This window comes from Maritimibacter harenae (assembly GCF_009882975.1).
Classification (GTDB): Bacteria; Pseudomonadota; Alphaproteobacteria; order Rhodobacterales; family Rhodobacteraceae; genus Maritimibacter; species Maritimibacter harenae.
The window spans coordinates 57,672-165,773 of sequence record NZ_WTUX01000012.1 but is presented as its reverse complement, the minus strand read 5'-3'; the positions used below and the strand labels follow the sequence as shown (position 1 = coordinate 165,773).

Sequence of the window (108,102 nt, the reverse complement as noted above, 5' to 3'; positions counted from 1 at the left end):
TTCTGCCCGCAGCCCTCGAGCCCAGCATCGCGCTGCTTCGGCCGGTGGGCGAATGGGCCGTCTGGCTGATCCCCGCGCTGGCGGTGATCTTCCTTCAGACCTTCGCCGAGGAGGCGCTGTTTCGCGGCTACTTGCTGCAGCAGCTGCGCGCCCGGTTCTCGAGCGTGTGGGTCTGGGCGGTGCTGCCGTCCTTCATCTTCGGACTTTTGCACTTCGATGCGGCGACCTATGGCTGGGTGAATGCCGGGGCCTACGTGGTCAACACCACGGTGACGGGCATCCTTCTGTGCCTGATAACCGTGCGCACCGGCAACCTGGGCGCTGCCGCCGGGCTTCATTTCGGCAACAACGCCGCGCTCGTCTTCATCGGGATCGACGGCACGCTGGACGGCTTTTCCCTGGCGGCCGTGGTCATGCCTCTGCAGGAGGGGTACACGGCCTGGTCGATCCTGAGCCAGACCGTCGTGACCCTGATCCTGTTCACGATCTGGTGGTTCTGGATGAACCGGCGTGACAAGATTGCAAATGCGGCGTCCGGCGCATAGGTAGGGCGCGACCCAGCCAAGGATGGTGCGATGAACTGGATCTCGAATTACGTCCGGCCCCGGATCAACTCGCTGTTTTCGCGGCGGGAGGTGCCCGAGAACCTTTGGATCAAGTGCCCGGAATGCGGCACGATGCTGTTTCACCGCGAATTGTCGGACAACCTGAACGTTTGCGGCAGCTGCGACCATCACATGGCGATGACCCCGCGCGAGCGGTTTTCGAAGCTGTTCGACGGCGGCACCTTCGCCGAGGTGTCCGTGCCCGCGCCGATCGACGATCCGCTGAAGTTCAAGGACCAGAAGCGTTATCCCGAGCGCATGAAGGCGGCGCAGAAGAGCACCGGCGAACGCGAGGCGATGCTGGTCGCCGAGGGCGAGATCGGGCGCACCCCTATCGTCGCGGCCTGCCAGGATTTCAGCTTCATGGGCGGGTCGATGGGCATGTACGTGGGCAACGCGATCATCGCGGCCGCCGAACGTGCGGTGAAGCTCAAGCGCCCGCTGGTCCTGTTCTCCGCGGCCGGCGGGGCGCGGATGCAGGAAGGCATTCTCAGCCTCATGCAGATGCCGCGCACCACCGTGGCTGTCGACATGGTGAAGGAAGCGGGGCTGCCCTACATCGTCGTGCTCACCCATCCCACGACCGGCGGCGTGACCGCGTCCTACGCGATGCTGGGGGACGTCCAGATCGCCGAGCCCAACGCGCTGATCTGTTTCGCGGGCCCTCGTGTGATCGAACAGACGATCCGCGAGAAACTGCCGGAGGGGTTCCAGCGGGCCGAGTACCTGCTCGACCACGGGATGCTGGACCGCGTGACGCACCGCAAGGACATGCGCGACGAGCTGATCACCATCATCCGCATGCTCATGAAGGACGGCCCCGTGGTGCGCGGCGATCTGCCCGCCCCTGAGCCCGAACCCGAGGCGGAACCGGCCCCCGCGCCCGAGCAGGACAAGGCAGAGGATGCCGAAAAGGCGCCCGCAGCTGCGAACAAAGAGGCCGACAAGGCGTGAGCACGACCGGCTCGGACGTCATCCTCGATCGGATGATGTCGCTTCACCCCAAGGTGATCGACCTGACCCTGGACCGTGTGTGGCGGCTTCTGGAGGCTATGGACCATCCCGAGCGGCGGCTGCCGCCGGTGATCCACATCGCGGGCACCAACGGCAAGGGATCGACGCTGGCCATGTTCCGCGCCGGGCTCGAGGGCGCCGGGAAGGCGGTGCACGCCTACACCTCGCCGCATCTCGCGCGCTTCCATGAACGCATCCGGTTGGCCGGTGAACTGATCGACGAGGCGCATCTCACGAAGGTGCTCGACCGCTGCTATGCCGCCAACGGGGGCGAGAGCATCACCTATTTCGAGATCACGACCGTCGCCGCGCTGGTGGCCTTCGCCGAGACGCGCGCGGATTACACGCTGCTCGAGGTGGGTCTTGGCGGGCGGCTCGACGCGACCAACGTGGTCGACCCGGTGCTCACGGTGATCACGCCGATCTCGGTCGATCACACGCAGTTCCTGGGCGACACGATCGAGGCGATCGCGCGCGAGAAGGCCGGGATCCTCAAGCGCGGCGTGCCCTGCGTGGTGGGCCCGCAGACCGAGGCGGCGCTCGAGGTGATCGAAGCCAAGGCCGAACGCGTCGGCGCGCCGCTTTTGGTGCACGGCCAGCATTGGCACGTGTGGGAAGAGCGCGGGCGGCTGATCTTCCAGGACGAGACCGGGCTTGTGGACCTTCCGATGCCGGCGCTGATCGGCGCGCACCAGGTGCAGAACGCGGGCGCCGCGCTGGCGGGGCTGCGGGCGCTGGGCTTCGACGAGGCGGCCTGCGAAGCGGCGATGACCGATGCCACGTGGCCCGCCCGGATGCAGCGTCTGCGCACCGGCCCGCTGGTCGAGGCCGCGGGGTCGGCCGAGCTCTGGCTCGACGGGGGCCACAACCCCTCGGCCGGGGAGGCGCTTGCGGCGGCGCTGGGCACCTTGCCCACGCGGCCCCTGCACCTGGTCTGCGGGATGCTGAACACGAAGGATATCACCGGCTTCATGCGGCCGCTCACGGACCACGCCGAAAGCCTGACGGCCGTGTCGATCCCGGGCGAGGCCGCGACGCTGTCGGCGGAGGAGACGGCGACGGAGGCGCGCAAGCTCTGGTCGAACGTCACCACCGCGCCGGACGTGCGAAGCGCGATCGAGGCGATCGTCGAGAAGGCCCCCGAAGCGCGCATCCTGATCTGCGGGTCGCTCTATCTCGCGGGGAATATCCTTCGCGAGAACGGCTAGGCGCCCCCGTTCGGGGCGCCTGTGCGAAAAAAATTCGCACCCGGGACGGCGCGAAAGCCGCTAATCCGACTCAACCCTTTGGTGCGATTCGCTTTTTCCTCAAATGCGTGGGTCATCACCCGAATCACACGAAATATTGACCCTGTTCGGTGATTCGCCCAAGATGTGGTTTATTGAACACCGGGGTCTCACCCGGGCGATTTGAGACCTGTCGAGCAGGACAGGAACAGGGGGGCCGATGATGGTCTGGTTGCTCGTAGGCGTTTTCCTCGCGCTTGTGATCAGCAAGAAACAACGACTGGCGCGTCGGGTGCATTTTTCGCCTGATACCTCGTCATTCTCCATGGAAACGGGCGGTACGCGTTTCACCGGACAGCAGCCGGCACATAATCCGCAAGCGTGCCCACGGGCTTTCCGGACCATGTCACCCCTGCCCACCCAGGTCACGTCGCGTGCCCAGGGTGGGCGAACCCACGGCCAACCGCTTGCCGGTGGCCCTGGGCGCAGGCCCGCCGATCGGCGGGTCATGGCCCGGGTGGATCGCGGAAGGCGCGGCTGCAAGGTGCAGTAGCCGCGTCTCCCGCGGCGCCCGCGCCGGTTCTACTGACCCCAGTCCTTGTCCTGCATCTCGCGCAGGCGGCTCGCGGTGCGTTCGAATTCGAAGCTGCCCTCGCCCTCGAGGTAGAGGTATTCCGGCTGCGCCGCCGCCGAGGCGACCAGCCGCACATGCGCCTCGTAGAGCGCGTCGATCAGCGTGACGAAGCGCTTCGCCTCGTTGAAGTTCTGGCGCGACAGGGTGGGGATGTCCTCGAGCACGAGCACCTTGAGCGTGTCCGCGATGGCGAGGTAATCCGCCGGCCCCAGCATCCGGCCGCAAAGTTCATAGAACGAGGCCCGTCCCACGCCGTTGCGGTAGGCCGGGATCTCGACCTCGCGGTTCTTGACGTTGAGGATCAGCGGCTCGGCCGCGCCGCCGCCCGTGAGGTCCTGCCAGACCGCCTCCACGGCCTTGCGCGCCTCCGCGTCGGCGGGGGTGAAGTAGACCTGCCCGCCGGTCAGGCGGTCCTGACGGTAGTCGCGGTGGGCGGCCAGTTCGTGGACCACGAGCCGTTCCTTGATCAGGTCGATGAAGGGCAGGAAGAGCTGGCGGTTGAGGCCGTCCTTGTAGAGATCGTCGGGCACCCGGTTCGAGGTGGTCACGATCACCACGTTCTCGTTCATCAGGAATTCGAAGAGCCGGCCCACGACCATCGCGTCCGCGATGTCGGTGATCTGCATCTCGTCGAGCGCGAGCACGCGCAGGTCCTTGGCTATCTTCGCGGCGACGGGCGCGATGGCATCGGATTCACCCGATGCGCGGGCGGCGTGAAGCCCCTCCTGCACCTCCTGCATGAAGGCGTGGAAATGGACGCGGCGCTTGCCGGGGATGTCGAGGTGTTCGACGAAGAGGTCCATCAGCATCGACTTGCCGCGCCCGACCCCACCCCAGAGGTAGAGCCCGCCCGGCACCTCCTCGGGCTTGTGGAAGAGCCCGCCCAGGAGCCCCTTCTTGCGCCCCTTGGCGGTCACGAGGTGCTGGCGGATGTCCTCCAGCAGCGGCAAGGCCTCTTCCTGCGCCGGGTCGGGCGTGAGGCTGCCCTCGGCGACGCGGGCGGCGTAGATGTCCTGCAAGCTCTGGCTCATGGTTTTCGTCTAGCCCGGCAGGCAGGATAGGAAAAGGTGATAAGCCACATCACGGTTTAGCGATTGACCGACCGGACCCGGCGGGCAATACCCCCTGCGTCGGAGGACTTTGCATGAACAACGCGCGGCTCGTATCGCCCGTCCTTGTTGCCGGGTGCATCATCATCATGGTCAGCTTCGCCATCCGGGCGAGCTTCGGGGTGTTCCAGATCCCCATCGCGGACGAGTTCGGCTGGGCCCGGGCGGAGTTCAGTTTCGCCATCGCCGTGCAGAACCTGGCCTGGGGCATCGGCCAGCCGATCTTCGCCGCGATCGCCGAGAAGGTGGGCGACCGCAAGGCGATCATCCTGGGCGCGCTGGTCTATGCCGCCGGACTTGTCGCCTCTTCCTTCGCGATGACGCCCGCCGCGCATTCCGTGCTGGAAATCGCCGTGGGCTTCGGGATCGCGGGGACCGGCTTCGGCGTGATCCTCGCGGTGGTGGGGCGGGCGGCCTCGGACAAACACCGCTCGATGGCACTCGCCATCGCGACGGCGGCCGGGTCGGCCGGACAGGTCTTCGGGGCGCCGACGGCGGAATGGCTGCTGACGCTGATGCCGTGGCAGGGCGTGTTCCTGGTCTTCGCGGGGGCGATCCTCGCGGTGCTGTTGGTGCTGCCGATGATGCGCGCGCCGGTGGCCGCGCGCCACGAGATCGAGGAAAGCATGGGCACCGTCCTGGCCCGCGCCCTGCGCGACCCGTCCTACACGCTGATCTTCCTGGGCTTCTTTTCCTGCGGCTACCAGCTGGGCTTCATCACCGCGCATTTCCCCGCCTTCGTGACCGAGATGTGCGCGGCCATCGACCCGTCCGGCACGTTGGCCTCCGTGGGCGTTTCGACGACCTCGGCGCTGGGGGCGGTTGCGATTTCGCTCATCGGGCTGACCAATATCGCGGGGACGCTGCTTGCCGGTCACCTGGGCAACCTGCTGCCGCGCAAGTACCTGCTGGCGGGCATCTACGGTGCGCGCACGGTCGCGGCGGCGGCGTTCATCCTGCTGCCCATCACGGCGACCAGCGTCATCGTCTTCTCGATCGTGATGGGCTCGCTCTGGCTCGCCACAGTGCCCCTGACCTCGGGCCTTGTCGCGCATCTCTATGGCTTGCGCTACATGGGCACACTTTACGGCATCGTCTTCTTTTCCCACCAGCTGGGGAGCTTCATGGGCGTCTGGCTGGGCGGTCGCATGTACGACCTGACCGGCGATTACTCGATGGTGTGGTGGGTCGGCGTGGGGGTCGGCGCGCTGTCGATGCTTCTGCACCTGCCGATCCGCGAGCGCCCCTCGCCGGTGATGGTCCCCGCCTGACGGGTCAGACCGGAAGCGCGGTGGTCTTGAACACGGTGCGCAACGCGAAGCTCGACTGCATGCCCTGCACGCCGGGCAGGCGGGCGAGCTTCTGGCGGTGCACCCGCGCGAAATCGTCGGTGTCGCGGGCAACCACCTTCAGGATGTAATCCGCCGTGCCGGCCATCAGGTGACATTCCAGCACCTCGGGGACCAGCGCCACCTCGCGTTCGAAGGCTTCGAGAAGCTCGTCGGCCTGGCCCGCCAGCGAAATCTCGACGAAGGCCATCGTGGGAAAACCCATTTGCCGGGCGTTGAGCAGCGCGACATACTCGCGAAGGAACCCTTCCTTCTCGAGCCGCTGCACCCGGCGGTGACAGGCCGAGGCCGAGAGGTGGACGCGCTCCGCGAGGTCGGCGTTCGAGATCCGGCCGGCGCGCTGCAGCACCGAAAGGATGCGACGGTCCATCTCGTCGATCTGGGGTTCCATCGAATATCCTTGCCGTTATTTGTCAAATCGCCGTGAATTCTTCGCGCAATGTCGCGCGAAGCGGGACGGATTTCAATCCCATTGCGTTCGCTTCGCCGTAGGCTGGGGGCAAGGAAAAAGGGAGAGAACGGAATGCTGATCGGTTGTCCGAAAGAGATCAAGCCGCAGGAATTTCGCGTCGGCCTGACGCCGGCCGCCGCCGCCGAAGCCATCGCCCACGGTCACGCGGTGATCGTCGAGAGCGCGGCCGGCGAAGGCTCGGGTTTCACCGACGATGCCTATCGGGCCGCCGGGGCCGAGGTGGTGTCGACCGCCGAGGAGGTCTTCGCGCGCGCCGAGATGGTGGTGAAGGTGAAGGAACCGCAGGCGGTCGAGCGCAAGCAGCTGCGCGAAGGCCAGGTCCTGTTCACCTACCTCCACCTGGCGCCCGATCCGGCCCAGACCCACGACCTGATCGAGAGCGGCGTGACCGCCATCGCCTACGAGACCGTGACGGACCGCGACGGACGTCTGCCGCTGCTCGCCCCGATGTCCGAGGTGGCCGGCAAGCTCGCCCCGCAGGTCGGCGCCTGGACGTTGCAGAAGGCCAACGGCGGGCGCGGCGTGCTGATGGGCGGCGTGCCCGGTGTCGGCCCCGCGAAGGTCGTTGTGATCGGTGGCGGCGTGGTGGGGACGCAGGCCGCGCGCGTGGCCTCCGGCATGGGGGCCGATGTCACCGTGCTCGACATGTCGCTTCCGCGCCTGCGGCAGCTCGACGACATGTTCCGGGGAGAGTTCAACACCTCCTACTCCTCGCAGGCGCGCACCGCCGAGTTGGTGGCCGAGGCCGACATGGTGATCGGCGCCGTGCTGATCCCCGGTGCGGCGGCCCCGAAGCTCATCAGCCGCGCGCAGCTGTCCGAGATGAAGCCGGGGGCGGCGCTGGTGGACGTGGCCATCGACCAGGGCGGCTGTTTCGAGACCTCGCACGCGACGACGCACCAGGACCCGATCTACGAGGTGGACGGGATCATGCATTACTGCGTGGCCAACATGCCCGGCGCGGTCGCCCGCACCTCGACCCTGGCGCTCGGCAACGCGACGCTGCCCTACATGCTGCGGCTGGCCGACCAGGGCTGGCGCGGGGCGCTGGAAATGGACGAGGGGCTGATGGCCGGGCTCAACGTGCACGCCGGCAAGCTCACGAACTATGCCGTGGGCCGCGCGCTGGAGATCGACGTTGTCTCACCCACGCTCGCGATCCGGGGGTGAGCCTGTGCCGCTAGGCGCGGGCCAGCACCACGTGAGAGACGTGGGGAAAGCGCATGGCCCGGCCGTCGAGGCAGTCGCCGAGACCTGACAGGAAGGCGTCGATGGCGCGGTCGATCGCGCCGTCGGCCAACCCGGCGAGCTTGTCGCCGGTGTGCATGCCGCCCATCGCGCCCTCCGCGAACGCCCTTGCATCCGGGTGATGCAGATCGAGCGCGGTCGACTCCACGCTGATCTGTCCGAACCCGGCCTCTTCGAAAAGCCGGCGAATGTCGGCGGCGTCCGGCAGGCCGCAGATGGCGCGCACCGCGTCCCCGGCCGACTCACCCACATGGGCGTCCAGCGCGGCGGCCTGTGCCTTGAGCATCGGGTTCACGTCGATGTCCTGCTGGATGCAGAACGCGACCCTGCCGCCGGGTTTCAGGACCCGCCGAAGGTCACGCAATGCCGCGGGCCGGTCCGGGAAGAACTGAAGCGCCTGCTGGCAGAACGCGATGTCGAAGCTGTCGTCGGGAAAGGGAAGGGCCGCGGCGTCCGCCTGGAGCCATTCAGCCGTCATGCTGGTCGCTTCGGCCAGGACGCGGGCGACGGCCAGCATCTCGGCACTGTGGTCGACGCCCACGAGACGGCCGGGGGGCGGGTCGAGCCGAGCCAGCTCACGCGTGACCACGCCGGTTCCGCAGGCCAGGTCGAGGACATGCTCGCCGGTTTGCGGCCGGGCGCGCTCGATCAGGTGTCGCGCCCAGGGCTGAAAGATGACCGGGACCAGAACGGACTGATAGCGGTCGGCAAACGTCTTGGTTTCCATTGCCGCATCTCCATGAGGGATCATACCTCATTTCGTGCGGCAAGGACATCACGATGACCTGCGCCGGCCCCGCGGGGGCCCGTGTCTGTCGTGATTGTCCGGGGAGGGGCCGATCGATTCCGTCGCATGCGGCCCGGAAGGTGAATGGTAGCGTGGGGCGGACTTGAACCGCCGACCCCAGCATTATGAGTGCTGTGCTCTAACCGGCTGAGCTACCACGCCATTCACACGAGGCGCTAGGTAGCCCCGCCGGTGCCCCCTGTCAACGCGGAAATGGCGCAAAAATGCGGGTTCTTCGGGGGTGGCGGAATTTCCCTTCGATTCCGCCTCCGGGTGGCCGGAACGCGCCGCCCGCCCCGGTGCATGGCCGGGGCAGGCGGTGGCCCGTGTCAGCTTTCCTGCGGCTTGCCGAGGCCGGTGTCGGTGCCCGGCTCGGCCTGCACGTAGAGCGTGCGGTGCGGGAAGGGAATCGACAGGCCGGCGGCGTCGAACGCCTCTTTCAGGTTCTTGGTGAACTCGAATTTCAGGTCCCAGTAGTCGGCCGCGTCCGCCCACATGCGCATGGTCAGGTCGACCGAGCTGTCGCCGAGGTTGGTGACGCGGGCCCAGGGTTCCGGATCGTCGTGTACGCGCTGGTCGGCGCGGGCCATGTCCAGCATCACCTCGAGCGCCTTGTCGATGTCGTCGGCGTAATCGATCCCCATCGTCAGGTCGACGCGGCGGGTTTCATGGTGCGACCAGTTGGTGATGATCGCGCCCCAGGCCTTGCCGTTCGGCACGACGATCTGGACGTTGTCGGGCGTGGCGAGCTCGGTGAAGAAAAGGTTGATCTCCTTCACCGTGCCCGAGGTGCCGTCGATCGAGACGTATTGCCCGTTCCGGTAGGGGCGGAAGAGGATGATCATGAAACCCGCGGCGAGGTCGCCCAGCGTCCCCTGAAGGGCGAGACCGATCGCCAGCGTGGCGGCACCAAGCATGGCGACGAGCGACGTGACCTCGACCCCGAAGACGTTGAGAACCGTGATCAGGACGATCGCGATCAGCACCCAGCGCACGACGGAGGAGACGAAGCTGCCGACCGTCTGGTCGATCCGCTCGGACGCCTCCAGGCGTTTGCGCACCATCCGGGCGATCGCGCTGGCCACGATCCAGCCGACGATCAGGATGATCAGCGCCTTGATGCCGTTCATGATGTAGGGAAGGAATTCCCCGAACTTGTTCAGCCAGGTTGCGATCTGGTCTTCCATGTCTGTCGTCCTCATTCTTTCTTCAAAAGAATGGGCCCGACGGTGCGGGCCCCGTTCGCGTTTCGGGCGGCGGCCCGGACGGTCCCGGCCATGCCGCGCAATGTGGGGTGCCGGCCGACGGCCCCGGATCCGGGGAGTCTACGGCACCCGGCCGGGCCCGGTTCAGGCACAGGGCGATCCCCTGCTCCCGGCGGGCGCTTGGCCGTTCATCGGGATGCTAACATGACGCGCGGCCGGGGCGGAACGGCAAAAGACCCCGCCACCACGGGGGCGACGGGGCACAGGGAAGAGGTCAGGTTGTGCGCTGACGCGCGGCGTTCACACGGTGGACTTGCTCGACTTCGGGCCGAAGATCAGCCACAGGATGAAACCCAGGAGCGGCAGCACGATCACGACGAGCGCCCACAGCACCTTGGCGCCCGTGGAGGCGCCCGAGGAAAAGATCGACACCAGGGCCCAGATGTCGAGGGCGAGCAGGATGAGGCCGCCAAGGCCGGTCAGTTCAAACATGTTCGTCTCCATATCGCTGGTCCTTTACGGATCAGGCTTCCGAAGACAAACGCGGTCCGGTGGCGCCCGGTTCCTTGCCCCGGCTCAGCCCAGCGTGCCGGTCAGCACGTAGCGCAGGACGCCGACCACCTGTTCCGGCGTGCGCGCGACGGCGAGCGCGGCCGCGTCGACCTCCTTCAGCGCGTGGTCGTGTTCCTCGGGGTGCAGGATGATCAGCGACTTGCCCAGGGCGGCGGCATAGCCCGCGTCGAAGGCCGCGTTCCACTGCTTGTACTTCTCGCCGAAGCGCACGACGACGATGTCCGCCGTCTCGATCCCGTGGCGGGTGCGGATCGCGTTGACCTGCGCGCCCTTGCGGTCATGCCAGAACTTGTCGGGTTCTGCGCCCAGGATCTCGACCCCGCAGTCGTCCGAGGCCGCGTGGTCGGTGACCGGGGCCGCGAAGGAGAGGTCGAGCCCCTTGGCGCCCTCGATGATGCGGTCGCGCCAGTCGGTGTGGATTTCGCCGGAAAGATAAACCTTCATCGTTCTGTGATCCTTCATCGCTTGCCTGCGGTCCTTGTGCCGCAAATGCCCGGGCGCTCCAAGTGTCGGCAGGGATTTGCCGACGCTTTCAGGCGCCATGGAACGCAGCGCGGGGCGGGGCGTTCAGGGGGCAAGGGTGGCAGACACCCGTATCGTGAACGACCCAAAGGAAAGGACACGAGATGACATTCATGCACAAGATGGCCCTCCCGCTGACGCTCGGTTTCGCGCTGACTGCCGGTGCCGCCACGGCACAAGGCATGTTCTTCAGCCAGATCGACGCGGACAACGACGCCACGCTGAGCTATGGCGAACTCGAGATGGCCTTCGGTGCACAGGCCGATGCCGCGCTGGCGATGTACGACGTCAACGACGACGGCCTGATCGAACGCAGCGAAGCGCTCGACGTTCAGCAGCGTGGTGAGGCCCAGGCGTCCACCGCCACCGTGACGGAAGAGCAAGAGGATTCCGACGACATGGCGTCGAACGACACCGTGAGCGCCGGGGCCTCGGCCTCCGCGCAGGTGGACCTTGAGACCAACTAAGAGCCCCTGAGGCTCTCTCGCCCCGGCCGGCCTTCGGCCGGGGTGCCTGACATGAACGGGACGCGTGCCGCATGACGGCCGCGTCCCGTTTTCTTTCGGACCCCGACGAGGTGCCGGTGTCAGCTCCGCAGCGTGCCGCCGGTGGCCTTCTGCACCTTCTCGACGATCTTCGCCGCCACCGCCTCGATCTCTTTTTCCTTGAGCGTCTTGTCGGTGGGCTGCAGGCGTACGGTGATGGCGAGCGATTTCTGCCCGGCTTCGCCCAGTGCGCCGCCGGTGAACTCGTCGAAGACGCGCACGTCCTCGATCAGCGTCTTGTCGGCGCCGGCGGCGGCGTTGACCAGCGTCAGCGCCTCGACGTCCTTGTCGACGACGAAGGCGAAGTCACGCTCGACCGGCTGCAGGTCCGAGATCGTGAGCGCGGGCCGGGTGGCGTTCGACTTGCGCGGCATCGGGATTTCCTCGGGGAAGAGGGTGAAGGCCACGGCGGGGCCTTTCACGTCCATCTCGGCCAGCACCTTGGGGTGGAGCTCGCCGAAGACGCCCAGCACCTTCTTGGGGCCGAGGCAGATCTTGCCGTGACGGCCCGGGTGCCACCAACCCTCGGCGCCGCGCAGCACCTGGACCTTGGCGGGTGCGCCCATCGCGGCGAGCAGCGCTTCGGCATCCGCCTTGGCGTCGAACAGGTCGACGGGGCGCGAGGCGCCGTGCACGTCCTTGGGTCCGGTGGCGCCGATCATGACGCCGGAGACGGCGAGGCGCTGTTCCTCGGGCTCGCCGCCATGCCAGGTGGCGCCGACTTCGAACAGGGCCAGGTCCATGAAGCCGCGCGCCTGGTTGCGGGCGGCCGCCTGCAGAAGACCCGGCAGCAGGTCGGGGCGCATGTGGCTCATCTCCGAGGAGATCGGGTTCTCCAGCATCGTGGCCGCGTCCCCGCCGCCGAAGAGCGTGGCGGCCTCGGCGTCGATGAAGCTGTAGGTCACGCATTCGTTGTAGCCCAGGGCCGCCGCCGTGCGCCGCGCGGTGTTCTCGCGCACCTGCATCGGCGTCAGGACCGGCTTCGGCACGCCCGTGGAAGCGCGCGCCATCGGCTTGCCCTCCAGCTTGGTGAGCGAGGCGATGCGGGCGACTTCCTCGACCAGGTCGGCTTCGCCCAGCACGTCGGGGCGCCAAGACGGCACGTGCGCCATGTCGCCCTCCATGACGAACCCGAGCGCTTCGAGCGAGGCGCGCTGTTCGTCGGCCGGGATGTCCATGCCGACGAGCGACGAGCAGCGGTCCGTGTCGAGCTTGTAGGCCCGGTCGGTGTCGGGCACGGCGCCTGCGGTCACGACGTTGGACGGCTCCCCGCCGCACAGGTCGAGGATCATCTGCGTGGCCAGCTCGATCGCGACCGGGTTGAAGGCCGGGTCGATGCCGCGTTCGTTGCGGTAGCGGGCGTCGGAGTTGATCTTGAGCGCGCGGCCGGTGCGCGCGATCTGGATCGGCTCCCACACGGCGGCTTCGAGGAAGACGTTGACGGTTTCCTCGGTGCAGCCCGTTTCCTCGCCGCCCATGATGCCGGCGATGGATTCGACGCTCTCGTCGTCGGAAATCACCACCATGCCCGGCTCGAACGTGTAGGTGCGTTCGTCCAGCGCCAGGAGCTCTTCGCCCCCCGTGGTCTTGTGGATGCGCAGCGAGCCCGTGACCTTGTCCGCGTCGAAGACGTGCAGCGGCCGGTTCTGGTCGTAGGTGAAGAAGTTGGTGATGTCGACGAGCGCCGAGATCGGGCGCAGGCCGATCGCCATCAGCCGCTGTTGCAGCCAGGCGGGCGAGGGGCCGTTCTTCACGCCGCGGATCAGGCGGCCCTGGAAGATGTAACAGCCGTCGTCACCCTGCGTGTCTTCGTCGATGGTGACGCCGATGGGACTGTCGAACGTGCCCTCGACCTTGGCCTCTGGGGCCGGTTTCAGGGTGCCCAGCCCGCGGGCGGCCAGGTCGCGCGCGATGCCGCGCACGCCCAGGGCGTCGGGGCGGTTCGGGGTGATCGCGATCTCGATCACCGGGTCGACCTTGGCCGGATCGTTGGCCGCGAGCCAGTCGATGAACTTCTCGCCGACCTCGCCGGAGGGCAGCTCGATGATGCCGGTGTGCTCGTCGGACAGCTCGAGTTCACGCTCGGAGGCCATCATGCCGTGGCTCTCGACGCCCCGGATCTTGCCGACCGACAGGGTCACTTCGATGCCGGGGACGTAATCGCCGGGCTTGGCCAGCACCACGGTGATCCCCGCGCGCGCATTGGGCGCGCCGCAGACGATCTGCTTGTCGCCGTCCTCGGTTTCGACGGTGCAGACGCGCAGGCGGTCGGCGTCGGGGTGCTGCTCGGCCGTCTTCACCTTCGCCAGCGTGAAGGCGGAGAGCCGATCGGCGGGGTTCACGACCTCCTCGACCTCGAGCCCGAGGTCGGTGAGGGTTTCGGCGATCTCCTCGACGCTCGCGTCGGTGTCGAGGTGGTCTTTCAGCCAGGAGAGGGTGAATTTCATGTCGGTCTCCGGTCAGTCTTGCAGGCGTTTCGCGAGGTCGTCCTCGTCGCCGATGCTGTAGAGTTTGATTTCGCGGACCAGCCGCAGGGTCGGTTTCAGGGCGAAGCAGGCCGAGCCGACGACGAAAAGCCAGGTCGCGGCAGTCTGCGTGTCTTCCGAAAAGAACAGGAACGAGCCGACGAGGAACGCGGCCGCGGCGAGGAAGTCGACGCAGGTGTAGACGATCTCGAACAGCGCGTAGATGCGCTTGGAGCGCTCGGAGCGCTGGCGGTTCTCGTGTCGGAAGAGGGGCATGTCTTGCTCCTGTGCTTCGGTGATGGCGGGCTGAAGCCCGACCTGCGGGGCGCGGGGCCGGCCGGGTTTCGGGCCTAGCGCGTCAACCCTCCCCGCATGGTCGGCATGTCCAGCGCGGCGAAGCCGTAGTGGCGCAGCCAGCGCAGGTCGCTGTCGAAGAAGGCGCGCAGGTCGGGGATGCCGTATTTCAGCATGGCGAGGCGGTCGATGCCGATGCCGAAGGCGAAGCCCTGCCACTGCGTCGAATCCACGCCGGAGGCGTCGAGCACCTTGGGGTGGACCATGCCGGAGCCCAGGATCTCCATCCAGTCGTCGCCCTGGCCGACCTTGAGCTGGCCGTTCTCCCAGGAACAGCGCAGGTCGACCTCGGCCGAGGGTTCGGTGAAGGGGAAGTGCGAGGCGCGGAAGCGCAGCTCGACCTCGTCCACCTCGAAGAAGGCGCGGCAGAATTCCTCGAGCGTCCACTTGAGGTTCGCCATCGAGATGTCGCGGTCGATCGCGAGCCCCTCGACCTGGTGGAACATCGGGGTGTGGGTCTGGTCGTAATCCGAGCGGTAGACGCGGCCCGGGGCGATGACGCGCAGCGGCGCGCCCTGCTTGAGCATCGCGCGGATCTGCACCGGCGAGGTGTGGGTGCGCAGCACGTGGGGCGGACGGTCGTCGCCCTCGTCGCGGTGCATGAAGAAGGTGTCGTGCTCCTGCCGGGCCGGATGGTGCGGCGGGATGTTGAGCGCGTCGAAGTTGTGGAAATCGTCCTCGATCTGCGGCCCCTCGGCCACGGCGAAGCCCATGTCGGCGAAGATCGTCGTGACCTCTTCCGTGACCTGGCTCACCGGGTGGATCGTGCCCAGCCGCCGGCTGCGGGCGGGCAGCGTCACGTCGAGCCATTCGCCGCGCAGCCGCTCCTCGAGCGCGGCATCGGCGAGCGCGGCCTTCTTCGCGGCCAACGCCGCGTTGATCTCGTCCTTCAGCGCGTTGAGCTTGGGGCCCATGATCTGCCGCTCTTCCGGCGTCATCTTGCCCAGCTCGCGCATCTTGAGCGCCACTTCGCCCTTCTTGCCCACCGCCTGCAGGCGGATGTCCTCGAGCGTGGCCTCGTCGGCGGCCCCGGCCACCAGATCCAGATATTTCTGCCTCAGATCGTCCATCCCGGACCCCCTTGGTTTTCGTCGCCCTCCTGCTAGCACAGGGGGGGTGGTTTGCAAGTCGCTCCTCCGCCCGGCGGGCGGCGTCGCTTTCCCGGTCGCGCGGCCCGGCGAAGTCGCCCGTCGGGCGGATGAGCGGCGCCTGAAACGAAAGAAGCCGCAGACCCCAGCGAGGTCCGCGGCTTCCTGATCCTGTCTTCCCGGTGAGGGAAAAGCTTACGCGAGCGCGGCCTTCGCCTTATCGACGATGGCACCGAACGCGTCCGGCTCGTTGACGGCGAGATCGGCCAGCACCTTGCGGTCGACTTCGATCCCGGCGTTCGAGAGGCCGTTGATGAATTTCGAATAGGTCAGCGCTTCGTCGTGCGCGCGCACGGCGGCGTTGATGCGCTGGATCCACAGCGAACGGAAGTTGCGCTTGCGGTTCTTGCGGTCACGCGTGGCGTACTGGTTCGCCTTGTCGACGGCCTGCGTGGCAGTCTTGAAGTTCGACTTGCGACGACCGTAGTAGCCTTTCGCCTGGTCGAGGACCTTCTTGTGGCGGGCGTGGGTCGTGGTTCCACCTTTGACTCGGGACATGTCGTAGACTCCTCTTAGCGGTCGTAGGGCATCATGGACTTGATGATTTTCGCATCAGGGTCCGACATGACGGTGGTGCCGCGGGCGTCGCGGATGAACTTCTTCGAGCGCTTGATCATGCCGTGGCGCTTGCCGGCCTGTGCGGTGATCACCTTGCCGGTGGCCGACACCTTGAACCGCTTCTTGCAGCTCGACTTTGTCTTCATCTTGGGCATTTGCGTCTCCGTATTGCTGTGACGTGTCACACGACTCGGCATGCCTCTCGAGCCGGCCGCGCTTGGAACTCGGGCGTATAAGGGGCAAAGGCCTGCGTGGCAAGCCTCTTGTCAGAAGAAATAATGCCCGATCACGTTGACGAAGGCCTCGGGCACGTCGGTCCAGCCGTAGCCGCCCGGTTTTCGGGTCAGCGCGTAGCCCACGAGGCCGCCGCCCACGAGGATCAGGAGCGCCGAGACACGCGGGGTGCGCGAGTCGATCAGCGCGCTCAGCGCCGAGGGGAGCGACAGGGCGAGGATCACCACGCCGGCAACCATGTAGAGGTCGTAGGGCATGTCAGGGCCTGCCTGCCGTCATGATGTCACGGTCCCGTTCCGCTGTCCGGCCCGCACGCGGGCGTTCCGTCCGTTCTAGCTCAAAACACGCGGGCGGGGCAGGATTTTTTCGGCGGGGCGGTGCGGCTCACTCCGGGTCGGTGGCGAAGATCAGGCGCTCGGCGCAGGGCGCGACGCGCAGGATGTTCGTGGTTCCGGGCACGTTGAAGGGCACGCCGGCGGTCACGACGATCTGGTCGTCCTCGCCCGCAAGCCCGGTCGAGCGGGCGGCGCGCGCGGCCGCGACCACGGCCATCTTGAAGCGGTCCACGCGGCCGGTCATGAAGCTCTGCACGCCCCAGGTCAGGCACAGCCGGCGCGCCGTGCCCACCAGCGGGGTCAGAGCGATGATCGGCACCTCGGGCCGTTCGCGGGCCACGAGCGAGGCGGTGGTGCCCGACTGCGTGAAGCAGGCGATGGCGCGAATCTCGGTCGCCTCGGCGATCTCGCGGGCGGCCGAGACGATACCGTCGGCGATTGTGTTGCGCTCCACGGTGCGCGAGTTGTTCAGCACTTGCCGGTAGGTCGGGTCGCTTTCCACCTCGATCGCCACGTCGTTCATCGTCGCCACCGCTTCGCGCGGGTAATTGCCCGCCGCGCTTTCGGCCGAGAGCATGACCGCGTCCGCGCCCTCGTAGATCGCGTTGGCCACGTCCGACACCTCGGCGCGGGTCGGCACCGGGCTGTCGATCATCGATTCCATCATCTGGGTCGCCACGATCACCGGCTTGCCGGCCCGTCGGCAGGAGTGGACCAGCCGCTTCTGGATCGGCGGCACGTTCTGCACCGGCAACTCCACGCCCAGGTCGCCGCGCGCCACCATGATTCCGTCGGAGGCCGCGAGGATCGCGTCGAAGTCGCGCACGGCCGCCGGTTTCTCGATCTTCGAGAGCACCGAGGCACGGCCCTGTGCCAGCGCGCGCGCCTCCTCCACGTCGTCGGCGCGCTGCACGAAGGACAGGGCGAGCCAGTCGACGCCGAGCTGGCAGGCGAATTCAAGATCCTCGCGGTCCTTGGGCGACAGCGCCTTCAGCGGCAGCACCACGTCGGGCACGTTCACGCCCTTGCGGTCCGATATCGTGCCGCCCACGATCACCTCGCAATTCGCGAAATCGTCGCCGCATTCCTTCACCTTGAGGCGCATCTTGCCGTCGTTCACGAGGAGCGTGGAGCCGGGCTCCAGCGCCTCGAAGATCTCCCTGTGAGGCAAGCAGACGCGGTGATTGTTGCCGGGCGCGGGGTCGAGGTCGAAGCGGAACATGTCGCCTTCCTCGATATCGGCGGCCTCCGCCACGAAGGTGCCGCAGCGCAGCTTCGGGCCCTGCAGGTCGGCGAGGATCGCGATCGGGCGGCCTGTGTCCTTCTCGACCTGGCGGATCGTGGCATGACGTTCGCGGTGGTCGTCATGGCTGCCGTGCGACATGTTCAGGCGGAACACGTCCGCCCCCGCCTCGCTGAGCGCACGGATCATCTTGTAATCCGACGATGCCGGACCCAGCGTCGCGACGATCTTGATATTGCGGGAACGGTTCATGTGGCCTCGGGTGTTTGCGATAACAGTCGTGCCGTCTCTAGCGTTTGGGCGTGCCTGTCGCAACGGCAAGTGCCGAAATTCCATGCGAAAGGCGGCTCTTTTGCTTTTCGTGCGTCTCGGATACGCAGGATTGGCGACATTCACGACAGGCCCATGACGTATCATCCGTTTCACACCTTCGGCGAGGATCGGCCCGGACGCTGGCTGATCACCTGCGACCACGCGACCAACGCGGTGCCGGAGTCGGTCGCGGGCGGCGATCTCGGCCTGCCGGAGGCGGACATGGCGCGCCACATCGCCTATGATCCGGGTGCGGCCGGTGTGACGTTGGCGCTCGCCGAGATGCTGGACAGCCCCTGCGTGACCGCCAATTTCTCGCGTCTGGTGATCGACCCGAACCGGGGCGAGGACGATCCGACGCTGCTCATGAAGCTCTACGACGGTTCGATCATCCCGGCCAACCGGCAGGCCGGGCAGGCGGAGCGGGAGCGGCGGCTGAACCTGTGCTACCGCCCCTATCATCGCGAGGTCGCGCGCCTTGCCGCGCGCCAGGACGACACGCTCTACGTTGCGGTTCATTCCTTCACGCCGCAGTTCAAGGGGCGCGATCCGCGGCCCTGGCACGTCGCGGTGCTCTTTGCCGACGACGAGCGGCTGTCGGCCCCGCTGATCGACCTGCTGCGGCGCGAGGGCGACCTGGTCGTAGGCGCGAACGAGCCCTACCGGGGTGATCTGCCCGGCGACAGCGTGGACCGCCACGCGATCGCGCACGGCCGGGCGAACGCGCTGATCGAGATCCGCAACGACCTGATCCAGACCGACGCGCAGCAATACGAATGGGCCCGACGGCTGGCCCCGATCCTTGAAGCGGCCCGCGCGAAGGCCGATGTTTGACACACAGGAGGACCCCATGGACGACCAGACCCGCATAGAACTCGAAGCCGCCGCCTTCCGCCGCCTGCGCCAGCACCTGATGGAAGAGCGCACCGACGTGCAGAACATCGACATGATGAACCTGGCCGGGTTCTGTCGGAACTGCCTGAGCCGCTGGTACCAGGAGGCCGCGAACGAGCGCGGCATCGACATGACCAAGGAAGAGGGTCGTGAAATCTTCTACGGCATGACGATGGACGAGTGGAAATCCAAGTACCAGACGGACGCGAGCCCGGAGAAGCAGGAGGCGTTCAAGACCGCGTTCAAGGAAAACGTCACCGACAAGTCCTGATGCTTTTCGCACAGAACCTGTGATTTTTTCGCGACTTCTGTGCGCATCCGGTAGGTCCTACATGGGGGTCAACGAAGAGGAGTTTCTGCGATGACCCGCATGCCGACCTATTTCATTTCCCACGGTGGCGGCCCCTGGCCGTGGATCGAGAACATGCGCCGCCAGTTCGCGGCGCTCGAGACGAGCCTCGCGGCCATGCCGGACGAGCTGCCGGAAAAGCCGAAGGCGGTCCTGATGATCTCGGGCCACTGGGAGGCGGATGGCGTGCGCGTCATGCATGCCGCGCAGCCGCCGATGCTCTACGACTACTACAATTTCCCGCCTCACACCTACGAGGTCGTCTACCCGGCCCCGGGCGCGCCGGAGATCGCCGAACGGGCCCAGGCGCTGCTGGACGCGGCCGGCATCCCGGCCACGCTCGACGACACCCGGGGCTTCGACCACGGCACCTTCGTGCCGGCCGCCGTCATCTACCCTGACGCCGATGTGCCGGTCTTCCAGGTCTCGATGCTGTCGAGCTACGATCCCGAGGCGCATTTCAGGATCGGCCGGGCGCTCGCGCCGCTGCGCGACGAGGGCGTGCTGATCGTGGGATCGGGCCTGAGCTACCACAACCTGCGCGAATTCGGACCGCAGGCGGAAGTGCCGTCTAAGGCGTTCGACGCCTGGCTGAACGAGGTGCTGGACCTGGACCCGGAAACCCGGACCGACAAGCTGATCCACTGGGAACAGGCGCCGCATGCGCGCACCTGCCATGCCGAAGAGGATCACCTGGTCCCGCTCTTCGCGGCCCTGGGCGCGGCGGAAGGCGGCACAGCCACCCGCGTCTACCACGAAGACGGGATCATGGGCGGGGTCACGGCGTCGAGCTGGCGCTTCGACTGACCCCGTTCAGCCCTTCTCGCCGCTCGGTTCGGTTCCCTTGCCCACCAGTTGCGCCTCGGCGAGCTTGATTTCCAGGTCGGCGATCTCGGCGGCCTGCTCCTGCCCGGCCTCGCGGCAGGCGGCCAGTTCGGCGCGCGCGATCTCGAGTTCGCGGCGCGCCTTGCGCCGGCCGCTGCCCATGATCAGCCCGGCGATCAGGCCCACCAGCGCGGCAAGGCCCAGCAGCACCGCCATCTCGGTGATCAGGAAATCCCAGTTTTCGATCACGACCATCGTTCACTCCGGCCATTCGAAGGTCGTGCGCCGGTTCGCCGCGCGTCCCTCTTCGGTGTCATTGTCCGCGATCGGCTCGGTCTCGCCATAGCCCATCGCCGTCATGCGTGCTTCCGGCACGCCGCGCAGTTCCAGCGCGTCGCGCACCGCCTTCGCCCGTTCGACCGAGAGGCGGTAATTGTCGTTCTCGTCGCCTTCGCTGTCGGTGTGCCCGCCGATGATGACGCGCATCTCGGCCTCTTCCGTGCAGTGGAGGAGCAGGCCCGCCATTTCGTTGATGACCCGCATCGAGGCCCCGTCGAGGTTCGCGGAGCCCGTGACGAACTCGATCCCGCGCCCGGCCTGGATCTTCGCAGCCTCGTCCGCGCAGGCCTGCTTCGTGACCTCGAAATCGTATTGCGGCAGCCAGTGGCCAGCCTGGGCCACCTCGCCGGAGCCGCTCGCGCTGTTCGTGCGCGTCACCCAGTTGTCGGGCGCCGCCCCCGCCGTGACCGCGATCTCGGCCGCGGGTCCCAGCACCTCGGCCATCTGGCCTTCGACGTAGCCCGGGTCGAGCCCGGGCAGCGCCACGCCCTCGAGCGTCACGTCGCCGTCGTCCCACCGCACGGTCAGGCGGTCGAGATCGGTCAAGAGCGGCACGAGCGTCTCCAGGAACGGTTCGAGCTCGGGGGCGCGGCCGAAGGTGGTCTCGGTCTCCGCCTCCACGCTGTCGAACCCCAGCGCCTCGGCCATGTCTTCGGGCGGGAAGCTTTCCGGGACGGTGCCCGTGACGTTCAGCCCTTCGGCCGCGTCGTAGGTCAGTTGGAACGAGACGATCCCGGCGTCTTCGAGCGTGATGGAGATCACGGGGTCGACCCCGTCGGGCAGCGCATCCAGGGCTTCGCGTGCCTGTTTCGACTCCGCGGGCGTCCCGGCGCGGCCCGAGAGCACCGCGCTCGACCCGGTGAGCGCGAAGCTGCCTTCCTCGAGCGGGGCCAGCGCTTCGCCCCCGGCAATCAGGATGCGGCTCCACCCCTCCGGCGCCCCGGAGGCGAGCGGCAGGGCCTCGGCGCCGAAGACACCGCCGTTCAGCGCCACCTCGGCCTGCGCCGTGCTGGGCGCCGTGCCGGTGAGCGCGAGCGTGCCGTCGGCGGCCTTGATGAGCGCGGTCTCGTAGGGATCGGCGAGGGGCAGAATGGTCACGTCTCTGGTGGAGACGACCCGCCGCCCGTCGATCGCGTCGAGCGAGGCGATCAGGCTCGCCAGTTCCGTGTCGCTGTCGGCGGTCCCGGAAAGGTGGATGTCGCGGCCCGAGACGGAGACGTCCATCGGATGGATCGCCCCGGTGACGACGCCGTCGGCGGCGCGGGTGATCTGGCGTTCGATCGCCGCTGCCCGTTGGGGAACACCCCAAACGAAGAGCGCGGACAGACCCGCCAGGAGCACGAAAAGCCCCAGAACAAACCGCATGTCACATCTCCCTTGGATCCATGAGGCCGCAAAGCGACCCCCCGCATCAAGGGAAAATGGGTCAGATCGCAGCCTTGCGGCTCTCCTCCAGATAGATTTCGCGAAGCCGTGTCGCAACCGGGCCCGGCGTTCCTTCGCCGATCGGGGCGCCGTCGATCTCGACCACGGGCATCACGAAGGTGGAGGCGGAGGTGACGAAAGCCTCGTCCGCGTCCTGCGCCTCTTCGATGGTGAAACTGCGTTCCTCGACCTTCATCTGGGCTTCCTTGGCGAAGCGCAGGACGGCCGCGCGGGTGATCCCGTGCAGGATGTCGTTGGACAGCTCGCGGGTGATGATGCTGCCGCCCTTCACGATGTAGGCGTTGTTCGATGTGCCCTCGGTCACCTTGCCGTCCTCGACCAGCCAGGCGTCGTCGGCCCCGGCCTTCTTGGCCATCATCTTGCCCATCGACGGGTAGAGGAGCTGCGTCGTCTTGATGTCGCGCCGGCCCCAGCGGATGTCGTCGATCGAGATCACCTTGATCCCGGTCTTCGCCACGGGGCTGTCGGCAAGCCCGGGCTTGCTCTGGGTGAAGAGCACCAGGGTCGGTTTCACGATCTCGGGGTCCGGGAAGACGAAATCGCGGTCGCCCGCCGACCCGCGGCTCACCTGGAGATAGATCATCCCCTCGACGATCCCGTTGCGCTCCACCAGTTCGCGGTGGATGTCGAGCAGGTCGTCGAACGCCTCGGGCTTGTCCATGTCGAGCTCGGCCAGCGACCGCTCGAGCCGCGCCTTGTGGCCGTCGAAGTCGATCAGCTTGCCGTCGAGCACGCTGGTCACCTCGTAGACGCCGTCCGCCATCAGGAACGCGCGGTCGAAGATCGACACCGTGGCCTCTTCCTCGGGCAGGTATTCCCCGTTCACGTAAACGATGCGGCTCATGTGCTGTCTCCTATCCCCAGAGCGCCGGCGTCGGCGGGTGCACGCCCTTCTCGTCGAACACCAGCGGTTGGTCGCGGTCTTGGGCGAGAAGCAGCGGGCCGTCAAGGTCCGTCACCATCGCCCCCTGCGCGACCAGCGTCGCGGGCGCCATCGCCAGCGACGTGCCCACCATGCAGCCCACCATGATGTCGTAGCCGGCCGCGCGTGCCGCGTCGCGCAGCTGCAACGCCTCGGTCAGCCCGCCGGTCTTGTCGAGCTTGATGTTGACCACGTCGTACTTGCCCGCCAGCGCGGGGAGAGAGGCCCTGTCGTGGCAGCTCTCGTCGGCGCAGACGGGCAGGGGGCGCTCGATCTCGGCCAGCATGTCGTCGGCGCCCGCGGGGAGGGGCTGTTCGACCAGCGCGACGCCCAGGCGCACCATGTGGGGGGCGAGCTCGGAATAGACCTCGGCGCTCCAGCCTTCGTTCGCATCCACGATGATCCGGCTCTTCGGCGCGCCGCGGCGCACGGCCTCGAGCCGGGGCATGTCGTCGGGCGTGCCCAGCTTGATCTTGAGAAGCGGGCGGTGCGCGTTCTTCGCGGCCGCCGCCTCCATCGCGGCGGGTTCGCCCAGCGACAGGGTGAAGGCGGTGATCTCGGGCCCCGGTGCGGCGAGCCCCGCGAGCTCCCAGACCCGCTTGCCCGCGCGTTTGGCCTCCAGGTCCCACAGCGCGCAATCCACGGCGTTGCGCGCGGCCCCCGGCCCCAACAGGTCCTGGAGCGCGGTGCGGTCGATATCGGCCGGAAGCCCCTCGATCTCGGCGGTCACGCTCGCGAGCGTCTCGTCGTAACGCGCGTAGGGCACGCATTCGCCCCGGCCCGCGTGGCCATCCGCCTCGGCGCGCACGGTCAGTACCTCCGCCGCCGTCTTGGAGCCGCGCGCGATGGTGAAGACCTCGGCCAGCCTGAAACTCTCGGACGTCACCGACAGGCGCATCGCGTCCTCCTTCTTCGTTTGAAAAATACCTCGGGGAGCGCGAGGGGCAGAGCCCCTCGCTCACGACCGTGCCGCAGGCGCGACGCTAGCCCATCGCGGCGAGCGCATCCACCAGCTTGGCCGCGCCGAAGCGGTAGGGGTCGGTGGTGGGCAGGCCCATGCGCTGCTCGGTCTCTTCGCAATAGGCGCGGGCCTCGTCCTCGGACATGTTCTGCGTGTTGACCGAGATGCCGACCACCTCGCAGGCCGGGTTGGCGATGCGCGCCAGCGGCAGCGCGGTGTCGCGCAGCGTCTCGAGCGTGGGCAGGGTGTAGCCCGGCAGGCCGCGCATGTGCGGGCGCGTCGGTTCGTGGCACAGGATCAGCGCGTCGGGCTGGCCGCCGTGGATCAGCGCCATCGTCACGCCGGAGTAGGACACGTGGAACAGGCTGCCCTGGCCCTCGATCAGGTCCCAGTGGTCGTCGTCGTTGTCCGGGGTCAGCCATTCGACGGAGCCGGCCATGAAATCGGCGATCACGGCGTCGAGCGGGACGCCGTCGCCGGTGATCAGGATCCCGGTCTGCCCCGTGGCGCGGAAGGTGGCCTTCATCCCCCGTTCGCGCATGTCGCCGTCCATCGCCATCGCCGTGTACATCTTGCCGACCGAGCAGTCGGTGCCCACCGCGAGGCAGCGCTTGCCGCGCCGCTTCTCGCCGTTGGCGATGGGATAGTCGACCTCCGGCACCCGCACGTCGTGGAGCGCCTGCCCGGTGGCCTCGGCGACCGCGGCGAGGTCGGGTTCGTCGCGCAGGAGGTTGTGCAGGCCCGAGGCCAGGTCGAAGCCCTCCTCGAGGGCCGCGATCAGCACCTTCTTCCAGGCCTGGCTGATCACGCCGCCGCGGTTGGCGACGCCGATCACCAGCGTCTTCGCGCCGGCCGCCTTGGCTTCGGCCAGGGTCATGTCGGGCAGCTTCATGTCTGCCTGGCAGCCTTCGAGCCGCAGCTGCCCCACGGCGTTCTCGGGCCGCCAGTCGCGGATGCCCTGCGCGACCTTCGCGGCCAGCGGGTCGGGGGCGTCGCCCAGGAAAAGCAGGTACGGGGTCTCGATCATGTGTCAGCTCCGGTTTGCGGTTCGGGGGAATCCTAAGCGCCCACGGGACAAGGTGTTCCCGAAATGGGCGCAGTGCTGACCTTTTTGCGAAAGATCGGCATGCCGGTGGTGCTCGTAGGTGAAGATTCTTCGAATTGCTGCAAAATTCGGCGAAGAATTCTCCATGTCGGTCGGGCCTTCGGTCGCGGTGCGTGCGCGGCGGCTCCACTTCCCGTGCCCGGGATGGCAGGCTTGCCGCGTGGCGCAGAGGGACACGAATCGGAAGGACCCGGCATGAAACAGGTCAGCATCACCCGCGACATCGCGGCCCGGCCCAAGGCGGTGTGGCGCGTACTCACGGATCCCGACTCGCTGACGCGCGACACCGGGATCACCCGGTTCAACGGCGCCCTGGCCGACGGGCAGCGCATCATCCTTCAGGCCGAGGTGTCCGAGGAGCGGACCTTCAACCTCGTGGTCACCGAGTTCGACGCGCCGCGCCGGATGGTCTGGTCCAGCGGCGTGGGGCGGGTGTTTCGCAGCGAACGGGTCTTCACGCTCACCCCGCAAGGAGACGGCACCCGGTTCGAGATGACCGAACGGTTCTCCGGCCTCCTGCTGCCCTTCATCTGGCGCACCATGCCGGACCTGAACCCGAGCTTCGAGCAGTTCGCGCAGGCGATCGCGGCGCAGGCCGAAGGGGCCTCCGCGCCGGCGTGATCCCATGACGGCGAGAGGCGGGATGCTGCATGTGCAGAAAACGGGTTGAAGGCGGTCGCGCAATAATCTAACCCGAGGGCCAGCGTAAACGAAACGATCCTGCGAGGTCACATGTCCTTCCGTATCCAGCCTGCGGCCCCCGCCCGTCCGAACCGCTGCCAGCTGTTCGGCCCCGGCTCCAACACCAAGCTGTTCGAGAAGATGGCGGCCTCCGAGGCGGACGTCATCAACCTCGACCTCGAGGACAGCGTGTCGCCCTCCGACAAGGAAAGCGCGCGGGCCAACGTGATCGAGGCGATTAACACCGTCGATTGGGGCAAGAAGACCCTGTCGGTGCGTATCAACGGGCTCGACACGCCCTACTGGTACCGCGACGTGGTCGACATTCTCGAACAGGCCGGCGACCGGCTCGACCAGATCATGATCCCAAAGGTGGGCTGCGCGGGCGACATCTATGCCGTCGACGCGCTGGTGACCGCGATCGAGGCCGCCAAGGGGCGCGCCAAGCGCATCGACTTCGAGGTGATCATCGAAAGCGCCGCTGGCATCGCGCATGTCGAAGAGATCGCCTCGGCCTCCCCGCGGCTCGTCGCGATGAGCCTGGGCGCGGCCGATTTCGCGGCCTCGATGGGCATGGCGACCACCGGCATCGGCGGCACGCAGGAAAACTACTACATGTTGCACGACGGCCAGAAGCACTGGTCCGATCCGTGGCACTGGGCCCAGGCGGCGATCGTCGCGGCCTGCCGAACCCACGGCCTTCTGCCTGTCGACGGGCCCTTCGGCGATTTTTCCGACGACGACGGCTACATCGCGCAGGCGCTGCGCTCGGCCACGCTGGGCATGGTCGGCAAGTGGGCGATCCACCCGAAACAGATCGCACTGGCGAACAAGGTCTTCACCCCCTCCGAGGAAGCCGTCGCCGAGGCGCGGGAGATCCTCGCGGCGATGGAAGAAGCCAAACGGACCGGCGCGGGGGCGACCGTCTACAAGGGCCGGCTGGTCGACATCGCCTCGATCAAGCAGGCCGAAGTCATCGTCACGCAGGCCGAGCTCATCGCGGGCGCGTAACCTGGTAGCCGCGTGGGATCGCCCGGGATAGGGTGCTCCCATGCGGATTCTGATCCTCACCTACGGATCGCGCGGTGACGTGCAGCCGTTCGTCGCCCTGGGCCGTGCGCTCGAGGCGCGTGGCCATACCGTGACGTTGGGCACGGCCAGCCGGTTCGAAAGCTTCGTGCGCGACGCCGGGCTGGGGTTCGCGCCGATGTCCGACGCGATGCTCAACCTCCTCGACACCGACGCCGGGCGCGACATGATGGAATCCACGCAAGGCGTGCTCCAGTCGCTCAAGTGGACGGTGATGATGGCGCGCACGGTGGGCCCCGCGCAGGCGGAGCTGATCAACGACAGCTGGGCCGCGGCCGAAGCGGTGGATCCCGATCTGATCATTTTCCACCCCAAGACATATGCCGGCTCGCATATCGCCGAGAAGCGCGGGATTCCGGCGGTGCTCGCCATGCTGGTGCCGATGATGGTGCCGACGGGCGAACGTCCGAACGTGGGCTTTCCCGACACCGGCTGGGAATGGTGGAACCGGTTCTCCTATCGCTTCGTGAACGGCACGATGGCATTTTCCGCAGGGCGACACGTGCGCGAGATGCGCGAAAAGCGTGGGCTGCCGAAGCAACGCCGGTTCGATCTGCTGCGCGACAGTGCGGGGCGGATCCTGCCCGTGCTCAACGCGGTAAGCCCGTCCGTCCTTCCCGCGCCGCGCGACTGGCCCGACGAGGCGGTGATGACCGGTTACTGGTTCTCGGATCTCGGCGACTGGACGCCGCCCGCCGACCTGGAGGCGTTCATCGGGGCCGGGCCGCCGCCCGTCTACGTCGGGTTCGGGTCGATGGCGGGCCGTTCGCCCGACCGGCTGGCCAAGACGGTGATCGACGCGCTGGAGCGCACCGGCAAGCGTGGCATCATCGCGACCGGCTGGGGCGGGCTGGAGCCGGGCGATCTGCCCGACACGATCCTCAAGATCGAAGGTGCGCCGCACGAGTGGCTGTTTCCGCGCATGGAGGCGATCGTGCACCACGGCGGGGCGGGCACGACCGCCGCCGCGATCCGGGCGGGCAAGCCACAGGTGATCGTGCCCTTCTTCGGCGATCAGCCGTTCTGGGGGAAGATCATGGCGCAGCACGGGGTCGCCCCGGACCCCATCGCGCAGAGATCGCTGACGGCCGAGAAGCTGTCGCGGGCGCTGACGCAGGTGACGACCGATCCGGCCGTGGCGAAAGCCGCCGAAACGCTCGGCCGCAAGGTGCGCGCGGAGGATGGCCTTGCGCGCGCCATCGAGGTCATCGAGGCCGCGGCGGCGCGCGCGGAGGACGTCCAACCGGAGCCTGAACCGGCCGCCGCCCGCCTGTCCTGACCGGCCGCACCGGGGCGCGGACGTGTTGGCGAGTTGCATTCCGCGTCCATGGAACCTTATATCGGGCGAAACTTCCCGGCGAGGCGCGCATGACCAAGAACTATCTCGACTTCGAAAAACCGCTGGCGGAAATCGAAGGCAAGGCCGAGGAACTGCGCGCGATGGCGCGGGCCAATGAAGAGATGGACGTGGAGGGCGAAGCGAAGGCGCTCGACAAGAAGGCCGAGCAGATGCTCGTCGACCTCTACAAGGGCCTGACGCCGTGGCGCAAATGCCAGGTGGCGCGCCACCCGGAGCGCCCGCACTGCAAGGATTACATCGACGCGCTTTTCACGGAATACACGCCGCTTGCCGGTGACCGAAACTTCGCCGACGACCACGCCGTGATGGGCGGGTTGGCCCGGATGGGCGATCAGCCGGTCATGGTGATCGGCCACGAGAAGGGCAACGACACCAAGAGCCGGATCGAACGCAATTTCGGCATGGCGCGTCCCGAGGGTTACCGCAAGGCGATCCGGCTGATGGATCTCGCCGACCGCTTCGGACTGCCGGTCGTGTCGCTGGTCGATACCCCGGGCGCCTATCCCGGCAAGGGTGCCGAGGAGCGCGGGCAATCCGAGGCGATCGCGCGTTCGACCGAGAAGTGTCTTTCGCTCAAGGTGCCGCTGGTGTCGGTGATCATCGGCGAAGGCGGCTCGGGCGGCGCGGTCGCGTTCGCCACGGGCAACAGCGTCATGATGCTGGAGCACTCGATCTATTCCGTGATCAGCCCGGAAGGCTGCGCGTCGATCCTGTGGAAGGATTCCGACAAGATGCGCGAAGCCGCCGAGGCGCTGCGCCTGACCGCGCAGGATCTCAAGGCGCTGGGCGTGATCGAACGGATCATCGGCGAGCCGGTGGGCGGCGCGCACCGCGGCGCCGGGCAGGCCATCTCGGCCGTGGGCCACGCGATCGAGGCCGAGCTGAAAGCGCTGGGCAAGAAAAAGCCCGACGAACTCCGCAACAGCCGGCGTCAGAAATACCTCAAGATGGGGTCGCAGGGCCTCGCCGCCTGACCGGGCGCTGCGCCCGTCTTACCACATCGTGTCGCGGGCGCGCGCGGTCCATTCGAGGTCGTAGCCCTCGCCATCGAATGCTCCGTCGGTGACGTCGCGCAGCATGTCGCCCACGCTGGGCAGGCCGTCCGCGTCGTCGCGCTCCCACAAACCCGCCCGCAGGATCGCACGGGCGCACTGGGCATAGACCTCGGCGACCGTGACCACGATCACCGATCTGGGCAACTTGCCCGCCCGGTCGAACCTTTCGGTCAGCGCCGGGTCGTCTGTCAGCACGGCCGTGCCGTTCACGCGCATCACGTTCATCGAGCCCGGCACCATGAACATCAACGACACGCGCCCGTCGCGCACGATGTTGCGCAGGGTGTCGAGCCGGTTGTTGCCGCGCCAGTCGGGAATCGCGAGCGTGCGGGCATCGAGCACCAGGGCCACCGGGCCGTCATCTCCGCGCGGGCTGCTGTCGGTGCCCTCGGGGCCGACCGTCGAGACCACGCAGAACCGCGCCCGTTCGATCCAGGCGAGGTACGTCGGGATGAGACCGTCCGATACCTTCTTCGTGGCCGGTTCCGACGGTTTGCGGGGATACAGCGCCTCCAGCGCCTCGATGCTGTCAATCTTTCGCATGTGCCGCGGGGTCGAAGCCCGCCTCCCGCATGAGCCGGTCGGAGTTCGTCTCGACCGTGTCCTTGAGCACGGCCATGAAGCTTTCGACGTCGAGCCCCGGTTCGATCGGCGGCAGGAATTCGACCACCGCCGTGCCCGGATACCGGGTCAGCCCGTGCTTGCGCCAGAATACGCCCACGTTGGTGGCCGCCGGGATGCAGCGCTGCCCGGTCTCCGTGTAGATCACGCCGGCGCCGACCTTGTAGGGCTTGGTCGCCCCGGCGGCGACGCGGGTGCCTTGCGGGAAGATGATGAGCTGACCGGGGCGCGAGGCGCCCGAGGCGACGTCGGCCATCATCTGTTTCACCGCCGCCCCGCGCTTGCCGCGATCGACGGGGATGCAGCCGATGGCCCGCGCGAAGTAGCCCAGCACCGGGGTGTAGACGAGCTGCTTCTTCATGATGAATTTCGGCCGGGGCAGGGCCGAGACGAGCAGGATGATGTCGAGAAAGCTCTGGTGTTTCGAGCAGACGAGCACCTCGCCCGTCGGAACCTCGCCCCGCACCTCGGTCTTCAGCCCGATCAGCCAGCGCGCGAGGAATCGCACGACCGCGCAGTAATGCGACACGGCCGTGTAGGCGTAGTCGCGGTTGATGAGCGTCAGGAAGAAGTAGAACACCCCCATCACCCCCATCGCGAGGTAGATGAGGCCGGTGAAGATCAGCGAGCGGATCAATTGCATCACGACAGCTCCCTGAGCGTGGTGTTGGCCGCGCGCCGGGTCGCGGCGAAGGCGACGAGCGCGGCGAGAAGCGGGATCGCGAAGGGCAGGGCCCAATGCCAGCCCTGGAAGCCGAGCCCGGTGAGGAAGCCCCCGCCGACGTCGGCCGAGGGCAGAAGCAGGATCGCGATGACCCCTGCCAGCATTCCCGCGAAGGCGCCGATCAGGGCGCGCAGCGTGAAGCGGCGCACGAAGGCTCCGGCGATGTAGCTGTCGCGCGCCCCCACAAGCCGCAGCACGTGGATCACCTGCGCATTGGCCGCGAGTGCCGCGTTGGCCGCGAGCGTGATGATCGTCCCCGTGGTCGCCGCGATGAGCACGATGGAGATCGCCCCCAGCATGCGCAGCCGGTTCGCCGCCCGCACGAGCGGATCGCGCCAGCGCGTGTGGTCGTCCAGCACCGCGCCCGGCGCTTCACCCGCAAGGCGTTGGCGCAGGCCCTCGGGGTCGTAACCGTCGCCCTCCTCGATCACCTCGATCAGGCGCGGGATCGGCAGGGTGTCGAGCGGCAGGTCCGGGCCGAACCACGGCTCGAGCAGCGCGCGCTGTTCCTCGTCCGTGAGCACCCTGGCATCCGCGACCCCCGGCGTGGTGCGCAACACGTCCATCACCGCGATCACCTGCTGGTCCATCTGCCCTTCGGGCGCCGAGACGCGGATCGTGGAGCTTTGGGCGAGCGCGTCGCCCCACTGCTCGGCCAGCCGCCCGGTGGCGAGCGACAGGGCCAGCGCGAAGACGGCGAGAAACGCCATCGCGCCCGAGGAGAATACGGTGAGATTGGCCGTGAAGCCGGTGGGCGGCACCACCCGGTCGGCCTGCGCATCGCCCCCGATCAGGGCGAAAAGGGGGGCGAGCCGCGCCCTCACAGGTCCGCCCCCGCCAGGAGCACCCGGCCGCCGGAGATCCGCAGCACGCGGGCCTGCACCTGCGCCTTTGCCTGCCGGATGAGGTTCATGTCATGGGTGGCGATGAGCACGGTCTTGCCCATGCGGTTGAGCTCGACCAGCAATTGGAGCAGCCGGAGCGACATTTCCCAGTCGACGTTGCCGGTGGGTTCGTCCGCCAGGATCACCTCTGGCGACAGGATCACCGCCCGTGCGAGCGCGGCCCGCTGGCGTTCCCCGCCCGACAGCTCCGGGGGCAGGGCATCGGTCTGTCCGGTAAGCCCGACCCACTCCAGCAGATCGGCGATATCCTGCACATCCGTGGTGCGGCCGGAGACCATGAGCGGAAGTGCGACGTTCTCGACCACGTTCATGTGGTCCAGGAACTGCACGTCCTGGTGCACGACGCCGATCCGGCGCCGCGCCTCGGCCACGTCGTCGCGGGTCATCGCGCGCACGTCGGCGCCGAACAGCGTCGCGCGCCCCTGCGTGGGCACAAGCGCGCCGTAGCACAGCTTGAGCAGCGTGGTCTTGCCGGCGCCCGACGGGCCGGTCAGGAAATGGAAGGAACCGGGCGCGAGCTTCAGCGATACGTCGGACAACAGCGCGCCCCCGCCGCTGTAGCCATACGAGACTTCCTCGAATTCGATCACCGCTCAGCCTCTCGTCCGTGCCGCCCGTTTTTGCCCCAGCCGGGGAATTGTTGCAATCTCGCGATTGCAAAGGTTTGATTTTCGGGGCTTTGCTTCCCATAGTGGACCCGATCGGGTAGGGCCGGGACAACCGGGCGAGTGAAAGACAGGGCGAGGTGACAGGTCACATGCGGCTGGTATGCCCGAATTGTGGTGCAACGTACGAGGTCGACGATCGCGTGATCCCCGAGGGCGGGCGCGACGTTCAGTGCTCGAATTGCGGTCACGGATGGTTTCAGCGCCACGCGGACGGTTCCCGGGACGAGATCGAGGAGGTGCCGGTGCGGGCCGTCACGGCCGAAGCGGCCTCCGAAGAGACCACCCCCGAAGACGCGGACGAGGGCGAAGCGCCCGGGGCGGAGCCGGAGCGCATGCGCCGGCCGCTTGATGAAAACGTGCGTGGCATCCTCGCCGAAGAGGCGGAGCGCGAGATGCAGGCCCGGGCCCGCGAGGGCGAGCCGGTCGAAACGCAGGGCGACCTGGGCATCGACGACTACACCGACCCCGAGGCCGACCGGCGCCGGCGCGCCCGCGAACAGATGACGAAGGCCCCCTCCTTCGACTCAGACGAAAGCTTCGACCCCGATCTGGCCCCGACGCCTGCCGACCCGGCCAGCCGGCGCGAGCTTTTCCCGGACATCGAGGAGATCAATTCCACGCTGGACGGTCCGCGCGCCGATCGCGCGCCGGTCGACTATGCGATCGACGACGACATCGCGGAGGAGCGTGAGGCCCCGCGCGGCGGTTTCCGGCGCGGCTTTTCCTTCGTGGTCATCGTGGTGGGCGTGGCTTTCGGGGTCTACCTGCTCGCCCCGCAGATCGTGGAGCTGTTCCCCGGCCTGACCGACGAAATGGTCATCTATGTCGACGCGGTGAACCGGCTGTTCGCCGAGGTCGAAGCCCTGATGCAGGCCGCCATCGAACGGATCGAGGAGGCCGCGGGCGACGGGCAGTGACCCGCCCGCGCCATCCTTCGCCCATCATCCGGATCAGAACAGGTCGAGCAGCCGCTCGACGTATTCCCGTTCCAGCTCCGGCCGGTCGGTTTCGCCCGAGCGGCGGCGCAGTTCTTCCATGAGTTCCTCGGCCCGGCGATAGACGTCTTCGCCATCGGCCAGCGGGCTGTCGGAGCCGAGCGCGCCGCGTTCCCCGGCCTCGCGGCCCAGCGGGTCGCGTTCGCTGCCCTGCGGTCCACCGCGCTGGGCGCTCTGGTCGCCCTGCTGGCCCTGCTGCTGTTGCTGGTCCTGGGCTTCGCGGCGCATCGCGTCCTCGAGGTTGCGCATGCCTTCGCGCAGTTCCTCCATCGCGTCGGCCTGCCGGTCGAGCGCCTCGGAGGTGTCGCCCTGTTCCAGCGCCTCGGCGGCGTCGTCCATCGCGCGCCCGGCCCGGTCGAGCGCGCCGCGCGCCGCTTCGCCCTCTTCGGTGCCGGCGCCGGGCAGGTTGTTGCGCTGGCGCTGGAGCTCGTTCTCCAGCTGGCGCTGGCGCTGGGCCAGCTGGCCGGGAAGGTCGCCCTGTCCGGGCTGGGTGCCGTTCTGGCCGGGCTGCTGACCCTGCTGGCCGTCACCCTGCTGTCCCTGTTGGCCCTGTTGCTGACCTTGCTGCCCCTGTTGCCCCTGCTGGCCTTCCTGCCCTTGCTGACCCTGCTGGCCGGGCTGCTGGCCCTGTTGCTGCTGGAACGTCTCGTCCGACAGGTCGCGCTGGTTGCGCAGCGTGTCCTGGAGCCCGCGCATGGCCTCCTGGCCCGGGTTCTGCCCCTGCTGCCCCTGGCCCTGCGTGACCTGCATGTTCTCCATCATCTGCTGGAGCATCTGGAGCATCTGGGCGGCTTCCTCGGTGCGCCCCTGCCGCATCAGTTCCTCGATGCGGTCCATCATCTCCTGCAGGTCCTGCTGGGTCATCTCCATCTGTTCGCCGGAGTTGGGTTCGTCCGTCTGGTTCTGCGGCTCGGCGTTGCGGGCGAGCTCTTCCATGTAGTTGCGCATCGCCTCGCGCAGCTCGTCCATCAGTTCGGACAGCTCATCGGGCGTCGCGCCCTGGCGCATGGCTTCCTGGAGCCGTTCCTGCGCCCGGCGCAGCCGTTCCAGCGCGTCCGACAGCGCCCCTTCTTCAAGCTCGATCGCGAGATCCCAGAGCGCCTGGGCGACCTCGTCGCGCACGGACGGGTTCAGGTCGTCCTCTTCCAGCGGGCCCAGGGAGGCGCGCAGCATCTCGGCCTGTTCGGTCTTCGGGAAGAATCCCTCCGGGTCGTGGGACACGGCACGCAGGATGCGCGCGGCGCGTTCGGCGTTCTGCGTGGTCCACAGGATGTCGCGCCGCATCTCGATGACCGCTTGCGCGATCGGGTGGAGGAACCGGCGCCCCGGCAGGGTGATCTCGACCGGATCGGAGGTGCCGGTCTGCCCCGCCGCGTCCTCGGCGGTGAAGGTGAGCGAGACGGGCATCTCGGCCCAGGGATGCTCGGCGAAGTTCTCGACCAGCAGTTCCTCGACCTCCTGGCGCGAACCCCGGAAGGGCATCGGCAGGTCGACGACGATGGGTTCGCGCGGTTCGGGCTCGGCCGCGAGGCCGTGGTCGCGCTCCACCCGGTCGAGGTCGAGTTCGACCGTGGCCGTGCCGGTGGCCACGCCGTAATCGTCGGTCGCGCGGAAGCCCTGGCGCATTTCTCCGACGAGCGTGCGGCTGAGTTCGCCCGCCACCTCGATCGCCGGGTCGGCGTCGTCGATGGCGGTGACCTGCCAGCTGTCCTCGCCGATGGTCAGCGTGCCGTCCCCGTCGATGGTGAAGAGGCGTGTCGGCACGGGCTCGGCCGGCGGCTCGTCCGACCATGTCTCGTTGATGTCGATCTCGTCGACCTTGCCGTAGAGGCGCAGCGTGACGCGCGAGCCTTCGGGCACCGCGAGCGCGCCGGGGTCCTGGTCGGCGAGGTAGAGCGTCGGCTTGCCGGTGTAGGCGGGCGGTTCCACCCAGCCTTCCCAGCTGGCCTGGGCCACCTGGTCGCCCGCGCCGCCGGGGATCATCGCGGTCAGGCCCGGCCCCGCGGCGCGCACACCGAACAGGGCGGCGACGGCCAGCGCCGTGAGGGCGACAAGGCGGAGCGCGTAGGGGTCGCGGGGGGCGAGGTCGGCTTTCGGCGCCTGCGCCCTGGCCGCGTCGAGCTTGGCGGCCATGCGCACCAGGTGGGCGTCCCACACGGCGCGAGAGGCGGGGTCGGCGGCGCCGATGGCCTGCGCGTCCGAAAGGGCCGCGATGGGGGCCCCGGGCAGCGTGGAATCGAGCCGCGCTAAGGCTTCCATCCGTGTCGGCGCGCGGTAGCGGGTGAAGCCCCAGATCAGCGTGGCGAGCGCGGCGACGGCCGCGACGCCCCCAACCACCTGCGTGGTCCAGATCGGCGTCACGGCGGACAGGCCGGACAGCGCCCAGGCCAGCGCGAGGAAAATGACCGTCGCGAGCGGCCAGAACGCCCGTGTCAGCCGTTCGACGAAGAGGCTCGCCCAGGTCAGGCGAAGCGGGCGTCTCACCCGGCGGGCGGCGGCATCGGGAAGGTTGTCGTAGCGCTCCATAGGGGCCTTTCGCGGTTGCGCGGCCCCGCTCTCAGATCAGAGCCACTCGGGTATCGTATCGCGGGCCAGCATCTCGTCAAAGGTCGGGCGCGCGCGGATAACCGCGAAGTGATCCCTGTCCACCAGCACCTCGGGGATGAGCGGGCGGGAATTGTATTCAGAGGCCATCACGGCACCGTAGGCCCCGGCCGAGCGGAAGGCGACCAGGTCGCCCGCGGCGAGCGACGGCAGGTTGCGCGCCTTGGCGAAGGTGTCGCCGGTTTCGCAGACCGGGCCGACGATGTCGTAGGGGCTCTGCTCGACGCCCGGAGCGGGTTCCTGCACGGGCACGATGTCGTGGTAGGCGTCGTACATCGACGGGCGCACGAGGTCGTTCATCGCACTGTCGAGAATGAGAAAATCGCGCCCCTCGCCCTGCTTCAGGTAGATCACCGAGCTCACCATGATCCCGGCGTTGCCCGCAATCAGCCGGCCCGGCTCGATCTCGATCTCGCAGCCGAGATCCCCGACCGTTTCGCGAATCACCTGGCCGTATTCGATCGGCAGCGGCGGCGCCTGGTTGTCGCGTTCGTAGGGGATGCCGAGCCCGCCGCCCAGGTCGAGGCGGGTGATCTCGTGCCCGTCCTCACGCAGCGCGTGAGTGAGGGCGGCCACCTTCTCGTAGGCTGCGCGGAAAGGTGCCAGATCGGTCAGCTGGGAGCCGATGTGGACGTCGATCCCCACCACCTTCAGCCCCGGAAGGTCGCGAATCTCGGCATAGACCTCGCGCGCCCGGGCGATCGGGATGCCGAACTTGTTCTCGGACTTGCCGGTGGCGATCTTCGCGTGGGTCTTGGCGTCCACGTCCGGGTTCACGCGCACGGTGACGGGCGCGGTGACGCCCAGCTCGGTCGCGACCTCGGACAGCGCGTGCATCTCGGGCTCGCTCTCGAGGTTGAACTGGCGGATGCCGCCGGTCAGGGCCAGGCGCATCTCCTCGCGCGTCTTGCCGACACCGGAGAACACGATCCGCTCGCCGGGAATGCCGGCGGCGACCGCGCGGCGGTATTCCCCGCCGGACACCACGTCGACCCCGGCGCCCATGTCGCCCAGAAGCTTGATCACCGCGAGGTTGGAATTGGCCTTCATCGCGAAACAGATCAGGTGATCCATGCCCGCGAGCGCCTCGTCGAACACCTCGTAATGGCGGCGCAGGGTGGCGGCGGAATAGACGTAGACCGGCGTGCCGACGTTGCGGGCGATGTCCGCGACCGACACGTCCTCGGCGTGGAGAACGCCATCCTTGTAGAGAAAGTGGTCCATCCCGGGCCCTCCTGATAACGACGCACGCCCTACACCGGCCCTTGCGCGCGATCAATGCGGATCGATGTGCGGTCGTGTTTCCTGTGCCAGCCGCCGCAATGGGACATCGGGGCGGGCACGCCGTTTCCGCGAGAAAACCAATTGCCGAGAAAACCAACTTTTGTCCGGAACCGATCACAGTGTTGCCCGATTTCACGGCGATACAATTCCGTGTTGGGGCGATGACTGTAGAAAGATCAATTATGGACCGATTGACCGAAATGGAGGCGTTCGCCACAGTCGTGGATCAGGGCGGTTTCACGGACGCGGCGAAAAAGATGGGGATTTCCAAGTCTGCCGTATCCAAGCACGTTTCCTCGCTCGAGGCGCGCCTGGGTGCCCGTCTTCTCAACCGCACCACGCGCCGCGTGTCGCCGACCGAGATCGGGTTGGCCTATTACGACCGCGCCCGCCGGGTTCTCAACGATGCAGGAGAGGCCGACGCGCTGGTCACCTCGATGCAGAGCGCGCCGTCGGGGCTTCTGCGGATCTCGGTGAACACCGATTTCGGCGTGAACCACCTGTCGCCGGTCCTGGGCAAGTTTCTCCAGGATTTCCCGGAAGTGAACGTGAACATGGTGCTCAACAACCGCTACGTCGAGCTGATTTCCGAGGGCTTCGACATGGCGATCCGCGTGGGCGAGATGGAGGACAGCTCGCTGCGCGCACGCAAGATCGCCGAAACGACCCGCCGCATGGTGGGCAGCCCGGCGTATTTCCAGAAATACGGGCGCCCGATGCGCATCGACGATCTGAACGAGCACAAGCTTCTGCACTACAGTTCGCAATCCTCGGGCAACGTGTGGAAGGTGCCGGCCCCGTCGGGCGAGGTGCGCCAGGTGCGTACCGCCGGGTGGTTGTCGGTCAACGATGGCCAGTCGCTGCTCAACGCGGCCATCGCCGGGCTCGGCATCGCCTACCTGCCCAGCTTCCTCTACGCCGACGCGATGGAGCAGGGGCTGGTCGAGGATGCGATCCCCGATCTGCCGCAGGACGTTCAGGGCATCTACGCGGTCTATCCGCCGGGACGGTTCACCCAGCCGAAGGTCCGCGCATTCATCGATTTCCTCGTCACCGCCTTCAACGAAAAAGGCCCCGACAACTGGTAAGATCGGGGGCCACAGGTCCGGATTGAACGACGCGCCGGCGGGGTCTCCACCCGCCGGCGCGTTTCGTATTCACTGCGTCACGGCCGCGACAGACGTTTCCCGGGCGCCCGCGCGCCGCTAGCATGGACCATCGACACGCGCGGGAGGTTTCGATGGTCAGCTGGGTCGACGTGGCATCCTATATCGCACCGGTCCTGGTGTTCATGTCCTTCTTCATGAAGGAGATCGTGCCGCTCCGGCTGGTCGCGATCGCCAGCAACGTGGCCTTCGCGCTCTACGGGATCGGCGCGGGCCTCGTCCCCATCGTCGTGCTGCATGCGGTGCTTCTCCCGCTCAACGTGTGGCGTGTGATCGAGTACAAGCGGCTGGAGCGGAAGGTGCGCGACGCCTCGCAGGGAGCGGCGGCGGTGGAGAAGATCGTGCCGCTCATGTCCGAGGCGCGCGCCGGGGCGGGCGAGACCCTCTTTCGCAAGGACGACCGCGCCGATGCGCTTTATTACCTCGTCGAGGGGCGCATCCGGTTCGAGGAGGTCGACACCGAGATCGGGCCGGGCACGGTCTTCGGGGAGATCGGCATGTTCCTCGGGGAGGCCCGCCGCACCGCGACCGCAACCTGCCTCGAGCCCTGCGTGCTGCGCGCGCTGCCGCGCCGGCGCGTGGAGCAGCTGGTCATGGTCGACCCGGGCTTCGGTCTGTTTCTCACGCGCCTGATCACGCAGCGCATGTCCGACAACCTGGACGCGGCGCAGCGCGCCTGATCCGGGCCGCCTGCCCGGTCTTGGCGCAGTTTTCCTTCCGCTGGCAGGGGTCTTGCCGTTAGCGTGAGCTGACATTGCCTGTGGAGGGACACGTGCCGATCTGGTTGGAAATCACGTCCTACGTCGCCTCGGCGCTGGTGTTCTTGTCCTTCTTCATGAAGGAAATCGTACCCCTTCGCCTCATCGCCATCGTTTCGAACATCTTCTTCATGATCTACGCGATCGGGGCCGGTTTGCTGCCGATCCTGATCCTCGACGCGGCCCTCCTGCCGCTGAACATCTGGAGGGTGATCGAGTACAAGCGGCTGGAACGGAAGGTGCGCGCCGCGTCCCAGGGGACGGTGGAGGTCGAGAAGATCGTGCCCCTCATGACCGGGCGCCGGGTGGACGAGGGCGAGGTTCTGTTCCGCAAGGGCGACGCGGCGGAAGAGCTCTACTACCTTGCCGAGGGTCGCATCCGCTTCGACGAGGTCGACGTGGAGATCGGCCCGGGCACCGTTTTCGGCGAAGTGGGCGTGTTCCTCGACGACGAAGGGCGCACGGCCACTGCCACCTGCGTCGAGGGCGGCGAAATCCGGACCCTGTCGCGCAAACGGGTGGAGCAGCTGGTGATGGTCGACCCGGGCTTCGGCCTGTTCCTCACCCGGCTGATCGCCGCGCGCCTGACCGCCAACATGGCCGGGATGTCCCGGGCCTGAGCCGGGTGCGGCGGATTGTCGGCTGTCACAGGACCGGCGCCTGGGCATGGTATTGATCGGGTCACGCAGGGCTGATCGAATGGGGCCGAAGACCGGATGAGGATGGGAACATGAAACTCAACGACAAGGTCGTGGTCGTCACGGGCGGCGGCAGCGGGATCGGGCGCGAGCTGGTGCTGGGCCTTCTGGCCCGGGGTGCGCGGGTCGCCGCGATCGACATCCACATGGACACGCTCGAAGAGACAGCCAAGCTTGCCGATGCGGGTGACCGTCTGTCGCTTCACGAGGGCAATATCGCGGACCGCGACGCGGTCCTGAAGCTGCCGTCGGCGATCGAGGCGGTGCACGGTCCCGTGGACGGGCTGATCAACAACGCGGGCGTGATCCAGCCGTTCGAGGATTTCAACGATCTCGATTTCGACGTGATCGACCGGATGGTGAACATCAACCTCATGGGCCCGCTCAACATGACCAAGGCGTTCCTGCCGGGGCTGATGACCCGACCCGCCGCGCACCTGGTGAACGTGGCCTCGATGGGGGCCTTCATCCCGTTCCCGGGACAGACCATGTACTCGGCCACGAAGGCCGGCGTGAAGCTGGCGACCGAGGGGATCTATTCCGAGCTGATGAACACCAACGTCGACGTGTCCGTGGTCATGCCCGGCGCCGTTAAGACGCACATATCCGAGAATTCCGGCGTCGAGATGCACGGCGACCCGGAGGCCGCCGCGAACGCGAAGATGACGCTGGCCCCTGACGCGGCGAAGACGATCCTCGACGGGATGGAGGCGGGCAAGCTTCACATCCTGATCGGCTCCGACGCGCGGATGCTGTGGCGGCTCGTCCGGCTGGCCCCGGCCTGGGCGATCGGGTTCATCCAGAAGCAGATGGCGAAGATGGTGAAGTAGCGGCCGTCACTGGGTGGTGACGAGGATCGCCTCGACGCGGCGGTTCTGCGTGCGCCCCTCGGCGGTCTGGTTCGTGGCCAGCGGCGACAGGTACCCGATCCCCTCGGCCTCCAGCCGCGCGGGGTCGACACCGTAATCGGTGACCAGCCTGTCGCGGACCGAGGTGGCGCGCCCCTTGGAAATCGCAATGTTCGGGGCAAGCCCCCCTTGCGCGTCGGTATGTCCCACGAGCGCCACGCGGGCGTCCGGGTGGGTCTCGAGATAGGTCGCCAGGTCGGCGAGGCTGTCGTAGGTGCCGCCGCCCAGCGTGGTCGAGCCGGTCTCGAACTCGAGGTCGGTGAGCACGTAGCGCCCGACGGTTTCCATCGCCGTGCCGACCTCGCCCAACGCGGCCTCGGGCACGGCGACCTCCGTGTCCGCAGGCAGCTCCGGTTCGCTCACGTCCACGTCGGGTGTTTCCACCTGGCCCGGCGGGCTGACCTCGATCACCTGGATGAAGCCGGCGCTGGGCGAGCGGCTGACCAGCACGCTGGCGAACAGGCCGCTGTCGCCGGGGACATGGGCCGACAGGAAATGGAAATCGCCCAGGTCGACGTGCATCTCGGGTTCCTGCACGATCCGGGTGTCGAACCGGAAGGCGTAGCCGCCGCAGCTTTCCTCGTCGCATTCGAAGAGGATGTCGTAGCCCGCCTCCTCCAGCTGCTGCCGGAAGCCCAGCATGATCTGGTAGCTCGACAGCCCGGTGCCGCCAAGCCGGTAGGCACGCACGTCGATTTCCCCCTCCGCGCGCACCGTGGCCATGCGGTCGCCGTCATGCGGGCCGATGGGCAGGGCATAGCTGCCCAGGTCCTCGTGCGCCTCGAAGCGCAGGGCGGCCCCGTCGGGGGGCGAAATCTTGGCCAGGGCCGGCACGCCAAGCGCGGCCAGCAGCACCGGCAGGAGGAGGTGTCGGATCATCGGGCCTGCGCGTGATAGGCGTCGTTGGGCTGCATGTCGGTCGCCGCGGCGACCCGGTTGGACATGTTGTAGAAACCGGCGGTCGAGGCGATGTCGAAGATGTCGCGGTCGGAAAAACCCGCGTCGCGCAGCGCCTGGCGGTCGGATTCCTCGATCTTGGCAGGGCTTTCCGTCAGCTTCTCGGCGAAGTGGAGCATCGCCGACTGGCGCGCGTCGAGATCGGCAGCGCGGAAGTTCATCACCATCGCTTCGCCGAGCTTCGGGTCGCCCGAAAGCTGGCGCACGGCCGCGCCGTGGGCGACAAGGCAGTACCAGCACTTGTTCACGCTGCTCACCACGACCGCGATCATTTCGCGTTCGAGCTTGGACAGGCCGCTGTCGCCCAGCATCAGGTCGTTGTACATCGCCGTGAAGGCGTTGAGCTTGTCGATGTCGAAGGCATAGGCGCGCAGCACGTTGGGCACCATGCCCAGCTTCTCCTCGCAGATGTCGAAGTATTTCTGCGTCGCCTCGGGCAGCGGGTCGACCTGGGGCAGGTCGAGGGCCATGATCCGGTCCGTCATGTCGAAGCCTCCTCGTGCTTGATCCGGTAGTGATATTGTCCGCGCAACCGCATGCCAAGCGCGGCGTAGAGCGGGTTGGCGGCGGTGTTGGCCTGCGTGACGGCGAGCCCGACGACAGACGCCCCGTGGTCCTGGGCCCAGATCGCGGCATGTTTGAGGAGCCGGCGGGCCACGCCGCGGCGCCGTACGTCGGGCAGGACGTGGAGGGCATGGATCATCGCGATATCGCCCGAGACCGCGACGAAGGCCGCCCCGCCCACGTCCTGGCCGGCGCGTTGAAGGATGCCGGCCTTGGGCGCGGGGGCGCGCTCCATCACCGCCTGCCGCGCCGCATCGATTCCGCCGTCCGTCCAGATGTCGCGGATCATGGCGAGCGGCGGCCACATGGCATAGCCGACCCCCATCGGAAGCGCCCGGTCCCCGGCCAGCGTGGCGGCGTCGATGGCCCAGAGGTTGGTCGGGTCCAGCAGGTCGTAGCCGTGGGTGGCCAGCAGGTTGTCGAGGCGCTCCTCGCCGTCGCGCACCATGAACTGCGGCACCTGGCCCAGCTCGCGCATTGCGGCTTCGGCGGTGGGCAGGTCGGCCTCGGTCACCGGCCAGTCCTCGGTGGCCGAGGAGACGCGGTTGCCGCCACCTTCGCCGGTCCGGATCGTCCAGGCGCCCGCGCGGCGGATGTCGGCGGCCGGCCAGGTGGCCAGCAGGGCATCGACCAGCGTGCGGCTGTCGGGCAGTGGGGGCACGTTCACGCGCCGGCCCCGCGGAAAAGCTCGGACAGGCGCAGCATCGCGGCGTCGATGTCGGCCCCGTTCTCGCCCCGGATGACGATGTTTGACCCGAAGGCCCCGTTCTGCTGGAACGGGTAGGAGCCGATCGAGAGGTCCGGGAAATCCGCGGCCAGTTCGCGCAGCGGATCGGCCAGCTCGCCCTCGGGCTTGTCGATGCGGAGCGACTGGCTCAGAAGCGGCGCGCCGCCCTTGATCGCGGGCAGGACCGAGGCGACCATCGCCTCGAAGATCGTGGGCACACCGGCCATGACGTGGACGTTGCCCAGCGTGAAGCCGGGGGCCACGGACACCGGGTTCTCGATCAGGGTCGCGCCATCGGGGATACGCGCCATGCGCAGGCGCCCTTCGGTCACTTCCACGCCGCGGCTTTCGTAATGGCGCAGGAGAAGGTCGCGGGCGTCGTCGCGCACGTCGATATGCGTGTCGAAGGCGGCGGCGACGCAGTCGGCGGTGATGTCGTCATGGGTGGGGCCGATGCCGCCCGAGGTGAACACGTGATCGTAGGCGTCCGACAATGCGGTGACGGCGGAGACGATCGCGTCGCGGTCGTCCGAGACCACCCGCGCCTCCTTCAGGTCGATGCCATGCGCGTTGAGCGCCTGGGCCAGCACGTGCATGTTGATGTCGCGCGTGCGGCCGGACAGGATTTCATCGCCGATGACGAGCATCGCGGCGGTGGGATTTGGCATGAAGGCCCCCTCGGTTGGCTCGCGCGGACCATAATCCGTTTTTTCGCGGTCCAAAAGGACGAGTTGGGCGCGGTCCGTCGGGTCCACGCGCCCATGCGGCGGTTCCCCGCGGGGCATGGGCGGTTGCGCGCCGCCCTTGAAAATCACTTTTCCGGAAAACCGGAAAAGTGGAATTCGTGTGGGCAATGATCTCAACGGGTTGGCGTGGTTCCGGCGCTTGAAAGGTTGACGTTGCGGCAAGAGACGCGCCCATGCGTCCTTCGCAGAATGCTCAGGCGCGCCCGCCGCCGGCCGACAGGTGCGAAGGATCGATGCCCAGCTTGCTCAGCGCGCGCGACCATTTCGACGCGTTGTCCGGGTCGAATACGATCGCGGCATCCGCGTCGACGGTGAGCCAGGCGTTGTCCTGCAATTCTTCCTCGAGCTGCCCGGGGCCCCAGCCGGCATACCCGAGCGCGGTCAGCGACTGCTCGGGCCCGGCGCCCTTGGCGATATCCTCGAGGATGTCCTTGGTCGCGGTCATGCCGAAGCTCTGGTCCACGGCCAGCGTGCCCGCGCTTCCCGCGTAGTCGCCGGAGTGCAGCACGAAGCCGCGCCCGCCCTCGACGGGACCGCCGAAATGCACGCCGATGCCGGTGCTGCCCTGGCCCGGCACGATCTCAAGCTGGTCGAGCACGTCGTCCAGCTTGATGTCGGGCACGGTCTTGTTGACGATCAGCCCCATCGCGCCCTCGTCGGAATAGGCGCAGAGGAACACCACGCTGTTCTCGAAGCGCGGATCGCCCATGCCGGGCATGGCGACGAGCAGTTTGCCCACGAGGTCGTTGTATTGAGTGGTCTTCGGCATGCTCCACAGATGGGCATGGGCCATGCTGGTTTGCAAGTGCTCCGCGACGATCGCGCACGGTTGGCAGGAATGTGACTTTTGCTTCATGCCGCAGCGGCTATATCGGGGGGCATGGCGATGAAATCAGCATCACTCCTCGCGCTCCTGTGCGCCCTTGCAGCCCCGTCTTTCGCGCAGCCCCGGCCGGCGGACGTCACGCTCCTGCCCGGCTGGCGCATGGAGAACGGCAACCACATGGCCGCGATCCGCGTCACCCTGTCGGACGGGTGGAAGACCTACTGGCGCGCGCCCGGCGATGGCGGCATCCCGCCCGAGGTCGACTGGTCGCGCTCCGACAATATCGCGGGTGTCACGTTCCACTGGCCGGTGCCGCAGGTGATCCGCCAGGGCAACGTCACCACGGTCGGCTACAAGCACGAACTCGTGCTGCCGATGGAGCTAGAGCCCACCCGGCCCGGGGAGCCGATCCGGGTCGACGCCGACCTGCTCGTCGGGATCTGCGAAGAGATCTGCGTGCCGCTCGAGGCCGAGCTCGACGCGGTGCTGGGCGGCGGCACGGCGGGGCAAGACCCTGCGATCCTGGCCGCGCTCGCCAACCTGCCGGAATCGGGTGAAGCCGCCGGTGTCGTCACCGCGTCCTGCGAGAGCGAGGACCTGGCCGACGGCGTCCGCCTGACAGCGCGGATCGAGATGCCCGCGCTGGGGCCGGACGAGACCGTCGTGATCGAGGCCGCGGACCCGGCGATCTGGGTCTCCGAAGCCTCCACCGACCGCACCGGTTCCGGCGCGCTCGTGGCTGCGGCCGACATGGTGCCCCCCGATGGCAAGCCGTTCGACGTGGCGGGCGACGACGTGCGCCTGACCGTGCTCGCCGATGGCCGGGCCGTCGACATCCGGGGCTGTCCGCTCGACTAGACGCGGCGCGGCCGCATCACGAAGGCGGCCGCGTAGGCAAGGAGCGACACCAGCGCCGCGCCTGCCACGAACAGCGCCGCCGCCAGCCCGATGCTGCCACCCCCGCCGGGCAGGTGCCCGGTGACCAGCACCCAGCCCATCGTCACGGCGAACAGCGCTGCCACCGCCGCCACGGCGGTGCCCAGGATGCGCGCGAGCCACGGTGCGCGCCGGCCCGCGGCCAGCGCGTATCGCAGGGCGCTGACCTGGCGGCGCACATCCTCCTGCATGGCGAGGATCGCGGGCACCACCAGCAGCACCAGCACGAAGCCGAAACCCAGGCCGTAGACCAGCGTCACCACCGTGGGTTTGAGGAACTGCGCCTGTTGCGAGCCTTCGAACAGGAGCGGCAGAAGCCCAAGCACCGTGGTCGCGGTGGTCAGGAACACCGGGCGGAGGCGGTCGGCGGTGCCGTCGATGATGGCCGGGATGATGCCCCGCTCTTCGGCGTATTCGTCGATGGTCGACACCAGCACGATCGAGTCGTTGATGATGATCCCCACCATGCCGATCAGCCCGACGACGGAGAACATCGACAGGGGGATATCCCAGGCGTTGTGCCCGAAGATCGCGCCGATCAGGCCGAAGGGGATGATCGCCATCACCACGAGCGGCCGGGTCCAGCTGGAGAAGATCCAGGCGAGCACGATGAAGATGCCGACGAGGCAGATGATCAGCCCGACCAGCGCGTCGGACAGGAACTCGTCTTCCTGTTCGGACAGACCCGCGAAGACATAGTCGACGCCGAAATCCTCGGCGATGGTGGGCAGGATGGTCTGCTCCAGCGCCAGCCGGATATCCTCGGCGCGTTCGGCGTCCTCTTCGTCCAGGTCGCCCGTCACCTCGACCACGCGCAGCCCGTTTTCGCGGTTCACGCTGGCAAAGCCCGTGCGCGAGGTGATCGACACGATGTCGGCGAGGTTTACATAGCTGCCCGACGCGGCACGCAGCTGCGAACGTTCGAGGAAGGCGAGCGTGAGTTCGTCCTCCGGCAGCTCGACCCGGATCGCGGCCGAGCGCATGCCGTCCGGGTAGGTCGCCGCCTCGATCCCCGACAGCCGGTTGCGCAGCACCTGGCCCACTTCGTCGATGGTGAAGCCCAGCGCGCGGCCCTGCGGGGTGAGCTCCAGCACGAGCTCTTCCTTGTCGTAGGACAGGCTGTCCTCGAGCGCCGAGGTTTCCTGGTATTCGCCCAGCGCGGTCTTGAGCGCCTCGGCCGCGGCCTTCAGCGTGTCGTTGTCCGCCCCGATCAGCTGGATGTCGAGCGCGTCCCCGCCGGGCCCGAAGCGCCCGCCGCGGAAGGTGAATTCCTCGAGCAGCGCGTGCTGGGGCACCGCGTCCTGCACGATCGAGACGAATTCGAACGAGGAATAGGGCCGCAGGTCCGCGTCGATCAGCTCGATCGTGACGGAGCCGAGCTGGTCGGGTTCCTTGTCGTCGGCGCTGGCGAGTCCGCGGCCCGAAGAGCCGCCGATCTCGGCCAGGACATAGGTGATCGGGTTGCGCCCGTGCTCTTCCTCCAGCTCTTGCCCGGTCGCATCGATCGCGGCCTGAAGCTTGCGCAGGAAATCGAGCGTGTCTTCGCGCGTGGCGCCGTTCACCATCGCGAAGTTGCCGGTCACGGTGCCCCGTTCCGGTGCGTTGAAGAACCGGAACGGCACGTCGCCCCGGATGAAGAGCGCCGCCTGCGTGGCGAGCGCGAGGATCGCGGCGGCAAGCACCGCGAACCGGGCACGCACGACCAGCCCCATGAAGGGCCGGAACAGGCGGTCGCGCACGAAGCGGAAACCCTTGTTCACCTGTCGCGAAGGCCAGTCGTACCAGTGCTCCTTCGCGGCATGGGCCAGCGCGTGTGACATGTGGTTGGGCAGGATCAGGAAGCACTCGACGAGCGAGGCGGTGAGCACCGCGATCACGGTGAAGGGCACGTCGGCGATGAACTGACCGAAACGCCCCCCGATCAGCACGAGGCCGAAGAAGGCGATGATGGTGGTCAGGGTCGAAGAAAAGACCGGCGAGAACATGCGCCGCGCGGCGTTCTCCGCCGCTTCGACGGGGCCTTCGCCGCGCCGTCGCGCGCGGAAGTCGGCATGTTCGCCCACCACGATGGCGTCGTCCACCACGATGCCCAGCGTGATGATCAGCGCGAAGAGCGAGATCATGTTTATCGTCAGCCCGAAGGCATACATGATCGCCACCGCCGCAAGCATCGACACCGGGATGCCCGCCGCGACCCAGAGCGCGGTGCGCGCGTTCAGGAAGAGAAACAGCGTGATGAGCACCAGCCCGAGGCCCATCAGGCCGTTGTCCATCAGGATGTTGAGGCGCCCGGTGATGAGCTCCGCGCGGGTGCGCACCAGGTCGATGGACACGCCTTCGGGCAGGGTCGACATCATCTCGGCCGCCACAGCCTCGACCGTGCGCTGGATGCCGATGGCGTCGCCCGCCTCGTTGCGGTTGACCTGGATCGTGACGGCCGGGTTGTCGCCCACGAAGAAGGCGCGTTCGCGGTCGATGCCCTCGACGCGGATGTCGGCCACGTCGCCGATGGTGAGCGTGCTCCCGTCAAGCTCGGAGCGCAGGACGATCGCCGCGATCTCCTCGGCACTGCGTTTCTCGACCCCGGCCCGCACCCGCGCCGCACCGGAGGACACGTTGCCCGCCGGGCTCGCCTCGGCCTCGCCCGCGATGGCCTGGGCGATCTCGGCCATCGTCACGTCGTAGCGCACGAGGTCGGCCGTCTCGACCTCGACCACGGTCTGGGGCGCCACGACCCCGTTTATCTCGGTGCGTGTCACGCCTTCCTGGAAGAGGCGTGCGACCATCTCGTCGGAAAACCGGGCGAGCTGGTCGGTGCCCACCGGGCCGGTGATGACCACGTCCGTAACCCGGTCTGACCAGCCGCCGCCGGAGACGTTCGGATCCTCGGCCGCGTCGGGCAGGTTGGTGACCGTGTCGATGGCGCCCTGCACGTCGTCCATCGCCTGGGCCATGTCCCAGCCCGGTTCGAATTCCAGCCGGATGTAGGCGCTGCCTTCACGCGCCCGGGACGAGCTTTCGTCGACACCGTCCACGGTCAGGAGAGTGGGTTCCAGCACCTGGATGATGCCCGCGTCCACGTCCTCGGCGCCCGCGCCCTCCCATGCGACGGTCACGCGGATGTCGTCGACGATCACGTCGGGAAAGAACTGCGCCCGCATATTGGGCAGCGCCATCGCCCCGGCCACGATCAGGAGCACGAACAGCAGGTTCGCGACCGTGGCGTGCCGGGTGAAGTAGGACAGGATGCCGCCGGAACCGGGACGCGTCACCATCGATCAGCCTCCCATGCGGCTTTCGATGCGCTCGACCATGCTCGCGGGCACCTCGGGTTTGCGCAGCTGGGTGAGGATGCGTGCCTTGGCCTCGTCCGGCATCATCTGGTTGCGTTCGATGAAGGTGATCAGGCGCTCGCGCCGGTCGTCGTCGAGCGTGATGGTCTGGGGAATGGCCGGCGTCGCGGCCTCGGCACCGTCGGCGGGCGCACGCTGCGGCCGGATGCGGATGCCCGCGCCCAGCGTGGGGGTGCGTTCGGCCACGACCTCGCGTCCCGCAAGGTCGCCGACCCGGATCAGCACGGTTTCGCCCTGCCGCCGCGCGACGTCGACGGGGACTTCTTCAAGCCGGTCTTCGTCGCCCAGCACGAGTACGGTGGAGCCTGACGACACGGCGGAGGACGGGAGCGCGGCCACATCCGCAATCGCCGGTTCGCGCACGCGCACGGTCACGAAATCGCCGGGGCGGAAGCCGGCCGGGTTCGACAGCGACGCGAAGATGAGCCGGCCGGTCTGGCCGTCCCCGACCGCCGCGCTTTCGCGCGCGATGCTGCCGGTCGCGATCAGGTCTATGCCGGAAACATCCTGGCTGACCGTGACCTCTGCGGGGATCAGGTCGCCGTCCTCGTCCAGAAGCCGCGTGTATTGCGCGGTGGACAGGCGGAAGTTGACCTCGAGCGCGTCGGGGTCGACCAGCGTGGCGAGCTGTTCGTTGGCGGTGACGAGTCGGCCCTCGAGCGCGGCCACGTCGGCCAGCGCGCCGGTGAAATCGGCGGTGATCGTCGCTTCGTCCCGACGCCGCTCGGCCTCGGCCAGGGCGATGCGGGCGCGTTCCAGCGCGATCTCGGCGGACGACACGCGGGCGCGGGCGGCGTTGAGGTTGGAGCGCGCGGCGAGGACGGCCTGCTCGGCGGTGCTCTCCGCGAGCCGCGCGTTTTCGAGCTCTGCCGCGAGCCCCACGCCACGGTCGAGCAGGTCCTGCTGGCGGTTCGCCGCGGTCTGGCGCAGTTCGTATTGCCGGCGGGCGCTTGCGAGGTCGTCCTGCTCCAGTGCGAGTGCGGCCTTGGCGTCGGAGACCTCCGCCTCGGCCTCGGCCACGTCGGCGCGGGCCAGCGCGACGGCATCCTCGAGGTCTGTGGGGTCGATGGTGACGAGCATCTGGCCCGCCTGAACCCGCCCGCCCTCGACGAAGGCGTCGGCCAGGTCGACCACGGTGCCCGTCGTGCGCGCCCGGATTTCCAGGGTGCGGCGCGAGATGACCTCGCCAAAGGCTTCAAGGACGGGGGCCACGGTTTCCGGTGTGACCGTCACGACGTCCGCCGAGTAGACCCGTTCACGCGCGGGCATCGAGCCGCCGTCGCGGGCCATGCGGGTCTGCACGGCATCGCGCACCACGTAGGCGGCAAGACCCAGCGCGGCGACGGTCAGCGAGACGAGAAAGAGGCCGACGAGCGACCGGCGAAGAAAGCGCATATGTGAAACCGTTCAGCTTTGCTGCAATACTGTGCCCGTGCCCGGTGAAACAGTCCATCGGGCAGTTTTGACAAGCCTGTTACGCGCTCAAACGGCCGGTGGCTTCATTTCCGTCGCTGATGTTCGTCGAGACGGGGAAATATCTCGACGAAATTGCATGGCGCGTGGCGGTAGTCGAACTGGTGCACCAGGATTTCGTCCCACGCGTCCTTGCAGGCCCCGGTGGAGCCGGGCAGGGCGAAGAGGTAGGTGCCGTTCGCCACGCCGCCGGTGGCGCGGCTCTGGACCGCCGATGTGCCGATCTTCTGCATCGAGACGATGGTGAAGACGGTCCCGAAGGCGTCGATTTCCTTCTCGTAGACATCGCGATGCGCCTCCACCGTCACGTCGCGGCCCGTCAGCCCGGTGCCCCCGGTGCTCAGGACCACGTCGATGTCCGGGTTGGCGCACCAGTCGCGGAGCTTGGCCGCGATCACCTCGCGCTCGTCCTTCACGATGGTCCGGTCGGCGAGAACGTGACCCGCCGCCTCGATGCGGCCCACCAGCGTGTCGCCGGAGCGGTCGTCGTCCCTCGTGCGGGTGTCGGAGACCGTCATCACCGCGATGCGGACCGGGATGAAACTCTTTTCGCTCATGCGAGATCCCTCAATTTCGCCTGGATGTCGAGGAGATCCGCCCATGCCTCGCGCTTGGCGACCGGGTTTCGCAGCAGGAAGGACGGGTGGAACGTCGGCATGGCGGGGCGGTCGAGCACCGTCTGCCACTGGCCCCTGAGCCGGGTGATGCCCTGCCGCCCCAGAAGCGCGGTGAGGGCGATGTTGCCCATCGGCACGATCACGTCCGGGTCGGCCAGCTCGATGTGACGCAGCAGGAACGGGGTGAACATCTCGATCTCGTCCGCCGTCGGATTGCGGTTGCCGGGCGGGCGCCACGGCACGACGTTGGTGATGTAGATCGCGGATTGCGCATCCGGCGAGCGGCGGTCGAGCCCGATGGCCGCGAACATCTGGTCGAGCAGCCGGCCCGCGCGCCCCACGAAGGGCAGCCCTTCGCGGTCTTCCTCGGCACCGGGGCCTTCGCCCACGACCATGACGCGCGCGGCGGGGTTGCCGTCGGCGAAGACGAAGGAGCGCGCACCCTTCCTGAGCGGCGAACCCTCGAAGCCGCGCAGGGTTTCTGCCAGCGTGTCGAGGTCGGCGGCCGCCCCCGCCTGCGCCTTGGCCTGCGCGACCCAGTCGGTCGCGCTCGGCGTCGCCGCGGGCGGCGGCGCGTCGTTGGCGGCCGTCGGTGCGGGGGCCGCGGGTTTCGCGGGCTCCGGCGTCACCTCGTAGCGGTTGATCGGCGCCTCCGCGACCGTGTCGGTCACGCCCAGCTCGACATACCATTCGAGCAGCGCTTTCGCCTGATGCCAATCCAGAGCCGATTCCATGCCGCACAAGGTATGCCGGGGCGCGGGGGGCGTCCATGCCGCTTCGCGGGTCCTGCGGGGCCACCGGGGATTGCTCCCTATCCGCCCCCTTCCTATAAGCAGGGGCGAAAGGGGCCGCCGATGACATTTCGCCACCGTCACCTGTTGGGGATCGAGCCGCTTCACCCGGCCGAGATCACGACGCTTCTGGATCTGGCCGATACCTATGTCGACCTGAACGCTTCGCCCAACAAGCGGCGGGAGGTTCTGGCCGGGCTCACCCAGATCAACATGTTCTTCGAGAACTCCACCCGCACGCAGGCGAGCTTCGAGATCGCGGGCAAGCGGCTGGGGGCTGACGTGATGAACATGGCGATGCAGGCCTCGTCGATCAAAAAGGGCGAGACGCTGATCGACACGGCGCTGACGCTGAATGCCATGCACCCGGACCTGATCGTGGTGCGCCATCCCCATTCCGGCGCGGTGAATCTCTTGGCCGAGAAGGTGAATTGCGCCGTGCTGAACGCGGGCGACGGGCGGCACGAACATCCGACGCAGGCGCTTCTGGATGCGCTCACGATCCGGCGTGCGAAGGGACGGCTTCACCGGCTGACCATCGCGATCTGCGGTGATATCGCCCACAGCCGCGTGGCGCGCTCGAACCTGATCCTCCTGGGCAAGATGGAGAACCGGGTGCGGCTGGTCGGCCCCCCCACGCTCATGCCCAGCCAGATCGACCAGTTCGGGGTCGAGGTCTACGACGACATGAAGGCGGGGCTCGAGGGCGCGGACGTGGTGATGATGTTGCGGCTTCAGCGCGAACGGATGGATGGCGGGTTCATCCCGTCGGAGCGCGAATACTACCACCGCTACGGGCTGGATGCCGAGAAGCTCGCCTGTGCCAAGGATGACGCGATCGTCATGCATCCCGGCCCGATGAACCGGGGGGTCGAGATCGACGGCACCATCGCCGACGACATCAACCGCTCGGTGATCCAGGAGCAGGTCGAGATGGGCGTCGCGGTGCGCATGGCGGCGATGGACCTGCTGGCGCGCAACCTGCGCGAGACGGCGGATGGAGCGGGGATGATGGCATGAAACGGGACGACCTGACCTTCCCGACCGAAAGCGCCGCACGAACGATCTTCGTGTTCCAGCTGGACATCGACCCGGCCCGGATCGACCGCTGGAAGGCGCCGGATGCGAAGGGCGAATGGCCGCTGCCCGAGGCGCTGGGGGTCAAGGCGCTCGACGCGTCGCAGGTCGAGGTGTTCGCCGAAGAGGCGATCGCGGAATACGGCATGGTGCGCTACCTGACCGAGGCGAACGGCATGAGCGCGGAAAGCGTGGCCCGGGACGAAGCCGTGCTGTCCGCGCTGGCGGGCGTGATCGTCATGGTGCACGGCAAGGCGGTCGCGTGGCGCGACGGGCAGTTCGAGCCGTCCGGCCCGGCCCGCTTCGTCGGGCGCTACAGCGAGAAAGTGAGCCTCACGGCCTCGACCCCGCAGCCCGCGCGCGAGGTGACGCGCGGCCAGGTGGCCGGCGGCACGACCGAGGGGCGTGAGACGCGCCGCTTTCCCTGGGGCATTCTCGGCTTCGGCCTGCTGGGCCTGATCGTGCTGGCCGCGATCCTGTGGGGGCTGGCATGAACGACGCGGTGATCGCGACCTTTTCGGGCAACCGGTCGACCTACATCAAGGAACACGTGATGCTCGCCGCGCTGGGCGCCGTGGCGGCGGTGGCGATCCTGATGGCGCTGGGCAACGAATACCCCTGGACCGGGCTCGTGGGGGCTGTGGCCGCGATCGGCGTGCGCGGCGTCTACGTGGCCTCGGAGCAGATCGGGCAGGAATGGACCCTGACCGAGCACAACCTGGTTTCGCCCGCCGGCGTGATCATCCCGCGCGCCGAGATCGAGAACGTGCGCACCATCTTCTCCGCGGCCCAGGTGATCACCCGGTCGGGCGACAAGTACATGATCAAGTACCAGGCCGACCCCGGCGCAACCGCCGACACGATCCGGGAGGCGCGCGCATGAGCACGCCGCCGGGCTGGGAGGGCATCCTCGACGAGGGTGAAGAAATCCTGTGGCAGGGCCGCCCCGGGCAGGGGTTCCATTTCGGGGCGGGCAACGTTGTCAGTGCGATCTTCGGCCTTTTCTTCGCAGGTTTCGCGCTTTTCTGGATGGTGATGGCGGCCTCGGCAGACGGGCCGTTCTGGATGTTCGGACTCATCCATTTCAGCGTCGGCATCGCGCTGTCGGCCTGGGCGATCTACGGCAACACCTGGAAGCGGCGCCACAGCTGGTACACGCTGACCGACCGGCGCGCCTTCATCGCCACCGACATGCCGCTCAAGGGGAAGACGCTGAAGAGCTACCCGATCGGGCCCACGACCGTGATCGATTACCGGGCCGGGCCACCGGCCACGATCAATTTCGCGGAAGAGTTCAAGCGCGGCAGCAAGGGTCGCAGCTACAAGGTCAAGGTCGGGTTCGAGCGGCTGGAGAACGGCGCCGAGGTGATGCGAGAAGTGCGCCGGGCGCAGGAAGTGGACGAGACGATGATCCGGGAGAGCGCATGACCATCCGCACCTTCATCAACGCAAGGCTGATCGACCCCGTGGCGGGCACCGACGCGATGGGCTCGCTCACGATCGAGGACGGGGCGATCATCGCCCGCGACGGCCGGCCCGCGGGCGAGGTGATCGACTGCAACGGCAAGTGCCTCGCGCCGGGGATCATCGACATCGGCGTGAAGATCGGCGAGCCGGGGGAGCGCCACAAGGAGGGCTTCCGCACCGCCGGGCGCGCGGCCGCGGCCGGCGGCGTGACCACGATGGTCACGCGGCCCGACACCACGCCCGCCATCGATACGCCCGAGACGCTCGACTTCGTGAAACGCCGCGCGCGGGAACGCGCGCCGGTGCGCGTCCACCCGATGGCTGCCCTGACCAAGGGCCGCGAGGGGCGCGAGATGGTCGAAATGGGCTTTCTCATGGACGCGGGCGCGGTGGCTTTCACCGATTGCGACCACGTGATCGCGGACAACAAGGTGTTCAGCCGGGCGATGACCTATGCCCGCTCCGTCGGCGCGCTGATCATGGCGCACCCGCAGGATCCGACGCTGACCGCCGGATCCTCGGTGACCTCGGGCAAGTTCGCTTCGCTCCGGGGCCTGCCGGCCGTGTCGCCGATGGCCGAACGCATGGGGCTCGAGCGCGACCTCGCGCTCGTGGAGATGACCGGCGTGCGCTACCACGCCGACAACATCTCGACCGCCCGCGCGCTGCCCGCGTTGGAGCGGGCCAAGGAGGCGGGGCTCGACGTGACCGCGGGGGCGAACATCCACCACCTCACGCTGAACGAGCTCGACGTGGGCGACTACCGCACCTTCTTCAAGCTGAAGCCGCCGCTCAGGTCCGAGGACGACCGGCTGGCGATGGTGGAGGCGGTGGCCTCGGGCCTGATCGACATCGTCTGCTCCATGCACACGCCGCAGGACGAGGAATCCAAGCGCCTGCCGTTCGAGGAAGCGGCGAGCGGCGCGGTGGGGCTTCAGACGATCCTGCCGGCGGCGATGCGGCTGGTGCATGATGGGTCGATGGACCTGCCGACGCTGTGGCGCGCATTGTCGACCAACCCGGCCAAGCGCTTCGGCCTTCCGGGGGGCACGCTGGCCGAGGGGCGGCGCGCCGACCTTGTCCTCTTCGACCCCGACGCGCCCTTCGTGCTCAATCGCTTCACGCTGGAGAGCAAGTCCAAGAACACGCCGTTCGACGAGGCCCGGATGCAGGGCCGCGTGCTGGGCACCTGGGTCGGTGGACAGCGGGTATTCACGCCATGATCCGGCAGGCGCGGCGCGGAGATCTTCCACGACTCGGCGACATCGCCATGCGTTCGAAGGCGCATTGGGGGTACGAGGCCGATTTCCTCGCCGCCTGCCGCGACGAGCTTTGCCCCTCCGAAACGGATATCGGCGCCGGGCTGGTGATGTGGGAGGACACCGCGCCGCGCGGGTTCGCCCATGTGACCATCGACGGCGAGGCGGCGGAGCTCTACCTGCTCTTCATCGCGCCGGAGGCGATGGGGCGGGGGATCGGACGCACGCTCTTCGGCTGGGCGCAGGGCCATGCGCGCGGCCACGGCGCCAAGGTGCTCGGGCTGGACGCGGACCCGTTCGCCACGGACTTCTACCTGCGCATGGGAATGCGGCAGGTGGGCGAGGTGCCGTCGCAGACCTGGCCCGACCGGATGCTGCCGCGAATGGAAATCGACCTCTGACGGAGACATCATGCCCGAGATCGTCACATCCCTGCCTCTCCTCGCGCTGGCCGCGCTTCTGGCCTACCTCGCCGGGTCGATCCCGTTCGGGATGGTCATGGCACGTCTTTTCGGCCTGGGCGACCTGCGCAAGATCGGCTCGGGCAACATCGGGGCCACGAACGTCCTGCGCACGGGCAACAAGCTCGCGGCGTTCCTGACGCTGGTGCTGGACGCGGGCAAGGGCGGCATCGCGGTGGTGATCGCGCGCGCGGTGCTGGCCGAGGACGCGGCGCAGATCGCCGGTTTCGCGGCCTTCCTGGGCCATTGCTTCCCCGTCTACCTCGGCTTTCGGGGCGGCAAGGGCGTCGCGACCTGGCTCGGCACGCTGCTGGGGCTGGCCTGGCCCGTCTTTCTCGCCGCCGGGGCCACCTGGCTCGCCACCGCCGCGATCTTCCGCATCTCCAGCCTGGCCGCGCTCGTCGCCGCGCTGCTCACGCCGCTGTGGGCCTGGCTCCTGGGCTTTCCCAGCATGGTTGTTCTCCTCGTCGCGCTGGGCGTGCTGATCTTCGTGCGCCACCACGAGAACATCCGCCGCATCCTCGATGGCAGCGAAAGCCGGATCGGACGCAAATGACCCCGGTAATGGTGCAGAAACATTGATTTTTCCCACTCGTCAGGCAAACTGAGGGGCAAAGGGATTTGAAACAGGGAGCTTGGGGACAATGAACATGATGGAGGCGGTCCGGACCGTCTTTTCCAAATACGCCACGTTCACCGGCCGGGCCCGGCGGGCGGAATTCTGGTGGTTCGTACTTTTCTACATCATCGTGAACTTCATCCTCGGGCTGATCGATTCGGTGCTGTTCGGCACCACCACGACGACCGAGACCAGCTTCTCGGCCGAGACCGACACGCCGATCCTGTCCGGCATCTTCTGGCTGGCAACGATCATTCCCTACATCGCTGTCGGCGTGCGCCGCCTGCACGACACCAACCGCTCCGGCTGGTGGCTGCTCCTGGGGTTCATCCCGCTGATCGGCGCGATCATCCTGATCGTGTGGTTCGCGACCGGCGGCGACCGCGGGCGCAACCGCTTCGGCGACGACCCGATCGACGGGTCGGGTGGCGGCGACGCTGGCGGAGAGGCGGACTACGCCGAGACCTCGATCCCGAAGGTCTGATACCGGACGTACGAAAGAGACGGGGCGGCGCATCTGCCGCCCCTTGATTTCACGAGCGCGACCCTGCGCGATGGAGGCTGCCCAATGGACATGAAAACCGCCGTTCAGACGGTACTTCGCGAGAAATACGTCGAGTTCAATGGCCGTGCGCGCCGGTCGGAATTCTGGTGGTTCATCCTGTTCGTCGTCATCGTGTCCGCGATCCTGTCGCTGATCGACACGGCGCTGTTCGAGGGCGTGCTTCAGGACATCGGGCCGCTCTCGGCGATCTTCTCGCTCATCACGATCATCCCGTCGATCGCGGTGACCGCGCGCCGGTTGCACGACATCGGCCGCTCTGGCTGGTGGCAGCTTCTGTTCCTGATCCCGCTGATCGGGTTCATCGTGATCGTCTACTGGGCCGCCCAGAAGGGCACCGACGGCCCGAACGAATACGGGCCCGACCCGTTGGCCACGGGCGCCTGAGCCATGACGGCGCGCGGGCCGGTCGCGGCCGTGCGGGCCGGGTTCGCGAACTATGCCACCTTCTCCGGCCGGAGCGCGCGGGCGCCGACGCTGTGGTTCATGCTCGTCTTCAGCCTTGGAAACTACGTGCTGGTGAACGCCACGCGCCCCGTGGCGGGGGACGGCGGGGCGCTCGCACTCCTGGTCGGCGGGCTGTCCTGGCTTTTCTTCCTGTCCACGGTCACGCCGATGGCCGCGTTCGTGGCGCGCCGGCTGCACGACACCGGTCGCTCCGGTCTCTGGGCCGTGCTGCCGGTCGGGGCCGTGGTGGCGATCAGCGTGTTCGAACGCCTGTGGGTCACGCGCGGTTACGGGCCGATGATCCCGATCTTCGCGGTCTCGGCCCCGATCATGCTGTGGTTCGCGGTCTGGCTGCTGGCCCCGGGCAGCCCTGGGGCGAACCGGTTCGGCCCGCCGCCCGCGTGAGCGCTCAATAGGAGTATTCGCCGTAGATCCTGGACAGGTCGCCGGCCCACTCCCCGTGGTATTTCTCCAGGAGCTCGTCGGCCATCGTGCGGCCCTCTTCGACGCTGTCCTCCAGCGTGTTCAGGAAGTGCCGCTCATCCGGGACCATGCCGCCGAAGCCGGGCCGGGCGCGCGCCTTCAGCCCCGAGCGCGAGATGTCGAGGGCCTGGGTGGCGAGGTCTCGCATCTTGAGCGGACCGATCTCGGCGTCCAGCGCGTCGACGCTGGCGGCCACGCGAAGCGCCTCGCGCGTTTCAGCGTCCCAACCCTTCACCATGTCCCACGCGGCGTCGAGCGCGGACTGGTCGTACAGGATTCCGACCCAGAAAGCCGGCAGGGCGCAGATGCGCCGCCACGGGCCCGCATCGGCCCCGCGCATTTCCATGAACTTCTTGATGCGCACTTCCGGGAAGATGGTCGTCAGGTGGTCCGCCCAGTCGCTGAGCGTCGGCTTCTCGCCGGGCAGCGCGGGCAGCTCGCCCTTGAGGAAGTCCCGGAACGACTGGCCGAGCGCGTTGATGTACTTGCCGTGGCGGTAGACGAAGTACATCGGCACATCGAGCGCGTAGTCGACGTAGCGTTCGAACCCCATGCCGTCCTCGAACACGAAGGGCAGCATCCCGGTGCGCGCCGGATCGAGGTCACGCCAGATGCGCGAGCGCCAGGACTTGTGCCCGTTGGGCTTGCCTTCGAGGAAGGGCGAATTGGCGAAGAGCGCGGTGGCGATCGGCTGCAATGCCAGCGCCACGCGGAACTTCTGCACCATGTCCGCTTCGGAGGCGAAGTCCAGGTTCACCTGCACCGTGCAGGTCCGGTACATCATCTGCGTGCCGAGATTGCCGACCTTGCCCATGTAATCGGTCATCAGCGCGTAGCGCCCCTTGGGCATGACCGGCATGTCGTCATGGGTCCAGATCGGTGCGGCGCCCAGCCCGATGAAGCCCGCGCCGATCTTGTCGGCGATGTCCTGCACTTCGCGCAGGTGCTCGTTCAACTCGTCGCAGGTCTGGTGGATCGTTTCGAGCGGCGCGCCGGAAAGCTCCAGCTGCCCGCCCGGCTCGAGGCTCACGTTCGCGCCGTCCTTTTCCAGGCCGATGAGCTTGCCGCCCTCCTCGACCGGGGCCCAGCCATAGGCGTCACGGAGCCCTTCGAGCATCGCACGGATCGACCGGGGGCCTTCGTAGGGCAGGGGCTTCAGCGTATCCTTGCAGTAGCCGAATTTCTCGTGCTCGGTGCCGATGCGCCAGTCGTCCTTCGGCTTGCAGCCTGCTTCGAGATAGCCGGCCAACTGGGAATGGTCGGTGATCAGGCCACCGCCGGACTGGGGAATTGACATGTTCGCGCCTCTGGACTGTCTCGGGAGTTACGAGTGTGCGATTGACGGGGGCGTGTCAACCAAGCCCGGCCCCTTGCGCCAGATCGTGACGGGGGTTTCGGGCGGGTCGTTGAGCGCGCGGATCGCGGTCTCGATCCGGGCGCCGGGCAGGGCGGTCAGCACGTCGAAGAGCGCCCGCGCGCCCTCGGCGGCGGCCGGAACCGAAAGCCGCTCGCCGCCGGTGTCGAGCCGCCAGAACGCGCCGCCCGCGCGGCTCGCGATGATCGACACCTGCGTCAGGCTGTCGAGCGAGGCCATGCCGCCCCCCACGGGGGCGAGATAGGTGATCTGGCGCTCGTCCAACTCGATCACGCCGAGGCCCCCCTGGCCGGTGCGGAAGCGTGCGCGCTGAACGCCGGACCACAGGAGCGCGGCACCGGCGAGCGCGACGACCACGCCGATCCAGCGGATTACGCCGAGGCTCGCGATGGCCCAGTAGAGCCCCAGCGCCGCGACCGCGCCGCCGATCAGCGCCTCGCGCCAGCGGGCAAGTCCGGCGGCGGCCTCGGGTCGAACGAAGCTCATGGCGCGGTTCCCCCGGTCATGTCACCAGTCCCCCAGCGCCGATTGCCACAGCGTCATCGCTGCCACCGCCGCCGTGTCGGCGCGCAGGATCCGGGGGCCGAGGCTCACCGGCGCCGCGGCGTCCAGCGCGGCGAGGCGCTTGCGCTCGGTCTCCGAAAAACCGCCCTCGGGGCCGATCAGGATCGCCCAGGGTCGGTCGCGCTCGCCCGAAAGGGCCGATGCGGCGCCCGCGCGGGTTTCGTCGCAGAACATCAGGTGGCGGCTGCCGTCCCACGCGTCGAGCAGGCGATCGAGCTTCACGGGCTCGGCCACCTCGGGCACGAACGTGCCGCCGCATTGCTCGGCCGCCTCGACCGCGTGCGCCTGCAACCGGTCCACGCGGACCCGCTCGGAATTGGTGAACTCGGTCAGCACCGGCACGATGCGCGACGCCCCCATCTCGGCCGCTTTCTCCACGATGAAGTCGGTGCGCTGCTTCTTGATCGGGGCGAAGAGTAGCCAGAGGTCCGGCGGGTCGAGCTGCGGGGCCGCCTGCCCGAGGCACGACAGCGTCCCCGCGCGCTTTCCCGCCTCCACGATCTCCGCCGTCCATTCCCCGTCACGGCCGTTGAAAAGGGCCACGCGGTCCCCCTGGTCGCGCCGCATGACGCCGAAGAGGTAATGCGCCTGGTCCTTGGCCAGAGGAATGGTTTGCCCCTCGCCCAGCGGGTGCTCTACAAAGAGCCGGATCTTTGCACGTTCGAACATGGGGGCACGTTATGGCGGCAGGCGGCGAGACGCCAGAGGCGACGGGGCAGGTGGCCGATGCCTATACCGGCAACTGGGTGGACCGCTATGCCCCCGCGTTCCTGCGACCCTACCTGCGCCTGTCGCGCGCCGACCGGCCGATCGGCACCTGGCTTCTGCTTCTGCCCTGCTGGTGGGGCCTGCTGCTTGGCATGGGATACGACGGCCGCGCGTCCTGGCACGACCTGTGGATCTTCGTGGGCTGCGCCATCGGCGCAACGCTGATGCGGGGGGCGGGCTGCACCTGGAACGACATCACCGACCGCGACATCGATGGCTCCGTCGCGCGCACGCGGTCGCGCCCGATCCCTTCGGGCGCCGTGAGCGTCACGCAGGCGATGGCGTGGCTCGTGCTCCAATGCCTGATCGCCCTGGGCATTCTTCTGACCTTCGATCCGGCCGCCATTCTCCTGGGCATCATCGCGCTGGGCCCGGTTGCCATCTATCCCTTTGCCAAGCGCTTCACCTGGTGGCCGCAGATCTTTCTCGGGATCGCGTTCAACTGGGGTGCGCTCCTGGCCTTCACGGCGCATACCGGAACGCTGGCCTGGCCTGCCGTGGTGCTCTACCTCGCCGGCATGTCCTGGACGCTGTTCTACGACACCGTCTATGCCCACCAGGACAAGGAGGACGATGCGCTGATCGGTGTGAAGTCCACCGCGCGCCTGTTCGGCGACACGACGCCGCGCTGGCTTCTGGCCTTCCTCGTCGGCTGCGTCGTGCTCATGACGCTCGCCGTGATCCTGGCCTTCCTGCCCAATGCCACGCCGGTCGCGCTGGTCGTGGCGCTGGCTGCACCCTGGGCGATGGGATGGCACCTGTCGTGGCAATTGCGCACGCTCGACATGGACGATCCGGATACCTGCCTCATGCTCTTTCGGTCGAACCGGAACGCGGGCCTCCTGCCTGTGCCGTTTCTTGCCGTCGCACTCCTGCTTTGATTGCGCCTCGTGACAAAGCCACTTAAGGAAACAGGCGACCGAAACACGGACAAATTCCAACCGGCATGAAGTTTTCCAAAGTCCTCCTGATTCCCGGGATTTTCGTTCTTGCGGCCCTGCTTGCGCTGGTCGCCGCGGTCAGCTCGGTCGGCGTGATCGAACGCGTATCCAAGTCCACCGTGGAAGAAGCACTGATGCTCGAAGGGCAGGACTGGGCCAAGGTCCACACCGACGGTCTGCAACTCATCCTGACCGGCACCGCGCCCACGGAAACCGACCGCTTCGCCGCGCTGTCCGTGGCCGGGGGCGAGGTGGATTCGAGCCGCGTGATCGACCAGATGGACGTGCCCACCGCGGAAGGCATCGAACCGCCGCGCTTCTCGGTCGAAATCCTGCGCAACGACGGCGGAATCTCGATGATCGGGCTCATACCGGCGTCGACGGACCGCGAGGCTCTGTTCTCCCGTGTCCAGAAGATCACTCCCGACCAAGAGGTCGCGGACCTGCTGGAGACCGCCGACTACGATGTGCCGGACGGCTGGCCCGCGGCACTCGACTTCGCGCTGACCGCGCTCGAGGACCTGCCGCGCTCCAAGATCTCGATGGATACCGGGCGGGTCACGATCGAGGCGATCGCGGACAGCGCGGCGCAGAAGGACGGCTGGGAACGCGATCTTGCCCGCAGCGCGCCGGGCGGTCTGCGCGTCGCGCTGAACATCTCGGCCCCCCGGCCCGTCATCACGCCATTCACCGCGCGTTTCGTCATCGACGACGAGGGTGCGCGTTTCGATGCCTGCACGGCGGGGACCGAGCCGGGACGGGTCAAGATCGTGGCCGCCGGGATCGCCGCCGGCGTGAAGGGACGACCGAACTGCACCATCGGCTTGGGTGTGCCCTCGCCCGACTGGCCCGATGCCGTGGCGCGTGGCGTACAGGCGGTGCGCGAGCTGGGCGAGGGGACGATCACCTTCTCCGATGCCGACGTGACGCTCGTGGCGGCCGCCAGCGTGGAGCAGCAGAATTTCGACCGCGTGGTGGGTGAGCTCGAAGCCGACCTGCCCGAGGTCTTCTCGCTCCACTCGACCAAGACCGAGGGCGAAGCCGCCGAGGGCACGCCGGAGTTCATGGCCACCCTCAGCCCGGAAGGGCTCGTGCAGATCCGCGGCCGGCTGACGGACGAACAGAACCGGTCCATCACCGAAAGCGTGGCGCGCGCCCGGTTCGGGATCGGCAACGTCTACATGGCCGCGCGGCTCGACAACTCGCTGCCCGCCGGCTGGTCGGTGCGCGTGCTGGCCGCGATCGAGGCGCTGTCGCATCTCGACAATGGCGTGGCCGTGGTCCAGCCCGACCTCGTGGAGCTGCGGGGGCGCACCGGGGACGAGGGCGCCAGCGCCGAGATTTCGCGCGTGCTCTCCGAGCAGCTGGGCGACGCGCAGGATTTCCGCGTCAACGTCGCTTATGACGAGGCGCTCGATCCGAAGGCATCGCTGCCGTCACCCGAGGAATGTGTCGCGATGATCAACGAGACGATCGCGGAGGAGAAGATCACCTTTGCGCCCGGGTCCGTCGAGATCGAGGCGCGCGCGGGCAACACGATCGACGCCATCGCCGACATCCTCAAGGATTGCGCCGACGTGCCGATGGAGATCGGCGGCCACACCGACAGCCAGGGCAGCGAGGACCTGAACAAGGCGCTGTCGCAGCAACGGGCCAACTCGGTCCTGAACGCGCTGCTCGCGCGCCGCATCCTGACCTCGAACATGATTGCGCATGGCTACGGCGAAGAGCAGCCGATCGCGAGCAACGAGACCGAGGCGGGCCGCGAGGCGAACCGCCGCATCGAGTTCCGCCTGATCACCGAACGCGAACTGAAGGGCGAGCCGCTGATCGAAGGCGAGCCTTCCGGCCTTGACCTGTCCGAGCTGCGCCCGCGCCCGCGCCCCGATGACCTCATGGAAGCATCGGCGGAGGCCGAGCCGGAGGCGGATGCCGACGAGGGCAGCGGCGACGAGGCTGGTGATGATACCGGCAGCGGTGACGAAGGCAGTGGTGATGACGCTGCGTCGGACGAGAGCGCCGGGGAGACCGAGGCGGCCGACGAAACCGCGTCGGATGCGACTGCCGAGACCGAAGAGGCCCCCGCCGAGGACACCGAAGACACGGCGACTGCCGAGGCCGACGCGGATGCCACAGCGGCCGGGGACGAGACGGAAGATACGACCGCCGATCAAACGGCGGCGGACGAGACCCCGGGGGAAGGGGTTGACGAAACCAACGAGACTGGGACAGTCGGCGAAGAACTGCCGCCGGCGGTCGTGGTGGATCCGGAGCTCGAGGGCGTGCGCGCCCCGCCGCGACCGGATCGCGAGGGATAGGGACACATGAACAGAGCCGAGTTCATCATCGTCACGGCGATCATTCTTTTCATTGCATTTGCGCTCGGGTGGTTCGCCCATTGGCTGATCCACAGGTTCTCGCGGGTGTCAGGGGCGGACATGGGCGAGCTCGACCGCATGGCCCAGGCCCTGCATGACGCGGAAGAGACCCGGGACCAGGCGATCACGTATCTCCAGCAGCGCGAGACGGAGCTGTCGAACCAGCAGCACCAGACCGAGGCAGAGCTTCGCGCGGCGATGGACGGGCTGCGTGCGGCCCGGCAGGAAGCCGAGGAACTGCGCGCCTATATCGAGCGTCAGAACCAGGCCTGAGCCGGCCTACCAACGCGACAGCGCGTCCTCGTCCTCGTCCTTGGCCGCGACCCATTCCGCGCCGTCCGGGCCGTATTCCTTCTTCCAGAACGGTGCGCGGGATTTCAGGTAATCCATAAGGTACTCGGCCGCTTCGAAGGCCGCGGCGCGGTGGCGTGCGGCGGTGGCGACCATCATGATCCGGTCGCCCGGTACGAGGGTGCCGTGGCGGTGGATCACCAGCGCATCGTCGAGGGTCCAGCGCCCCATCGCCTCGTCCACGATGTCGCCGATCGCCTTCTCGGTCATGCCGGGATAATGCTCGATCTCCATCCGGCTGATGCCGCCGGTGTCGCGCACAAGTCCGGTAAAGGTCACCACAGCGCCGGTTTCCGTGCGGCCGGCGGCGAAGCCCTCGGATTCCTCGCCCAGCGAGAAGGGCGCGGACTGGACCCGGATCGTCGGCATCTCAGCCCCCCGTCATCGGCGGGAAGAAGGCCACCTCGCGCACGCCCGCGAGCGGCGCGTCGAAATCGGACAGTTCCTGGTCGAGCGCCACGCGCAGGGCCGACAGGTCGGCGAAGGCCGCCTCGTAGCGCGGTTCGCGCGCCTTGAGTTCTTCCACGAGGTCCGCGACCGTCGCGGCGTCCGTTTCGACCCGTTCGCGCGGTTCTCCGATCCGTTCGCGGACCCAGGCGAAATACATGACGTCAATCATCCGTGTCCTCCTTCAGGAACGGCCAGGCCTTGCGGAAGTAGTCCCAGCCCGAGATCGCGGTCAGAAGTGCCGCGACCCACAGAAGCACCACGCCCGCATTGCCGGTCCAGATCATCGCGGTGGTCTTCCACCCGAGACCGAGGTGATCGGCCACCTCGCCCTCGATGATCTGGTCGAAGAGCGCGTCATCCATGCCGAAGCTCTGCATGCCCACGTAATGTTCGAACACGCCTTTTGCAAAAAGCAGCGTGAGCGCGACCATCTGCACGGTGGTCTTCCATTTCCCGATCCGCGTGACCTTCAGCGCCTTGGCTTTGTCGCCCAGCGTTTCACGCAGGCCCGAGACGAAGACCTCCCGGAAGATGATGATCCCGGAGGGCAGGACGATCCAGATCGCGAGGCCCGAGTAGGCGGCGATCACGAGAAGCGCGGTGAGAACCAGCGCCTTGTCCGCGATCGGGTCCATCGTCGCGCCGAAGCGGCTTTCCTGCGCCCAGGCCCGCGCAAGGTAGCCGTCGACGTAATCGGTGACGGCGGCCACGATGAAGACGACCAGGGCGTACCAGTCCGCCCAGGGGCGGGCGAAGAACAGGAACACGATCGGCAGGAGCGGCACCGCGATCAGCCGGCCGATGGTGAGGATGTTGGGGATCGTCCATTTCATGGTGCAGGTCTATCGTGGGCGGCGTCCGGGGGGAAGACAGGGTTTCGAACGGGCTGGCGCCCGTCCGATCCGCTTGGGGGGCCAGCCCCCCAAACCCCCCGGCGTATTTCGGGAAAGATGAAAGGGCGGGCGGTCATCCGTTTTCGTGGAAATGGCCGTGGATCGTTTCGGCCAGGGCGGCGGAGATGCCCTTGACCGCCTTGAGGTCGGCGAGCGAGGCGGTGGTCACGGCCTTGGCCGAGCCGAAATGCGCCAGCAGCGCCTTCTTGCGTCCCGCGCCCACGCCGGGGACGTCGTCGAGCGGGGAGGCGCTGATCGCCTTCGTGCGTTTCGCGCGGTGGGTGCCGATGGCGAAGCGGTGCGCCTCGTCGCGCATGCGCTGGACGAAATAGAGCACCGGGTCGTTGCGCTTGAGCGCGAAGGGGCGCTGGCCGGGGCGGTGGAATTCCTCTTTCCCGTGATCGCGGTCGACGCCCTTGGCGACCCCGACCATCGCGATGTCCTCGACCCCCAGGTCTTCCATGATCTCGTTCACCGCCGAGACCTGCCCGGCGCCGCCGTCGATCAGGAGAAGGTCGGGCCAGGCTTCGCTTTCGCGGTCCGGGTCTTCCTTCAGCAGGCGTTTGAAGCGGCGGGTGAGCACCTCTTTCATCATGCCGAAATCGTCACCCGGCGTCAGCGCGTCGCCCTTGATGTTGAACTTGCGGTACTGGCTTTTCATGAAGCCCTCGGGCCCGGCGACGATCATCGCGCCCACCGCGTGCGCGCCCTGGATGTGGGAGTTGTCGTAGACCTCGATCCGTTTCGGTGCCTCGTCCAGCTCGAACGCTTCCGCGATCCCGTTGAGCAGCTTCGCCTGGGTCGCGGTTTCGGCCATCTTGCGGCCGAGGCTTTCGCGCGCGTTGCGCGCGGCGTTCGATACGAGCTCCATCTTCTCGCCGCGCTGGGGCACCTCGATGGCGACTTTGCGCCCGAGCTTGCCGCCCAGTGCCTCGGCCATCAGGTCGCGCTCCTCGATGTCGTGGGACAGGAGCAGGAGGCGGGCCGGTTCCTTCTGGTCGTAGAACTGGCCGATGAAGCCGCGCAGCACCTCGGCCTCGTCCGCGCCCGCGCCGGTGCGGGGGTAGAAGTCGCGGTTGCCCCAGTTCTGGTTCGCGCGGATGAAGAAGACCTGCACGCAGGCCTGTCCGCCTTCCATGTGGAGCGCGATCACGTCCGCCTCGGTCACGCCGCGCGGGTTGATGCCCTGGCTCGACTGCACCTTGGTGAGCGCCTGGATGCGGTCGCGCAGGACGGCTGCGCGTTCGAACTCCATCGCTTCCGAGGCCGCCTGCATCTCCTCGGCGAGCTCGGACTGCACCTTGGTGGTGCGCCCGGACAGGAAGCGTTCGGCGTCCTTCACGAGATCGGCGTAATCCGCTTCGCCGATCTTGCCCACGCAGGGCCCCGCGCAACGCTTGATCTGGTAGAGCAGGCAGGGCCGGGTGCGGCTTGCGAACATGCTGTCCGAGCAGTTGCGCAGGAGGAATACCTTCTGCAGCTGGTTCAGCGTCCGGTTCACGGCGTCCGCGCTCGCGAAGGGGCCGTAATAGGCGCCCTTGATCTTCTTCGCGCCGCGGTGCTTGCGGATCTGCGGGTAGGCGTGGTCCTTGGTCACCAGGATGTTGGGGAACGACTTGTCGTCGCGCAGCAGCACGTTGAAATGCGGTTTGAGTTGCTTGATGAGGTTCTGCTCGAGCAGAAGCGCCTCGGACTCCGTGTTGGTGGTCAGGAACATCATGCTCGCCGTCTGCGAGATCATGCGCGCGATCCGGGCGGAATGGCCGTTCGGATTGGCGTAGTTCGACACCCGGTTCTTCAGGCTCTTTGCCTTGCCGACGTAGAGCACGCGCCCCGCTTCGTCGAGCATGCGGTAGACGCCCGGAGAGTTGTCCAGCTGGCGCACGTAACGCGCGATCAGGGCGTGTCCGCGCAAGGGGCGTTCGCCGGTTTCGGTCGGTTTGGACTCACTCATCAGGGCTGCTCGCTGATTCCCGTTTTGGCTGCAATGATAGCGTTGCAGGGACAAGAGAAAACACGTCCACAGAATCTGGGGATAACTTCGTGGATGAAAAGCGCTGGACAGCGATTTTCCCTTGTTTCACGGGCGTTCCCTTGGGCTGCTCAAAAATTAGGCGCAAATTTAACGTATTGAAATTGCGAGATAAAAATATGACGAAAAGGTAAATCCATGAAAATACACCGTTTTCCAGGTGCGTTTACTGCAACTCACCAGCAGCGTGCACAACTTTCATCGGGACCCTGTCCGAGTGGGACTCCCAGCCTCAGTCCCGACCCGGGTTTTCCGGGGTCCGCCAGCCAAGGTGCTGCCCCCCGTCGACTGCAAGCATCTGCCCCGACACCGCTTTCGCGTCGAGGAAATAGCCAAGCGCGGCGGTGATGTCCTCGGGGTTCGATCCCCGGCCCAGAACGGTGTTGCGGCGCTGGTGATCGTAGTCGTCGTCGGACTGGTTCGCGCCCTGCAGCGTGGGGCCCGGGCCGATCCCGTTTACGCGGATGCGGGGGGCGAGCGCGCGGGCGGCGGTCTGCGTGAAGGCCCACAGCCCCATCTTCGCGATCGTGTAGGTGGTGAAGTGCGGGGTGAGCTTCTTCACCCGCTGATCGAGCATGTTGACCACCAGTCCGGACGCCACCGGTTCGCCGTTGTCGTCCTCTTCGTGGTCGGGAGCCTGATCGGCGAAGGCCTGGGTCAGGAAGACAGGGGCACGCAGGTTGGAGCCGATGTTGCGGTCCCAGCTGTCCGGCGACAGCGTGTCGATCGCGTCGTAGTCGAAGATCGAGGCGTTGTTCACGAGCACGCTGAGGGGGCCCACGGCTTTCGCCGCGTCGGGCACCAGCCGGCTGAGCGCGTCGTGGTCGAGCAGGTCCGCCTGCACCGTCTCGGCGCGCACGCCCTGGGCGCGGCAGGCCTCGGCGGTGGTCTCAGCGCCCTCGCGCGAGCCGCCGTAATGCACCGCCACGTCGTATCCGCGCCCCGCGAGGTAGATCGCCATCGCTTGTCCGAGCCGTCCTCCGGCTCCTGTCACCAATGCACCGCTCATGATCCAAGCACCATCCAGACATAGAATACGTACATTACGCAGAAGGCGGCGCCCCAGATCCTTCCCATGTGCCAGCTGAGGAAAACGAAGGGGGCGATCAGGAGCGACGCGGCGAGCATCACCCAGAAATCGAAGCGCAACATCTCGGGGTCGACCGGGAGCGGGCCGACGAAGGCCGCGACGCCGATGATGCCCAAAAGGTTGAACATGTTCGACCCGATGACGTTGCCGATCGCCACGTCGGCCTGCCGACGGTAGGCGGCCATTACCGTGGTCGCGAGCTCGGGCAGGGAGGTGCCGAGCGCCACGAGAGTGAGCCCGATCACGGTCTCCGACACGCCCATCGCGCGGGCGATGTTGGTTGAGCTGTCGACCAGGAGGTCGGCGCCCAGCGGCAGGCCCACGAGGCCCAGGACGAGAAACAGTGCGATCTTCCAGCCCGGGAGGTCCGGGTCGACGCCTTCGAGGTCTTCCTCCTCGGCCAGCTCTTCCTCGTCGAGTTCCTGGCCCTTCGCCTCGGCCTCGGCGATCACCTCGCGCCGGTGCGCGGCGGCCTGCCGGCCGGCGAAGGTCAACATGGCGACCAGACCGGCGAGCAGCAGCGTGCCCTGCCACCAGGTGTAGGCGCCGGTCGTCCCCAGCGCCATGAACAGCACGGTCGCGGCGAGCATCATCACGTAGTTCTGCCGGGTGTCGCAGTCGCGCGTGTCCAGCCCCTTGAGGAGCGCGGGCACGCCGAGCACCAGCAGGATGTTCGCCGTGTTCGATCCGACGACGTTGCCGAGCGCCAGGCCGGGCACGCCTTCAAGCACTGCCTGCACCGAGATCAGAAGCTCGGGCGCCGAGGTGCCGAAGGCCACGATGGTCAGCGAAACGATGAGGGCGGGGATGCCCAGCCGCAGGGCCAGGTTCACCGCCCCTTTGACAAGGCTGTCACCGGCCAGAAGAAGGATCACCAGGCCGAGCGCGGCGTAAAGCAGGTCTGCGATCATTTATGACCGCACTCGCAGGGCCCTTTGCCAAGCCTGAAACGGCCGCATTTCGGGCATTTCGCGTTGGAAAGCTTCTTTGCGCCGGGAATGCGCAGGCGCCCGAACATGGCGAGCACCAGCATGCCGATCAGGAAGAGCGAGACGATCTTGACCATGGATCAGAGCCCGAACCGCGACCAGAGGACCCGGTCTTCCACTGCCGCCAGCGCCTCGCCCGCCATCTGGGCGCCGAAGCGTTTGAACAGGGATTTCTTGGGGCCGAAAACCTGGAATTTCACGTCCTTGCCGAACTTGTCCTTCATGAAGGGCACCAGGTGCCCGAGGCCGTCGGCGAGCCCGAGGTCGACCGCTTTCTGACCGACCCAGAATTCGCCGGAAAACAGCGCGGCGTCGTCGGCGAGCTTGTCGCCGCGCGCCTGCTTCACGTGCTCGATGAAGGCCTCGTGGATGTCGCCGCCGATCGCCTTGATCCGTTCAACGTCCTTGGGGTCTTCCGGCTTGAACGGATCGAGCTGGGATTTCGACTCGCCCGACGTGTAGACGCGGCGCTCGATCCCGTGGCGCGCGATGAATTCGTGCGCGCCGAAGCTGGCCATGATCACGCCGATGGAGCCCACGATCGACGACCGGTCGGCGTAGATTTCGTCCCCGGCACAGGCGAGCCAGTAACCCCCGGACGCCGCTGCGTCCTCCACGAAGGCATAGACTGGCACCTTCTTCTCGTCCGCCAGCCGGCGGATGCGCGCGGCGATGAGAGAGGATTGCACCGGGCTGCCGCCGGGCGAGTTGATCGACAGCGCGACTGCCGCGGGGCGGCCCCTGCGAAAGGCCCGTTCGATCGGGCTTGCCATGACGATGTCGTTGAGCTGCCCGCGGGGGCCCGTGGCGATCGTCCCGTGCAACCGGATGACCGCGACCACGGGGTCGGGCTTCATGAAAGGGATCCAGCGTTTCATGAGCTTGGATGTAGAGGCGGGGCAGGGGGGCTACAAGGCCGCGCCGGGCGATTGTGCCCCCCCTGTGGCCGTGACGTCGTGTCAGCGCGTCAGGACCGCAATTTCCAGCCGGTCCGGAAGATGGCCGTGATCGCCGTGAGGCAGAGCACCAGCACCACCGCGATGGCCACGAGAGAGATGCCAACGGGCACGTCCGACATGGCGAAGAACGACCAGCGGAACCCCGAGACGAGGTAGACCACCGGGTTGAACAGCGCCACCGTCTGCCAGGCTTCGGGCAGCATCGAGATCGAGTAGAACGCCCCGCCCAGGAACACGAGCGGCGTGATCACCAGCATCGGGATCAGGTTCACCTGTTCGAAGTTGTCCGCCCAGATGCCGATGATGAACCCGAACATCGCGAAGGTGACGCAGGTCAGGACCATGAAGGCGAGCATCGCCAAGGGGTGCGCGATCTGGAGGTCGACGAAGAACGATGCCGTCCCCAGGATGATCAGGCCAATCATCAACGCCTTCGTTGCGGCCGCCCCCACGTATCCCATCACGATCTCGGGGACCGAGATCGGGGCCGACAGCACCTCGTAGATCGTGCCGACGAATTTCGGAAAGTAGATCCCCAGCGCCGCGTTCGACACCGATTGCATCAGCATCTGAAGCATCATGAGGCCGGGTACGATGAATGCGCCGTAGGCGATGCCTTCGACCGTGTCGATCCGGCTGCCGATGGCGGTGCCGAAGACCACGAAGTAGAGCGAGGTCGAGACGACCGGGCTGATCACCGATTGCCCGATCGAGCGAAAGGTGCGCGCCATTTCGAACTTGTAGATGGCCGCGATGGCTCGGAAATTCATGCTGCCGTCTCCTCGTCTTTCTCTTTCTGCTGTGCGACGAGATCCACGAAGATGTCTTCGAGCGAACTTTGCCGCGTCGACAGGTCGGACATGGTGAGCCCGGCCTTGCGCACCTCGGCCAGGAGGTCGGTGATCCCCGTCTTTTCGGCCGCGGTGTCGTAGTAGTATTCAAGCGTCGCGCCACCTTCGCCCAGTGCCACGCCGCGCGCCGCCAGCGCCTCGGGCAGCGCATCGATGGGCTCGTCCAGCTCGATCTCGAGCATCTTCTTGCCCAGGCTTTTCATGAGCGTGTCGGTCTCTTCGACCAGCAGCAGCTCACCCTTCGAGATGACGCCGACCCGGTCGGCCATCGCCTCGGCCTCTTCGATGTAATGGGTGGTCAGGATGATCGTCACGCCGGACTTCTTCAGTTCCGTCATGACGTCCCACATTTCCTTGCGCAGCTCCACGTCGACGCCCGCGGTGGGTTCGTCGAGGAACAGGATGCGCGGTTCGTGGGACAGCGCCTTGGCGATCATCACGCGGCGCTTCATGCCGCCGGACAGTTCGCGGATGCGGTTGTCCTTCTTGTCCCACAGCGTCAGGTCCTTGAGGACACGCTCGATGTATTCGTCGTTGCGGGGCTTGCCGAACAACCCGCGCGAATGGCGCACGTTGGCCTGAACCCGCTCGAAGATCTCGATCGACATTTCCTGCGGCACGAGTCCGATCATTTCGCGCGCCTTGCGGAAGTCGTGCGAGATGTCATGCCCGCCGACCGTGACCTTGCCCTTGGTGGCCTTGGCCAGTCCGCAGATGATCGAGATCAGCGTCGTCTTGCCCGCCCCGTTGGGGCCGAGAAGCGCCAGAACCTCGCCTTCCTCGATGTCCAGGTCAACGCCCTTGAGCGCCTGAAACCCGTTCTCGTAGGTCTTTTCCAGATCTTCGATCTTGATGATTGGTGCCACGAGCCCCTCCTGTTTGCGCTAGCGGAACCTAAGGGCTCGTTCCCCGGATCGCCAGTGGTTTCCGCGCGGCGCGCCGCACAGGGACGTGGGCGCATCCGCACTGAACCAATTTGCATTTCATGTGTTGATACAGTGTCATGATCACAATGGATGACATCAACACGACTCAGAGCCTTTGGGCGGAAGAAGAGAACTTCTGGCTGGAGGGTCCGGATTACTTCCGGGCCCACATGGACCGTGACGCGGTGATGTATTTCCCCGAACCGACCGGGATGCTCCGCGGCACCCAGATTCTCGACGCGCTCGAAAACGCGCCGCGCTGGGACAACGTGATCTTCTTCAACCGGTCGATCGAGACGGCCGCGGACAAGGTGCGACTGGTCTACCGCGCCGAGGCGTCGCAGATCGGCGGACGCTCCTACGTCGCGCAATGCGAAAGCATCTACGAGAAGGATGCGGGCGACTGGAAGCTCACCTGCCACCGGCAGGAGCCGAAGAAGCGCTAGACCCGCTTGCGCGCGCGAAGGGCGGCCGTGATCGTCCCGTCGTCGAGGTAATCGAGCTCGCCGCCGATCGGGACGCCCTGCGCCAGTGACGTCACCTCGCAGCGGCCTTCGAGCTCTTCGGCGATGTAATGCGCGGTCGTCTGGCCGTCGACGGTGGCGTTGAGGGCGAGGATCACCTCGCTCACGTTCTCGTCCCCGATCCGCTGCACGAGCTTCGGGATGCGCAGATCCTCCGGCCCGACGGCGTCGAGCGCGGAGAGCGTGCCGCCCAGCACGTGGTAGCGGCCCTTGAAGGTGCCGGAGCGCTCCATCGCCCAGAGGTCGGCCACGTCCTCGACCACGCAGATCTCGCCGGTCGCGCGCTTTTCCGAGGTGCAGATTTCGCAGACCTCGGTCGTGCCGATGTTCCCGCAGGTGATGCATTCGCGCGCGCTGGCCGCCACCGCGTGCATCGCGTCGGCGAGCGGCGTGAGCAGGAGCCCGCGCTTCCGGATCAGATGCAGCACGGCACGCCTGGCCGAGCGCGGCCCGAGCCCCGGCAGCTTCGCCATCATCTCGATCAGGTTCTCGATGTCGCGCGGGACTTCGGCCAAGTCTCAGCCCCCGAACGGGTTGGCCATGCCGGCGGGCAGCCCGAGCTCCTCGGTGATCTTCTGCATCTCTTCCGAGGACCGCTCGGACGCTTTCACCTGCGCGTCCTTGATCGCGGCCAGGATCAGGTCCTCGACGACTTCCTTCTCGTTCGGGTCGAAGATCTTCGGGTCGATGTCGAGCCCGGTGAGTTCGCCCTTGGCGGTCGCGGTCGCCTTCACGAGGCCCGCGCCGGATTCGCCGACGACCTCGATCGAGTCGAGGCTTTCCTGCATCTCCGCCATCTTGGTCTGCATTTCCTGCGCGGCTTTCATCATCTTGGACATGTCGCCAAGGCCGCCGAGTCCTTTGAGCATCGGTCTCTCCTATGCGTTCGGGTGTTGTTCTCTATATCGCAACCGGCAAGGCCGGCGACAAGGGTTCAGCCGTCCTCGAACGGATCCCATTCCTCGTCAACTTCGGGCAGCGCTTCGGCCTCGGCTTCGGCCTCGAGCGCCTCGGGCGTGCGGATGCCGGTGATCTTGGCTTGCGGGAAGGCCGCGATGACGGCCTGCACCAGCGGATGGGTGCTCGCCTCCTCGCGCAGCGACAGCTCCTCGGCGTCGCGGGTCTCGGCGATGGTCGGCGCCTCCGAGGTGTTGACCACGCTCACGCCCCAGCGCACCCCGGTCCAGCCCTGCAAGCGCTGGGCCAGCCGTGCGGCCAGGTCGCGCGGGGCGTCCGGGGTCGGGGTGAACTCGATCCGGCCGGGCTGGTAGGAGGCCAGGCGCAGGCAGGTTTCGACCTCGACCAGCAGCTTCACGTCGCGGTTCGAGCGGATCAGGTTGATGACGTTCTGGAACGTCGCGTAATGCGCCAGCGCGTGTTCGCTGTCGGTCGCCAGCGCGGTGACAGTGCCGCCGCCTCCGCCACCGGAGGGTGCCGGGCGCCCGGCATGGGCGGACGGACCGCCGCCGGTCGGGCTCGCGCCGCCGTTCTGCGGCCCCGGCGGGGGTGGCGGTGGCGTGTCCTGGAGCTTGCGGACCAGCTCTTCGGGGCTCGGCAGTTCCGAGACATGGGTGAGCCGGATCACCGCCATCTCGGCGGCCATCATCGCGTTCGGGGCCTGGCCCACCTCCTCGATCGCCTTGAGCAGCATCTGCCACATGCGTGCGAGCACGCGCTGCGACAGGCCTTGCGCCATCGCCTGCCCGCGGGCGCGCTCGTCCGGCGCGACGGTAGGATCCTCGACCGCTTCCGGCGTGATCTTGATGACGCTCACCCAGTGCGTGACCTCGGCGAGGTCGCGCAGAACCGCCATCGGGTCCGCCCCGTCGGCGTATTGCGCCGACAGCTCCGTCAGCGCGCCGGCCGCATCGCCGGTCAGGATCATGTCCATGAGGTCGAGCACGCGGCCCCGGTCGGCCAGCCCCAGCATGGCGCGGACCTGGTCCGCGGTGGTCTCGCCGGCCCCGTGCGAAATCGCCTGGTCGAGAAGCGACTGCGCGTCCCGCGCCGAGCCTTCGGCCGAGCGCGTGATGAGCGCGAGCGCGTCATCCGCGATCTGCGCGCCCTCGGCATCCGCGATCCGGCGCAGCATCCGGATCATGTCCTCGGGCTCGATCCGGCGCAGGTCGAAGCGCTGGCAGCGGCTGAGCACCGTGACCGGCACTTTCCGGATCTCGGTCGTGGCGAAGATGAACTTCACGTGGGCCGGCGGTTCCTCAAGCGTCTTCAGAAGCGCGTTGAACGCGCTCGTCGACAGCATGTGAACCTCGTCGATGATGTAGATCTTGTAGCGCGCCGAGGCCGCCCGGTAATGCACGCTGTCGATGATCTCGCGGATGTCGCCCACGCCGGTGCGCGAGGCCGCGTCCATCTCCATCACGTCCACGTGCCGCCCCTCGGCGATCGCGACGCAATGCTCGCATTGCCCGCAGGGCTCGACCGTGGGCCCGCCGGTGCCGTCGGGGCCGATGCAGTTCATCCCCTTGGCGATGATGCGCGCGGTAGTGGTCTTCCCGATCCCCCGGATGCCGGTCATGATGAAGGCCTGCGCGATCCGGTCGGCCGCGAAGGCGTTCTTCAGGGTGCGCACCATCGCATCCTGGCCGATCAGGTCGGCGAAGGTCTCGGGCCGGTACTTGCGGGCGAGAACCTGGTATTCGGGGCTGTCGGACATCGGACCTCCGGATGAGTCTTGTCAAATCTAGTGGCTGGCCCCGGTGCCGTCCACCGACAGGTGCCGGCTGCGCCGGCATCGGGGGCGCTGCCCCCGAACCCCCGAGGTATTTGGGAAACAGAGAAAGGGACCCTTCTTCGTTTTCGAAATACCTTCGGGGGGAGCGGCGCGCCAGCGCCGCGGGGGGCAGACAGCCCCCCGGCGGCCTTTCAGACCCACTTCGCGAGCGGGGGCAGGCTCATCAGGACGGCGTTGGCGTCATGGCCGGTGGCGAGGCCGAATTTCGTGCCGCGGTCGTAGACCAGGTTGTACTCGGCGTAGAGACCGCGGTGGATCAGCTGCGTGTCCTTGTCCGTCGCGTCCCAGGGCGTGTCGCGGCGTTTTTCCGTGATCGGCAGGAAGGCGGGCAGGAAGGCGCGGCCGACGTCCTGGGTGAAGGCGAAATCCGCCTCCCAGTCGCCGGTGTTGTGGTCGTCGTAGAAGATGCCGCCCACGCCGCGGGCGCGCTTGCGGTGCGGGATGTAGAAATACTCGTCGGCCCAGGCCTTGTAGCGCGCGTAGTAGTCGGGCCCGTGCGGGGCGCAGCCGGTCTCCATCTCGGCGTGGAAATGGGCCGTGTCCTCCGGGTACTCGATACAGGGGTTGAGATCGGCGCCGCCACCGAACCACCAGGTGTTGGGGGTCCAGAACATGCGCGTGTTCATGTGGACCGCCGGGGTATGCGGGTTCTGCATGTGGGCGACGAGCGATATGCCGGAGGCCCAGAAACGCGGGTCCGTCTCGATCCCCGGCACGCCGCGCGCCGCCATCGCCTTCTGCGCGGGCTCGCCCAGGGTGCCGTAGACGGTCGAGACGTTCACGCCGACCTTTTCGAACACCCGGCCGCCGCGCATCACGGACATCAGCCCGCCGCCGGCGTCCGATCCGTCATCCGAGGTCCGCGTGGTCGGCGTCACCTCGAACCGGCCGGCCGGCGCCTGGGCGAAGGGGCCGGTCTCCTGGGTGTCCTCGAGGTCCTCGAAAGCGGCGACGATCTGGTCGCGGAGGTCGCGGAACCAGGCCGAGGCCCGGGTCTTCTGGTCGTCCATCATGTCGGTCATCGGCACCCTCCCCATTCCGGTTGGCCCTGACTAGCGGACGGCAGGGCGGAAGTGAACATGCCGTGCGCGGGGAGAGGGCTCAGTGCGTGTCGGTGTCGACCACGTCGATCACCGTGCGCCCACCATCGACCATCACCACCTGACCGGTCATGAAGCGCGAGGCGTCGGAGGCGAGGAAATGCACCGCCTCGGCCACTTCGCCGGCTTCGGCGATCCGGCCCAGTGGCGTGCCCGTGATCACCTCGTCGCGCAGACCCGGTTCGGCCGCGCAGGCCTCGCGCAGGCTGGCCGACATGACCGAGCCGAAGCCGACCGCGTTCACCCGGATGCGGTTGGGCGCCAGCGCGACGGCGAGCGAGCGGGTCATCTGCTCGAGTGCGGCCGAGGCGATGGAAAACCCCATGAGCTGCGGACGGGTGCGGATCGCGGCGATCGAGGTCAGGTTCACGATGGCGCCGATGGATTGCGGCTCGGGCTCCACGTCTTCGTCCTCGGCCTGCTGGATCATGCGCTTGGCGACCGCCTGGCTCAGCTTGAGCGCGGTCATAAGGTTCTGCTCCATAAGCGTCTCGACGGTCTTGTCGTCGCTGTCGAGCGGGTCCATCCCGATCACCTGGCGCGACGCGTTGACCAGGATGTCGACCCGGTCGAAGGCGTCGATCGTGGCCGAGAGCAGGTTCGCGATGGTGAGCTTTTCGCGCAGGTCGCCGGCGAAGATGCGCACGGTCGAGGCGTCCTCGTCCACAGCGTCTTCGCCCGCGTCGGGCAGCACGTCCATGTCCGGGTTCGCGCCGAATTCGCGGGCGAGCTTCACCTCGTCCATGTCGGCGCACATCACGCGGGCGCCGGCATCGGCGAAATGGCGGGCAATGGCGAGGCCGACGCCGTTCGCGGCGCCGGTGACGATGGCGGTCTTGCCCGCGATGGAAAAGGACATGCGTCTCTCCTGATTCGTCGGAAATGAGCCTAGGGCGGATCAGCCGGCCTGGCGAAGGGGTTTCGTCGCCCGGATCACCTTGAACCCCGGCGTCCCACCCATGTCGTCGACCTGGCGGAAGACGGCGGCGAGTGTGTCTTCATAGGGCAGGTGACGGTTGGCGACCATCCAGAACTTGCCGGAGGGGGCAAGCATCCGGGCGGCCGCCCGGATGAAGGCTTGGCCCAACGCGGGCGTGCCCGCGCGGCCGGTGTGGAAGGGCGGGTTGCTCACGACCACGTCGACCGGTGCCTTCGGCGCGAAGGTGGCCGCGTCGGCCCAGTGGAACCGGGCGCGCGGGTCGTCGATGTTCTTGCGCGCGCAATCGAGCGCATCGAGGTCGGCCTCCACGAGGTCGAGCGCGCTCACCTTGTCTGAGGCGAGGATCGTGCGGGCGAGAAAGCCCCAGCCCGCGCCCAGATCGACCACGTGGCCCGCGAGCGGCGGCAGGGCCTCGGCCAGCGCGACCGAGCCCTTGTCGGGGCCGTCGGCGGAGAAGACGCCGGGGCGCGTGACGAACCCCGCGACCTCGCGCGGGGCGGCGGCCCAGTCGGACAGGTCGGGGGCGGCGAGCCAGAAGAGCTTGCCGTGCGCCTTGGCCAGCACGTGATCGACCGGCGCGATCTTCTTGACGGACTTCAGGATCGAATCCACGCCGTCGGTCTTGGCCCCGTCGACAAGCAGCAAGTCGCAGCATGCCGCGGCCTCGGCCAGGCGGGCGCGCGCGGCATCCTTGGCGCGGGGCAGGTGGACAAGCGCGGTGGCGTAATGCCCCTCGGGCGCCTGGAGCACGCGGTAGCCGCGATCCTGCCAGTGGACCACGTCAGGGTAGTGACGGCTGATCACCTCGACCCTGTCGGCTTCCAGCGCGGTGAGGTCGGTGTCGGCGGGCGCGCCGAACACCGCGATGCGGCCCTCGGGCAGCAACAGCGCGCCGGTGTCCAGCGCGTGGGTCAGGCGGGAGTGTGCCATGGGAGGGGGGTTATTCCCGTTCCATCGTGCATTGCAGCGGATGCTGGTGCTGGCGGGCCATTTCCATCACCTGGTTCACCTTGGTTTCGGCGATCTCGTAGGAAAACACGCCGACGACCGCGAGCCCCTTCTTGTGCACCGTCAGCATGATCTCGAACGCCTGGGCGTGGTTCATGCCGAAGAAGCGCTCAAGCACCATCACGACGAATTCCATCGGCGTGAAATCGTCGTTGATGAGCAGCACCTTGTAGAGCGGCGGGCGCTTCGTCTTGGCCTTCGGCTTCGTCTTCAGATCGACGTCGGCGGGCGGGTCGCCTGCCTTGCCTGCCATGATGATGGGTTCGGTCCGCAATCCGCTCTCCGTTGGTTCGCACGTTGCCCGGGTGAGGGCGACAATATAATGGGTGGAGCAGGCAAATAAAGGGGGGCAGCGCGGCGGCGCATCACAATGACCGGAAAAATCAGGACAATCGCCTTCGATGCCGACGACACGCTCTGGCAGAACGAACAATTCTTCCGCCTGACGCAGGAACGATTCGTCTCCCTCCTGTCGGATCATGCCGAGCGCGCCCACTTGGAAGAGCGGCTGTTGGACGCCGAGCGACGCAATCTTGGGCACTACGGCTTCGGCATCAAGGGGTTCATCCTGTCGATGATCGAAACCGCGATCGAGGTGACGGAGCAGCGCGTGCCCGCTTCGGTCATCTCCGAGATCATCGCGGCCGGGCAGGACATGCTGTCCCATCCGATCGAGCTGCTCGAGGGGGTCGAGGAAACCGTGGGCCAACTGGCCGAAGCGCATCACATCCTGCTCATCACCAAGGGCGATCTGCTGGACCAGGAGCGCAAGCTGGCGCAATCGGGGCTGGGAGATCTTTTCGACGGGGTCGAGATCGTGTCGGACAAGACCGAGGCGGTCTACGGCGAAATCTTCGCGCGCCGCGGCGTGTCCCCGGAGGCCGCTATGATGGTGGGCAATTCGCTCAAGTCCGACGTGATCCCGGCGATCGGGGCGGGGGCCTGGGGCGTCTACGTGCCCCATGACCTGACCTGGGCGCTCGAACATGCCGAGGCACCCACGGCCCATCCACGCTTCGTGAAATTGCAGTCGCTGACGGGATTGCCGGCGCTTGTCGACCAGCTTGGTTGATTTTTCGGGCGCCCGGATTTTGCCGCAATCACCTATGTTGCGGTGTACCGAACCGGACATGCGAAATGTGGTCGGGCGCCTTGGTAACAACGTAAAAACCACTGATATTTAGCTATTTTCCCGTGCACCGGGCCGTGCTACGATTTTTTCGAAGCAGAAACACCGGACACAAAAAAACAAACGTCCGGGAAAAGAGGCAGTGATGGCAAGCGCCGCGTTTCGTCGCGTCGGGCAGGTCGCCCGTCTGATGGTCGTATCCATGCTTTTCGTCCTGGTGGTCGCACCCACCATATCCTTCGCGGCGCCCTATGCCGCGATGGTGGTCGATGCACGCAACGGTCGCGTGATCCATTCGCGCAACGCGGACACGCCGCTGCACCCGGCGTCCCTGACCAAGATGATGACGCTCTACATCGTGTTCGAAGCGGTCGAGCACGGGGAAATCTCGCTCGACTCCCTGGTCACGATCTCGCGCAATGCCGCGGCCGAGCCGCCTTCGAAGATCGGGTTCCACGCCGGGCAGAAGGTGCGCCTGCGTCACCTGATCCGGGCGGCCGCCGTGAAGTCGGCCAACGACGCCGCGACCGCGCTGGGCGAAGCGATCGCCGGGTCCGAGGAGGCCTTCGCAGCGCGGATGAACCGCACGGCCAAGGCGCTGGGCATGAACAACACCAATTTCGTGAACATGCACGGGCTGACGGCCGATGGTCACCTGTCCACCGCGCGCGACATGACCACGTTGGGCCGGCACCTGTTCTTCGACTACCCGGCCTATTACAACCTGTTCTCGCGCACCCGCGCCGACGTCGGCGTGAAGACGGTGCCCAGCACCAACCGGCGGTTTCTCAACACCTACGAGGGCGCGGACGGCATCAAGACCGGCTATACCAGCGCCTCGGGCTCGAACCTGACCGCCAGCGCGCGCCGCGGCAACAAGCACATCATCGCGACGATCTTCGGCGGCCAGTCCGGCCCGTCCCGCGACGCCAAGATGGCCGAGCTGATGGACATGGGCTTTCGCGAAGCCGCCAACAATGTGGCGGTGCGCCCGTCCCAGCGCCCGGCCTACGTCGGCCCGGGCAGCACCCCGTCGCAATTCGTCGAGGGATCCGGCGGCGCCGGCAAGACCATCCGGCTTGTGGGCGCGCCGCAGGAGAGTATCCGCCCGCGCCCGCGTCCGGGCCAGGCCCTCGACCCGGAGAGCGCCGAAGTCGTGTCGGACGTGATCGCCGATATCCTGGCCAATCCGCCCGAAGAAACCCCGGCCCAGACCGAGACCGAGGAGACCGGGGACGAGACAATCGTGGCGGCCGCCGAAACGGTGCCCACGTCCACGCCGCTGGTCAACGCCTCGCTCGCCGCGCCGAAGGCCGCGCCTTCGCCGCCGCCGCGCCCGGACGAGATGATCCTGACCAAGGTCGAAAGCTCGGCCAGCGCGACACCGGCCACGGAGTTCGTCACCCGCATGTCCACCTCGGGCGGGCGCCACTGGGGGATCAACGTGGGCAGCTACAATACCGAGTACGAGGCCGAGCGCGTCCTCCTGCGCACGGCGCTGAACGAGCTGACGACGCTGGGCGATGCGCTGCGCAAGGTCGCGCGCTCCCGCCAGGGCTTCAACGCGAACTTCGTGGGCATGACGCGCGAGGGGGCCGAACTGGCCTGCCGCCGCCTGTCGGCACGCAACACCGCCTGCACGGTGATCGAGGTCGGAGCGAGCTGACGGGGCCACGACCGGCGGGGGCGGCTGACTACATCGCCGCGCCGTCCGCCGCCTTGATCTCGAACGCCGCCGCCATGAGCGCACGGGTGTAATCCGTCTTCGGGCTGTCGAAGATCTGCGCCGCGTCGCCCTGTTCCACCACGTCGCCGGACTTCATCACCAGCACCTTGTGGCTGAGCGCGCGCACCACTTTCAGGTCGTGGCTGATGAAGAGATAGGCCAGCCCGTATTTCTGCTGCAGGTCGCGCAAGAGGTCGACGATCTGCACCTGCACGGTCATGTCGAGCGCCGAGGTCGGCTCGTCCAGCACGAGAAGCCTGGGCCGCAGGATCATGGCGCGGGCGATGGCGATCCGCTGCCGTTGGCCGCCGGAGAACTCGTGCGGGTAGCGGTGCATCGTTTCGGGGTTCAGCCCGACCTCGGACATGATTTCCGCGACCATCTCGCGCCGGTTGCGGCCGGGCTCGAGCCCGTGGACGGCAAGCCCCTCGGCGATGATCTCTTCGCAGGTCATGCGCGGCGAGAGCGAGCCGTAGGGGTCCTGGAACACGATCTGCATGTCGCGGCGCAGGCGCCGCAGTTCCTTGGATTTCCAGCCCTGGATGTTGTCGCCCAGGAACACGACCGGCCCCTCCGACGAGATCAGCCGCATGACGGCGAGGGCGAGGGTGGTCTTGCCCGAACCGGATTCGCCCACGATTCCCACGGTCTCGCCCGCGCGAACCGAGAAGCTGGCGGCGTTCACGGCCTTGATGTGGCCGACGGTGCGGCGCAGCAGCCCGCGCTGGATCGGGAACCAGATCCGCAGGTCCTTGGCGCTCGCGACTTCCTTGGCGTCGGCAGGAACCGGCAGCGGCTTGCCCGTCGCCTCGGCCGAGAGCAGCTTGCGGGTATAGGCGTGCTGCGGATCCCTGAAGATGTCCTCGGTCTTGCCCGCCTCGACGATCTCGCCATCCTTCATCACGTTCACCCGGTCGGCGAACTTGCGCACGATGGTCAGGTCGTGGGTGATGAAGAGCAGGCTCATCCCCTCCGACCGGATCAGGTCGGCCAGCAGGTCGAGGATCTGCGCCTGGATCGTCACGTCGAGCGCGGTGGTGGGCTCGTCCGCGATCAGGAGGTCGGGGTCGTTCGACAGCGCCATCGCGATCATCACGCGTTGGCGCTGGCCCCCCGACAGCTGGTGCGGATAACTCTTCAGCCGCGTTTCCGGGTCGGGGATGCCGACCTTTTCGAGAAGCTCGATGATCTTGGCATGCGCCGCGTCGCCCTCGAGCCCCTGGTGCAGCTCGATGGTTTCGCGAAGTTGCTTTTCCAGCGTGTGCAACGGGTTGAGCGATGTCATCGGCTCCTGGAAGATGAAGCTGATGTCGTTGCCGCGCGTGCGCCGCAGCTCCTTGTCCGAAGCGCCGACCATTTCGCGCCCCTCGTAGGTGATCGAGCCTTCGACCGTCGCGCTTTCGGGCAGGAGCGACACGGTCGAGAGCGCCGTGACGGACTTGCCCGATCCCGACTCGCCCACCAGCGCGACCGTTTCGCCGCGCTTCACGTCGTAGCTCACGCCCCGGACCGCCTCGATGGTCTGGCCGTCCTGGGTGAAGGAGACCTTCAGGTTCTCGACGTTCAGGATGGTCATGCGAACGTCTTCCTCGGATCGAACGCGTCGCGCACCCCCTCGAAGATGAAGACGAGGAGCGAGAGCAGCACGGTGAAGGTGATGAAAGCGGTGAAGGCCAGCCACGGCGCCTGCAGGTTCTGCTTGGCCTGGCGGGTCAGTTCACCCAGCGACGGGGCCGACGACGGCAGGCCGTAACCCAGGAAATCGAGCGCGGCGAGCGTGCCGATCGTGCCGGTGATGATGAAGGGAAGCATGGTCAGCGTCGCCACCATCGCGTTGGGCAGCATATGGCGGAACATGATCGTGCGGTTCGAGACACCCAGCGCCTTGGCTGCGCGCACGTATTCGAAGTTGCGCGCGCGCAGGAACTCGGCCCGGACCACGCCCACAAGCGCAGGCCAGCCGAAGAGCACGGTCACGAAGACCAGAAGCCAGAAACTTCGCCCCAGGATCGCGAACAGAATGATGATCACGTAGAGCGACGGGGTCGAGGCCCAGATCTCGAGGATGCGCTGGAAGATAAGGTCGAGCCAGCCGCCGAAATACCCCTGCACCGCGCCCGCCGCGATCCCGATGAGCGACGTGGCGACCGTCACGATTATGGTGAAGAACACCGACAGCCGGAAGCCGTAGATCACCCGCGCCATCACGTCGCGCGCGGTGTCGTCGGTGCCGAGCCAGTGGTCCGCATCCGGGGCCGAGGGCGCGGCGGTGCCGATATCGTTGATCGTGTCGTAGCTGTAGGGGATCGGGGGCCAGAGCATCCAGCCGGTCGTGATCTCGGTGTTGTCGGCAAGCACGCCGTCCTGCGCGTCCTCGATCGTACCCCGGGGGTCGTCCCAGCACAGTTCGGAGCCGGCCGCGACGATGAGGCATTCGACCTCGACATCGCCATAGACCGCCTCGGTGCGGAAATCGCCGCCGAAGGCGGTCTCCGGGTAGAACTGGAAGATCGGCATCTTCAGTTCGCCCTGGTAGCTCACGAGGATCGGCTTGTCGTTGGCGATGAACTCGGCGAACAGCGACAGGCCGAAGAGCACCGAGAACAGCACCAGCGACCAGAAAGCCCGGCGATTGCGTTTGAAATTGCGCCACCGGCGCTGGTTCAGCGGCGACAGGAACGGTTTCTTCTGCCGTGTGACCGGCGGCGGCGCGGTCTGCCCAGGTTCGGCGTCGTTGGCGCGCATCTGGTCCATCCTCACGCCTCCCGCTTCTCGAAGTCGATGCGCGGGTCGACCAGCACGTACATCAGGTCCGACAGGATGCCGATGAGCAGGCCGACGAGCCCGAAGACGAAGAGCGTGCCGAAGATCACCGGGTAGTCCCGCGCGACCGCGGCCTCGAAGCCGAGCCGCCCGAGCCCGTCGAGCGAGAAGATCGTCTCGATGATGAGCGAGCCCGTGAAGAAGACCTGCACGAAGAGGCCGGGGAAGCCCGCGATCACGATCAGCATCGCGTTGCGGAAGACGTGGCCATAAAGCACGCGGCGTTCGCTGACGCCCTTGGCGCGCGCCGTTATGACGTACTGCTTCTTGATCTCGTCCAGGAAGCTGTTCTTGGTCAGAAGCGTGAGCGTCGCGAAGCTGGCGATGGTGGTGGCGAAGACCGGCAGCGCGATGTGCCAGAAGTAATCGAGGATCTTGCCCACCAGGCTGAGGCTTTCCCAGTTGTCCGAGGTCAGCCCCCTCAGCGGGAAGATCTGCCAATAGGTGCCGCCGGCGAAGAGCACGAGCAGCAGGATCGCGAACAGGAAGCCGGGGATCGCGTAGGCCACGATGATCGCGCCCGAGGTCCAGGTGTCGAAGGTGGAGCCGTCGCGTACCGCCTTGCGGATGCCCAACGGGATCGACACGAGGTAGGCGATCACGGTCGACCACAGGCCGAGCGAGATCGACACCGGCAATTTCTCGGCCACCAGTTCGAAGACACCGATGGAGCGGAAGTAGCTCTCGCCGAAATCAAGCCGCATGTAATTCCAGATCATCGTGAAGAAGCGTTCGATCGGCGGTTTGTCGAAGCCGAACTCCCGCTCGAGTTCCTCGATGAATTCCGGGGGCAGGCCACGGGCGCCGGCATATTCGCTGGAGCCCTGGCCGGTCGAGGTGGCCCCTTCGGACGCGAAATCGCTGGCGCTGCCCGAGATCGCGCCGAACACGTCGCCGCCACCCTCCATGCGGGCGATGATCTGCTCGATCGGCCCGCCGGGGACGAATTGCGTCAGCGTGAAGTTGATGACCATGATCCCGAAGAGCGTCGGGATGATGAGCAGCAACCTGCGGAGGATATAGGCGCCCATGTGGTCGGCCTTAACGCAGCACGCCTGCGTCTTTCAACGCCTCGTGCTTGTCTGCGTCGTACCACCAGAAATCGAGGTAGCCGAGGTCGAGCGGCGGGATCGTCTCGGGTTTGCCGTACATGTCGTAATAGGCGACCGTGTGCACCGGCTTGTACCATTGCGGCACCATGAAGCCGATCGTGCGCAGCGTGCGGTCGAAGGCGTGGACCGAGGTCTGGAGCTCTTCGAGCGTGTCGGCGGCCACGACGGACGGGATGATCCGGTCGACCGCTTCGTTGCGCAGGCGCATCAGGTTGCGCGAGCTGTTGTCGGCGGTCTTCGAGTGGAACCATTGTTCCAGCCCGATGCCCGGCTCGAATCCCATCGAGAAGCTGTGGCTGACCATGTCGAAGTCGCCGGCGCGGCGGCTTTCGACGTATTGCGCCGTGTCCACCCGGTTGAGCTCGGCCTGGATGCCCAGCTGTTCGAGGTTCTCGATATAGGGGTTCAGGATGCGGTCGAAGTTCGGGTCATAGGACAGGATCTCGAGCGTCAGGGTCTGCCCGTCCTTTTCCCGGTAGCGCCCGTCGCCGAAGACCCAGCCGGCTTCTTCCAGAAGCTGCCCGGCCGCGCGGCGCACGGAGCGCGAGGGCGTGTTCTGCGCGGCTTCGTTCACCTGCGGCAGGGGGGCCGGTTCCGTCAGTATCGACGGGTCGAGAAGGCCTTCGTCCACGAGCGGCTGCAGGATCTCCACCTCGCCTTCGCTGGGCGTGCCCTCGGCGGCCAGGTCGGTCCCCGGCCAGAACGAATAGACGCGGTCATAGAGGCCGTAGAACAGCGCCTCGTTCGACCATTCGAAGTTGAACACCATCGAGATCGCGTCGCGCACCCGGGGGTCCTGCCAGTTCTCGCGCTCGAGGTTGAAGATGAAGCTCTGGGCGGTGCCCACCGTGCCGTCGGGGAGCTCTTCCTTCACGACGTATCCGTCGTTGAGGTTCGGGAAATCGTAGCCCGTCGCCCAGATGAGCGAGGAATTCTCGATCCGGTAGGTGAATGCCCCGGCCTTGAAGGCCTCGAAGGCAGCCTGGCTGTCGGCGAAATATTCGACCCGTATGCGGTCGAAGTTGTTGCGCCCGATCTGGAAGGGATGGTCCGCCGCCCAGTAGTCGGGATTGCGGGCATAGACGATCTGGCGGTTGAAGTCCTTGCTTTCCAGCACGTAGGCGCCGGTCGACATGAAAGGTTCTTCAGAGCTGTCGTCGAGCCGCGCGCCGGTTTCCTCGAACCAGGCCTTCGAGAACACCGGCGTGCCGCCGGCGAAGCCGATGCGTTCGCGGATCGGCGCCTCGTCGGTGAAGGTGAACTTGATCGTGTGCTCGTCGATGACCTCGACGTCCTCGATGAACCCCTCGACGATGCGCCGGTATTCGGCGATGCCCTGTTCGAGGAACAGGTTGAAGGAAAACTCCACGTCCGCCGCGGTCATCGGCGTGCCGTCCGCGAATGTCACGTCATCGCGCAGGTTGAAGGTGACGTACTTGAGGTCCTGCGGATACTCCATCGTGGTGCACATGAAGCAGTAGAGGCCGTAGGGGTCGTCCGCCGTGCTGGCGAGGATGCTTTCCGACCCGATGGTCGACAGCGCCGCCGTCACGCCCTTGCGCGAGTAGTTGTTGAAGCTGTCGAAGGTGCCCATCGCCGAGATCGAGATCTCGCCCCCCTTCGGCGCGTCCGGGTTGACGTAGCCGAGGTGCTCCATGTCCGGCCCGTACTTCACTTCGCCGAAGTTCGAGAAGGCGTGGGTTTCCGTGATCTCCTGCCCCCGCGCGATCTGTGCGCCCGCGATGACGATGGCCCCGGAAAGGCCCAACGCGGTCAGGAACGCGGCTGGACGGTAAGCGGCTTTGGCTTGTGCGACGGCGCGCGGCTGGCGATGCATCATGTCGGTCCCTCTTGTCACGCTGGAGCGGGTGGTCGTCAAAAAGGCTATGCGCGCGGCCGCCTGAACTTCAAGGCGAGAATTCGTGAGATAGGTTGCAGGAGCATTACAGGACAACGCGGAAAGGCCGCCGCGGTTCCCCGCGACGGCCTTTCGAAACATGCGTTGAACAGGGCGGATCAGCCGCCGGTCTGTTCCGCCAGGTAGGCGATGATGTTGGCGCGATCCTCGATGTCGTCGAGGCCCGAGAAGCTCATCTTCGTACCGGGGATGTAGCCGCGCGGATCTTCGAGGAAGTGGCTCAGCTCTTCCGGGGTCCAGTCGCCGCCGTGCGAGGCCATCGCGTCGGAATAGGCGAAGCCATCCACCGCGGCGACTTCGCGGCCCACGACGCCGTCCAGGTGCGGCCCGGTGCCGTTGGAACCGTCGAGCTTGTGGCAGGAGCGGCACTTGTTGTACACGCGCTCGCCCGCGCCGGCGTCGGCCGAAGCGTAGACCTCTTCGAAGCTGGCCTGCTCGACCTCTTCTTCCGGCTCCTCGTTGCCTTCTTCGAGCGAGGCGATAACGTAGCCCTTGTCGTGGCCCGCTTCTTCGCCATGGCCCTCGCCGTGGGCTTCGGTCTCGGTCACGTAAAGCGCCTCGGCGCCCCAGTTGGCGAAAAGAAAGATCAGAAGGGCGGCACACACAGCGGCGCCGGCCTTGGTGAAGGTCATTGTGTCGAACATGTCGCGTTCCATCTGAAGCCGGGTCTGGCGGGTGTCTACACGCTTTAACTGGCCGATATCAAGCGGTATGAGGCGCGACGAAATGTGCCAGCCATTCCGGCGGGTAAGGAGAACGGACAGGGGGTTGCAGGTGACCAGAAAGATCGCGTTCCAGGGCGAACCCGGAGCCTATTCCCACGAAGCCTGCAAGGACGCCCGCCCGGACATGGAAGCGGTTCCCTGCGCCACTTTCGAAGACGTGATCGGCGCGGTGCGTGCGGGTGAGGCGGACGAGGCGATGCTCCCGGTCGAGAACTCGACCTACGGGCGCGTGGCCGACATTCACCGCCTGCTGCCCGAAAGCGGTCTGCACATCCTCGACGAGGCCTTCGTTCGGGTGCGAATCTCGCTCATGTCGGTTCCGGGGCGCAAGTTGTCGGACATCACTGACGTGCGTGCCCACCTGGTGCTGCTGCCGCAATCGGCGCATTTCCTGAAGACCCACGGGATCACCGGCCATGCGGCGGCCGACAGCGCGGGGGCGGCGGCCGAGCTCGCCCAGCACAAGACGCCGGGCGAGGGGGTGCTCGCCTCGACGCTCGCCGCCGAGATCTACGGGCTCGAGGTGCTTGCGCGCGACATCGAGGATCACGGCCACAACACGACCCGTTTCGTCATCATGGGGCGCGAGCCCGACCTGACGCGGCGCGGCGACAAGATGATGACCACCTTCGTCTTCGAGGTGCGCAACATTCCCGCCGCGCTCTACAAGGCGATGGGCGGCTTCGCGACCAATGGCGTGAACATGACCAAGCTGGAAAGCTACATGATCGACGGGTCGTTCACAGCGACGCGTTTCTACGCGGACATCGAGGGGCATCCGGACGACGCGGCCGTGGCGCGCGCGCTGGACGAGCTCGGGTATTTCACCAACAACCTCGACATCCTGGGCGTTTATCCCGCCGATCCGCGCCGCGACGGCTGAGCGCGTCGGTCAGGCCCCGGCCGCCTGGCAGCGTTCCTCGAGCTCGGCGCAGTACCGGGCGATCCGGCGGCGATACCGCTTCTCGATCGTCGTGCGCGCGAGTTTGGCCGACTGGACCATGAGCCGGGCCGGGATCGTGCGCGGCGTCGATTCCGTCGTGACGTTCATCCGCGTGCGGCTGTCGGACATCTCCATGAGCTCCACGACCAGCGCCACCTCGAGCCCGGCGGCCCGCATCACGTAGCGCATGCCATTGGGCGGATCGTATTCGACGAGCTCCACGTCGGCCTTGCGCGGGCGGCCGCGGTATTCGAAGGCCCCGTGCCAGGCCATGCCGGGGCCGGGGGTGTCCAGACTGTCGGTGCGCACCACCTCGGCCCCGCGACGCATCGCCGCGCGTTCGAACCAGCCGAAATCGGCCACGTTGGCGAACACCGCTTCGATCGGCGCCGCGATATCCTCGCGCGTGGTGAGTTCCATGCCTGTACCCTCGTCCGCTCTGCCCCCGGCGGCCTTGTCAGCCGTGTCCCGTTCCCTTGGCGGGAGTCTGGCCGAGGGGCAGCGTTCCGGCAAGCCAATTCTTCATGAGAACCTGGGCGATCGCGCCCCGGCGCGGGCGGCGGATCAACGGGTGCGTGCCAGCGAAGACGTCGGCCAGATCCTCGCGGCTGATCCACAGCGCGTCCTCGATCTCGGCCGGGTCGATCGTCATCTCGAGGCTTTCGGCCTCGGCCCAGCAGCCGATCATCAGGGAGGCGGGAAAGGGCCAGGGCTGGGTCGCGAGGATCTGGGCCGGGCCGACGCGCACGCCGGTTTCCTCGGCCACTTCGCGCGCCACGGCCGCCGACACCGTCTCGCCGGGTTCCATGAAGCCCGCGAGCAGCGAATACATGCCCTCGGGCCAGCCCGGCGAGCGGCCGAGCAGGACCGAGTTGCCGGAGGTCACGAGCATGATCACCACCGGGTCCGTGCGCGGGAAGTGCATCCGGCCGCAGGCGTCGCACAGGCGGCGCCAGCCAGCCTGATCCATCGCGGATTGCGCCCCGCAGGCCGCGCAGAAGGGGTGTGAACGGTGCCATTCAAGGATGCCGCGTGCGGTGGCGGCGAGTTCGCTTTCGAAGGGCGTCAGACCCGCGAGCGCGGCGCGCAGGTCGGGAAAGCGTGCATCCCCGGGCAGGGTGCCCACCGGTGGGGCCGGCATGTCCATCCCCGGATCGCCCGGCCCCCCGTCGGCCGCGTGGCTGTAGGCGGGCATGACCGAGATGTCGGCGGCGAAGAGCGGCGTGTCTCCCTGTTTGCCCAGGAAGATCCACTGGGGATCGTGCTCCGTGATCAAAGGGTGATCCGGGGCGAGGAGTTCGAGGTGCAGGTCGCCGCCGGGGCCCGACGTGCCGGCCATCAGGGGGCGCCCGCGCCAGATCGGCAGGGCCCGTGACCCGGGGTCGGCACGCAGGGCGTCGGCTTCGCCGCGCAGGTGGTCGGCGCGGTCCAGTCCGCCGCCGCCGAATGCCAGTTCGCTGAGATCCATGCCTGCCCTCCGTTTCGGTCGTTCCGGGTATGCGGAGGGACCGTGTCGGTGTCAAACCCATCCCTTGATCCGGGCAGGCGAGTCACCTATGTAGCGCCTCGAGAGGTTGGCGCGGGCAAGCGCCTCGCCAACCCGGTCAGGTCCGGAAGGAAGCAGCCGTAACGAGTCCCGCTTGGGTCGTTGTCCAGCCTCTCACCTATTCTCCTTCAGCTAGGTAAGCCTGCGCCGCCGCGCGCATGTCGTCCGGCACCGTCACCGCGCGCCGTTCTGTGAGCGACAGGATCGCATTCCTGAAGACCGCGGTGAAGGCGTGCTCATCACGAGCGGAGCGGTAGAGCCGGTGCCGGTAGGTGATCGACTTCGTGCCGATCGCGAGAATGTCGGTCATCATGTGGATGGCTTCGCCCGCGAGCACCTCGGCCTTGAAGGTCGCCTCGGTATGCACGACCGCCCCCGAGATGCGGCGACCGCCCGTCATGTCGTCGGCGGTGATTCCCAGCATGGATTGCATCGTGAAGCCCGCGTCCGAGCAGGCATCGAAGTACCGGGCCACGTTCATGTGGCCCAGTATGTCGCAATCCGCGGGGGCGACCACGGCGCGATAGGACAGAAGGGCGGGCATCAGGCGCTTCGCACCGCCTCGATCATCTTCGCCACGTTGTCCGGATCCGCGTCCGGCGTGATCCCGTGGCCCAGGTTGAAGATGTGCGGCCCGCCGCGCAGCGCGCGGGTGATGGCCTGCGCCTCGTCGACCAGGGCCTGTCCGCCCGTGACCATGTGGCGCGGGTCCATGTTGCCCTGCACGCAGCCATCGACCTGCACGTATTTCGCGGCCCATTCCGCCGAAACGGAATTGTCCAGCGCCACGCAATCGGCGCCGGTAGCCTTGTGGAACCCGATGTAGCGATCGCCTGCCTCGCGCGGGAAGGCGATGACGGGAATTCCCGGATGGCGTTCCTTGAGCTCGGCGATGATGCGCGCGATGGGGCCGATGCAGAACTCGTCGAAGTCGTGGCCCTGAAGCGAGCCGGCCCAGCTGTCGAAGATCTTGACGCATTCCGCGCCGGCGGCGACCTGGCGCGAGAGGTATTCGATCGTCGCCTCGGTGATCCGGTCGATCAGCGCCGCGAAGAGCTCGCGGTTCTCTGCCTTGAGCGCGTGCGCCGGTCCCTGGTCGGGTGTGCCGCGCCCGGCGATCATGTAGGTCGCGACGGTCCAGGGCGCGCCCGCGAAGCCGATCAGCGGCACGTCCTCGGGCAGTTCGCGCGACAGGATCGAGACCGTTTCGTAGATCGGGCCGAGCGTTTCGTGGATCTCGTCCACGGGGCCCAGCTTGTCGAAGTCGGCCTGCCCGTCGATCGTCGACAGACGCGGGCCTTCGCCCTTCACGAACCACAGGTCGGCCCCCAGTGCCTGCGGCACCAGCAGGATGTCGGCGAAGAGGATTGCCGCGTCGAAACCGAAGCGGCGGATCGGCTGCAAAGTGACCTCGGCGGCCAGTTCTGGCGTGTAGCACAGCGACAGGAAATCCCCCGCCTTCTCGCGTGTCGCGCGGTATTCGGGAAGGTAGCGCCCGGCCTGCCGCATCATCCAGATCGGCGGGGTGGGGAGCGTTTCACCGGCAAGGGCGCGCATGAGGAGCTTGGTCATCTTGGGTCCTTTCGCAGTCACCCGCGTGCGTCCCCCGTCCGCGCGCCCATGTCAAGCGTCGGGGGCGGTGGACACCCCTTCTGGGCGGGTCTAAACGAAGGGCATGACGACCACGCTTCCCGACCCGACCAAACCGATGAAGATCGGCACCCGCGGCTCGCCGCTGGCGCTGGCGCAGGCATATGAAACCCGCGACCGGCTGGCCGCCGCCTTCGACCTGCCCGAGGCGGCCTTCGAGGTCGTGGTGATCAAGACGACCGGCGACGACCGTGCGATGATCGCCGCCGACCGGCCGCTCAAGGAGATCGGGAACAAGGGGCTGTTCACCCGCGAGATCGAGGATCAGCTCCTGAACGGCGAGATCGACATCGCCGTCCACTCGATGAAGGACATGCCGACCGAGCAGCCCCCGGGACTCACGCTCGATTGCTACCTCCCGCGGGAGGATTCGCGCGATGCCTTCGTGGCGCTCGAGATGACCGCGATTTCGCAACTGCCGGAGGGCGCCGTCGTCGGCACCTCTTCGCTGCGCCGCAAGGCCCAGCTTCTCTACCGGCGCCCCGACCTGAAGGTGGTCGAATTCCGCGGCAACGTGCAGACGCGTCTGGGCAAACTGCGCGACGGGGTGGCGGAAGCCACGTTCCTCGCGATGGCAGGGCTCACGCGCCTTGGCATGCTGGACGAGGTGCCGCACGGCGCGATCGGACCCGACGACATGCTCCCCGCCCTTGCGCAGGGCGCGATTGGCATCGAGCGCCGGTCCCATGACACGAACACGGCCGAGATGCTGGGCGCGATCCACGACGACGTGACGGCGCACCGACTGGCGGCCGAGCGGTCGTTCCTCGCCACGCTGGACGGGTCCTGCGAAACGCCCATCGCGGGGTTGGCCGAGATCGACGGCGACACGCTGCGCCTGCGGGGCGAGATCCTGCGCACCGACGGGTCCGAATCGTTGTCGGGCGAGATCTCCGGCCCCGTCTCGGAAGGCGCCGATCTTGGCCGCGCACTGGCACAGCGGCTTCTGTCGCGCGCCGGACCGGATTTCTTCGACTGGGGCTGAGGGTGGCCCGGCCTAGGCCGGGATCACCTTGCCGGGGTTTAGGAGACCCTTGGGGTCGAGCGCGGTCTTGATCGCGCGCATCACGTCGAGCGCCACCGGGTTCTTGTGGCGCGCCATCGAGCCCAGCTTGTAGGACCCGATCCCGTGTTCGGCGGAGAACGAGCCGCCCATCTCGGCCACCAGAGCGTCGAGCGCGGCGATCCCGGCCGTTTTCTGCTCCTCCGTCGCGCCCTCCAGGTACGCGCCGTAATGCACGTTGCCGTCGCCCAGGTGGGCGACGCAGGTGTCGGTGGCCCCGGGCATGACCTCTTCGAGGCGACCCGCCATCCGGTCGAAGAAATCGGCCAGCCCGCCCACGGGCAGGGAGATGTCGCCGGTGAAGGCCGGGCCGGCGGGCAGCATGACCTCGGCGGCGGCTTCGCGGCGCCCCCACATCGCTTCGCGCTGGGTTTCGTTCTGGGCGATGAGCGCGTCTGCGACGAGCCCGTCCTCCATCGCTTCGCCCAACACCTGCTCGGCCACGTCCCCCAGGGCCGCGTCGCCCGCGAGCTCCATCAGCACGTTGACGTCATGCGGGTCGTCGAAGGGTTCGCGCGCGCCCTCTATGCGCGCCAGGTGCATCTCGACGAAACTGCGCGGCATGTATTCGAATGCCTCGACCGCGCCGCCGGTCGCGGCCTGGAGCCTGTTCAGGACCGTGAGCGCGGCGGGCAACGACACCGGGGCGATCATGGCGGTCACGGCGTGCGCCGGTTTCGGGGCGAGCTTCATCACCGCCGCGGTGATGATGCCCAGCGTGCCCTCGGCCCCGATCATCAGGTCGCGCAGGTCATAACCGGAGTTGTCCTTGTGGAGCGCTGTCATGAGGTCCATCACCCGCCCGTCGGCCAGCACCACCTCAAGCCCGAGGCACTGGGCGCGCGTGTTGCCGTAGCGCAGGACGTTGGAGCCGCCGGCGTTCGTGGACAGGATGCCGCCCACCATCGCCGATCCGCGCGCGCCGAAGACCACGGGGAAGACCAGCCCCTCGGCATCCGCCGCCTCGCGCAGGGCGTCGAGGATCACGCCCGCCTCGACCTCGGCGGTGCGGGCCACGGTGTCGATCGCACGCACGCGGTTCAGCCGCTCCACCGACAGCATCGCGGCGCCTTCGTTGTGGGTGCCGCCCGAAACGCCGGAATTGCCCGACACGGGGACCACGACCTGGCCCGCCTCGTCGGCCAGGGCCATCAGCGCGGCGACCTCTTGGGTCGAGCCGGGGCGCAGCACGCAAAGCGGCGTGGAGTGGAACTGACCGGTCGGATCGGTCGTGTAACGGGCCATGTCCGACCCGGTCAGCACCTGTGCCTCGCCGATGATCTCGGCGGCGCGTGTCATGAAATCCATCTGTCCTCCCCGCCCGGGCAGGACGGGTCAGACCGCCTGGCTATGCCCGGATTCGTCCATTTCGTAAGCGTCGAAGTAGCGCGCGATCATCCGGGCGAGAGGCCGGGCCTCGGGCCGGATGCTGACCACGCCGTTCTCGATCGACACCGTGCCGGGCAAGGTTTCCTGCAATCCGTCGGCCAGTGCAAGCGCCGCCTCGGGTTCGGCCCCGACCTTGCGCGCGATGGCGGGCAGGTCGACGCGGAAATCGCACAGGAGCGCTTCGACCGCGCGGCCGCGCAGGATGTCGTCGCCCGCGAAGGCGTGACCGCGCGACACCGGGATCATCCCGGCGCGCACCCGCTCCTGGTAGGCCGAGGTGGCCGGCGCGTTCTGCGCGTAGCCCTGCGGGTAGCGCGAAATCGACGAGGCCCCGAGCCCGATCAGCACCTCGGCGCTGTCCTCGGTGTAGCCCTGGAAGTTGCGCCGCATGGTGCCCGCGCGGTGAGCCCGCGACAGCCCGTCACCGGGCAGGGCGAAATGGTCGATGCCGATCGCCTCGAACCCGTCCGCGGTGAATAGTTCGCTCGACAGGTTGAAGAGTTCGAGCCTTTCCTCCGGCGAGGGCAGCGCCTCGGTCGGGATCAGGCCCTGGCGCCGCGCCATCCACGGCACGTGCGCGTAACCGAAGAGCGCAACGCGATCGGGTTCCAGGGCGAGCACCTTCTCGACCGAGTTGGCCATGCGTGCCTTCGTCTGGTGCGGCAGGCCGTAGAGCAGGTCGATGTTGAGCGATTCGACGCCGCGCTCGCGCAGCCCGTCGACCGCTTCACGGGTGATTTCGAAGCTCTGCGGCCGCCCGATCACTTCCTGGATCATCGGGTCGAAATCCTGCACGCCCAGCGAGGCGCGGTTCAGCCCGGCGGCGACAAGCGCATCCATGCGCGGCCCGTCGATCTCGTTCGGGTCGATCTCGACCGAGAACTGGGCATTCTCGCCCAGCGGCGCGGTGTCGAAGATCGCCGCGGCCAGTCGTTCGATCATGTCCGGTGCGAGGAGCGTGGGCGTCCCACCGCCCCAGTGCAGATGGCTGATCGTGATGCCGTCTGCGAGGCGCGATTTCAGCGTCTGCAATTCCTGCGTCAGCGAATCAACATAGGCCGCGACGGGGCTCAGCGTGCTGGTGCCCTGCGTGCGGCAGGCGCAGAACCAGCACAGTCTCCGGCAGAACGGCACGTGCAGGTAGAGGGAAATCTGTGAACCGGCGGGAATCGCGTCGATCCAGCGACTTACGGTCTCTTCGCCGACACCGCCCGCGAAATGGGGCGCCGTGGGATAGCTCGTGTACCGGGGAACACGCGCGTCAAAAAGACCGAGTTTGCGAAGTTGCGTGAGGTTGTCCATTCCGGTAGCCTTAGAGGCAGTTAACGCGCGCGACTTTGACCAGGATCAAATGGCCTCAGCTATGGGCTCTCTCCACCTTGATTTGAAGGATTGTGGCAATTGCCCGATCCGCCACCGCGCGGTGTGTTCGCGCTGTGAAGCCGATGAACTCGAGGTTCTCGAGGACATCAAGTATTACCGCAGCTACGAGGCCGGGCAACCGATCCTATGGTCCGGCGACCACATGGAATTCGTGGCCTCGGTCGTGACCGGGATCGCCACGCTCAGCCAGACGATGGAGGACGGCCGCACCCAGATGGTCGGACTTCTGCTGCCGTCCGATTTCATCGGCCGCCCCGGCCGCGACATCGCGCAGTTCGACGTCGTGGCGGTGTCCGACGTGACGCTGTGCTGCTTCCGCCGCCGCCCGTTCGAGGACCTGATGACGCGCACGCCGCACATCGGTCAGCGGCTGCTCGAGATGACGCTGGACGAGCTCGACTCGGCCCGCGAATGGATGACCGTGCTGGGACGCAAGACGGCGCGCGAGAAGATCGCGAGTCTCCTGCTGATCGTTGCCCGCCGCGATGCGTCGCTGCGCCAGAAGCTGCCGGGCGACGGCATGTCCTTCGACCTGCCGCTCACGCGGGAGGCGATGTCGGACTACCTTGGCCTCACGCTGGAAACGGTGAGCCGCCAGATGTCGGCGCTCAAGAAGGCCGGCATCATCGTGCTCGAAGGCAAGCGCCGGGTCGTGATCCCGGATCTCGAAGGGCTCGTGGCCGAGACCGGCGACGACATGGATGGCGGCGTGATCGCCTGATCACGGGCCGCCTGCGTCCCGAATTCCAAAAAAAAGACCGGCGCAGGGCGCCGGTCAGTCCTTCAGGGAGAAACGTGTTCGTTCAGTGCGCGAGAAGCAGGGGCGTCTCGGTCATTTCGAGCATGCTGCGGGTCGCACCGCCCAGGATGGATTCGCGGAAGCGCGAGTGGCTGTAGGCGCCCATCACCACCATGTCCGCGTCGACATCCTCGACCTGGCGCGCCAGCACGTCCGAGACGCGCGGCATGGTCTTGGACAGCACCGACAATTCGGCGCGCACGCCGTGACGTGACAGGAACTGGCTCAGCTGTCCGCCCGGGTCCGAGCGTTCGGGGCCATGCTTCGGCGGGTCGATGATGGCGATGTTGACGGTGCTCGCGGCCTGCAGGAACGGCATCGCGGCGCGCACGGCGCGAAGCGCCTCGCGGCTTTCGTTCCAGCCGATCAGGATACGGTCGATCTTGTCCGGCATCTCGGCCCCGTCGGGCTGCACTACCACCGGCACGTCACCTTCGAACATGGCCGCCTCGGTGATCGCCTCCATCTCATGCCCGCGGCCTTCGCCATAGGGGCGGGGAAGGACGACGAGATCGGAGAAGCGCGTGCGGTGCGAGACCAGGTTGTTCACCGCGACCATCTGGGCGGTAAGGCCCGTGGCCGACCAGTTGAAATCCGATCCTTCCAGCACCTCGCGCGCCTTGTTTTCAAGCGCCAGGGCCGCTTCGCGCGCCTGGTCGAGCGTGTCCTGCATGACCACGGCGGTCGCCCCCGCGTAGTAGAAACCGGGCTGCGTCATGTCGAGGCCGAGGCACAGCACGTCGAGATGCGCATCGGTCTGCCGCGCCAGTTTCTGGGCCGCCGAAAAGGAGTCTTTACAGGTATCGAAATCCGTCAATACGGTCGTGATCGTCTTGTACGCCATTGGTGTCTCTCATGTCGGAGCGCCGCCGCTGCGGCTTCGGGGTCACATTGTACAGGCAGGCCACGCGAGTCCTTGATTTGGGTCAAGGTCAAGAAACGGTCGACCGACACAACCTGGCCTTGATTTGGATCAAGGCGACGGGCCCGGGATGGGTCCAAACCGCCTCCAGTCAAAAGCGCCCGAGGAATCGGACTCTGTCCGGACTACGGGCGCGGACACAGACGAAGGGACGTAACATGTGGGACTACCTAAAACTGGTGATCTACGGCCTGATTGCAATCCTGGCCGCGATTGCCACCACCTATGCCCGCGATATCGCATATCTTGTTCACGCCGTCCTGGTCGTGGCGATCGCGGGTGGCCTGTTCATCTATACGCTGCGGCGTATGGGGTATGAGCCGGCGCCGAAAACCGGATATCTGGACGGGCCGATCCGTATCGGCGTCGCCCTCACCGCCTTCTGGGGCGTCGTCGGGTTCCTAGTCGGAACCTACATCGCCTTCATGCTGGCCTTTCCCGAGATGAACTTCGCCTGGGCGGAGGGGTATCTCAACTTCGGGCGACTGCGTCCGCTGCACACGTCGGCGGTGATCTTCGCCTTCGGGGGCACGGCGCTCATCACATCGTCCTTCTATGTCGTCCAGCGCACCTCGGGCGCCCGGCTGTTCAACGACGGGCTCGCCTGGTTCGTGTTCTGGGGCTACCAGATCGTGATTCTGCTGGCCGCGACCGGCTACATCCTCGGCTCCACGCAGGGCAAGGAATACGCCGAGCCGGAGTGGTACACGGACCTGTGGCTGACCATCGTCTGGGTGGGCTACCTGGTGCTGTTCATGGGCACGCTGATGAAGCGGAAGGAACCGCACATCTACGTGGCCAACTGGTTCTACCTGTCCTTCATCGTCACCATCGCGCTGCTCCACGTGGTCAACAACCTGTCGATCCCGGTGTCGATCTTCGGCTCGAAGTCGGTGCAGGTCTTCGCCGGCGTGCAGGACGCAATGACGCAGTGGTGGTACGGCCACAACGCCGTGGGCTTCTTCCTGACCGCGGGCTTCCTGGGCATGATGTACTACTTCATCCCGAAGCAGGCCGAACGTCCCGTCTTTTCCTACAAGCTGTCGATCATCCACTTCTGGGCGCTGATCTTCCTGTACATCTGGGCCGGTCCGCACCACCTGCACTACACCGCTCTGCCCGACTGGGCCTCGACGCTCGGCATGGTGTTCTCGGTCGTGCTCTGGATGCCCAGCTGGGGCGGCATGATCAACGGCCTGATGACGCTGTCGGGGGCCTGGGACAAGCTGCGCACCGACCCGATCATCCGCATGATGGTCGTCTCGGTCGGCTTCTACGGCATGTCCACCTTCGAAGGGCCGATGATGTCGATCAAGGCCGTGAACTCGCTCAGCCACTACACCGACTGGACCATCGGCCACGTGCACTCCGGTGCGCTCGGCTGGAACGGGATGATCACCTTCGGGATGCTCTACTTCCTGTTCCCGAAACTGTGGAACAAGGCCGGCCTCTACAGCCTGCGCCTGGTCAGCTGGCACTTCTGGCTCGCCACCATCGGCATCGTGCTCTACGCCGCGTCGATGTGGGTCACGGGCATCATGGAAGGGCTGATGTGGCGTGAAGTCGATGCGCAGGGTTTCCTCGTGAACTCCTTCGCCGACACGGTCGCCGCCAAGTTCCCGATGTATCTGGTCCGCGGTTTCGGCGGGGTGCTCTACCTCACCGGTGCGCTGATCATGGCCTACAACCTCTGGATGACCGTGCGCAGGGCACCGCTGGCGGAAGCCACGCCTGCCGCGGCCCCGGCCGAATAAGGAGGACCGGACAGATGGGTATCCTTGATAAACACAAGGTTCTGGAGAAGAACGCCACGCTCCTGCTGGTCGGCTCTCTCCTTGTCGTCACCGTCGGCGGCATCGTCGAAATCGCACCGCTGTTCTATCTCGAGAACACGATCGAGGACGTGGAGGGCGTGCGCCCCTACTCCCCGCTCGAGATGGAAGGCCGGAACATCTACATCCGCGAGGGCTGCTACGTCTGCCACTCCCAGATGATCCGGCCGATGCGGGACGAGGTCGAGCGCTACGGGCACTACTCGCTGGCAGCGGAGTCGAAATACGACCACCCGTTCCAGTGGGGCTCCAAGCGCACCGGGCCCGACCTGGCGCGCGTTGGCGGCCGCTACTCGGACGAGTGGCACGTCGACCACATGGTGGATCCGCAGTCGGTGGTGCCGGAATCGGTTATGCCGAAATACGCCTACCTGCTCGATCGCCCGCTCGACGGCGAATACATCGAGGACGTGCTGCGCACCAACGCCTTCGTCGGCGTTCCCTACACCGACGAGCAGCTTGAAAACGCCGTGGCCGACTTCAAGTCGCAGGCGGACCCGGACGGCGTCGTCTTCGCCGATGCCGATCCCGGCGCGGTCGTCGATCGCTACCCGGGGGCACAGGTCCGCAACTTCGACGGGCAGCCCGAAGTGACCGAAATGGACGCGCTCATCGCCTACATGCAGATGCTGGGCACGCTCGTCGATTTCTCGACCTTCGAGCAGACGCCCGAAGACTGGATCCGGTAACGGGAGGCGATGATGGATACCTATTCGATATTCCGGCAAATCGCGGACAGCTGGGTGCTCCTCGCCATGTTCATGTTCTTCGTTGGGACCGTGCTCTGGGTGTTCCGCCCAGGCTCGCGGGAGCTCCACAAGGATGCGGCACAAGCGCCTTTCCGCAACGACCAACCTGCCACTGACGGGGAAACCCGCGGCGCTTATCACAAGGAGGCGCGGCAATGAGCGACAAGAAAGAAGTCGAAACCACCGGCCACGAGTGGGACGGCATCGAGGAATACAACAACCCGTTGCCGCGCTGGTGGGTCTGGGTCTTCTACGCCACCATCATCTGGGGCATCGGCTACACCATCGCCTACCCGGCATGGCCGCTGGTGAACCGGGCGACGGCCGGTCTCCTGGGGTACTCGACCCGCACGGAGGTGGCCGCCGAGATCAACCGGTTCGAGGAGATGAACGCCGAGGTCCGCGCGGAGCTCGCCGCCACGGAGCCGACCGAGATCGCCGCGAACGAGGCCGTCTACAACTACGCGATCCAGTCGGGCCGGGCGACCTTCGCCACCTACTGTTCGCAGTGCCACGGTTCGGGCGCCAACGGCATCGAGGAGGGGAACGGTTATCCGAACCTGCTCGACGATGCCTGGCTCTGGGGCGGTGACATGGACAATATCGTCTACACGGTGACCCACGGCATCCGGAACGAGGACGACCCCGACGCACGCTGGTCGCAGATGCCGGCCTTCGGTGACGACTACCTCTCGGACGAGGAGATCTCCAACGTGGTGGCCTATGTCATGTCCCTGTCGGGCATGGAGGCCAGCCAGGGCAACCCGTCGGAAGGCGAGACGCTCTATCTCGACAATTGCGCGGCGTGCCACGGAGAAAATGCCTTGGGTGATCCAGATCAAGGCGCGCCGAATCTTTCCGATGCAATCTGGCTCTACGGATCGTCGGAAGAGGCCATCGAGACCTCGGTACGGCGCGGACCCTTCGGCGTGATGCCGAACTGGAACACCCGCCTCGACGAAGCCGAGATCAAGGCCGTTGCGGCCTACGTACACCAGCTGGGCGGCGGCGAGTAACCGCCGGCTGGCACAAGCTCCGGGGCCTCACTCCCCGGTTTAAGGCACCGACCCCTGATCCTGTTCGCGCGTTTCTCCGGGGTCGGTGCCAACTTACAGAAGGGTCGGAGGGCTGCCTCCGGCCCTTTTGCGTGCCTGCCGTTCCGGGACGGGGTGCGCACCCGCCCGGCAGGTCGGCGGCGACCTGCGCCAAACCGTCGCGGATCACGATCACCCTTTTTTACAAGCCTTTAAAATATACACTCGAAACTAGGATTACCTTGCGTAAACGCCCCGGGTGCGGTCGCGAATGTTGATCCAAGTCAAGGTTGAAAACGGGTCCTGGGGCCTAGAACCTACGCAACGCGAAAACCAGGATCGGATTCTCATGTCTTCCAGCGAAACCCCCGAACCGCCGCAACAACTCTATGCCGCGCGCGAGCCGGTGTTTCCGCGCCGCGTGCGCGGCAACTTCCGCGCGCTGAAGTGGTGGATCATGGCGATCACGCTGGGCATCTACTACCTCACCCCGTGGATCCGTTGGGACCGCGGCCCGAATCTGCCCGACCAGGCGGTGCTGGTGGACATGGCAAACCGGCGGTTCTTCTTCTTCTGGATCGAGATTTGGCCGCACGAGTTCTACTTCGTCGCGGGGCTTCTCATCATGGCCGGGCTCGGGCTTTTCCTGTTCACCTCCGCGCTGGGCCGGGTTTGGTGCGGTTATGCCTGCCCGCAGACGGTCTGGACCGACCTCTTCATCCTGGTCGAGCGCTGGATCGAGGGCGACCGCAATGCCCGCGTGCGTCTTTGGAAGTCGAAGTGGGACCTGCGCAAGTGGCGGCTGAGGCTGTCGAAGTGGTTCGTCTGGCTCCTGATCGGGCTCGCCACGGGCGGCGCCTGGATCTTCTACTTCATGGACGCGCCGACGCTTCTGCGTGACCTGGTGACGCTGAACGCCCACCCGATCGCCTACACGACGATGGGCATCCTGACCTTCACGACCTTCTTCTTCGGCGGCATCGCCCGCGAACAGATCTGCATCTACGCCTGCCCGTGGCCGCGCATCCAGGCGGCGATGATGGACGAGGACACGATCACGGTCGCCTACCGCGAATGGCGCGGCGAGCCGCGCGGCAAGCACCGCAAGGGGCCCGAGGCCGAACAACTGGGCGATTGCATCGACTGCATGGCCTGCGTGAACGTCTGCCCGATGGGCATCGACATCCGCGACGGCCAGCAGATGGAATGCATCACCTGCGCGCTCTGCATCGACGCCTGCGACGAGGTTATGGCCAAGATCGGAAAGCCGCGCGGCCTGATCGACTACATTGCGCTCAAGGACGAGGCGCACGAACGGGCCGGCGGGCACAAGAAGCCCCTGATCAAGCACATCCTGCGCCCGCGCACGATCCTCTACACCGCGCTCTGGGCGGCGGTCGGGGTCGGTCTGACCGTGGCGCTCTTCGTGCGCCCCGACCTGCAGATGACCGTTCACCCGGTGCGCAACCCGACCTTCGTGACCCTGTCGGACGGGGCGGTGCGCAACACCTACGAGGTGGGCGTGCGCAACAAGAATGGCGAGGCGCGTCCGTTCTACTTCTCGCTCGGGTATGATAGCCCGTTCACAGTGAACGTGGAGGGGGCGGACGAGCCGATGCTGGTCGTCGATGCCGATACCCAGGGCGACACGCGGCTCTATGTCACCGCGCCCGACGACAGCGAAGCCGCCCATGACGACCGCACCGAGATCCGCATCTGGGTGATCGACGGCGTCACCGGCGACCGCGCCTACCACGACACCGTCTTCAACGGGAGAGGACAATGAGCATGACCCAGGACGCCCACGACACGGGCCGCAAGCTCACCGGCTGGCACGTGCTGGCCATCTTCGTCACCGCCTTCGGCATCATCATCGGCGTGAACGTGTTCATGGCCGTGAAGGCCGTCGGCACCTTCCCGGGTCTCGAAACGCCCAATTCCTATGTCGCAAGCCAGGTCTTCGACGAGAAGCGCGCGGCGCAGGAAGGGCTGGGCTGGACCGTGGACCCGTCGATCGTGGACGAGTCGCTCCTCCTGATGATCACGGACGCCTCCGGGCAGCCGGTCAGGGTCAAGGACATCGGCGGCGTGCTGGGCCGTGCCACGCACGTGGCCGACGACCAGGAACCGTTCTTCACGCGCTCCATGACCGGCGCCTACGTGGCGAATATCGGCGATCTCGACTACGGCAAGTGGGAGCTTCGGCTCGAGGCAGTGGCCGAGGACGGCACGCCGTTCAGCCAGCTCATCGAACTCCACGTTCCGAAAGGCTGACCCGTGGCCGCCCCCGTCTCCGCCTGTCCCGCCTGTGACGCGGCCGCGCTGTCCGAAGCGACCGCGGCCCGGGGTTATGCCGGGAACGGCGGCGAGGCGCAGCGCATCATCCTGTCGCTGCCCAAGGTCCATTGCGCGGCGTGCATCGTCGGCGTCGAGAACGGGCTGTCCTCGCAGCCGGGCGTTCGCTCTGCACGGGTCAACCTGACGCTCAAGCGCGCGACGGTCGAAGCCGACCAGGGCGTCGAGGCGGAAGCGCTCGCAAGCTACCTCACCGGTATCGGCTTCGAGGCTTACGAGATGGACGCGGGCGCGCTGACCGCGACCGACACCGACAAGCGGTCGCGTGAGCTCCTGATGCGGCTGGGCGTGGCGTTCTTCGGCATGATGAACGTGATGCTCCTGTCGGTGGCGGTCTGGTCCGGCGCCTCGGACGCGACGCGCGACATGTTCCACTGGGTGAGCGCCGGGATCGCGCTGCCGATCGTCGCCTTCTCGGCCCAACCTTTCTTCACCAGCGCCTGGAGCGCGCTGCGCGTGCGGCGGCTGAACATGGATGTGCCGATCTCTCTCGCTATCCTGCTAGCGGCCGGCATGTCCGTCTACGAGACGATGCATTCCGGCGAACACGCCTATTTCGACGCGGCCCTGTCGCTGACCTTCTTCCTGCTGGCAGGGCGGTATCTCGATCACCGCACCCGCGCCGTCGCGCGTTCGGCGGCCGAGGAACTGGCGGCGCTGGAAGTGCCGCGTGCGCACCGGGTCACGGCGACCGGGGCGGACGAGGTGGTTGCGGTCAGCGACCTGGCCATCGGTGATGTGGTCCGCGTCACGCCGGGCAACCGGGTGCCGGTGGACGGGATGGTCGAGACCGGGGAAAGCGAAGTGGACCGGTCGGTCCTGACCGGGGAGTCGCTTCCCGTCTTCGCGGGACCCGGCGACATGCTGAACGCCGGCGAAGTGAACCTGACCGGCCCGCTCACCCTGCGGGTCGCGGCCGCCGGGCAGGACACGGCGCTCCATCGCATGGCCGACCTCGTCGCCATCGCCGAGACCGCGCGCAACAAGTACACCTCGCTTGCCGACAAGGCCGCCGGCATCTATGCGCCGGTGGTGCACCTCCTGGCGCTGGCCGCCTTCATCGGCTGGATGGTCATCTCCGGGGGCGACGTGCGCCTTGCCCTCAACATCGCCGTCGCGACGCTGATCATCACTTGCCCCTGTGCGCTGGGCCTCGCGGTGCCGGCGGTGACGACGGCGGCATCGGGGCGCCTGTTCAAGAAGGGCATGCTCCTGAAATCCGCGACCGCGATGGAACGGCTGGCTGAGGTCGACCACGTGGTCTTCGACAAGACCGGCACGCTGACCGAGGGCAACCCGAAGCTCGACAACCTGGGCGATCACATGGACGAGGACCTGGCCATCGCCGTGGCGCTGGGGCAGGGGTCGTCGCACCCGCTGGCCCAGGCCATCGCGCGTGCCGGGCATGCGGAAGGTATCGCACCCGCCGCGCTCACGGATGTGCGGGAGGTGCCCGGATACGGCGTCGAAGCAGGTTGGGACGGGCAGGCCGTCCGGCTCGGGCGTGCGGAATGGGTTGGGGCCCATACGCTCGGCCGGACCGCCACCTATCTGAAGATCGGCAAACGCCCGGCGATCGCCTTCACCTTCACCGACGCCCTGCGCGAGGGGGCGAAACAGGCGGTGTCCGACCTGAAAGCGGCCGGTTGCGCGGTCACGCTGATCTCCGGCGATGCCGAGGACGCGGTGCGCGACGTGGCGTTCCGGCTCGGGATCGAGGATTACCGCGCGGGCATGCTCCCCGACGGCAAGGTGGCCGAGGTCGAGGCGCTCGCGGCCCGGGGCAAGCGTGTTCTGATGGTCGGGGATGGCCTGAACGACACGGCCGCGCTGGCCGCCGCCCATGTCTCGATCAGCCCCGCCTCCGCGCTCGAAGCGGCGCGGGTGGTGTCCGACATCGTGCTTCTGGGCAAGTCGCTCGCCCCCCTGGGCGACGCGCTCGTCACGTCGCGCAAGGCGACGCGGCGGATCAAGGAGAACTTCGGCATCGCGGCCAGCTACAACGCCGTGGCCATCCCGGTGGCGTTGCTGGGCTTCGCCACGCCGCTCGCCGCCGCCTTGGCCATGTCGGCCTCGTCCATTATGGTCACGCTCAACGCGCTCAGACTGAAGGCCTCGAAATGAACGTCCTCGTCTATCTCATCCCGATCTCGATCTTCCTTGGCGCGCTGGGGCTCGGGTTCTTCTTCTGGACGATGAAGACCCGCCAGTACGACGACCCCGAGGGCGATGCGCAGCGCATCCTGTCGGGGGTCTACGACGACGCGCCGCCCGAAGACTGAGGGCCGGCCGGGCGTCCGCGCCGCGCCTTTCAATTGGTGCTCAAGAAACGGGCACAGCGCGTAATTTCGCGCCATGCGCCTGCGCGGACCTGCCAAATCCGGCCCCCGCGCGGGCCCGCCCGCTGACTCCCCGCCGCCCCGGCCCCAAGGTGGCGCGGAGACAGGCGGAGGAATCATGAACCTGCACCCCGGGGCCACGTTGGAGCACGAGGCACACCAGCCGCGCGCACGCGGGCAGGTGCGGGTCAGTTCCAAGCTTCGGGCGGGGGCGAGCGTGATCGACGGATTGTCGATGGCGGGCTCCATGAAAGCCCTCTTCCCGCGCCCGGCGGGTCCGGCGCTGGATGTCATGCTCATCAACACGGCCGGCGGCGTCACCGGCGGGGACCGCTTCTTCGTCGAGGCGGAGGCCGGGCCCCACACGACGGTCACGTTGACGACGCAGGCCTGCGAACGTGCGTACGCGGCGCGTGGCAAGACCGCGGGGCGGATCGAGACGCATCTTTCGGTGGCGGCGGGCGGACGCGTGAACTGGCTGCCACAGGAAACCATCCTGTACGACAAGCTGAACTTCGAGCGCCGGCTGGCCGTCGACCTCGCCGCCGACGCGCGGTTTCTCATGGTCGAGCCCCTGATCTTCGGCCGCGTCGCGATGGGCGAGCGGCTGCGCGCCGGGCATTTCCGCGACCGGGTCGAGATCCGGCGCGCGGGCCGGCCCGTCTATCTCGATGGCGTGGCGCTGTCGGGGAACATCGACGCGCAGATGACGCGGGCGAGCACGATGGCCGGCCACCGCGCGCTGGCCGCGCTGGTCTATGCCGGGGCGGATGCGGAAGCCTGGGTCGACCGCCTGCGCGGCCTGATGCCCGCGACCGGCGGCGTGAGCCTTCAGTCGCCCGATCTCCTGACCTGCCGCATCGTGGCCCCCGATGCTTTCGCCCTCAGGCGCGCGCTTGTGCCCGCGATCCGGGCGCTCAACGACAACGACATACCAAGACCCTGGATGCTGTGACATGAACCTGACCCCGAGAGAAAAAGACAAGCTGCTGGTCGCGATGGCGGCAGAGGTGGCGCGAAAGCGGCTCGAACGCGGCGTGAAGCTGAACCACCCGGAAGCGATCGCGCTGATCACCGACGCGGTGGTCGAGGGCGCGCGCGACGGGCGCAGCGTGTCCGAGATGATGCAGGCCGGGGCGACCGTCATCACCCGCGACCAGTGCATGTCGGGGGTGCCCGAGATGATCCACGAGGTCCAGGTCGAGGCCACCTTTCCGGACGGCACCAAGCTTGTCACCGTTCACAACCCGATCCGCTGAGGAGAAACACATGCGTTACCTGATCGCCCTTCTGGCCACCACGGCCCCCGCGCTCGCCCATCCCGGTCACGGCGTCACGCTGCACCTTCATGAAAAGGACGGCCTGCTGATCGCGGGCATCGCCTTCGTCATCGCCATGACCCTGTCGGCGGTCGCCGTCCTGCGTGCCGTGAAGGCCCGGGCATGATCCCCGGTGAGATCATCGCGGCCGAGGGTGAGATCGTCCTGAACGCCGGCGCCGAGGTGACCACGCTGATGGTGGCCAACACCGGCGACCGCCCGGTTCAGGTCGGCTCGCACTACCATTTCTTCGAGACGAACAGCGCGCTCGAATTCGACCGCGAGGCGGCGCGGGGCAAACGGCTCGACATCGCGCCGGGCACCGCCGTGCGTTTCGAACCGGGCCAGTCGCGCGAGGTATCGCTGATCCCGATCGGTGGCGACCGCAAGGTCTTCGGCTTCAACCAGAAGGTCATGGGGGCGCTTTGAGAAGGCTGTCGGGCATATGTCCGCCGGGTCCATCCCGGCCGGGGAGGGTGTCGCGATGCCCATGACGCTCGACGGGTCCTGCCAGTGCGGCGCGGTGCGGTTTTCCGTCGAGAGCCACACGCCGGTGCCCTATCAGCGCTGCTATTGCTCGATCTGCCGCAAGAGCGCCGCGGGCGGCGGGTATTCGGTCAACATCGGGGCGGTGACCGACACGCTCAGCGTCAACGACTGGGACCAGCTGGGCCTGTTCCACGCGACGCGCGACGACGGGTCCCATTCCGAGGCGGAGCGCTACTTCTGCACGTCCTGTGGGTCGCAGCTGTGGCTCTTCGACCCGCGCTGGCCCGAGCTTGTCCATCCGGTGGC

The 108,102-nt window shown here is 67.3% G+C and carries 116 protein-coding genes, 1 tRNA gene and 1 other RNA gene (2 of these 118 running past the window's edge); 52 read left to right on the top strand and 66 right to left on the bottom strand.

The genetic code is table 11. The annotated features are described in order from the left end of the window. The 3 genes in view from GQE99_RS11095 to GQE99_RS11085 are tightly spaced (at most 32 nt apart) and all read left to right on the top strand, a layout consistent with a single transcriptional unit that may run on beyond the window. Nucleotides 1-545 carry the 3' portion of a CPBP family intramembrane glutamic endopeptidase gene (locus GQE99_RS11095; RefSeq protein WP_161351689.1) on the top strand. 439 nt of this gene lie to the left of the window's left edge, so only the last 545 of its 984 coding nucleotides appear in the window; its start codon lies off the left edge, out of view; the stop codon is at nucleotides 543-545. Between the two features lie 30 nt (nucleotides 546-575). Further along, complete coding sequence (gene accD, locus GQE99_RS11090; protein WP_161351688.1) at nucleotides 576-1,559, top strand: acetyl-CoA carboxylase, carboxyltransferase subunit beta; 984 nt, start codon at nucleotides 576-578, stop codon at nucleotides 1,557-1,559. A 32-nt stretch (nucleotides 1,560-1,591) separates the two neighbouring features. Then, entirely contained in the window at nucleotides 1,592-2,827 is a 1,236-nt protein-coding gene (locus GQE99_RS11085) for a bifunctional folylpolyglutamate synthase/dihydrofolate synthase (protein ID WP_161351796.1), read from the top strand. Nucleotides 2,828-3,427: 600 nt separating this feature from the next. Here GQE99_RS11085 and zapE read toward each other — a convergent pair. Next, a complete protein-coding gene (gene zapE / locus GQE99_RS11080; RefSeq protein ID WP_161351687.1) occupies nucleotides 3,428-4,510 on the bottom strand; it encodes a cell division protein ZapE in 1,083 nt (360 codons plus the stop codon). Between the two features lie 113 nt (nucleotides 4,511-4,623). Here zapE and GQE99_RS11075 point away from each other — a divergent pair, with 113 nt between their 5' ends. Continuing rightward, nucleotides 4,624-5,859 carry an MFS transporter gene (locus tag GQE99_RS11075; protein ID WP_161351686.1) on the top strand — a complete coding sequence of 412 codons (1,236 nt, stop codon included), beginning with the start codon at nucleotides 4,624-4,626 and terminating at the stop codon, nucleotides 5,857-5,859. A gap of 4 nt (nucleotides 5,860-5,863) precedes the next feature. Here the strand turns inward: GQE99_RS11075 and GQE99_RS11070 are convergent, their stop codons facing one another. Beyond that, the gene (locus GQE99_RS11070) at nucleotides 5,864-6,328 is read right to left on the bottom strand and encodes an Lrp/AsnC family transcriptional regulator (protein WP_161351685.1); all 465 of its coding nucleotides are present in this window, start codon (nucleotides 6,326-6,328) and stop codon (nucleotides 5,864-5,866) included. Between the two features lie 132 nt (nucleotides 6,329-6,460). Between GQE99_RS11070 and ald the strand changes: the two genes are divergently transcribed. Next, on the top strand, nucleotides 6,461-7,579 hold the full coding sequence (ald, locus tag GQE99_RS11065) for an alanine dehydrogenase (RefSeq protein ID WP_161351684.1): 1,119 nt from the start codon (nucleotides 6,461-6,463) through the stop codon (nucleotides 7,577-7,579). Nucleotides 7,580-7,589: 10 nt separating this feature from the next. On the opposite strand, the gene GQE99_RS11060 is transcribed toward ald, so the two are convergent. The 5 genes from GQE99_RS11060 to GQE99_RS11040 form a co-directional block, all read right to left on the bottom strand. After that, nucleotides 7,590-8,384 carry a class I SAM-dependent methyltransferase gene (locus GQE99_RS11060; RefSeq protein ID WP_161351683.1) on the bottom strand — a complete coding sequence of 265 codons (795 nt, stop codon included), beginning with the start codon at nucleotides 8,382-8,384 and terminating at the stop codon, nucleotides 7,590-7,592. Between the two features lie 145 nt (nucleotides 8,385-8,529). After that, nucleotides 8,530-8,606, bottom strand: a tRNA-Met gene (locus GQE99_RS11055). A gap of 167 nt (nucleotides 8,607-8,773) precedes the next feature. Continuing rightward, entirely contained in the window at nucleotides 8,774-9,631 is an 858-nt protein-coding gene (locus GQE99_RS11050) for a mechanosensitive ion channel family protein (protein ID WP_161351682.1), read from the bottom strand. Nucleotides 9,632-9,949: 318 nt separating this feature from the next. After that, on the bottom strand, nucleotides 9,950-10,153 hold the full coding sequence (locus GQE99_RS11045; RefSeq protein WP_161351681.1) for a PLD nuclease N-terminal domain-containing protein: 204 nt from the start codon (nucleotides 10,151-10,153) through the stop codon (nucleotides 9,950-9,952). A gap of 72 nt (nucleotides 10,154-10,225) precedes the next feature. Continuing rightward, entirely contained in the window at nucleotides 10,226-10,666 is a 441-nt protein-coding gene (locus GQE99_RS11040) for a YtoQ family protein (RefSeq protein WP_235917198.1), read from the bottom strand. Between the two features lie 182 nt (nucleotides 10,667-10,848). Here GQE99_RS11040 and GQE99_RS11035 point away from each other — a divergent pair, with 182 nt between their 5' ends. Continuing rightward, nucleotides 10,849-11,211, top strand: coding sequence for an EF-hand domain-containing protein (locus GQE99_RS11035; protein ID WP_161351679.1), 363 nt, complete (start codon nucleotides 10,849-10,851; stop codon nucleotides 11,209-11,211). 119 nt (nucleotides 11,212-11,330) lie between these two features. On the opposite strand, the gene pheT is transcribed toward GQE99_RS11035, so the two are convergent. The 7 genes from pheT to pyk form a co-directional block, all read right to left on the bottom strand. Continuing rightward, nucleotides 11,331-13,736, bottom strand: a complete 2,406-nt coding sequence (gene pheT, locus GQE99_RS11030) for a phenylalanine--tRNA ligase subunit beta (protein WP_161351678.1) — start codon at nucleotides 13,734-13,736, stop codon at nucleotides 11,331-11,333. A 12-nt stretch (nucleotides 13,737-13,748) separates the two neighbouring features. Further along, nucleotides 13,749-14,030 (bottom strand): YrhK family protein, encoded by a 282-nt coding sequence (locus tag GQE99_RS11025; protein ID WP_161351677.1) that lies wholly within the window; start codon nucleotides 14,028-14,030, stop codon nucleotides 13,749-13,751. Nucleotides 14,031-14,104: 74 nt separating this feature from the next. After that, a complete protein-coding gene (pheS, locus tag GQE99_RS11020; protein ID WP_161351676.1) occupies nucleotides 14,105-15,178 on the bottom strand; it encodes a phenylalanine--tRNA ligase subunit alpha in 1,074 nt (357 codons plus the stop codon). Nucleotides 15,179-15,391: 213 nt separating this feature from the next. After that, the gene (rplT, locus tag GQE99_RS11015) at nucleotides 15,392-15,754 is read right to left on the bottom strand and encodes a 50S ribosomal protein L20 (protein WP_161351674.1); all 363 of its coding nucleotides are present in this window, start codon (nucleotides 15,752-15,754) and stop codon (nucleotides 15,392-15,394) included. Nucleotides 15,755-15,768: 14 nt separating this feature from the next. Then, nucleotides 15,769-15,969 carry a 50S ribosomal protein L35 gene (rpmI, locus tag GQE99_RS11010; protein ID WP_161351672.1) on the bottom strand — a complete coding sequence of 67 codons (201 nt, stop codon included), beginning with the start codon at nucleotides 15,967-15,969 and terminating at the stop codon, nucleotides 15,769-15,771. A 111-nt stretch (nucleotides 15,970-16,080) separates the two neighbouring features. Further along, a complete protein-coding gene (locus tag GQE99_RS11005) occupies nucleotides 16,081-16,305 on the bottom strand; it encodes a hypothetical protein (protein WP_235917197.1) in 225 nt (74 codons plus the stop codon). A 127-nt stretch (nucleotides 16,306-16,432) separates the two neighbouring features. After that, complete coding sequence (gene pyk, locus GQE99_RS11000; protein WP_161351670.1) at nucleotides 16,433-17,878, bottom strand: pyruvate kinase; 1,446 nt, start codon at nucleotides 17,876-17,878, stop codon at nucleotides 16,433-16,435. 153 nt (nucleotides 17,879-18,031) lie between these two features. Here pyk and GQE99_RS10995 point away from each other — a divergent pair, with 153 nt between their 5' ends. From GQE99_RS10995 to GQE99_RS10985, 3 genes are all read left to right on the top strand, one after another. Continuing rightward, entirely contained in the window at nucleotides 18,032-18,772 is a 741-nt protein-coding gene (locus tag GQE99_RS10995) for an N-formylglutamate amidohydrolase (protein WP_161351669.1), read from the top strand. A gap of 16 nt (nucleotides 18,773-18,788) precedes the next feature. After that, nucleotides 18,789-19,103 carry a DUF1244 domain-containing protein gene (locus tag GQE99_RS10990; RefSeq protein ID WP_161351667.1) on the top strand — a complete coding sequence of 105 codons (315 nt, stop codon included), beginning with the start codon at nucleotides 18,789-18,791 and terminating at the stop codon, nucleotides 19,101-19,103. A gap of 90 nt (nucleotides 19,104-19,193) precedes the next feature. After that, nucleotides 19,194-19,988, top strand: a complete 795-nt coding sequence (locus GQE99_RS10985) for a DODA-type extradiol aromatic ring-opening family dioxygenase (RefSeq protein ID WP_161351666.1) — start codon at nucleotides 19,194-19,196, stop codon at nucleotides 19,986-19,988. Between the two features lie 6 nt (nucleotides 19,989-19,994). On the opposite strand, the gene GQE99_RS10980 is transcribed toward GQE99_RS10985, so the two are convergent. From GQE99_RS10980 to dgcN, 5 genes are all read right to left on the bottom strand, one after another. Next, nucleotides 19,995-20,261 (bottom strand): hypothetical protein, encoded by a 267-nt coding sequence (locus GQE99_RS10980; protein ID WP_161351664.1) that lies wholly within the window; start codon nucleotides 20,259-20,261, stop codon nucleotides 19,995-19,997. Nucleotides 20,262-20,264: 3 nt separating this feature from the next. Beyond that, nucleotides 20,265-21,710: an OmpA family protein gene (locus GQE99_RS10975; protein WP_161351663.1), complete on the bottom strand. Its 1,446-nt coding sequence runs from the start codon at nucleotides 21,708-21,710 to the stop codon at nucleotides 20,265-20,267. A gap of 61 nt (nucleotides 21,711-21,771) precedes the next feature. Further along, nucleotides 21,772-22,635: a D-amino-acid transaminase gene (locus GQE99_RS10970; protein WP_161351661.1), complete on the bottom strand. Its 864-nt coding sequence runs from the start codon at nucleotides 22,633-22,635 to the stop codon at nucleotides 21,772-21,774. Between the two features lie 10 nt (nucleotides 22,636-22,645). After that, complete coding sequence (dgcA, locus tag GQE99_RS10965; RefSeq protein ID WP_161351660.1) at nucleotides 22,646-23,611, bottom strand: N-acetyl-D-Glu racemase DgcA; 966 nt, start codon at nucleotides 23,609-23,611, stop codon at nucleotides 22,646-22,648. A gap of 85 nt (nucleotides 23,612-23,696) precedes the next feature. Next, entirely contained in the window at nucleotides 23,697-24,701 is a 1,005-nt protein-coding gene (gene dgcN, locus GQE99_RS10960) for an N-acetyltransferase DgcN (protein ID WP_161351658.1), read from the bottom strand. A gap of 273 nt (nucleotides 24,702-24,974) precedes the next feature. On the opposite strand from dgcN, the gene GQE99_RS10955 reads away from it, so the two are divergent. From GQE99_RS10955 to GQE99_RS10940, 4 genes are all read left to right on the top strand, one after another. Then, nucleotides 24,975-25,400 (top strand): SRPBCC domain-containing protein, encoded by a 426-nt coding sequence (locus GQE99_RS10955; protein WP_161351656.1) that lies wholly within the window; start codon nucleotides 24,975-24,977, stop codon nucleotides 25,398-25,400. Nucleotides 25,401-25,511: 111 nt separating this feature from the next. Next, a complete protein-coding gene (locus tag GQE99_RS10950; RefSeq protein ID WP_161351655.1) occupies nucleotides 25,512-26,471 on the top strand; it encodes an L-malyl-CoA/beta-methylmalyl-CoA lyase in 960 nt (319 codons plus the stop codon). A gap of 40 nt (nucleotides 26,472-26,511) precedes the next feature. Then, nucleotides 26,512-27,828 (top strand): glycosyltransferase, encoded by a 1,317-nt coding sequence (locus tag GQE99_RS10945; RefSeq protein ID WP_161351654.1) that lies wholly within the window; start codon nucleotides 26,512-26,514, stop codon nucleotides 27,826-27,828. A gap of 89 nt (nucleotides 27,829-27,917) precedes the next feature. Then, a complete protein-coding gene (locus tag GQE99_RS10940; RefSeq protein WP_161351653.1) occupies nucleotides 27,918-28,883 on the top strand; it encodes an acetyl-CoA carboxylase carboxyltransferase subunit alpha in 966 nt (321 codons plus the stop codon). A gap of 18 nt (nucleotides 28,884-28,901) precedes the next feature. On the opposite strand, the gene GQE99_RS10935 is transcribed toward GQE99_RS10940, so the two are convergent. Genes GQE99_RS10935 through GQE99_RS10920 form a run of 4 tightly spaced genes read right to left on the bottom strand, consistent with a single transcriptional unit; the run spans nucleotide 28,902 to nucleotide 31,804 of the window. Further along, nucleotides 28,902-29,507: a pyridoxamine 5'-phosphate oxidase family protein gene (locus GQE99_RS10935; RefSeq protein WP_161351652.1), complete on the bottom strand. Its 606-nt coding sequence runs from the start codon at nucleotides 29,505-29,507 to the stop codon at nucleotides 28,902-28,904. Continuing rightward, nucleotides 29,494-30,228 (bottom strand): lysophospholipid acyltransferase family protein, encoded by a 735-nt coding sequence (locus tag GQE99_RS10930; protein ID WP_161351650.1) that lies wholly within the window; start codon nucleotides 30,226-30,228, stop codon nucleotides 29,494-29,496. Before GQE99_RS10930 ends, GQE99_RS10935 begins: the two co-directional genes overlap by 14 nt. Further along, on the bottom strand, nucleotides 30,228-31,133 hold the full coding sequence (locus GQE99_RS10925) for a cell division protein FtsX (protein WP_161351648.1): 906 nt from the start codon (nucleotides 31,131-31,133) through the stop codon (nucleotides 30,228-30,230). The genes GQE99_RS10930 and GQE99_RS10925 overlap by 1 nt, the downstream gene beginning before the upstream one ends. Beyond that, complete coding sequence (locus GQE99_RS10920; RefSeq protein ID WP_161351646.1) at nucleotides 31,130-31,804, bottom strand: cell division ATP-binding protein FtsE; 675 nt, start codon at nucleotides 31,802-31,804, stop codon at nucleotides 31,130-31,132. Before GQE99_RS10920 ends, GQE99_RS10925 begins: the two co-directional genes overlap by 4 nt. A 167-nt stretch (nucleotides 31,805-31,971) precedes the next feature. Here GQE99_RS10920 and GQE99_RS10915 point away from each other — a divergent pair, with 167 nt between their 5' ends. After that, entirely contained in the window at nucleotides 31,972-32,799 is an 828-nt protein-coding gene (locus GQE99_RS10915) for a zinc-ribbon domain-containing protein (protein WP_161351645.1), read from the top strand. A 33-nt stretch (nucleotides 32,800-32,832) separates the two neighbouring features. On the opposite strand, the gene GQE99_RS10910 is transcribed toward GQE99_RS10915, so the two are convergent. Both GQE99_RS10910 and lysA read right to left on the bottom strand, forming a co-directional pair. Then, complete coding sequence (locus tag GQE99_RS10910) at nucleotides 32,833-35,403, bottom strand: TIGR02302 family protein (protein ID WP_161351643.1); 2,571 nt, start codon at nucleotides 35,401-35,403, stop codon at nucleotides 32,833-32,835. 36 nt (nucleotides 35,404-35,439) lie between these two features. After that, nucleotides 35,440-36,705: a diaminopimelate decarboxylase gene (lysA, locus tag GQE99_RS10905; protein WP_161351641.1), complete on the bottom strand. Its 1,266-nt coding sequence runs from the start codon at nucleotides 36,703-36,705 to the stop codon at nucleotides 35,440-35,442. 242 nt (nucleotides 36,706-36,947) lie between these two features. Here lysA and GQE99_RS10900 point away from each other — a divergent pair, with 242 nt between their 5' ends. The 4 genes from GQE99_RS10900 (at nucleotide 36,948) to GQE99_RS10885 (ending at nucleotide 40,217) form a co-directional block, all read left to right on the top strand. After that, nucleotides 36,948-37,853: a LysR family transcriptional regulator gene (locus GQE99_RS10900; protein WP_161351640.1), complete on the top strand. Its 906-nt coding sequence runs from the start codon at nucleotides 36,948-36,950 to the stop codon at nucleotides 37,851-37,853. 152 nt (nucleotides 37,854-38,005) lie between these two features. Next, nucleotides 38,006-38,611 carry a Crp/Fnr family transcriptional regulator gene (locus tag GQE99_RS10895; protein ID WP_235917196.1) on the top strand — a complete coding sequence of 202 codons (606 nt, stop codon included), beginning with the start codon at nucleotides 38,006-38,008 and terminating at the stop codon, nucleotides 38,609-38,611. A gap of 92 nt (nucleotides 38,612-38,703) precedes the next feature. Beyond that, nucleotides 38,704-39,309 (top strand): Crp/Fnr family transcriptional regulator, encoded by a 606-nt coding sequence (locus GQE99_RS21860; protein WP_161351638.1) that lies wholly within the window; start codon nucleotides 38,704-38,706, stop codon nucleotides 39,307-39,309. A gap of 110 nt (nucleotides 39,310-39,419) precedes the next feature. Next, nucleotides 39,420-40,217, top strand: coding sequence for an SDR family NAD(P)-dependent oxidoreductase (locus GQE99_RS10885; protein WP_161351637.1), 798 nt, complete (start codon nucleotides 39,420-39,422; stop codon nucleotides 40,215-40,217). 6 nt (nucleotides 40,218-40,223) lie between these two features. On the opposite strand, the gene GQE99_RS10880 is transcribed toward GQE99_RS10885, so the two are convergent. From GQE99_RS10880 to GQE99_RS10860, 5 genes are all read right to left on the bottom strand, one after another. Further along, nucleotides 40,224-41,174 carry an OmpA family protein gene (locus GQE99_RS10880; protein WP_161351636.1) on the bottom strand — a complete coding sequence of 317 codons (951 nt, stop codon included), beginning with the start codon at nucleotides 41,172-41,174 and terminating at the stop codon, nucleotides 40,224-40,226. Next, nucleotides 41,171-41,737: a peroxidase-related enzyme gene (locus GQE99_RS10875; RefSeq protein WP_161351635.1), complete on the bottom strand. Its 567-nt coding sequence runs from the start codon at nucleotides 41,735-41,737 to the stop codon at nucleotides 41,171-41,173. Before GQE99_RS10875 ends, GQE99_RS10880 begins: the two co-directional genes overlap by 4 nt. Beyond that, complete coding sequence (locus GQE99_RS10870) at nucleotides 41,734-42,483, bottom strand: GNAT family N-acetyltransferase (protein ID WP_328794090.1); 750 nt, start codon at nucleotides 42,481-42,483, stop codon at nucleotides 41,734-41,736. Before GQE99_RS10870 ends, GQE99_RS10875 begins: the two co-directional genes overlap by 4 nt. Continuing rightward, the gene (locus GQE99_RS10865) at nucleotides 42,480-43,211 is read right to left on the bottom strand and encodes a competence/damage-inducible protein A (RefSeq protein WP_161351634.1); all 732 of its coding nucleotides are present in this window, start codon (nucleotides 43,209-43,211) and stop codon (nucleotides 42,480-42,482) included. The genes GQE99_RS10870 and GQE99_RS10865 overlap by 4 nt, the downstream gene beginning before the upstream one ends. A gap of 271 nt (nucleotides 43,212-43,482) precedes the next feature. After that, nucleotides 43,483-44,058, bottom strand: a complete 576-nt coding sequence (locus GQE99_RS10860; RefSeq protein WP_161351633.1) for a YqgE/AlgH family protein — start codon at nucleotides 44,056-44,058, stop codon at nucleotides 43,483-43,485. Nucleotides 44,059-44,175: 117 nt separating this feature from the next. Here GQE99_RS10860 and GQE99_RS10855 point away from each other — a divergent pair, with 117 nt between their 5' ends. Then, nucleotides 44,176-44,973 (top strand): protein-disulfide reductase DsbD domain-containing protein, encoded by a 798-nt coding sequence (locus GQE99_RS10855; protein WP_161351632.1) that lies wholly within the window; start codon nucleotides 44,176-44,178, stop codon nucleotides 44,971-44,973. Here the strand turns inward: GQE99_RS10855 and GQE99_RS10850 are convergent. The 4 genes from GQE99_RS10850 to GQE99_RS10835 form a co-directional block, all read right to left on the bottom strand. Then, nucleotides 44,970-48,326, bottom strand: a complete 3,357-nt coding sequence (locus tag GQE99_RS10850) for an efflux RND transporter permease subunit (protein WP_161351631.1) — start codon at nucleotides 48,324-48,326, stop codon at nucleotides 44,970-44,972. The genes GQE99_RS10855 and GQE99_RS10850 overlap by 4 nt on opposite strands. A gap of 3 nt (nucleotides 48,327-48,329) precedes the next feature. Continuing rightward, the gene (locus GQE99_RS10845) at nucleotides 48,330-49,799 is read right to left on the bottom strand and encodes an efflux RND transporter periplasmic adaptor subunit (protein WP_161351630.1); all 1,470 of its coding nucleotides are present in this window, start codon (nucleotides 49,797-49,799) and stop codon (nucleotides 48,330-48,332) included. Between the two features lie 104 nt (nucleotides 49,800-49,903). Then, entirely contained in the window at nucleotides 49,904-50,434 is a 531-nt protein-coding gene (gene moaB, locus GQE99_RS10840; protein WP_235917195.1) for a molybdenum cofactor biosynthesis protein B, read from the bottom strand. Further along, the gene (locus GQE99_RS10835) at nucleotides 50,431-51,228 is read right to left on the bottom strand and encodes a uracil-DNA glycosylase (RefSeq protein WP_161351628.1); all 798 of its coding nucleotides are present in this window, start codon (nucleotides 51,226-51,228) and stop codon (nucleotides 50,431-50,433) included. The genes moaB and GQE99_RS10835 overlap by 4 nt, the downstream gene beginning before the upstream one ends. A 120-nt stretch (nucleotides 51,229-51,348) precedes the next feature. Between GQE99_RS10835 and GQE99_RS10830 the strand changes: the two genes are divergently transcribed. The 10 genes from GQE99_RS10830 (at nucleotide 51,349) to GQE99_RS10785 (ending at nucleotide 57,582) form a co-directional block, all read left to right on the top strand. Then, complete coding sequence (locus GQE99_RS10830; protein WP_161351627.1) at nucleotides 51,349-52,305, top strand: aspartate carbamoyltransferase catalytic subunit; 957 nt, start codon at nucleotides 51,349-51,351, stop codon at nucleotides 52,303-52,305. Continuing rightward, the gene (locus GQE99_RS10825; protein ID WP_161351626.1) at nucleotides 52,302-52,856 is read left to right on the top strand and encodes a hypothetical protein; all 555 of its coding nucleotides are present in this window, start codon (nucleotides 52,302-52,304) and stop codon (nucleotides 52,854-52,856) included. The genes GQE99_RS10830 and GQE99_RS10825 overlap by 4 nt, the downstream gene beginning before the upstream one ends. Beyond that, complete coding sequence (locus GQE99_RS10820) at nucleotides 52,853-53,245, top strand: hypothetical protein (protein ID WP_161351625.1); 393 nt, start codon at nucleotides 52,853-52,855, stop codon at nucleotides 53,243-53,245. Before GQE99_RS10825 ends, GQE99_RS10820 begins: the two co-directional genes overlap by 4 nt. Beyond that, the gene (locus GQE99_RS10815) at nucleotides 53,242-53,790 is read left to right on the top strand and encodes an aspartate carbamoyltransferase catalytic subunit (RefSeq protein WP_161351624.1); all 549 of its coding nucleotides are present in this window, start codon (nucleotides 53,242-53,244) and stop codon (nucleotides 53,788-53,790) included. The genes GQE99_RS10820 and GQE99_RS10815 overlap by 4 nt, the downstream gene beginning before the upstream one ends. Further along, nucleotides 53,787-55,052: a dihydroorotase gene (gene pyrC / locus GQE99_RS10810; RefSeq protein WP_161351623.1), complete on the top strand. Its 1,266-nt coding sequence runs from the start codon at nucleotides 53,787-53,789 to the stop codon at nucleotides 55,050-55,052. Before GQE99_RS10815 ends, pyrC begins: the two co-directional genes overlap by 4 nt. After that, entirely contained in the window at nucleotides 55,049-55,489 is a 441-nt protein-coding gene (locus GQE99_RS10805; RefSeq protein ID WP_161351622.1) for a GNAT family N-acetyltransferase, read from the top strand. The genes pyrC and GQE99_RS10805 overlap by 4 nt, the downstream gene beginning before the upstream one ends. A 10-nt stretch (nucleotides 55,490-55,499) precedes the next feature. Further along, nucleotides 55,500-56,105, top strand: a complete 606-nt coding sequence (gene plsY / locus GQE99_RS10800; protein ID WP_161351621.1) for a glycerol-3-phosphate 1-O-acyltransferase PlsY — start codon at nucleotides 55,500-55,502, stop codon at nucleotides 56,103-56,105. Between the two features lie 94 nt (nucleotides 56,106-56,199). Next, nucleotides 56,200-56,652, top strand: a complete 453-nt coding sequence (locus tag GQE99_RS10795) for a DUF805 domain-containing protein (protein WP_235917194.1) — start codon at nucleotides 56,200-56,202, stop codon at nucleotides 56,650-56,652. A gap of 84 nt (nucleotides 56,653-56,736) precedes the next feature. After that, on the top strand, nucleotides 56,737-57,117 hold the full coding sequence (locus tag GQE99_RS10790; protein ID WP_161351619.1) for a DUF805 domain-containing protein: 381 nt from the start codon (nucleotides 56,737-56,739) through the stop codon (nucleotides 57,115-57,117). Nucleotides 57,118-57,120: 3 nt separating this feature from the next. Beyond that, the gene (locus GQE99_RS10785) at nucleotides 57,121-57,582 is read left to right on the top strand and encodes a DUF805 domain-containing protein (protein ID WP_161351618.1); all 462 of its coding nucleotides are present in this window, start codon (nucleotides 57,121-57,123) and stop codon (nucleotides 57,580-57,582) included. A 4-nt stretch (nucleotides 57,583-57,586) separates the two neighbouring features. Here the strand turns inward: GQE99_RS10785 and GQE99_RS10780 are convergent, their stop codons facing one another. Genes GQE99_RS10780 through GQE99_RS10770 form a run of 3 tightly spaced genes read right to left on the bottom strand, consistent with a single transcriptional unit; the run spans nucleotide 57,587 to nucleotide 60,268 of the window. Then, nucleotides 57,587-58,957, bottom strand: a complete 1,371-nt coding sequence (locus GQE99_RS10780) for a glutamate--cysteine ligase (protein WP_161351617.1) — start codon at nucleotides 58,955-58,957, stop codon at nucleotides 57,587-57,589. A gap of 27 nt (nucleotides 58,958-58,984) precedes the next feature. Beyond that, entirely contained in the window at nucleotides 58,985-59,521 is a 537-nt protein-coding gene (locus GQE99_RS10775; protein WP_161351616.1) for a hypothetical protein, read from the bottom strand. Nucleotides 59,522-59,542: 21 nt separating this feature from the next. Then, nucleotides 59,543-60,268, bottom strand: a complete 726-nt coding sequence (locus GQE99_RS10770; protein ID WP_161351615.1) for a 16S rRNA (uracil(1498)-N(3))-methyltransferase — start codon at nucleotides 60,266-60,268, stop codon at nucleotides 59,543-59,545. Between the two features lie 11 nt (nucleotides 60,269-60,279). On the opposite strand from GQE99_RS10770, the gene ubiA reads away from it, so the two are divergent. The 3 genes from ubiA to GQE99_RS10755 all read left to right on the top strand — a co-directional run bounded on the left by ubiA (nucleotide 60,280) and on the right by GQE99_RS10755 (nucleotide 63,959). Further along, complete coding sequence (gene ubiA, locus GQE99_RS10765; protein ID WP_161351614.1) at nucleotides 60,280-61,248, top strand: 4-hydroxybenzoate octaprenyltransferase; 969 nt, start codon at nucleotides 60,280-60,282, stop codon at nucleotides 61,246-61,248. A 65-nt stretch (nucleotides 61,249-61,313) separates the two neighbouring features. After that, a complete protein-coding gene (locus tag GQE99_RS10760) occupies nucleotides 61,314-63,626 on the top strand; it encodes an OmpA family protein (RefSeq protein WP_161351613.1) in 2,313 nt (770 codons plus the stop codon). A gap of 6 nt (nucleotides 63,627-63,632) precedes the next feature. Beyond that, entirely contained in the window at nucleotides 63,633-63,959 is a 327-nt protein-coding gene (locus GQE99_RS10755; protein WP_161351612.1) for a hypothetical protein, read from the top strand. A gap of 6 nt (nucleotides 63,960-63,965) precedes the next feature. Here the strand turns inward: GQE99_RS10755 and GQE99_RS10750 are convergent, their stop codons facing one another. From GQE99_RS10750 to GQE99_RS10710, 10 genes are all read right to left on the bottom strand, one after another. After that, nucleotides 63,966-64,406 (bottom strand): molybdenum cofactor biosynthesis protein MoaE, encoded by a 441-nt coding sequence (locus tag GQE99_RS10750; RefSeq protein ID WP_161351611.1) that lies wholly within the window; start codon nucleotides 64,404-64,406, stop codon nucleotides 63,966-63,968. Nucleotide 64,407: 1 nt separating this feature from the next. Next, entirely contained in the window at nucleotides 64,408-64,656 is a 249-nt protein-coding gene (moaD, locus tag GQE99_RS10745; RefSeq protein ID WP_202530732.1) for a molybdopterin converting factor subunit 1, read from the bottom strand. Continuing rightward, nucleotides 64,649-65,320 carry a CDP-diacylglycerol--glycerol-3-phosphate 3-phosphatidyltransferase gene (pgsA, locus tag GQE99_RS10740; protein WP_161351610.1) on the bottom strand — a complete coding sequence of 224 codons (672 nt, stop codon included), beginning with the start codon at nucleotides 65,318-65,320 and terminating at the stop codon, nucleotides 64,649-64,651. The genes moaD and pgsA overlap by 8 nt, the downstream gene beginning before the upstream one ends. A gap of 133 nt (nucleotides 65,321-65,453) precedes the next feature. Further along, a complete protein-coding gene (gene uvrC / locus GQE99_RS10735; protein ID WP_161351609.1) occupies nucleotides 65,454-67,334 on the bottom strand; it encodes an excinuclease ABC subunit UvrC in 1,881 nt (626 codons plus the stop codon). A 310-nt stretch (nucleotides 67,335-67,644) separates the two neighbouring features. Beyond that, complete coding sequence (locus GQE99_RS10730; RefSeq protein ID WP_161351608.1) at nucleotides 67,645-68,421, bottom strand: SDR family oxidoreductase; 777 nt, start codon at nucleotides 68,419-68,421, stop codon at nucleotides 67,645-67,647. Further along, nucleotides 68,418-69,413, bottom strand: a complete 996-nt coding sequence (locus GQE99_RS10725) for a calcium/sodium antiporter (RefSeq protein WP_161351607.1) — start codon at nucleotides 69,411-69,413, stop codon at nucleotides 68,418-68,420. The genes GQE99_RS10730 and GQE99_RS10725 overlap by 4 nt, the downstream gene beginning before the upstream one ends. Beyond that, nucleotides 69,410-69,568, bottom strand: coding sequence for a hypothetical protein (locus GQE99_RS21290; protein WP_202530730.1), 159 nt, complete (start codon nucleotides 69,566-69,568; stop codon nucleotides 69,410-69,412). Before GQE99_RS21290 ends, GQE99_RS10725 begins: the two co-directional genes overlap by 4 nt. Nucleotides 69,569-69,571: 3 nt before the next feature. Continuing rightward, the gene (locus GQE99_RS10720; RefSeq protein WP_161351606.1) at nucleotides 69,572-70,369 is read right to left on the bottom strand and encodes a S49 family peptidase; all 798 of its coding nucleotides are present in this window, start codon (nucleotides 70,367-70,369) and stop codon (nucleotides 69,572-69,574) included. An 89-nt stretch (nucleotides 70,370-70,458) separates the two neighbouring features. Beyond that, nucleotides 70,459-71,220, bottom strand: a complete 762-nt coding sequence (locus tag GQE99_RS10715) for an ABC transporter permease (RefSeq protein ID WP_161351605.1) — start codon at nucleotides 71,218-71,220, stop codon at nucleotides 70,459-70,461. Continuing rightward, entirely contained in the window at nucleotides 71,217-72,167 is a 951-nt protein-coding gene (locus tag GQE99_RS10710; RefSeq protein ID WP_161351604.1) for an ABC transporter ATP-binding protein, read from the bottom strand. The genes GQE99_RS10715 and GQE99_RS10710 overlap by 4 nt, the downstream gene beginning before the upstream one ends. 146 nt (nucleotides 72,168-72,313) lie before the next feature. Here GQE99_RS10710 and GQE99_RS10705 point away from each other — a divergent pair, with 146 nt between their 5' ends. Continuing rightward, nucleotides 72,314-72,673 (top strand): nuclear transport factor 2 family protein, encoded by a 360-nt coding sequence (locus GQE99_RS10705; protein ID WP_161351603.1) that lies wholly within the window; start codon nucleotides 72,314-72,316, stop codon nucleotides 72,671-72,673. Here the strand turns inward: GQE99_RS10705 and recR are convergent. From recR to clpS, 7 genes are all read right to left on the bottom strand, one after another. Continuing rightward, nucleotides 72,670-73,266, bottom strand: coding sequence for a recombination mediator RecR (gene recR, locus GQE99_RS10700; protein ID WP_161351602.1), 597 nt, complete (start codon nucleotides 73,264-73,266; stop codon nucleotides 72,670-72,672). The two genes, GQE99_RS10705 and recR, sit on opposite strands and share 4 nt — an antisense overlap. Nucleotides 73,267-73,269: 3 nt before the next feature. After that, on the bottom strand, nucleotides 73,270-73,620 hold the full coding sequence (locus GQE99_RS10695; protein WP_161351601.1) for a YbaB/EbfC family nucleoid-associated protein: 351 nt from the start codon (nucleotides 73,618-73,620) through the stop codon (nucleotides 73,270-73,272). 65 nt (nucleotides 73,621-73,685) lie between these two features. Then, nucleotides 73,686-75,425, bottom strand: a complete 1,740-nt coding sequence (locus GQE99_RS10690) for a DNA polymerase III subunit gamma/tau (protein ID WP_161351600.1) — start codon at nucleotides 75,423-75,425, stop codon at nucleotides 73,686-73,688. Nucleotides 75,426-75,634: 209 nt separating this feature from the next. Then, nucleotides 75,635-76,525, bottom strand: a complete 891-nt coding sequence (hemF, locus tag GQE99_RS10685; protein WP_161351599.1) for an oxygen-dependent coproporphyrinogen oxidase — start codon at nucleotides 76,523-76,525, stop codon at nucleotides 75,635-75,637. Between the two features lie 79 nt (nucleotides 76,526-76,604). Continuing rightward, complete coding sequence (locus GQE99_RS10680) at nucleotides 76,605-77,462, bottom strand: SDR family NAD(P)-dependent oxidoreductase (protein ID WP_161351598.1); 858 nt, start codon at nucleotides 77,460-77,462, stop codon at nucleotides 76,605-76,607. 39 nt (nucleotides 77,463-77,501) lie between these two features. Then, nucleotides 77,502-78,473 carry a class I SAM-dependent methyltransferase gene (locus tag GQE99_RS10675; RefSeq protein WP_161351597.1) on the bottom strand — a complete coding sequence of 324 codons (972 nt, stop codon included), beginning with the start codon at nucleotides 78,471-78,473 and terminating at the stop codon, nucleotides 77,502-77,504. 10 nt (nucleotides 78,474-78,483) lie between these two features. After that, on the bottom strand, nucleotides 78,484-78,804 hold the full coding sequence (clpS, locus tag GQE99_RS10670; RefSeq protein ID WP_202530728.1) for an ATP-dependent Clp protease adapter ClpS: 321 nt from the start codon (nucleotides 78,802-78,804) through the stop codon (nucleotides 78,484-78,486). Between the two features lie 117 nt (nucleotides 78,805-78,921). On the opposite strand from clpS, the gene GQE99_RS10665 reads away from it, so the two are divergent. Then, nucleotides 78,922-79,623: an HAD family hydrolase gene (locus GQE99_RS10665; protein WP_161351595.1), complete on the top strand. Its 702-nt coding sequence runs from the start codon at nucleotides 78,922-78,924 to the stop codon at nucleotides 79,621-79,623. A 202-nt stretch (nucleotides 79,624-79,825) separates the two neighbouring features. Further along, nucleotides 79,826-81,346, top strand: coding sequence for a D-alanyl-D-alanine carboxypeptidase family protein (locus GQE99_RS10660; protein ID WP_161351594.1), 1,521 nt, complete (start codon nucleotides 79,826-79,828; stop codon nucleotides 81,344-81,346). Nucleotides 81,347-81,374: 28 nt separating this feature from the next. Here the strand turns inward: GQE99_RS10660 and GQE99_RS10655 are convergent, their stop codons facing one another. From GQE99_RS10655 to GQE99_RS10635, 5 genes are all read right to left on the bottom strand, one after another. Next, nucleotides 81,375-82,982, bottom strand: coding sequence for an ABC transporter ATP-binding protein (locus GQE99_RS10655; protein ID WP_161351593.1), 1,608 nt, complete (start codon nucleotides 82,980-82,982; stop codon nucleotides 81,375-81,377). Beyond that, a complete protein-coding gene (locus GQE99_RS10650) occupies nucleotides 82,979-84,151 on the bottom strand; it encodes an ABC transporter permease (RefSeq protein ID WP_161351792.1) in 1,173 nt (390 codons plus the stop codon). Before GQE99_RS10650 ends, GQE99_RS10655 begins: the two co-directional genes overlap by 4 nt. A gap of 11 nt (nucleotides 84,152-84,162) precedes the next feature. Beyond that, nucleotides 84,163-85,260: a microcin C ABC transporter permease YejB gene (locus tag GQE99_RS10645; RefSeq protein ID WP_161351592.1), complete on the bottom strand. Its 1,098-nt coding sequence runs from the start codon at nucleotides 85,258-85,260 to the stop codon at nucleotides 84,163-84,165. Between the two features lie 10 nt (nucleotides 85,261-85,270). Continuing rightward, nucleotides 85,271-87,181, bottom strand: a complete 1,911-nt coding sequence (locus tag GQE99_RS10640; protein ID WP_328794089.1) for an extracellular solute-binding protein — start codon at nucleotides 87,179-87,181, stop codon at nucleotides 85,271-85,273. Between the two features lie 176 nt (nucleotides 87,182-87,357). Continuing rightward, complete coding sequence (locus GQE99_RS10635; protein WP_202530726.1) at nucleotides 87,358-87,903, bottom strand: c-type cytochrome; 546 nt, start codon at nucleotides 87,901-87,903, stop codon at nucleotides 87,358-87,360. Between the two features lie 130 nt (nucleotides 87,904-88,033). On the opposite strand from GQE99_RS10635, the gene GQE99_RS10630 reads away from it, so the two are divergent. After that, nucleotides 88,034-88,867: a prephenate dehydratase gene (locus GQE99_RS10630; protein ID WP_161351590.1), complete on the top strand. Its 834-nt coding sequence runs from the start codon at nucleotides 88,034-88,036 to the stop codon at nucleotides 88,865-88,867. A gap of 9 nt (nucleotides 88,868-88,876) precedes the next feature. Here GQE99_RS10630 and GQE99_RS10625 read toward each other — a convergent pair whose 3' ends face one another. Beyond that, nucleotides 88,877-89,347, bottom strand: coding sequence for an SRPBCC family protein (locus tag GQE99_RS10625; protein WP_161351589.1), 471 nt, complete (start codon nucleotides 89,345-89,347; stop codon nucleotides 88,877-88,879). Nucleotides 89,348-89,384: 37 nt separating this feature from the next. After that, nucleotides 89,385-90,395, bottom strand: a complete 1,011-nt coding sequence (gene nudC / locus GQE99_RS10620) for an NAD(+) diphosphatase (protein ID WP_161351588.1) — start codon at nucleotides 90,393-90,395, stop codon at nucleotides 89,385-89,387. Nucleotides 90,396-90,495: 100 nt separating this feature from the next. Between nudC and ffs the strand changes: the two genes are divergently transcribed. Continuing rightward, an RNA gene (gene ffs, locus GQE99_RS10615) (signal recognition particle sRNA small type) lies at nucleotides 90,496-90,592 on the top strand. Here ffs and GQE99_RS10610 read toward each other — a convergent pair. Beyond that, entirely contained in the window at nucleotides 90,592-91,017 is a 426-nt protein-coding gene (locus GQE99_RS10610) for an acyl-CoA thioesterase (RefSeq protein WP_161351587.1), read from the bottom strand. The two genes, ffs and GQE99_RS10610, sit on opposite strands and share 1 nt — an antisense overlap. Beyond that, nucleotides 91,017-92,045 (bottom strand): uroporphyrinogen decarboxylase, encoded by a 1,029-nt coding sequence (hemE, locus tag GQE99_RS10605; protein WP_161351586.1) that lies wholly within the window; start codon nucleotides 92,043-92,045, stop codon nucleotides 91,017-91,019. Before hemE ends, GQE99_RS10610 begins: the two co-directional genes overlap by 1 nt. 103 nt (nucleotides 92,046-92,148) lie before the next feature. Here hemE and hemC point away from each other — a divergent pair, with 103 nt between their 5' ends. Beyond that, complete coding sequence (hemC, locus tag GQE99_RS10600; RefSeq protein ID WP_161351585.1) at nucleotides 92,149-93,108, top strand: hydroxymethylbilane synthase; 960 nt, start codon at nucleotides 92,149-92,151, stop codon at nucleotides 93,106-93,108. Between the two features lie 12 nt (nucleotides 93,109-93,120). On the opposite strand, the gene GQE99_RS10595 is transcribed toward hemC, so the two are convergent. Further along, nucleotides 93,121-94,494: an FAD-binding oxidoreductase gene (locus GQE99_RS10595; RefSeq protein WP_161351584.1), complete on the bottom strand. Its 1,374-nt coding sequence runs from the start codon at nucleotides 94,492-94,494 to the stop codon at nucleotides 93,121-93,123. 27 nt (nucleotides 94,495-94,521) lie between these two features. Continuing rightward, the gene (gene hemN / locus GQE99_RS10590; RefSeq protein WP_161351583.1) at nucleotides 94,522-95,877 is read right to left on the bottom strand and encodes an oxygen-independent coproporphyrinogen III oxidase; all 1,356 of its coding nucleotides are present in this window, start codon (nucleotides 95,875-95,877) and stop codon (nucleotides 94,522-94,524) included. A gap of 61 nt (nucleotides 95,878-95,938) precedes the next feature. Between hemN and fnrL the strand changes: the two genes are divergently transcribed. Then, complete coding sequence (gene fnrL, locus GQE99_RS10585) at nucleotides 95,939-96,679, top strand: transcriptional regulator FnrL (RefSeq protein WP_161351582.1); 741 nt, start codon at nucleotides 95,939-95,941, stop codon at nucleotides 96,677-96,679. 82 nt (nucleotides 96,680-96,761) lie between these two features. On the opposite strand, the gene GQE99_RS10580 is transcribed toward fnrL, so the two are convergent. Further along, a complete protein-coding gene (locus tag GQE99_RS10580; RefSeq protein WP_161351581.1) occupies nucleotides 96,762-97,601 on the bottom strand; it encodes a universal stress protein in 840 nt (279 codons plus the stop codon). Between the two features lie 236 nt (nucleotides 97,602-97,837). On the opposite strand from GQE99_RS10580, the gene ccoN reads away from it, so the two are divergent. The 13 genes from ccoN to GQE99_RS10515 all read left to right on the top strand — a co-directional run. Next, nucleotides 97,838-99,433: a cytochrome-c oxidase, cbb3-type subunit I gene (ccoN, locus tag GQE99_RS10575; protein ID WP_161351580.1), complete on the top strand. Its 1,596-nt coding sequence runs from the start codon at nucleotides 97,838-97,840 to the stop codon at nucleotides 99,431-99,433. A 14-nt stretch (nucleotides 99,434-99,447) separates the two neighbouring features. After that, complete coding sequence (gene ccoO / locus GQE99_RS10570) at nucleotides 99,448-100,200, top strand: cytochrome-c oxidase, cbb3-type subunit II (protein WP_161351579.1); 753 nt, start codon at nucleotides 99,448-99,450, stop codon at nucleotides 100,198-100,200. Nucleotides 100,201-100,212: 12 nt separating this feature from the next. Beyond that, entirely contained in the window at nucleotides 100,213-100,419 is a 207-nt protein-coding gene (locus GQE99_RS10565) for a cbb3-type cytochrome c oxidase subunit 3 (protein ID WP_161351578.1), read from the top strand. Beyond that, complete coding sequence (gene ccoP / locus GQE99_RS10560) at nucleotides 100,416-101,276, top strand: cytochrome-c oxidase, cbb3-type subunit III (RefSeq protein WP_161351577.1); 861 nt, start codon at nucleotides 100,416-100,418, stop codon at nucleotides 101,274-101,276. Before GQE99_RS10565 ends, ccoP begins: the two co-directional genes overlap by 4 nt. Before the next feature lie 367 nt (nucleotides 101,277-101,643). Then, the gene (gene ccoG, locus GQE99_RS10555; RefSeq protein WP_161351576.1) at nucleotides 101,644-103,080 is read left to right on the top strand and encodes a cytochrome c oxidase accessory protein CcoG; all 1,437 of its coding nucleotides are present in this window, start codon (nucleotides 101,644-101,646) and stop codon (nucleotides 103,078-103,080) included. Continuing rightward, complete coding sequence (locus tag GQE99_RS10550) at nucleotides 103,077-103,568, top strand: FixH family protein (protein ID WP_328794088.1); 492 nt, start codon at nucleotides 103,077-103,079, stop codon at nucleotides 103,566-103,568. Before ccoG ends, GQE99_RS10550 begins: the two co-directional genes overlap by 4 nt. A 3-nt stretch (nucleotides 103,569-103,571) precedes the next feature. Next, a complete protein-coding gene (locus GQE99_RS10545; protein WP_161351575.1) occupies nucleotides 103,572-105,773 on the top strand; it encodes a heavy metal translocating P-type ATPase in 2,202 nt (733 codons plus the stop codon). After that, on the top strand, nucleotides 105,770-105,931 hold the full coding sequence (gene ccoS / locus GQE99_RS10540) for a cbb3-type cytochrome oxidase assembly protein CcoS (protein WP_161351574.1): 162 nt from the start codon (nucleotides 105,770-105,772) through the stop codon (nucleotides 105,929-105,931). Before GQE99_RS10545 ends, ccoS begins: the two co-directional genes overlap by 4 nt. Before the next feature lie 175 nt (nucleotides 105,932-106,106). Continuing rightward, complete coding sequence (locus GQE99_RS10535; RefSeq protein WP_161351573.1) at nucleotides 106,107-106,943, top strand: urease accessory protein UreD; 837 nt, start codon at nucleotides 106,107-106,109, stop codon at nucleotides 106,941-106,943. A gap of 1 nt (nucleotide 106,944) precedes the next feature. Continuing rightward, nucleotides 106,945-107,247, top strand: a complete 303-nt coding sequence (locus tag GQE99_RS10530) for an urease subunit gamma (protein WP_161351572.1) — start codon at nucleotides 106,945-106,947, stop codon at nucleotides 107,245-107,247. 10 nt (nucleotides 107,248-107,257) lie between these two features. After that, nucleotides 107,258-107,434, top strand: a complete 177-nt coding sequence (locus GQE99_RS10525) for a hypothetical protein (RefSeq protein WP_161351571.1) — start codon at nucleotides 107,258-107,260, stop codon at nucleotides 107,432-107,434. Beyond that, a complete protein-coding gene (locus GQE99_RS10520; protein ID WP_161351570.1) occupies nucleotides 107,431-107,736 on the top strand; it encodes an urease subunit beta in 306 nt (101 codons plus the stop codon). Before GQE99_RS10525 ends, GQE99_RS10520 begins: the two co-directional genes overlap by 4 nt. 55 nt (nucleotides 107,737-107,791) lie before the next feature. After that, nucleotides 107,792-108,102 carry the 5' portion of a GFA family protein gene (locus tag GQE99_RS10515; RefSeq protein ID WP_161351569.1) on the top strand. The gene runs 172 nt beyond the window's last position, so only the first 311 of its 483 coding nucleotides appear in the window; the start codon lies at nucleotides 107,792-107,794; its stop codon lies beyond the right edge, outside the window.

Excerpts from the sequence above, each read along its gene's own strand:
- GQE99_RS10690 (WP_161351600.1), bottom strand. The coding sequence starts at position 75,425 with ATGTCCGACAGCCCCGAATACCAGGTTCTCGCCCGCAAGTACCGGCCC.
- uvrC (WP_161351609.1), bottom strand. The coding sequence starts at position 67,334 with ATGAGTGAGTCCAAACCGACCGAAACCGGCGAACGCCCCTTGCGCGGA.
- rpmI (WP_161351672.1), bottom strand. The coding sequence starts at position 15,969 with ATGCCCAAGATGAAGACAAAGTCGAGCTGCAAGAAGCGGTTCAAGGTG.
- lysA (WP_161351641.1), bottom strand. The coding sequence starts at position 36,705 with ATGGACCACTTTCTCTACAAGGATGGCGTTCTCCACGCCGAGGACGTG.
- GQE99_RS10750 (WP_161351611.1), bottom strand. The coding sequence starts at position 64,406 with ATGCCGACGATCCGGGTCCAGTCCGCGCCCTTCTCGCTGGGCGAGGAA.
- GQE99_RS10945 (WP_161351654.1), top strand. The coding sequence starts at position 26,512 with ATGCGGATTCTGATCCTCACCTACGGATCGCGCGGTGACGTGCAGCCG.
- GQE99_RS11025 (WP_161351677.1), bottom strand. The coding sequence starts at position 14,030 with ATGCCCCTCTTCCGACACGAGAACCGCCAGCGCTCCGAGCGCTCCAAG.
- ccoS (WP_161351574.1), top strand. The coding sequence starts at position 105,770 with ATGAACGTCCTCGTCTATCTCATCCCGATCTCGATCTTCCTTGGCGCG.
- GQE99_RS11060 (WP_161351683.1), bottom strand. The coding sequence starts at position 8,384 with ATGGAAACCAAGACGTTTGCCGACCGCTATCAGTCCGTTCTGGTCCCG.
- GQE99_RS10625 (WP_161351589.1), bottom strand. The coding sequence starts at position 89,347 with ATGGAACTCACCACGCGCGAGGATATCGCGGCGCCGATCGAAGCGGTG.
- GQE99_RS11050 (WP_161351682.1), bottom strand. The coding sequence starts at position 9,631 with ATGGAAGACCAGATCGCAACCTGGCTGAACAAGTTCGGGGAATTCCTT.
- GQE99_RS10705 (WP_161351603.1), top strand. The coding sequence starts at position 72,314 with ATGGATGACATCAACACGACTCAGAGCCTTTGGGCGGAAGAAGAGAAC.
- pyrC (WP_161351623.1), top strand. The coding sequence starts at position 53,787 with ATGACCATCCGCACCTTCATCAACGCAAGGCTGATCGACCCCGTGGCG.
- GQE99_RS10935 (WP_161351652.1), bottom strand. The coding sequence starts at position 29,507 with ATGCGAAAGATTGACAGCATCGAGGCGCTGGAGGCGCTGTATCCCCGC.
- zapE (WP_161351687.1), bottom strand. The coding sequence starts at position 4,510 with ATGAGCCAGAGCTTGCAGGACATCTACGCCGCCCGCGTCGCCGAGGGC.
- GQE99_RS10550 (WP_328794088.1), top strand. The coding sequence starts at position 103,077 with ATGAGCATGACCCAGGACGCCCACGACACGGGCCGCAAGCTCACCGGC.
- GQE99_RS10900 (WP_161351640.1), top strand. The coding sequence starts at position 36,948 with ATGGACCGATTGACCGAAATGGAGGCGTTCGCCACAGTCGTGGATCAG.
- ubiA (WP_161351614.1), top strand. The coding sequence starts at position 60,280 with ATGGCGGCAGGCGGCGAGACGCCAGAGGCGACGGGGCAGGTGGCCGAT.
- GQE99_RS10775 (WP_161351616.1), bottom strand. The coding sequence starts at position 59,521 with ATGAGCTTCGTTCGACCCGAGGCCGCCGCCGGACTTGCCCGCTGGCGC.
- fnrL (WP_161351582.1), top strand. The coding sequence starts at position 95,939 with ATGGGCTCTCTCCACCTTGATTTGAAGGATTGTGGCAATTGCCCGATC.
- GQE99_RS10930 (WP_161351650.1), bottom strand. The coding sequence starts at position 30,228 with ATGCAATTGATCCGCTCGCTGATCTTCACCGGCCTCATCTACCTCGCG.
- GQE99_RS10535 (WP_161351573.1), top strand. The coding sequence starts at position 106,107 with ATGAACCTGCACCCCGGGGCCACGTTGGAGCACGAGGCACACCAGCCG.
- dgcN (WP_161351658.1), bottom strand. The coding sequence starts at position 24,701 with ATGATCGAGACCCCGTACCTGCTTTTCCTGGGCGACGCCCCCGACCCG.
- GQE99_RS10835 (WP_161351628.1), bottom strand. The coding sequence starts at position 51,228 with ATGGAATCGGCTCTGGATTGGCATCAGGCGAAAGCGCTGCTCGAATGG.
- GQE99_RS10525 (WP_161351571.1), top strand. The coding sequence starts at position 107,258 with ATGCGTTACCTGATCGCCCTTCTGGCCACCACGGCCCCCGCGCTCGCC.
- GQE99_RS10815 (WP_161351624.1), top strand. The coding sequence starts at position 53,242 with ATGAGCACGCCGCCGGGCTGGGAGGGCATCCTCGACGAGGGTGAAGAA.
- GQE99_RS10650 (WP_161351792.1), bottom strand. The coding sequence starts at position 84,151 with ATGCGCGCCAACGACGCCGAACCTGGGCAGACCGCGCCGCCGCCGGTC.
- GQE99_RS10725 (WP_161351607.1), bottom strand. The coding sequence starts at position 69,413 with ATGATCGCAGACCTGCTTTACGCCGCGCTCGGCCTGGTGATCCTTCTT.
- moaD (WP_202530732.1), bottom strand. The coding sequence starts at position 64,656 with ATGATTGACGTCATGTATTTCGCCTGGGTCCGCGAACGGATCGGAGAA.
- GQE99_RS10610 (WP_161351587.1), bottom strand. The coding sequence starts at position 91,017 with ATGCCCGCCCTTCTGTCCTATCGCGCCGTGGTCGCCCCCGCGGATTGC.
- GQE99_RS10845 (WP_161351630.1), bottom strand. The coding sequence starts at position 49,799 with ATGCGCTTTCTTCGCCGGTCGCTCGTCGGCCTCTTTCTCGTCTCGCTG.
- GQE99_RS10790 (WP_161351619.1), top strand. The coding sequence starts at position 56,737 with ATGGACATGAAAACCGCCGTTCAGACGGTACTTCGCGAGAAATACGTC.
- GQE99_RS10885 (WP_161351637.1), top strand. The coding sequence starts at position 39,420 with ATGAAACTCAACGACAAGGTCGTGGTCGTCACGGGCGGCGGCAGCGGG.
- hemE (WP_161351586.1), bottom strand. The coding sequence starts at position 92,045 with ATGACCAAGCTCCTCATGCGCGCCCTTGCCGGTGAAACGCTCCCCACC.
- GQE99_RS10640 (WP_328794089.1), bottom strand. The coding sequence starts at position 87,181 with ATGATGCATCGCCAGCCGCGCGCCGTCGCACAAGCCAAAGCCGCTTAC.
- GQE99_RS10985 (WP_161351666.1), top strand. The coding sequence starts at position 19,194 with ATGACCCGCATGCCGACCTATTTCATTTCCCACGGTGGCGGCCCCTGG.
- nudC (WP_161351588.1), bottom strand. The coding sequence starts at position 90,395 with ATGGATCTCAGCGAACTGGCATTCGGCGGCGGCGGACTGGACCGCGCC.
- GQE99_RS10975 (WP_161351663.1), bottom strand. The coding sequence starts at position 21,710 with ATGCGGTTTGTTCTGGGGCTTTTCGTGCTCCTGGCGGGTCTGTCCGCG.
- GQE99_RS11070 (WP_161351685.1), bottom strand. The coding sequence starts at position 6,328 with ATGGAACCCCAGATCGACGAGATGGACCGTCGCATCCTTTCGGTGCTG.
- ccoO (WP_161351579.1), top strand. The coding sequence starts at position 99,448 with ATGGGTATCCTTGATAAACACAAGGTTCTGGAGAAGAACGCCACGCTC.
- GQE99_RS11005 (WP_235917197.1), bottom strand. The coding sequence starts at position 16,305 with ATGCCCTACGACCTCTACATGGTTGCCGGCGTGGTGATCCTCGCCCTG.
- GQE99_RS10825 (WP_161351626.1), top strand. The coding sequence starts at position 52,302 with ATGAAACGGGACGACCTGACCTTCCCGACCGAAAGCGCCGCACGAACG.
- GQE99_RS11045 (WP_161351681.1), bottom strand. The coding sequence starts at position 10,153 with ATGGAGACGAACATGTTTGAACTGACCGGCCTTGGCGGCCTCATCCTG.
- GQE99_RS10950 (WP_161351655.1), top strand. The coding sequence starts at position 25,512 with ATGTCCTTCCGTATCCAGCCTGCGGCCCCCGCCCGTCCGAACCGCTGC.
- GQE99_RS10720 (WP_161351606.1), bottom strand. The coding sequence starts at position 70,369 with ATGAAACGCTGGATCCCTTTCATGAAGCCCGACCCCGTGGTCGCGGTC.
- GQE99_RS10980 (WP_161351664.1), bottom strand. The coding sequence starts at position 20,261 with ATGGTCGTGATCGAAAACTGGGATTTCCTGATCACCGAGATGGCGGTG.
- GQE99_RS10955 (WP_161351656.1), top strand. The coding sequence starts at position 24,975 with ATGAAACAGGTCAGCATCACCCGCGACATCGCGGCCCGGCCCAAGGCG.
- GQE99_RS21290 (WP_202530730.1), bottom strand. The coding sequence starts at position 69,568 with ATGGTCAAGATCGTCTCGCTCTTCCTGATCGGCATGCTGGTGCTCGCC.
- GQE99_RS10520 (WP_161351570.1), top strand. The coding sequence starts at position 107,431 with ATGATCCCCGGTGAGATCATCGCGGCCGAGGGTGAGATCGTCCTGAAC.
- GQE99_RS10665 (WP_161351595.1), top strand. The coding sequence starts at position 78,922 with ATGACCGGAAAAATCAGGACAATCGCCTTCGATGCCGACGACACGCTC.
- dgcA (WP_161351660.1), bottom strand. The coding sequence starts at position 23,611 with ATGCGCCTGTCGGTGACGTCCGAGAGTTTCAGGCTGGCCGAGGTCTTC.
- hemC (WP_161351585.1), top strand. The coding sequence starts at position 92,149 with ATGACGACCACGCTTCCCGACCCGACCAAACCGATGAAGATCGGCACC.
- GQE99_RS10695 (WP_161351601.1), bottom strand. The coding sequence starts at position 73,620 with ATGCTCAAAGGACTCGGCGGCCTTGGCGACATGTCCAAGATGATGAAA.
- GQE99_RS11040 (WP_235917198.1), bottom strand. The coding sequence starts at position 10,666 with ATGAAGGTTTATCTTTCCGGCGAAATCCACACCGACTGGCGCGACCGC.
- GQE99_RS10780 (WP_161351617.1), bottom strand. The coding sequence starts at position 58,957 with ATGTCAATTCCCCAGTCCGGCGGTGGCCTGATCACCGACCATTCCCAG.
- GQE99_RS10995 (WP_161351669.1), top strand. The coding sequence starts at position 18,032 with ATGACGTATCATCCGTTTCACACCTTCGGCGAGGATCGGCCCGGACGC.
- GQE99_RS10875 (WP_161351635.1), bottom strand. The coding sequence starts at position 41,737 with ATGACGGACCGGATCATGGCCCTCGACCTGCCCCAGGTCGACCCGCTG.
- pyk (WP_161351670.1), bottom strand. The coding sequence starts at position 17,878 with ATGAACCGTTCCCGCAATATCAAGATCGTCGCGACGCTGGGTCCGGCA.
- GQE99_RS10595 (WP_161351584.1), bottom strand. The coding sequence starts at position 94,494 with ATGGATTTCATGACACGCGCCGCCGAGATCATCGGCGAGGCACAGGTG.
- ccoG (WP_161351576.1), top strand. The coding sequence starts at position 101,644 with ATGTCTTCCAGCGAAACCCCCGAACCGCCGCAACAACTCTATGCCGCG.
- rplT (WP_161351674.1), bottom strand. The coding sequence starts at position 15,754 with ATGTCCCGAGTCAAAGGTGGAACCACGACCCACGCCCGCCACAAGAAG.
- GQE99_RS11085 (WP_161351796.1), top strand. The coding sequence starts at position 1,592 with ATGATGTCGCTTCACCCCAAGGTGATCGACCTGACCCTGGACCGTGTG.
- GQE99_RS10830 (WP_161351627.1), top strand. The coding sequence starts at position 51,349 with ATGACATTTCGCCACCGTCACCTGTTGGGGATCGAGCCGCTTCACCCG.
- GQE99_RS10730 (WP_161351608.1), bottom strand. The coding sequence starts at position 68,421 with ATGAGCGGTGCATTGGTGACAGGAGCCGGAGGACGGCTCGGACAAGCG.
- GQE99_RS10795 (WP_235917194.1), top strand. The coding sequence starts at position 56,200 with ATGATGGAGGCGGTCCGGACCGTCTTTTCCAAATACGCCACGTTCACC.
- GQE99_RS10860 (WP_161351633.1), bottom strand. The coding sequence starts at position 44,058 with ATGCCGAAGACCACTCAATACAACGACCTCGTGGGCAAACTGCTCGTC.
- GQE99_RS11075 (WP_161351686.1), top strand. The coding sequence starts at position 4,624 with ATGAACAACGCGCGGCTCGTATCGCCCGTCCTTGTTGCCGGGTGCATC.
- hemN (WP_161351583.1), bottom strand. The coding sequence starts at position 95,877 with ATGGACAACCTCACGCAACTTCGCAAACTCGGTCTTTTTGACGCGCGT.
- GQE99_RS10895 (WP_235917196.1), top strand. The coding sequence starts at position 38,006 with ATGGTCAGCTGGGTCGACGTGGCATCCTATATCGCACCGGTCCTGGTG.
- ccoP (WP_161351577.1), top strand. The coding sequence starts at position 100,416 with ATGAGCGACAAGAAAGAAGTCGAAACCACCGGCCACGAGTGGGACGGC.
- plsY (WP_161351621.1), top strand. The coding sequence starts at position 55,500 with ATGCCCGAGATCGTCACATCCCTGCCTCTCCTCGCGCTGGCCGCGCTT.
- pheS (WP_161351676.1), bottom strand. The coding sequence starts at position 15,178 with ATGGACGATCTGAGGCAGAAATATCTGGATCTGGTGGCCGGGGCCGCC.
- GQE99_RS10855 (WP_161351632.1), top strand. The coding sequence starts at position 44,176 with ATGAAATCAGCATCACTCCTCGCGCTCCTGTGCGCCCTTGCAGCCCCG.
- GQE99_RS10715 (WP_161351605.1), bottom strand. The coding sequence starts at position 71,220 with ATGAATTTCCGAGCCATCGCGGCCATCTACAAGTTCGAAATGGCGCGC.
- GQE99_RS10785 (WP_161351618.1), top strand. The coding sequence starts at position 57,121 with ATGACGGCGCGCGGGCCGGTCGCGGCCGTGCGGGCCGGGTTCGCGAAC.
- GQE99_RS10770 (WP_161351615.1), bottom strand. The coding sequence starts at position 60,268 with ATGTTCGAACGTGCAAAGATCCGGCTCTTTGTAGAGCACCCGCTGGGC.
- GQE99_RS10680 (WP_161351598.1), bottom strand. The coding sequence starts at position 77,462 with ATGTCCTTTTCCATCGCGGGCAAGACCGCCATCGTCACCGGCGCCGCG.
- GQE99_RS10990 (WP_161351667.1), top strand. The coding sequence starts at position 18,789 with ATGGACGACCAGACCCGCATAGAACTCGAAGCCGCCGCCTTCCGCCGC.
- moaB (WP_235917195.1), bottom strand. The coding sequence starts at position 50,434 with ATGAGCGAAAAGAGTTTCATCCCGGTCCGCATCGCGGTGATGACGGTC.
- GQE99_RS10565 (WP_161351578.1), top strand. The coding sequence starts at position 100,213 with ATGGATACCTATTCGATATTCCGGCAAATCGCGGACAGCTGGGTGCTC.
- ccoN (WP_161351580.1), top strand. The coding sequence starts at position 97,838 with ATGTGGGACTACCTAAAACTGGTGATCTACGGCCTGATTGCAATCCTG.
- GQE99_RS10655 (WP_161351593.1), bottom strand. The coding sequence starts at position 82,982 with ATGACCATCCTGAACGTCGAGAACCTGAAGGTCTCCTTCACCCAGGAC.
- GQE99_RS10880 (WP_161351636.1), bottom strand. The coding sequence starts at position 41,174 with ATGATCCGACACCTCCTCCTGCCGGTGCTGCTGGCCGCGCTTGGCGTG.
- clpS (WP_202530728.1), bottom strand. The coding sequence starts at position 78,804 with ATGGCAGGCAAGGCAGGCGACCCGCCCGCCGACGTCGATCTGAAGACG.
- GQE99_RS10865 (WP_161351634.1), bottom strand. The coding sequence starts at position 43,211 with ATGCCAAATCCCACCGCCGCGATGCTCGTCATCGGCGATGAAATCCTG.
- pgsA (WP_161351610.1), bottom strand. The coding sequence starts at position 65,320 with ATGAAATGGACGATCCCCAACATCCTCACCATCGGCCGGCTGATCGCG.
- GQE99_RS10580 (WP_161351581.1), bottom strand. The coding sequence starts at position 97,601 with ATGGCGTACAAGACGATCACGACCGTATTGACGGATTTCGATACCTGT.
- GQE99_RS10760 (WP_161351613.1), top strand. The coding sequence starts at position 61,314 with ATGAAGTTTTCCAAAGTCCTCCTGATTCCCGGGATTTTCGTTCTTGCG.
- pheT (WP_161351678.1), bottom strand. The coding sequence starts at position 13,736 with ATGAAATTCACCCTCTCCTGGCTGAAAGACCACCTCGACACCGACGCG.
- GQE99_RS10755 (WP_161351612.1), top strand. The coding sequence starts at position 63,633 with ATGAACAGAGCCGAGTTCATCATCGTCACGGCGATCATTCTTTTCATT.
- GQE99_RS10850 (WP_161351631.1), bottom strand. The coding sequence starts at position 48,326 with ATGGTGACGCGTCCCGGTTCCGGCGGCATCCTGTCCTACTTCACCCGG.
- GQE99_RS10645 (WP_161351592.1), bottom strand. The coding sequence starts at position 85,260 with ATGGGCGCCTATATCCTCCGCAGGTTGCTGCTCATCATCCCGACGCTC.
- GQE99_RS10970 (WP_161351661.1), bottom strand. The coding sequence starts at position 22,635 with ATGAGCCGCATCGTTTACGTGAACGGGGAATACCTGCCCGAGGAAGAG.
- GQE99_RS10820 (WP_161351625.1), top strand. The coding sequence starts at position 52,853 with ATGAACGACGCGGTGATCGCGACCTTTTCGGGCAACCGGTCGACCTAC.
- accD (WP_161351688.1), top strand. The coding sequence starts at position 576 with ATGAACTGGATCTCGAATTACGTCCGGCCCCGGATCAACTCGCTGTTT.
- hemF (WP_161351599.1), bottom strand. The coding sequence starts at position 76,525 with ATGACCGACATGATGGACGACCAGAAGACCCGGGCCTCGGCCTGGTTC.
- GQE99_RS10635 (WP_202530726.1), bottom strand. The coding sequence starts at position 87,903 with ATGTTCGACACAATGACCTTCACCAAGGCCGGCGCCGCTGTGTGTGCC.
- ald (WP_161351684.1), top strand. The coding sequence starts at position 6,461 with ATGCTGATCGGTTGTCCGAAAGAGATCAAGCCGCAGGAATTTCGCGTC.
- GQE99_RS10675 (WP_161351597.1), bottom strand. The coding sequence starts at position 78,473 with ATGGCACACTCCCGCCTGACCCACGCGCTGGACACCGGCGCGCTGTTG.
- GQE99_RS10910 (WP_161351643.1), bottom strand. The coding sequence starts at position 35,403 with ATGGAGCGCTACGACAACCTTCCCGATGCCGCCGCCCGCCGGGTGAGA.
- GQE99_RS10915 (WP_161351645.1), top strand. The coding sequence starts at position 31,972 with ATGCGGCTGGTATGCCCGAATTGTGGTGCAACGTACGAGGTCGACGAT.
- GQE99_RS10940 (WP_161351653.1), top strand. The coding sequence starts at position 27,918 with ATGACCAAGAACTATCTCGACTTCGAAAAACCGCTGGCGGAAATCGAA.
- GQE99_RS10805 (WP_161351622.1), top strand. The coding sequence starts at position 55,049 with ATGATCCGGCAGGCGCGGCGCGGAGATCTTCCACGACTCGGCGACATC.
- GQE99_RS11035 (WP_161351679.1), top strand. The coding sequence starts at position 10,849 with ATGACATTCATGCACAAGATGGCCCTCCCGCTGACGCTCGGTTTCGCG.
- GQE99_RS10530 (WP_161351572.1), top strand. The coding sequence starts at position 106,945 with ATGAACCTGACCCCGAGAGAAAAAGACAAGCTGCTGGTCGCGATGGCG.
- GQE99_RS10660 (WP_161351594.1), top strand. The coding sequence starts at position 79,826 with ATGGCAAGCGCCGCGTTTCGTCGCGTCGGGCAGGTCGCCCGTCTGATG.